The sequence below is a fragment of the Thiopseudomonas sp. SA1F2-1K genome, assembly GCF_057443035.1.
Map to the genome: position 1 here is coordinate 524,638 of NZ_CM172014.1, position 115,343 is coordinate 639,980.

The following is a 115,343-nucleotide window of genomic DNA, read 5'->3' on the forward strand; positions in this document are numbered from 1 at the left end:
AATGCTCGGTGCGGTACTTTTTGCCCACGACGAGTTCCAGGTGGCGATTCAAGCGATTAATGAGTTTGCTGCTGAAGCTGCTAAGCCACGTTGGGATTGGCAGCCACCAGCTGAAAACACGGCATTACTTGAAGCAATTAAAGCAGAGTTTGGCGCGGCTATTTCAGAAGCCTACACCATCACGATCAAGCAAGACCGTTATGCTCGTTTAGATGAATTGCGCTCTCAAGTGATTGAACGCTTTGCGAGCGAAGAAGAAGGTCAGCCATGTGAAGCAGAGGTGAAAGAAGCCTTTGGTATCATGGAATACCGCACGGTTCGTGAAAACATCGTTTCAGGTAAGCCACGAATTGATGGCCGCGATACCAAAACAGTTCGTCCACTAAACATTGAAGTGGGTGTATTAGATAAAACCCACGGTTCAGCGTTATTTACCCGTGGTGAAACCCAGGCTTTAGTAGTGGCCACTTTAGGTACTGCACGTGATGCACAGCTGCTTGACACCTTAGAAGGTGAAAAGCGCGACCACTTTATGCTGCACTACAACTTCCCTCCATACTCGGTAGGTGAGTGTGGCCGCATGGGTGCTACTGGTCGTCGTGAGATTGGTCACGGTCGTTTAGCCCGTCGTGGTGTTCAAGCCATGCTGCCAAGTGACACTGAGTTTCCGTATACCATTCGTGTGGTATCGGAAATTACTGAGTCTAACGGTTCAAGCTCCATGGCTTCCGTGTGTGGTGCTTCATTAGCATTGATGGATGCGGGTGTACCAATGCGTGCTCCGGTAGCCGGTATCGCCATGGGTCTGGTTAAAGAAGGCGAGAAATTTGCTGTATTAACCGACATCTTAGGTGATGAAGACCACTTAGGTGATATGGACTTTAAAGTAGCAGGTACCGCTAACGGTGTCACAGCACTGCAAATGGACATTAAAATCCAAGGTATTACTGAAGAAATCATGGAAATTGCGTTAAACCAAGCCCATGAAGCGCGTCAGACTATTTTGGATCAAATGAACCAAGTGATTGCGACCTCGCGTACTGAATTATCTTCAAACGCACCGACGATGATCGCGATGAAGATTGACCAAGATAAAATCCGCGATGTGATTGGTAAAGGTGGGGCGACGATTCGCGCGATCTGTGAAGAAACCAATGCTTCGATTGATATTGAAGACGACGGCTCAATCAAAATCTTTGGTGAAACTAAAGAAGCGGCAGAAGCTGCGAAAGCACGTGTTGAAGGCATTACCGCAGAAGCCGAGATCGGCAAGATTTACCTGGGTAAGGTAGAGCGTATTGTTGACTTCGGCGCCTTTGTTAACATTCTTCCAGGTAAAGACGGCCTAGTGCACATTTCTATGCTGAGCGATCAGCGGGTAGAAAAAGTGACTGACGTGCTGAAAGAAGGTGAGCAAGTTGAAGTATTAGTTGTTGACGTAGATAACCGTGGCCGCATTAAGCTATCGATTAAAGACGTGGCAGCAGCTAAGGCTAACCAAGCCGAGTAAACACTTGCTGGCTTGACTCAAGCGCAAAGGCCCGATAATTTTATCGGGCCTTTTTTGTGGCTGTGAAAGATGAGGTGAGCGATGCGCGAAACCGATGAGCAGATAGCCTTAGAGCAAGCACTGGCTAAGCAAAATCAAGTACAAAATCCAGTCGAGCAAGTGCAAGCCATGCGTAAGCAACAACTGGATGTGTGTGCCCTTAAGCGTAGTGATGCGATTGATGAGCTGTTAAAGAGTGCGCTAGAGCCTACTCAAGAGCAATAATCAGTTGTTAATAAATAATAGTAAGATAACAGATGCTTAAACAATCCAAGCGACTGCTGCTAAGTGCAGCTCTGGGCTCAGTATTAGTGACCGGCTGTTCGGGAATGTCCAGTGAGGGGCTGATTGAGTCCGGTATGTTGGGGGTGAAAGCCTTAACCTTTAGTGATGCCGAAGCCCGTGAGCTGGCAAACGCTGCCTGTGCTGAAATGGATGCGCAAGCTAAATTGGCGCCAAGTAATAGTGCTTATACCCAGCGCTTAGCCAAAATCTCCCAGCGTCTAGGGCAAGAGGCAGGTGGGGTAGCGCTAAACTATAAGGTCTATCAAAATCCAGAGCCTAACGCATGGGCGATGGCCAATGGCTGTATTCGGGTGTATAGCGGTTTAATGGATCTGATGACCGACAACGAGATTGAAGGAGTACTAGGCCATGAAATTGGCCACGTCGTCTTGGGTCATACTAAAAAGCATATGCAGGTAGCCTACGCTACAGCTGCCGCGCGTACTGCTGCAGCAAGTGCTGGTAATGCTACAGTGGCTCAGCTTTCCCGTTCACAGTTGGGAGATATAGGCCATAAGTTAATTGATGCGCAGTTTTCTCAAGCACAAGAAACTGCGGCGGATAATTATTCTTTTGAGTTGTTAACTCAACGCAATATTGATCGTCGTGGCTTGGTCAGTGCATTTGAGAAGCTAGCAGAGTTAGGCAGCGGTCAGAGCAGCTTGTTCAGTAGCCATCCGGGGGCCAGTGCCCGTGCCGCAGCGATGCAGCAGCGGATTGATCGGCAGAAGTAATACGCACTATCAGTAATGAATGAGTGACCGATAAAGCGCTAAGCCTAACTCTGCTTAGCGCTCAAGGTTAAGAGGTAAGAGCATGCAGGTTATTGTTGATGCTGTGGAACAGTGCTTTTTACGCGCTGAGGCTCACTTTAAGCAACGCTTTACCCGTCCAGTGATTAGCCTGCAACTCAGTGGTAAAAGTGCCGGTATGGCCCATATCACGCAGAACAAATTACGTTTTAACGAAGGAATTTATCGACTGCAGCCCGAAGGCTTTGTCGTGCAAACAGTGCCCCATGAAGTGGCACATCTAATTGCTTATCGGGTATTTGGCTTGGGTATTAAGCCCCATGGCAGCGAGTGGCGATATGTTATGCAGCAGGTGTTTCAACAGCCGGCTAACCGCACCCATAACTTTATTGTGCCCAGCTCCCATAAGCCCAAAAAACGCTACCTCTATCAGTGTGCTTGTGCGTCTAATGGACAGCATTTTCTGACAGGGCAGCGCCATGCCTTGATTACCCAGAAAAATTATCGTTATTTTTGCCAGCGCTGTCGTGCTGAGCTAAGTTTTGTTCGGGCTGCGGCGGTGGTGGTTAACCAATAGCTTGGTTTAACTTAGGGGAAAAGTCATACGAAAGGCTGCACCGCCTAACACTGAGTCTTCTAAAAACAACTGTCCTTGATAACTTTCAATAATATCTTTAACTACAGCGGTGCCAATACCTTGCCCAGGATACTGGGTATCTAAGCGCTCTCCGCGCTGCAAAATGCGTTCGCGCTGATCGTAAGGTACGCCCGGACCATCATCTTCTACGCTAAGTTCGCAGTAGCCATCTAGGACATGACCGCTGATTTTAATATGGCCAATACATAGGCGATAGGCGTTTTCGAGTAAGTTGCCTAAAAGCTCCAGCAAGGCATCGTGTTCGATCGGCAGCATGAGCTGCTCAGAAAAGTCTTTTTCGATGGTGACAGATTTATCGCGATACACTTTATTGAGTGCTTCCGTGAGGCTTTCTAAAATCGGTGCTAAGGCTACACGGTGACGGACTAAGCCGCTTTTGCGTAAGCTAGCGCGTTGTAATTGATAGCTGATTTGCTGATTCATGCGAGAGATTTGAGTTTGTACGGTACGGACTTGCTCACGATTACTGCCTTGCTTGTCTAGCACTTCACTGGCGCCTTGGAGTACCGCCAATGGTGTTTTTAGACTGTGCGCTAGATCATCTAATGAGTTGCGATAGCGCTGGCTTTGGTGGCGCTCGCTTTCTAATAAGCGGTTGAGTGAGCGGGTTAATCGAATCAGTTCACGGGGATGATGATCACTTAGGGCATTGCGGGCACCGGCTTCAATTTCATCTAGCTCGGCACTGATGCTGCGCAAACTGCTAATACCCCAGCTTAATCCCAGCCATAAAAAGCTAATTAGCACCAGCATTGAGGCGCCCAAACCAAGCACAAGATGGCGCCGCAAATTACGAAACATGTGCTTATAGTCGCTGACTGCTTGCATGGTCACGATACTTAGCGCGGCACTTTTACCGCGCAGTAAATCGATTTCTACGTCATAGACATAATATTCACGGCCATGGGCATCTTTGACCCGTAAAAACTCATGGCCTCGGCCATCATAGCGAGGTTGATAATTAATATTTTCTTGATTGGTGGATGAAGATTTCCATAGCAAGTTACCTTCATGGTCATATATAAGCCCCAGCTGTTTGGAGCTGAGTAGCTCATATTCCTCATCTGGTAACTTTTGCGGCATATGTAACTTGCCATCAATGACGCGGGTAGCAGAAATAATTGCGCTGGCATCGGCAGCTAAGCGTTGTTCGATCGACTCCTCTAAAGCGACAATAAACACCCGCTGTAATGCAGGCATCAAGGCCAGCACAAAAAGCAGGGTGATGACGCTGGCACCTAGCATCAGCCGAGTGCGTAATGAAAAGCCGCTGGCTTTACGTTTTTTAGGCAGTAGGCGTCTCAACGACAGGCCTCGGTAAAGATATAGCCAAGACCACGCACGGTTTCAATGGGTCTGAAGTCGTCATGGGCCTCGAGTTTGCGCCGCAAGCGCCCAACTAAGACCTCAATTACGTTGGGGTCGCGCTCTTCATCATCGGGGTATAGCTGCTCCATTAAACGGACTTTGGAGATTACCTGCTGATGATGGCGCATTAAGAACTCTAAAATTCGATACTCATAGGCAGTCAGACTTAAAGGCTCTTGATTGAGTGTGGCTTGCTTGCGGTGAATATCTAGCACTAAAGGTCCTGCTTCAATATTGGATTGCACAAAGCCAGAAGAACGGCGCAATAGCGCATTTAAACGCGCTTCCAGTTCTTCAAACTGAAACGGCTTAACCACGTAATCATCGGCACCGGCCGCCAGTCCCACCACCTTATCTTGCCAACTGCCACGTGCCGTTAGAATTAAGATTGGAAAAGTATAGTGCTCTGATCGTAACTGCTCAATGAGTTCTAGGCCATTCATGTGTGGTAGGCCCAGATCAATAATGGCTAAGTCATAGTTGTACTCAGCAGCATGAAACAGGGCATCTTCGGCGTTGGCGACAGCAGAAACTACATGGCCTTGCTCGCCGAGACGGGTATACAGGTGGTGACGCAATAATGCTTCATCTTCAACCACCAATATTTTCATGACTGACTCCCAAAGTGTTTTTATTAGAATATGTGTATATGTTTAAGTAATGACGACTATCTGGATCAATAAATAGCGCCTATGATGCCAAACTATCACTGAACCTGGCCTGAACTTTGCAAGCCGCGCGGATTTAACCTTGACGAGACACTGCACATGCTCACCTTGAATAGCAAGTTACCCCATGTCGGAACCACGATTTTTGCCCAAATGTCACAACTGGCGCTGCAACATCAGGCGCTGAATTTAGCCCAAGGTTTTCCAGATTTTCCTGCGCCTGAGCCATTATTAGCCGCATTAGGTAAGCATGCTTTAGCAGGGCAGAATCAGTATGCGCCTTTAGCCGGCTTGCCTGAGTTACGTGAGCAGGTTGCAGCCAAAATAGCCCGCTTGTATCGCCAGCAGGTATCGGCTGAACAGGAAGTAACCATTACACCTGGTGCCACCGAGGCAATTTTTTGTGCGATTCAGGCCTTTGTTGGGGCGGGGGATGAGGTGCTGGTGTTCGATCCTTGCTATGACAGTTATGAGCCGAGTGTGCAGCTAGCCGGTGGCTACTGTATTCATTTACCTTTGCGTTTGCCTGAATTTCAAATTGATTGGCAGCAGGTAGCTGAAGCTATTAGTCCTCGCACGCGGATGATTATTTTAAACAGTCCGCATAATCCCAGTGGTGCGGTGATGAGTCATGAGGATTTGCTGCAGCTGACGGAGTTGGTGCGCGATACCAATATTATTATTTTAAGTGATGAAGTGTACGAGCATTTAGTATTTGATGGGGCGTCACATCAAAGTGTATTGGCCTATGAAGAGTTATATGCCCGTAGTTGTGTGGTGAGTTCGTTTGGCAAAACTTATCATGTAACAGGCTGGAAGACAGGGTATATCGTAGCGCCTGCCCAGTTAACTGAAGAAATTCGCAAGGTGCATCAGTTTGTGAACTTCTGTGGCGTGACCCCGGTACAGTATGCCCTAGCCGATTTTATGCGCGCTCATCCCGAGCATGTCGATGAGCTTCCGAGCTTTTATCAACAAAAGCGTGATCATTTGTGCCAGCTTTTAAAGCCTTCGCGATTTAAATGGGTGCCAACCCAAAGCACTTACTTTCAGTTACTGGATTATTCAGCCATTCAGCCAACATTTTCTGATTTACAGATGACTGAATGGTTAGTGAAAGAGTGTGGAATTGCGGCGATTCCGTTATCGGTGTTTTATCAACAGCCGCCCGCTGAACAGCGCTTAATTCGGATTTGCTTTGCCAAACAAACTCACACGCTAGATCAAGCAGGAGCCTTATTGTGTCAGATTTAATGTTAAAACCTGATTTACGTTTAGCTATTGTTCAGGGCCCCATGGTGTGGCAGAACATTCCGGCCAATCTTGAATACTACGCAAAATTACTCAAGACCTTAGCTACGCAGCCTGCGGTGGACTTAATTGTGCTGCCAGAGATGTTTAATACCGGCTTTAGTATGGAGTCAGCTAAGTTGGCTGAGCCGATTGATGGACCAACCACCCGTTGGTTGCAGCAGCAGGCAGCATTATATAACGCAGTGATTTGCGGTAGTTTTATTGTGCAAGTAGGTGATCAAGATTATCGCAATCGGCTGCTTTGGGTGCAGCCTGACGGGCACTATCAATATTATGATAAGCGCCATTTATTTCGTATGGCAGGTGAGCACCAGTATTTTACTGCCGGAACAGAGCAGCTGCAGCTTGAGTTAAAGGGCTGGCGTATTCGTCCGTTGATTTGTTATGACCTGCGTTTTCCAGTTTGGAGTCGAGACCCAGAAACCACAGACTTACTAATTTATGTGGCTAACTGGCCTGCCGCACGGCGTAATGCGTGGAATCGCTTATTGCCGGCAAGGGCAATTGAAAATCTGTGTTATGTGGCTGCCACCAACCGCACAGGCCAAGATGCTCAGGGTTACCCCTATAGTGGCGATAGTCAGGTGCTGGACTTTATGGGTGAGCCATTGGTTGAAGCTAGTGATCGTGAGGGTGTTTTTGTCACTCAATTATCAGCGCAAAAACTAGCGGCCTTTAAGCAAAAATTCCCGGCCTATTTAGATGCTGATGCTTTTAGCCTAAATCGATCAAATTAAGGCAGATAGGAGTTTTTTGTGACAGTGGCCCCTGCTCTTAGGTAAAATGCCGCATTTGATTTTTTAGCGCTCGGTGTGAGCGCAGCGGCCGAGGAGCTTCTGTGTTAGATAAGATTCGCGTGGTACTGGTTAATACCAGTCATCCAGGAAATATTGGCGGCGCGGCGCGCGCTATGATGAATATGGGCTTGAGCCGCTTGGTACTGGTGCAGCCGCAGAAGTTTCCTAGTGGCGAAGCAGTAGCACGGGCCTCCGGCGCGGTGGGGATTTTAAATAACGCCAGGGTGGTAGACACCTTAGAGCAGGCACTGGAAGGCAGTCATGTCGTGTTTGGTACCAGTGCACGTATTCGTTATATTTCCCTGCCTACCGTTGATCCGCGGGGCTGTGCTGAGCAAAGCTTGAAGCAAATTCAACAAGACAGTGATTGTGAAATCGCTATTGTCTTTGGCCGCGAGCATGCAGGCCTGACCAATGAAGAGTTGCAGCAGTGCCATTATCGGGTGCAGGTGCCAACTAATCCTAACTTTAGCTCCTTAAACCTTGCTACCGCTGTGCAGGTAGTGGCGTATGAATTGCGTATGCAGTGGTTAGGTTTAACCGAGCAAGCAAGCGGCCTTGAGCATCAAGCGCCAGAAGATCTACCCGAGTCAGAAAAATTGGCCAGTCATGATGAGCTTGAGCGCTTATTTGAACACTTAGAGCAGGCTTTGATTGATATTGAGTTTTTAGATCCGGCTAAACCCAAGTTGTTGATGTCTCGCTTGCGGCGACTCTATGGTAAGGCACACCTACAAAAGTCCGAAGTTAATATTTTACGTGGTATCTTAACCGAAACACAAAAAGCGGCCCGTGGCGAACTGATTAATCGAGGTAAAACACCCCATGCTTAAACGAATGCGAGAAGATATTCAAAGCGTATTTCATCGTGATCCTGCTGCTCGGCATGCGTTTGAGGTGTTAACTTGTTATCCAGGGCTGCATGCGGTGTGGCTGCATCGAGTGGCGCATTGGTTATGGACTAAAAATTGGAAATGGCTGGCGCGGGTGATTTCTAATTTAAGTCGTTGGTTAACCGCCATTGAAATTCACCCAGGGGCTAAAATTGGTCGTCGCTTCTTTATCGATCATGGAGTAGGAATTGTAATCGGTGAAACTGCTGAGATTGGCAATGACGTTACCCTTTATCAGGGAGTTACGCTCGGTGGTACCAGTTGGAACAAAGGTAAACGTCACCCGACCCTAGAAGATGGGGTAGTCGTGGGTGCAGGAGCCAAGGTGCTTGGGCCTTTTACTGTCGGCGCTGGCGCTAAAATCGGCTCGAATGCAGTGGTGACTAAGGCAGTGCCCGCAGGGGCAACAGCCGTTGGGATTCCTGGGCGCATTATTGAAAAGGCCAGTGATGAGCAAGCCGCTAAACGCCAAGCCATGGCTGAGCGTTTTGGTTTTGATATGTACGCTGTAGGTCAGGATATGCCTGATCCCGTAGCGCACACAATTGGTCAAATGCTCGATCATTTAGCGGCAGTGGAAGAGCGTCTAGAAGGTATGTGCGGTGCTTTAACTGAGCTGGGGAGTGACTTCTGCGCTAAAGAGCTACCCGACTTACCGAGTAATCCATTAAATGGTAGTGATGATTCAGAGACTGCCAGTGCCGATCAGGTAACGACTCGCGAGTAAATAACGCTCTAGGACTATAGTTGAGTGCTTTACTGGGATATATACTTGACTTAAATGCTAGGGTATTGCATGCTGAGTGCCATGTTTAATGCGTATGGTGTTTGTTATGCGGCTGACCACTAAAGGACGTTATGCAGTAACAGCGATGCTTGATCTAGCGATTAACGCTGGTCAGGGTCCTGTTTCATTGGCTGACATATCCGAGCGTCAAGGCATATCACTGTCTTATCTTGAGCAATTATTTGCTCGACTGCGCCGTAGTAATTTGGTGAGCAGTGTGCGTGGCCCTGGTGGTGGTTATCAGTTGGCTCGGGCACAGCAAGAGATTCAAGTGGTGCAGGTGATTGATGCGGTTAACGAGTCGGTTGATGCGACACGTTGCCAAGGCCAAGGGGATTGCCATCAAGGTGGTAAGTGTTTAACCCACCACCTGTGGTGTGACCTAAGCCAACAAATTCATAATTTTTTAAGTAACATCAGTTTGGCAGATCTCATGGCACGTAGTGATGTGCAAGAGGTTGCTCAGCGCCAAACAAGTCAGGCGGCTTATAAAAAAGAGCCAGCCAATACTTTACAAGAAATACGTACCGCTGCTGTTGAGTAATGCATAAGTAAAGCAACCGATACAGCGGGTAGCCAGACTGATTGAGGAGAAGTGCAAATGAAATTACCGATTTACCTAGACTACTCGGCAACTACGCCAGTAGATCCACGCGTAGCAGAGAAGATGATTGCCTGTCTCACCATGGAGGGTAACTTTGGTAATGCGGCTTCTCGTTCGCATATTTACGGCTGGAAAGCCGAAGAGGCAATTGAAGAGGCGCGCCGCCAAGTCGCTGATTTAATTCATGCGGATCCGCGTGAGATTGTCTGGACTTCAGGTGCTACCGAGTCGGATAACTTAGCGATCAAAGGTGTGGCGCACTTTTATGCTTCTAAAGGTAAGCACATTGTTACCTCAAAAATTGAGCATAAAGCAGTGTTGGATACGTGCCGTCAGCTAGAGCGTGAAGGTTATGAGGTAACCTACATTGACCCCACCGAAGAAGGGATCGTCACGCCTGAAATGGTTGAGCAAGCGCTGCGCGATGACACTATTTTAGTGTCGATTATGCACGTGAACAACGAAGTGGGAACCATCAATGATATCGCCGCAATTGGTGAGCTGACGCGTGCCCGCGGTATCATTTTCCATGTGGACGCTGCTCAGTCAGCTGGTAAAGTTGAAATTAACATGGAAACCATGAAGGTGGACTTGCTGTCCCTTTCAGCGCACAAAATGTATGGCCCCAAAGGTATTGGTGCGCTCTATGTTCGTCGCAAACCACGTATTCGCTTAGAGGCACAAATGCATGGCGGTGGACATGAGCGTGGTATGCGTTCAGGTACTTTAGCTACTCACCAGATCGTTGGAATGGGTGAAGCGTGCCGCATTGCTAAGGCGGAAATGGCTGAAGAAAATGCACGGATGAAACAGTTAAGTGAGCGTTTTTACAGCCATGTAAGTGACATGGAAGAGCTCTACCTGAATGGCAGTCAGACCCAGCGAGTGCCGCATAACTTAAACCTTAGCTTCAACTATGTTGAAGGTGAGTCATTAATTATGGCGCTAAAAGATATGGCCGTGTCTTCAGGTTCAGCCTGTACTTCAGCCTCTTTAGAACCTTCGTATGTATTGCGTGCTTTAGGCCGCAATGACGAGCTAGCACACAGTTCTATCCGCTTTACTTTTGGACGTTTCACTACTGAAGAAGAAGTGGATCGTGCGGCGAGTCAAATTAAAGAAGCAGTGAATAAACTGCGTGAATTATCACCACTTTGGGATATGCATAAAGACGGCGTAGACCTAAGTCAAGTGGAATGGCAAGCGCATTAATGCGTGCCTATGAGTGAGGAAGAGTAAAATGGCATATAGCGATAAAGTTTTAGATCATTACGAGAACCCACGTAACGTAGGCAAGCTGGATGACAGTGCAGAAAACGTTGGAACCGGCATGGTGGGTGCACCTGCTTGTGGCGACGTGATGCGTTTACAAATCCAAGTGGGTGACAACGGCGTTATTGAAGACGCTAAGTTCAAAACCTACGGCTGCGGTTCAGCCATTGCATCAAGCTCGTTAGCAACCGAGTGGATGAAGGGCAAAACCCTTGAGGAAGCAGAGCAAATCAAGAACACCACCATTGCCGAAGAGCTGGCGTTGCCACCAGTGAAAATTCACTGCTCGGTATTGGCTGAGGATGCGATTAAAGCTGCAGTACGTGATTACAAACAGAAAAAAGGCTTAGTCTAAGGAGTGCCCCAATGGCCATTAGCATGACAGAAGCAGCAGCTAGTCATATCCAACGTTCATTGATTGGGCGTGGAAAAGGATTAGGGATTCGGCTTGGAGTGCGTACAACTGGCTGTTCAGGAATGGCATACGTTTTGGAGTTCGTTGATGAACTGCAAACTGAAGACCAAGTATTTGAAGAGTATGGCGTTAAGGTGATAGTTGATCCTAAAAGCTTAGTGTACTTGGACGGTGTACAGCTCGACTTCGTTAAAGAAGGGCTGAATGAAGGCTTCAAGTTCACCAACCCTAATTCGCGCGGTGAGTGCGGATGCGGCGAAAGCTTTAGTGTTTAATTATGACTGACGCGCCTAACTACTTTGAGCTCTTATCCTTAACGCCTAGTTTTGAAGTGGATCTTTCAAAACTAGGCGCAGATTATCGAGCGCTCGCAAAAACTGTACACCCAGACCGTTTTGTGTCTGCTTCCGATACTGAGCGTCGTGAAGCCTTGGCGAAAGCCGCGAGCTTAAACGATGCTTATCAAACGCTCAAAAATACGACCTCTCGAGCACTGTATTTATTGGCTTTGCAAGGACGTCCTGTCTCCACTGAAACCACCATTCAAGATGGTGAGTTTTTATTTCAGCAGATGCAGTGGCGCGAAGAATTAGAAGATCTCCAAGCATTGGCTAGCTTTGATGCAATTGCTCCCTTTAAGCAGCGTTTAACTCAGGCACGCGCCGAGTTAAATCAGTTGTTCGCCGCAGTTTGGCAAGATCCTGAGCAGTTAGAGCTGGCTGAAAAGTACGCCAGACGCATGCAGTTTTTAGATAAGCTAACAACCGAAATCAGACAGCTTGAAGAGCGTTTGGACGATTAACCTGCACCTGAAGTCGCAGGTGCCTGATGATGAAAGTTATGGCCTTACTACAAATAGCTGAACCAGGACAAAGCCCGCAACCCCACCAACGTAAGTTGGCCGTAGGGATTGATTTGGGTACCACTAACTCGCTCGTTGCTACCGTGCGCAGCGGTGTTGCTGAACCTATCGCTGACCTAGAGGGTAATAAATCACTGGCTTCAGCAGTGCGTTATCACGCGGATCGAGTGGAGGTAGGTGCCAGTGTTCGACAGACTGCGGCGCAAGATCCTTTAAACTCCATTTTATCGGTCAAGCGAATGATGGGGCGAGGGCTGGCCGATATTCAGCAGTTGGGTCAGCAAATGCCCTATGAGTTTACTGCGGGTGACTCTGGTATGCCCTATATTCAGACGGTGCAAGGTGCTAAGAGTCCGGTAGAAGTTTCGGCACAAATCTTAACGGTGTTACGGCAGCGAGCGGAGCAAGCCTTAGGTGGTGAGCTAGTTGGAGCGGTGATTACCGTGCCGGCTTATTTTGATGACGCTCAGCGTCAAGCTACCAAAGATGCAGCTAAGGTAGCTGGTATTACCGTTTTACGCCTATTAAATGAACCGACGGCAGCGGCGGTGGCTTATGGTTTAGATCAGCAGGCCGAAGGTATTGTGGTGATCTATGACTTGGGCGGCGGCACCTTTGATGTATCTATTTTGCGCTTAACCCAAGGGGTGTTTGAAGTATTAGCCACCGGTGGTGACAGTGCTTTAGGTGGTGATGACTTTGATCATGCTATTGCTAACTGGCTAATTGAACAAGCCGGAGTCTCAGATGACTTAACGCCCGCTGCCCAGCGCGAACTGTTGCAGCAGGCTTGTGCAGCTAAAGAAGCGTTAACCGAGCAATCGCAAGTAGCCGTAAGTTTTGCTGGCTGGCAGGGTGAATTGTCCCGTGAGCAGCTCAATCTATTACTCGAGCCCTTGGTCGCGCGCAGTTTGCGTGCGTGCCGACGGGCAGTGCGCGATGCGCAGATTGAGTTGGATGAAATCAGTAATGTGGTGATGGTGGGGGGTTCCACCCGTGTGCCCTATGTCCGTCAGCAAGTCGGTGAGCAATTTGCTTGCGAGCCGTTAACCTCGATTGATCCAGACCAAGTAGTAGCTATTGGTGCCGCAAGACAGGCCGATGCTTTGGTTGGAAATCAACAGGGTGATGAGTTGCTGTTGTTGGATGTGATTCCATTGTCCCTTGGTTTAGAAACCATGGGTGATCTGATGGAAAAAGTAATTCCACGCAATAGCACTATTCCGATTGCCCGAGCACAAGAGTTTACGACCGCCAAAGATGGGCAGACAGCGATGATGATCCATGTGGTTCAAGGGGAGCGTGAGCTGGTAAGTGATTGTCGATCTTTGGCACGTTTTGAACTACGTGGTATTCCGCCGATGGTAGCGGGCGCAGCAAAAATTCGCGTAACCTTTCAGGTCGATGCCGATGGTCTGCTCAGCGTGAGTGCGCGCGAAGTGAACTCTGGAGTAGAAGCTAGCATTGAAGTTAAGCCTTCTTATGGTCTAGGTGATGATGAAGTAGCCCGTATGCTTCAAGAATCATTTGAGTTTGCTGAAGCCGATAAACAGCAACGTGCATTGCGTGAGTTTGTGGTTGATGCCGAGCGTTTAATTGATGCGGTACAGGTGGCGTTAGCCGCTGATGGTGAGGCGCTATTAGCGCCAACTGAACAAGCAGAGATTGAGCAGGCCATCAGCAAGTTACAGCAGGCGATTAGCCAAGCAGATGCTGGAGCGATTCAGGCGGCAACTCAGCACTTATCCAAAGCCACTGACGAATTTGCCGCCCGCCGTTTAGATCGTACCGTAAAAGCTGCCTTAACCGGTCGACAGTTAACTGAACTAGAGAGTGATTAGACAGATGCCACAGATTATATTTTTACCCCATGAAGAACTCTGTCCTGAGGGAATGGTGGTTGACGCTAACCCAGGTGAAACAGTAATAGAAGCCGCTCTACGTAACGGGATTGAGATTGAGCACGCGTGCGAAATGTCCTGTGCCTGCACCACTTGCCATGTGATTATTCGTGAAGGTTTTGCCAGCATGGAAGAGTCTGATGAGTTAGAGGACGATATGCTGGATAAGGCCTGGGGACTAGAGCCTGACTCGCGTTTGTCGTGTCAGGCGGTGGTTGCTGATACAGATTTAACCGTGGAAATTCCAAAGTACACCATTAACCAGGTGTCTGAGCGCCAATAAGGCCAGTTTAGCGTTGAGGAGAAAAGGCTATGGGACTGAAATGGGTTGATGTGCAAGAAATCGCCATCCAGTTAAGTGATCTGCATGAAGAGATTGATCCGCGTTACATTAACTTTGTCAAGCTGCGTCAGCTAGTGCTAGAACTACCAGAGTTTGAGGATGATCCTGAGCGCAGTGGCGAGCGGGTATTAGAGGCAATTCAGGCGGCCTGGATCGAAGAGTTGGACTAATTTTCCCCAGTTAACCGGTTAAATTGTATAAAGCCTTTGCGTACCCTACGCATTTATCTTGAACCCGCGTATAATTCGCGGGTTCACTTTTTGTGTCCTATTTTATTTGGAGTTTTAACAATGGCAGTTCAACGCACTTTTTCTATCATTAAGCCTGACGCAGTTGCTAAAAACGTGATTGGTGAAATCACCACGCGTTTTGAGAAAGCGGGCTTACGTGTAGTGGCATCAAAAATGGTTCAGCTCTCTGAGCGCGAAGCGGGTGGTTTCTACGCTGAGCACAAAGAGCGTCCTTTCTATGGTGACCTCGTTAAGTTCATGACTTCAGGTCCGGTTATTGTGCAAGTATTAGAAGGCGAAAACGCGATTGCCAAAAACCGTGAATTAATGGGTGCGACTAACCCTAAAGAAGCAGAAGCGGGCACTATTCGTGCAGATTTTGCTGAATCAATCGATGAGAACGCAGTACACGGTTCAGACTCAGAAGCGTCTGCAGCCCGTGAAATTGCTTTCTTCTTCGCTGAAATTGAACAGTGCGATCGCATTCGTTAATTTTAGTTAAGTAGAGATGAATCCATGACATTAGCAACACAGCAGAAAACCAACTTATTGGGCTTAACTAAGCCGCAAATGGAAGCGTTTTTTGAATCCATTGGTGAGAAGCGTTTTCGCGCCGGTCAAGTAATGAAGTGGATTCATCACTTTGGCGTCGATAACTTCGACGACATGAGCAACATCAGTAAGGTGTTGCGTGATAAGTTAAAACAAACAGCGATCATTCAGGGACCTGAAATCGTTAGCCAAGATATTTCCGCAGATGGCACCCGCAAGTGGGTGATTCGGGTGGCTTCAGGTAGCTGCGTGGAAACTGTGTATATTCCGCAGGCAGGGCGCGGCACTTTATGTGTGTCTTCCCAAGCTGGTTGCGCCTTGGATTGCAGTTTTTGCTCTACCGGTAAACAAGGTTTTAATAGTGACCTAACCGCCGCAGAAATTATTGGTCAGGTATGGGTGGCTAATAAGTCTTTTGAAGGTTCAGTCCCGGCTACCGTTGATCGAGCCATTACTAACGTCGTGATGATGGGCATGGGCGAGCCCTTATTAAACTTTGATAATGTTGTATCAGCCATGACACTGATGATGGATGATCTGGGCTACGGCATTTCTAAGCGCAAAGTGACTTTATCTACCTCGGGGGTGGCCCCGATGATTGATCAGTTAGGTGAAGTAACTGATGTTGCTTTAGCCTTATCGTTGCATGCGCCGAATGACGAGTTGCGCAATCAGTTGGTACCGATTAATAAAAAATATCCATTGGCGGTAGTGCTGGATGCGTGTAAGCGCTATATGGATAAGTTAGGCGAAAAGCGTTATCTGACTATTGAATACACGCTATTAAAAGATGTGAATGATTTACCTGAGCATGCCGAGCAAATGATTCAACTGCTGCGTCATGTGCCTTGTAAAATTAACTTAATTCCTTTTAACCCCTTTCCGTACTCGGGTTATGAGCGCCCTAGCAATAACAGTATTCATCGCTTTAAAGAGCTATTAATCGAAGCGGGTTATAACGTGACGGTGCGCCTAACCCGTGGCGAAGATATTGATGCCGCTTGCGGTCAGTTAGTGGGTAATGTACAAGATAGAACCCGAAGAAGTGAGCGTTACATTGCCATACGCCAGCTGGCCTCTGAAGTGGAAGTTAAGCAGTAAATAGAACAGCAGTGGAGAGAACATGAAAGTGCGCAAAGGTTTATCGACAGTATTGGCTGCCTTATGGCTGACAGCGTGCGTATCTTCAGGAAATGGAAATCCCCTTAAATCCAGCAGTGGCCGAGAGCAAGCGGTTGACGCTTATGTCCAGCTGGGGATTGGTTATCTCCAAGATGGCTTAACTGAGCAGGCCAAGGTACCGCTAAAAAAAGCCTTAGAAATTGATCCTAAAAGTGCGCATGCTCACGGCACTTTAGCCTATGTTTTTCAGCAAGAAATGGAGTATGAGTTAGCCGAACAGCACTTTCTTAAAGCCATTGCACAAGATCGTAGCCCACGGATGCTGAATAACTACGGCAGTTTTTTATATGAGCGTAAACAGTATGCTAAAGCCTACAAACTGTTTACCGAAGCCGCTAAAGATACGATGTATCCTGAGCGCTCCAGAGTGTTTGAAAACCTAGGCTTAACCGCCTCTAAACTAGGCAATAGCAGTGAGGCCGAGCATTATTTGGCGCGCTCATTGCGTTTAAATCCAGAACAGCCGCGGGCTTCTTTAGAGTTAGCTACGTTATTATTTGAACAGCAGCAGTACGTGCCCGCACAAAAAAACTATGAGAATTTTCAGCGCTTCGGTGAGCAAAATCCGCAAAGCCTACTATTAGGCATTCGTTTGGCGCGTATTTTTAATGACCACAGTCAGGCTGCCAGTTTAGAGTTACAGTTGCGCCGCTTATACCCGGCTTCAGCCGAATATAAGCAATATCAGCGAGAGCATTTATGAGTGAAGTTGAGCAGCAAGCAATGACTGGCCCTGGCAGTGCCCTTAAGGCAGCGCGTGAAGCGCGGGGTTTAAGTTTAAAAGAGGCGGCTGAGCGGATGCGTTTAACGCCGCAAGTGATCACTGATTTAGAAGCAGATGATTACACTAATTTGGCCAAGGTTTATTCCCGTGGATACCTGCGCACCTATGCGCAGTTTTTGCAGTTAGATGTTAGCGCTTTGCTTGAGGCCCATGACCGTATTCAACAGCAAGCAGGGCCAACAGTGCAGCGGGTGAAAGTCATTCAAACCTTACCCGATGAGTCCAAGCTGTCGTGGAAATTGATGCGTTTTAGTGTGTTAGCGTTAATTTTATTGCTGCTTGGTTTGGTTTTGTTTTGGTGGTTTGAGCAAGATCGTCAGGAACAGGCGCTGAACACTGCACCTAATGCATTACAGCAAGTGGAAATTCAGGGCTTAGATGGCAGCAGTGAAATTCACTCATTCCAAGCCCCGCTTGCAGATACTCAAGCGTCTACGGTGGAGCCGGAACCAACTGAGTCAGCCGATGTTGAATCAGATTCGTCCGCTTCAGAGCCAGGCGCAGCAGAGATAGCAGAGAGCGAGCCAAGCAGTGAGACTGCTGCAGTGGCAACAGAACAGGCTGAGCCGGTGCTGGATGAAGCAGTAGCGTTACCGGTGTTAGCTGAAGGGCATGGACAATTTGTGGCAGAATTTAGTGGCGAGTGCTGGTTAAGTGTGACCGATGCTAAGGATAAAGTGTTGTATTCAGGTACTAAGCGTGCCGGTGAGCAACTAGAGGTTACAGGGCTTGCACCTTTGGCGGTGCGTATCGGGCTAACCAGCTCAATCGCTCAAGCGACTTACAATGGCGAGCACATTGACTTTAGTCATTATAGCAATGGTAAGACCGCTAGACTGAAATTGGGGCAAGAACATGCACGGTGAAAATCCGATTAAACGTCGTCAATCACGCAAGATTATGGTGGGAAAGGTTGCCGTTGGTGGTGATGCACCGATTAGCGTGCAAAGCATGACCAACACTGAAACCTGTGATGTAGCAGCGACAGTGGCGCAGATTAAACGCTTAGAGCAAGCCGGAGCGGATATTGTCAGGGTTTCGGTGCCGACTATGGAAGCTGCTGAAGCCTTTGGCAAAATTAAGCTACAAAGCGCGGTGCCTTTAGTAGCTGATATTCATTTTGATTATAAAATTGCTCTGCGAGTGGCTGAATTAGGTGTTGATTGCTTACGCATTAATCCGGGCAATATTGGTCGTGAAGACCGAGTGAGAGCCGTGGTAGAAGCAGCGCGAGATCGCGGCATTCCAATTCGAATTGGGGTTAATGCTGGATCTTTAGAAAAAGATTTACAAAAAAAATATGGCGAGCCAACGCCTGATGCGCTGGTTGAATCGGCATTGCGGCATGTGGAGCACTTAGATCGGTTAAACTTTCCTGATTTTAAAGTCAGTGTTAAAGCCTCAGATGTATTTATGGCCGTTGAGGCCTATCGTAAACTGGCGCAGCAAATCGAACAGCCATTGCATTTAGGTATTACCGAAGCCGGTGGACTGCGCTCAGGTACCGTGAAATCAGCGGTTGGCTTAGGCATGTTACTGGCTGAAGGCATTGGTGATACCTTGCGTATTTCTTTGGCTGCAGACCCAGTAGAAGAAATTAAAGTTGGCTTTGATATTTTAAAATCACTGAAGTTACGTAGCCGTGGAATTAACTTTATTGCTTGTCCGAGCTGCTCACGGCAAAACTTTGATGTGGTGAAAACCATGAATGAGCTGGAAGCCCGTCTGGATGATTTATTAGTGCCGTTAGACGTTGCGGTGATTGGCTGTGTGGTAAATGGGCCAGGCGAAGCTAAAGAGGCTGATATAGGCCTGACGGGTGGCTCGCCAAACTTGGTTTATATTGATGGTAAACCGGTTAGTAAATTAAATAATGAGCAGTTGGTGGATCAGCTCGAGCAAACGATCCGTCAGCAAGCAGCCGCGAAATTGGCTGCGAACGCTAATCTTATCGCGCGAAGTAAATAAGGATTCCTAGTGAGTAAAGCGTTGCAAGCCATTCGTGGCATGAATGATATTCTCCCAGAGCAAACTCCGGTTTGGCGTTATTTTGAGCAAACCGTAGCGGATTTATTAGATAGTTATGGCTATCGTCAAATTCGTATGCCGATTGTAGAGTTTACTGAGTTGTTTAAACGTTCGATCGGTGAAGTGACTGATATTGTTGAAAAAGAAATGTACACTTTTGCCGATCGCAACGGTGATTCCTTAACCTTGCGTCCAGAAGGTACAGCCAGCTGTGGCAGGGCGGTAATGGAACATGGCTTAATTAATAACGGGCAAGTGCAAAAGTTATGGTATATCGGCCAGATGTTCCGTCACGAGCGACCACAAAAAGGCCGCTATCGTCAGTTCCACCAAATTGGAGTTGAAGCTTTTAACCTACCGGGGCCTGACATTGATGCTGAGCTAATTATTCTAACTTGGCGGTTATGGAAGCAATTAGGTATTCAAGAGGTGGTTACTCTTGAACTCAATAGCCTAGGTACAGCAGAAGCTCGTGCGGTGTACCGTAAAGCGCTGGTTGAATACCTAGAGCAGCATTTTGATCAGTTGGATGAAGACAGTCAGCGCCGCTTAAGCACTAATCCATTACGCGTGCTCGATAGCAAAAATGCACAAACCCAAGCGTTATTAGAAAATGCTCCTAAGCTGGATCAGTATTTAGATCAAGAATCGGTTGAGCACTTCAATGGAGTCAAAGCGCGCTTAGATGCAGCGGGCGTGCCCTATGTAATTAACGCTAAGCTGGTGCGTGGACTCGATTACTACGGTAAAACAGTGTTTGAGTGGGTAACTACTGAGTTAGGCGCTCAGGGTACGGTGTGTGCCGGCGGACGTTATGACGGGCTAATTGAACAACTTGGTGGTAAACCGACCACGGGTGTTGGTTTTGCCATGGGCATTGAGCGCTTAATTCTGTTACTGGAAACATTGGATAAAATTCCAGCCAGTTTAGCTCGCACAGTGGATGTGTTTGTTTGTGCGTTTGGTGAGCAAGCTGAGTTGCAAGCGCTGAACTTAGTTGAGGCTTTACGCGATCAACAGCCGCAGCTGCGGATTCTAGTAAATGCTGGTGGCGGTAGCTTTAAAAGTCAGTTTAAAAAGGCCGATCGCAGTGGTGCATTATATGCGTTAGTGCTGGGTGAAGATGAGTGCGCGCAGCAAGTGGTGGCGATTAAACCGCTACGCACAGAAGGTGAGCAAATTACCGTTCCATGGGATCAGTTGTCTGAGCACTTAGCTCAACAACTTTCCTCTCATTAATCGAATTACAATAGGAGTATCGGCGTGTCTGATCGTACTGAAGAAGAACAAATAGCGCTGATTAAAGACTGGTGGAAGCGTAATGGCACCTCGTTAGTGGTAGGGGTGTGTGCAGCGGTATGTCTAGTTGTCGGCTGGAATTTCTGGCAAAACTCACAAACCACTCAAGCACAAAATGCCTCGGCGTTGTACCTAAGCTTGCTAGAGAACTCGTTAAATACCAAAGAGGCAGTTGATATTGCCGAGGCCACTAGTATTGTGGGTGAGCTACGTACGACTGCCAAAGGCAGCCATGCCCAGCAATATGCTGAACTAATTTTAGCTAAGCTAGCGGTCGAAGAGGATCGCCTTGAAGAAGCAGCGCAGATTTTAGCGCCTGTGGTTGAGAAGCCGGCAGATCCGATTACCGGTGAACTGGCGCGTCAACGTTTAGCTCGTGTGCTCAGCGCCCAAGAGAAATACGACGAAGCTTTAGCATTATTTGCTAGCCAAGCCCCAGAAGCTTTTACTGCTACCCGTGAAGAAGTACGCGGTGATATTTTGGTGCAAGCCAATCGCCTAGAAGAAGCCTACAGCGCTTATGCCAGTGCACGTAAAGCCCTAACTAATCCTGCGGCGGAGGGTGCTTTACTGATGAAGCTTGATGATCTGCCAGCCCCTAATAAGGATGCTTAATATGAAGTTATCGCGTAGTTTAGCTGTACTTGCATTGTCATTATTGGCGGTGGGTTGTAGCAGCAGTGGCAGTAAGGAATTACCGCCATTAGCGCTGCAAAAAATCCAGCAAGAAGTGGGCTTAAAAACCGAATGGTCACGCTCGGTGGGAGTTGGGCAAGGTAAGCTGTGGAATAATCTAACGCCAGCAGCCGAGGGCGATACGCTCTTTGTTGCCGATGCTAATGGTTTGGTGCAGTCGTTGGATCGTTTTACTGGTAAAAGTAAGTGGCAAACTAAGCTTAAGCAAGATATTTCCGGCGCAGTCGGAGTTGGCTATGGCATGGTGCTGTTAGCCGCATTGGATGGCAGCATTATTGCTTTAGATAGCCAGACCGGTGAGCAGCACTGGAGTACGCCGGTTGGCAGTGAAGTATTAAGCGCGCCGGCGACCAATGGTGATGTGGTGGTGGTGCAAACCCAAGACGATCGCTTAATTGCTTTAGATGCCTATGATGGCCGTCAACGCTGGGTGTATGACAATACGCCAGCACTTTTAACGCTGCGTGGTACCAGTGCGCCGATTATGACTGAGCAAGTGGTATTTGCCGGTCTCTCAACCGGTAAAGTGATTGCCGTAGATACCGAGCGCGGTTTACCCATTTGGGAGCAACGAGTGGCTATTCCTAGCGGTCGCACTGAGCTTGAGCGAATGGTCGATGTGGATGGTGACTTACTGCTCAATGACGGTATTTTATATGTGGCGAGCTACCAAGGCCGCTTAGCCGGTCTGGATGCACAGAGCGGTCAAGTGTTGTGGCAGCGCGATGCCTCTAGCTATGTAGGGCTTGCCGAAGGCTATGGCAATGCCTATGCCAGTTTGGCCGATGGCCTTGTAGAAGCGGTGGATCAGCGCTCATCGGTGGTGATGTGGAGCAATGAAGATCTATTGCGCCGTCAGCTGTCAGCGCCTGCCACCTTAGCTAGCTATATTGCTGTAGGTGATTTAGAAGGCTATCTGCACTTATTAAGCCAAGTAGATGGTCGCTTTGTTGCCCGTACTCGCATTGACTCTAAAGGTCTGCGAGCGCAGCCCTTAGTGGTTGGTGACTGGATTTATGCTTATGGTAATGGCGGCAAACTGGTCGCATTAACCATTAAGTAACAGGTACGCCTGTATTGTGAGCCGCTATCTAATTGTTGGTAGCGGCTTTTTGTTTTTTTGATTTATCGCTGGAGGAACTCATGGTTCCTGTAATTGCTTTGGTAGGCCGACCGAATGTTGGCAAATCAACCCTCTTCAACCGCCTAACCAGAACCCGCGATGCCATTGTTGGTGATATTCCAGGTTTAACCCGTGATCGTCAGTATGGCGACGCTAAATGGCAAGGTCGTAGCTTTATTCTGATTGATACCGGAGGAATTTCCGGTGACGAAGAAGGCATTGACGCCAAGATGGCAGCTCAGTCGCTGCAGGCGATTGAAGAGGCTGATGCAGTCTTTTTCTTGGTCGATGCCCGCGATGGTTTGTGCGTGGCTGATGAGTATATCGCGGAACATTTGCGTAAACGCAATAAGCAAACCTTTGTTGTGGTGAACAAGGTTGATAGTTTAGATGAAGAAGTGGCGCGAGCGGAGTTTAGCCCATTAGGCTTGGGTGATTCATTTGCGATTGCGGCTGCCCATGGCCGTGGCATTAACCCGTTAATGCAGCATGTGATTGGCCATGTTCAGGAAGAAGAACCTGAAGTAACCGATGCAGAGTTAGCCGCAGTTGAACAAGGTCAAGAGCTGGCTCGAATCCCAGGTCCTGATGAGAAAGACGGGATTAAAATTGCCATCATTGGGCGTCCTAACGTGGGTAAGTCCACCTTGGTGAACCGCATGCTCGGTGAAGAGCGCGTGGTGGTATATGACCAACCCGGTACCACGCGCGACAGTATTTATATTCCCTTTGAGCGTGATGAAGAAAAGTACACCCTGATTGATACCGCAGGGGTGCGCCGCCGCGGCAAGATTCATGAAGAGGCGGAAAAGTTCTCGGTAGTGAAAACCTTGCAAGCCATTAAAGACGCCAACGTGGTGATCTTTGTTATGGATGCCCGCGAAGGGGTGGTTGAGCATGATCTCAGCCTCGTCGGCTTTGCTTTAGAGGCAGGGCGCGCGATTGTAGTGGCGTTAAACAAGTGGGATGGCATGCAACCGAGCGAGCGCGACTATGTAAAAACCGAGCTAGAGCGTCGGCTGTACTTTTTAAACTTTGCCGACATTCACTTTATTTCGGCATTACATGGTACTGGCGTTGGGCACTTATATCAGTCGGTGCAAGCCGCATTCAAATCGGCGATTACCCGTTGGCCGACTAATCGCTTAACGCAAATTTTAGAAGATGCAGTACAAGAGCATCAGCCGCCGATGGTGAATGGCCGCCGTATTAAATTACGCTATGCCCACTTAGGTGGCGCTAACCCGCCGTTGATTGTGATTCATGGTAATCAAATTGATGCGGTGCCTAAAAGCTATACCCGTTACTTAGAAAATACGTATCGTAAAGTACTTAAACTGGTCGGAACCCCGATCCGCATTGAGTATAAAGGCGGTAGTAACCCCTACGAAGATAAGAAAAATAAGCTCAGCGAGCGGCAAGTGAATAAGAAAAAACGCTTGCTGGCGCGGAAAAAAGAAATGGAAAAAAGAAAGAAGAATAAGCGTTAAGCCATCGCTAAACTGGCTGTTTAAACCCGCTCAGTTATTCAAGACTGTGCGGGTTTTTTATTTTTAGCAGAGTTTTTGTTAAACAAATTTACTGTTTCGATTGAACTTTACGTCTTACATGCGAGTGATTCTTATTACTGGATATGGTAGGACCTATTGTTCATGCTTTCTAATTTCAACAAAATGGCTTTAGCCGTAGCGCTACAAACTTCCTTGATCTTAACTGTTGCGGTGGCCCCCAGTTCATTGCTGGCGGCCGCTGAGACAACTGCAGTGCAAGCGGCAAGTAAGCGCCAAGCCTTTGCTATAACCGGCCTAAGTCTCGATCAGGCCTTGCTTCAATTTGCCGAGCAGGCAAGGCTACAGCTGTTATTTAAACCCAGTGCTTATCGGCACTGGCCAGCTCCAAAGGTGATAGGGAAATTCACCGCAGAACAAGCGCTGGAGCAATTAATCAAAGGTTTACCGGTGCATTATCAATGGCTCAGCGAGCGCCAATTGCGCATGAGTACAAAGCCCGTGGCAACCCTTAGTTTAGCTACAGAGCAGGTAGTAGCCGAAGCGTTAGACGCGAGCGATACTCAGCAGATTACCCATTCAGCAACTGACTTAACTCGTTTAGCCATTCAAGATGAGCGTGATTTAGTGCGTCTAAGCACCGGAGTGAGCGTGGTAGAGGGTGGTCGTAGCGGTAGTAATGGCTACGCTATTCGTGGGGTGGATGCGGATCGGGTGGCAATTACAGTAGATGGCGTACCCCAAGCTGAAAGCTTTGCTCCCGATGTATATCAAGGTTACGGTTACTTTAATGGCACCCGTAATACCACGGAGCTAGAAAATATCCAGCAGGTAGTGATTAGTAAAGGCGCTGATTCACTGAGTGTGGGCAGTGGTGGGATTGGTGGAGCGGTGCAGTTTCGTACCAAAAACGTAGCCGATTTTATTCAGCCTAATCAGAATTTTGGCTTGCTGGCAAAAGTGGGTTATTCCTCTAAAAATGCTGAATGGCGACAGGTTGCGGGGGGATTACCCCCCCCCCCTATCAGTTGTTACTCATCAATGGGGAAAAAGCTAAGCAGCAGGTCAGTGCAGTGCTGCAAATTGATCAGTTAGAGCAGGGGCTGAGCGAGTTAGTCAATCAGTTTGAGCTGCAACGTTATCAGCTGCCTGGTATGACTGTGCTGCGTTAGTGCTGAGTTTATGCCGACGATATTCGCCAGGCGTGAACTTGCTCCAGCGTTTAAACGCTCTCTGAAAGGCTTCCGGTGAAGTAAAACCGAGCAGCCAAGCAATTTCACTAAAGCTTAGGGGGGTATCAGCGATATAGCTGCTAGCTAAGGCATAACGGGTTTGCTGCAGCAGTTGATTAAACTGGGTGTGTTCAGCGGCTAAGCGGCGGCGCAAAGTCCAGCTAGGCAAGTTTAAGAGCGCGGCAATCTCTTCTAAAGTAGGCTCGCCTTGCTTGAGGTGGGCAGCAATCAGGCTAATGACTTGTTCGGTCAAACTGGTTTGTTTGGTGAGCTGCTGTAGGCGTTGGCGACACAGCAGTAGCAATTCTTGCCAGGTGTGAGGGCAGTGTTTGGGGTTACTGAGACTTAGGCTGTGCTGTGACAAACGCAGTTGATTAGTCGCTTGGGCAAAGTGCACCGGTGCTGCAAAATGCTCGACATAACAGGCGCTGTAGCTTGGTGCAGGGTATTCAATCGCAATCTGTTCGGCATGCACCGGTTGTTGGGCAATTAACGTTAAGTGCTGTAGCCAGCTACTGAGCACTGACTCCACCACAAAGCGGTTGTAATCATTGTAAGGGCTGATTGAGTAAAACCTTAGCCATGCGCCTTGTGCATCTTCAATCAGCTGGCTTTGGCCGCGATAATTTTGCGCATACAGCGGCTCAAACTCAGTTAAGCAACGAGCGGCGGCTCTTAAATTAGGGGCTTGAGCTGCACAGACACCGGCTAAACCAAAGTGTTCTGGGGCACTGAATCGACCCATCAATAAACCAAAATCAGCACGCTGCGCCAGTGTAGTCGCGGCATGCCCTAAGCGCATATAACGCGCAATCGATAGTCGGCCATGGGCTTGGTTTAACTGTGGCTTATCCAGTTCGAACTGCTCAAATAAAGCTTTAGGTGATACCCCTAAGCTGCTTAATGCTTGTTGAATACTTTGGGTAAAGCCAACGGATAGTGTGCCGAGGCGAACTTTAAGCTGCTGTGCTGTCATTTTTGGTTATTAGATTGTTACTTTTAATCATTGAGAAGCCTAGTCTAGCTGATTATGGTAAGCCTATCCGATGTTTAGTGTTGCTTGATGCAAACATAATGAAAAAGATAATGGAGTCACTATGAGCAGTTCAGCCTATCCCAATTTGTTAAAGCCATTAGATTTAGGTTTTACCACCCTAAAAAACCGTGTACTCATGGGGTCCATGCACACGGGACTCGAAGAGCGTCCCGGTGGTTTTGAAAAAATGGCGGCTTATTTTGCCGAGCGTGCCCAAGGTGGCGTTGGCTTGATGGTAACCGGGGGGATTGGTCCGAACGAAGAAGGTAGCGTGTATCAGGGCGCGGCCAAGCTCACCAGCAGTGAAGAAGCGGCGCAACATAAAATTGTTACCGAAGCGGTGCATGCAGCGGGTGGTAAAATCTGTATGCAGATTTTGCACGCCGGTCGCTACGCGTTTAGCCCGAAATTAGTCGCACCTAGTGCTATTCAGGCACCGATTAACCCATTTAAACCCAAAGCGTTAGATGCCGAAGGCATTGAGCAGCAAATTAGCGACTTTGTGAACTGTGCGCAGCTTGCTCAACAAGCGGGCTATGATGGCGTAGAAATTATGGGTTCTGAAGGTTATTTAATTAACCAGTTTCTAGTTAAGCACACCAACCAGCGTACCGATGAGTGGGGCGGCAGCTATGAAAATCGCATGCGTTTCCCTGTAGAAATTGTGCGTCGAGTGCGTGAAGCGGTAGGCCCAGAGTTTATTATTATTTATCGCTTATCGATGCTGGACCTGATTGAAGATGGCAGTGACTGGCAAGAGATTGTGACCTTGGCTAAAGCCGTAGAGCAAGCGGGCGCCACTATTTTAAATACGGGTATCGGCTGGCACGAAGCGCGTATTCCAACGATTGCCACCAGTGTGCCGCGGGCTGCCTTTACTAAGGTTACCGCTAAATTGCGTGGGGCAGTTAACTTGCCCTTAGTGACAACCAACCGAATCAATATGCCTGATGTGGCCGAGCAAGTGCTGGCTGCCGGTGATGCTGACATGGTATCGATGGCACGGCCTTTCTTGGCGGATCCTGAGTTTGTAAATAAGGCTGCCAAGGGTCAGGCGCAGTTAATTAATACCTGTATTGGCTGTAACCAAGCCTGCCTTGATCATACCTTTAGCGGTAAGTTAACCAGTTGCTTAGTTAACCCGCGGGCATGCCATGAAACTGAGCTGAATTATCTACCCACCACCGCGCCTAAGCGGGTTGCGGTAGTGGGTGCAGGTCCTGCAGGCTTAGCTGCAGCTACGGTAGCAGCTGAGCGGGGGCATCAAGTGACTTTATTTGATGCCGCTGAAGAGATTGGTGGGCAGTTTAATGTGGCTAAATTAGTCCCAGGTAAAGAAGAGTTTTACGAAACCCTGCGTTACTTTGGCGAGAAAATTAAGCAAACCGGTGTCGAGTTGAAGCTCAATACTCGAGTGACGACAGAAGATCTGGTTGCAGGTCAGTTTGATCAAATTTTACTGGCTACCGGAATTGTGCCGCGTACTCCTGAGATTGAAGGCATTGAGCATCCTAAAGTGATGAGCTACTTGGATGCACTCCAAGGCCGTCGCCCGATTGGGCAAACGGTGGCGGTAATCGGTGCCGGTGGTATTGGCTTTGATGTATCGGAATTTATTACCCATAGCGGAAAATCAGCCAGCTTAGATAGCCAACTGTTCTGGCAGGAATGGGGTATTGATCCGAATTTAGAGGCCCGTGGCGGGGTAGCCGGTGTTCAGCCAGAGCAGCCAAGCACGCCGCGTAAAGTGTTCTTATTGCAACGTAAGAAAACTAAAGTGGGTGCAGGTTTAGGTAAAACCACCGGTTGGATTCATCGCGCCAGCTTGAAGAACAAAGATGTAGATATGATCAGCGCTGTGGAGTATCTCAAAGTGGATGATCAAGGTTTGCATGTGCGTATTGCTGAGGGTGAGCCGCAAGTGCTGGCGGTAGATAACGTGATTATCTGTGCCGGACAAACCCCACAGCGTGAGTTATTCGACGCCTTACAAGCTGCAGGGCAGTCAGTGCAGTTGATTGGTGGCGCCGATGTTGCCGCCGAGTTAGATGCTAAGCGGGCGATTAATCAAGGCTCGCGCGTGGCGGCAGAACTTTAAACCAGTCATAAGCTACAGCATAAAAACCTTCTGCCGCTGGGCGTGTTAATGCCTGAGGTAGAAGGTTTTTTATTGTCGGCAATTTATGTCTCAATCTTCGAGCCAGGCGTTTGACGGTGTGGCTGTCAATCTACAGGCATTAAAAAAGGGCATCGATTGATGCCCTTTTTGCCTAATCAGCGATGGCCCTTAAGCTGGCTCAATCCCTGGTTTAGCCTCTGATTCTTCAGCAGTTTCGGCAACTGCCGGTGTTTCAGGGCTAGTTGCAACCACTGGCGCTGCTTCTGCTTGGGTGGTTAGGGCTTGCTCGGCTAAGCGCTGCTGACGACGACGCTCACGTGGGTCATTAGAGGCGCGACCAACTGGGCGCTCCAGTGGCTCAAAGGTCACTTGTGGGGCGCTGCTAGTGGTTTCACGCTCAGCTTTAGCTTGGGCAGCTTGTTGCTGCGCTTCGGCTTCAGCTTGTTTAGCCGCTTGCACAATAGCTGGATCAATCGTTGGACCGGCTTTGCCAAAGGCGCGACCTGAGTTAGCTGTGGTTGCTGAAGCTAATATGGCTAACAGTGCTTCATCGCTAGAGCTTTGAGCAGCAGGGCTTGCAGCTGTTTGTTGCTCTGGCGCTGCTGGCTGCGGCTGCTTGCTTACAGGAGCGGCCACTGGCTTTTCAACGACTGGTGTAACTGGCGCAGCTTGGGCTTCAGCGATTGCTGTTGGCTGTGGCTCAGCGGTTTTGCTTTCGGTCAGCGGTGCTACAGGTGCTGGCTCTGCTTTAACCTGCTCAGCTTTCTCTACGCTAACCGCTTCGGCTTTAGCAGGTGCCGATACGGGCTCAGCTACAGCTGGAGTTGGGCTGGCAGCGGCTGCAACTGGCGGCGCAGCTGGCGCTTCGGTTACAGGCTGAGCTGGAGTGACTACTTCAGCTGCGGCTTCAGGTGCCTTGGTTGGTGTAACCGCCGGTTCAGGGTTAGGGGCTGCGGCGCGAATTTCAATCGGCGCTGGGGTTGCCAGCGGGGTGCGCTTAGGCTCGCTAGCAGCAGTTTTAGGCTCAACAGCTGGTGTGCTAGGTGCCTCGACTGCTTCAGCTGTCGTTGCTTCTGCTGGAGTGGATTGAGCTTTCTCTTGCGCTTGTTGCAGCTCTTCCGGTAAGCGTTCGCGGCGATTGCTACGACGACGCTGACCCCGTGAGCGACGACGTGGACGCTCATCATCTTGCTGCTCGAAGCGATTATTATGCGCTTCTTGTGGGGTGCTGGTTTGGCTCACCTCATCGGCAGCTGGCGCTTGGCGCTCAGTGCGTTCTTGACGGGCCGGACGCTCACGACGCTCTTCACGGGCTGGGCGCTCGCGGCGGCTGTCTTCGCGTGCTGGACGCTCGTCTTGGCTGGTGCGCTCATTCTCCCGCGGGTTACGTGATTCTTCGCGGGTTTTACGCTCTTCCTCACGGTTGGAGTTGCGCTCAGTACGCTCATTACGGTTAGTGCGTGGGTTATCGCGGCGACGCTGATTATTGCGTGCTGGGCGACGCTCTTCCTTGCGTGGTGCTTCTTCGCTAGCTGCTACAGGCTTGGCTTCTTCTTCAGGCTTGCTGGCGAACAGACTCACTAAGGATTTTACTAGGCCTTTAAACAGGCTAGGCTCTTGGCTGCTAGGCGTTGCTGGGGTGGAAGCAACGGGTAAGCTGGCGCGATCAGAGGGTAACACTTTAACTGCGGCCTCTTCACGTACTAACGAGCGCGTGGAGTGCGGTGTGCTGGTCGATTGCTCATCACTGTTATCATCGCTAGCCATTTCATAGCTTGATAAGCCAGATAAAGCCTCTGGGTTATCATCACGCAGGCGCATCACTTCAAAGTGCGGTGTTTCTAAGTGCTCGTCAGGCAGAATGAAGATACGTACTCGGGTGCGCAGCTCGATTTTGGTGATGGCATTACGTTTTTCGTTGAGTAAGAACGCAGCAACTTGGAATGGAACCCGTGCACGGACTTCAGCAGTGCGCTCTTTCAGGGCTTCTTCTTCGATCAGACGTAAAATCGCCAGTGAAATTGACTCCACATCACGAATGACGCCTTGGCCATTACAGCGTGGGCAGACAATGCCACTGGTTTCACCTAAGGAAGGGCGCAGACGCTGACGAGACATTTCCAGTAAGCCAAAGCGTGAAATGCGGCCTACTTGTACCCGTGCCCGGTCGACTTCTAGGCATTCGCGCATACGATCTTCAACAGCACGCTGGTTTTTGGCAGGAGTCATGTCGATAAAGTCGATCACGATCAAGCCACCAATATCACGCAGGCGTAATTGGCGGGCAATTTCTTCGGCGGCTTCTAAGTTGGTTTGCAGTGCGGTTTCTTCAATATCGCTGCCGCGGGTAGCGCGAGCCGAGTTAATGTCAATTGATACCAAGGCTTCGGTTGGGTCAATGACCAAAGCACCGCCAGAGGGCAGTTTAACTTCGCGCTGGAAGGCGCTTTCAATTTGGCTTTCAATTTGGAAGCGGTTAAATAAAGGTACGCTGTCTTGATAGAGCTTAACCTTACTGGCGTACTGCGGCATCACCTGTTCAATAAAGGCGAGCGCTTCTTTTTGGGCATCAATGGTATCAATTAAGACTTCGCCGATATCTTGGCGTAAGTAGTCGCGGATGGCGCGGACAATCACGTTACTTTCTTGGTAGACCAAGAACGGAGCAGCGTCTTTATCAGCCGCTTCTTTAATGGCATTCCACAGGTTAACTAAGTAATCAAGATCCCACTGCAGCTCTTGAGTGCTACGGCCTAAGCCCGCGGTGCGGACAATAAAGCCCATATCTGCGGGTGCGTTAAGTGAGTTAAGTGCCGCGCGTAACTCTTGGCGCTCCTCACCTTCAATGCGGCGAGAAATACCACCAGCACGTGGGTTAGTTGGCATTAATACCATGTAACGGCCAGCGAGGCTGATCATGGTCGTTAGAGCTGCACCTTTATTGCCGCGCTCTTCTTTATCCACTTGAACGATAATTTCTTGGCCTTCGCTCAAGACTTCTTTGATATTGACGCGACCGCCTTGGTAAGAACTATTGAAGTATTCGCGGGCAATGTCTTTTAACGGTAAGAAACCATGGCGCTCAGAGCCAAAGTCAACAAATGCTGCTTCAAGGCTAGGCTCGATGCGAGTAATGCGACCTTTATAAATATTGGATTTTTTTTGTTCACGGGCGCCTGATTCAATATCTAAATCAAACAGACGTTGACCGTCTACTAGGGCAACCCGCAACTCTTCAGGTTGCGTGGCGTTAATTAACATTCTTTTCATGGGTATCACTTTCCGGAATCCAAGTAGGGCCGTGCGGCAGTGATGCTCACGTAGAATACAGGCGGTGCGCTCAGCTTGGGTTAAGCTGTGTCTAGCAAACCAAGCCTAAGCTTGGCGGCGACGGCGTCTCCACAAACAGTGCGATTCTGAGCTAGGGCACAAGCAGCAAGAATTAATGACTTGCGCGTGATAGCGGGCTAGTAAGAGCCGATGAATCAGCACCGAGTACACAGGGAGGAGGAATCAGTAAACACAGGCGGACGTGATGAAGCGTCTAGTTTATCTAAGCAACGCGCAATGTTTATTGTGCATCTCCACCGAGTTATTCATACGGGCATTGATGCCGCTCAGGTCTACTCAGAGCGGTTTATAAAAAGCCGTTCTGCAGACCTAGGTCTATATGCAGAAATGGCACTAATTTTTTAAGCAGCTTAGTCAAGTCGTTGGCTTGCAAGGTGGCTTGTACCTTAAACACGTTTTTACTTTCGTTCTGCCTAGCGGTTAGTTGTTTGCGGCCTAATGATAGCCACGGCTTAAGCAGATTTTCAGCGGTTGGAATATAGCAGTTACTGGCGCTTGCTTCAATTGAATAAACGCAACGCTAGTTGCCTTAAGGGCTTGGGCTAAGGCAAAAATAGCGCGGGCTAAGCAAACTGTGCACTCGCTGGCAAAATTGAAGGCGGCTGCAATTAAACAGGAGCAAGCAAAGCTTAACTGAATCCGTATAATGGCTTTTTTGCGGTGTTTATTAGCCTAGGAGTCCACTGGATTTATGAGTGAAGCAGTTCAGCCTGTCAGTACAGGTGTGCAATTATTAGAGGTTGAACCTGGATTCGATGGGCAGCGGATCGATAATTTTTTGCGTACTCGCTTAAAAGGTGTGCCCAAAACACTGATCTATCGCATCTTGCGTAAAGGTGAGGTGCGGGTAAATAAAGGCCGAATTAAACCAGACTATCGACTCAAAGTGGGCGATATAGTGCGTGTTCCACCGATTCGTGTCACTCCTGCTGATGAGCCAGCGCCGATTGCCCAAGGCTTACTTGAACGCCTAGAGCAAGCCATTGTATTTGAAGATAAACAGCTGATTGCCTTGAATAAACCAGCCGGGATTGCAGTGCATGGTGGCAGTGGTTTGAATTTTGGGGTGATTGAAGCCTTTCGTCAGCTCAGACCACAGGCCAAAGAAATCGAGTTAGTGCACCGATTGGATCGCGATACCTCAGGCTTATTATTGATCGCTAAGCGGCGCAGTATGTTGCGCCATTTACATGAGCAGCTACGCAATGAGCAGATGGACAAGCGTTATCTGGCATTGGTGAAAGGGGCTTGGCCTAGCAGTCGTAAACAGGTGGCGGCTCCTTTGCAAAAAAATAATTTGCGCTCAGGGGAGCGGATGGTTGAAGTGAACGATGCAGGACGCGATTCGTTAACCTTATTTAAGGTGGTACGTCGTTTTGCTGAGTACGCTACGTTAGTTCAAGCCAGTCCAGTCACTGGCCGCACCCATCAAATTCGGGTGCATGCGCAATACGCCGGACACCCCATCGCCGGCGATACTAAATACGGCGATGACGAGTTCAGTAAACAGATTCGTGAGCTAGGCGGTAAGCGCTTGTTTTTACATGCCAGTGAGCTGGCTTTTGCGTTACCCAGTGGCGAGCGTTTGCAGTTACAGGCGCCAGTAGAGCCGCAATGGACCCAGGTGCTCGAGCAATTGGCAGCCAGTACCGGCGCTGCAATTAAAGACAGTGAAAGTTAAGAGAGGTCAGGGTGCAACAGACTAAGTATCCGTTATTGATTTTTGATTGGGATGGCACGTTGGTCGACTCGATTGACCGTATCGTGCAATCGGTACGCCATGCGGCCGAGCGTAATCACATGGTGCAGCGTGAAGAGTACGCCATTCGCGGGATTATTGGCTTGTCATTAGCCGATGCCTTTGCGGTGCTGTATCCCGCGCAAGCGACAGATAGTGTACTACGCCAGCAATTTATTGAAGATTACAGTCAGCATTATATCGCTCAAGAAAGTACGCCTTCGGCGTTTTACCCCCATGTGCGTGAGCAGTTAGAGCGCTTTAAAGAACAGGGTTACCAGTTAGCAGTGGCGACTGGAAAAAGTCGACGTGGGTTAGATCGCGTTTTAATTGGGCACAAGTTACAACAGTTTTTTGATATTACTCGTTGCGCTGATGAGACCCAAGGTAAGCCGCATCCACAGATGCTGCATGAAATACTGGCTTACTGTGGTAAAGCACCCGCACAGGCAGTTATGGTGGGTGATTCGCCGTTTGACTTGCAAATGGCGCATAACGCACAAATAGACAGTGTGGCGGTCAGTTATGGGGCTCAGCGCCTTGAAGTGCTGTTGCAAGAGCAGCCGCTGCATAGCATTGATTGTTTTTCCGCCTTAGCACCCTGGCTGGCAGAACAGTCATCGTTCCACCTTTAGATTCAGTCATAGAGAGAGTAATTTATGCAACCCCATGAGCCGCATCGCCCGTCACATCCTTTGGATGATAAGAGTTGGCAGATTTTAGAGCGTACTGTTCAGGCCAGCATCATTGAACAACGTCGCACCCGACGCTGGGGAATTTTCTTTAAGCTGTTAATGTTTACCTACCTATTGGTAATGCTTTTGGCTTTTTCGCCCCTGGCTTCGTTAGGCGATAAGCCAGAAATTACAGGGCCGCATACGGCAGTAATTGAAGTAAAGGGAATGATTGCTGAGGACGAAGCTGCCAGTGCTGATCGCTTAGTGAGCGCCTTGCGTAAAGCGTTTAAGAGCAGCGACACTAAAGGCATTGTTTTACGGATCAATAGTCCAGGTGGTAGCCCAGTACAGTCGGGCTATGTATACGATGAAATTAAGCGTTTGAAAGCCACTAAACCAGAACTCAAAGTCTATGCTGTGATCGCTGACTTGGGCGCTTCAGGGGCGTACTACATTGCCAGCGCCGCCGATGAGATTTACGCTGATAAAGCCAGCTTGGTGGGTTCAATTGGCGTAACTGCGGCTAGCTTTGGTTTTGTTGGCACTATGGAGAAACTGGGGGTTGAGCGCCGAGTGTATACCTCAGGTGAACATAAAGCGTTTTTAGATCCGTTTCAGCCAGCTAAAGCAGAAGAGGCAGAATTTTGGCGCTCAGTGCTAGACACCACCCACCGACAGTTTATTAAAAGTGTGAAGGATGGACGGGGTGAGCGCTTAAAAGATGCCGAACATCCTGAATTATTCAGTGGTTTGATCTGGTCTGGCGAACAGGCATTAGCTCTGGGATTAGTTGATCAGCTAGGCAGCACCAGTTTTGTAGCGCGTGAAGTCATTGGCGCAGAGAAAATCGTTGATTACACAGTGCAAGAGTCGCCCTTTGATCGCTTTGCTAAGCGTTTTGGCGCCAGTGCCATGAGCAGTTTAGCCACTTGGCTAAGTACTGAAAGCCCACGCTTACAATAAGCTAACACGTTATAACTAACTCAGCCGGCAGGTAAATGCTGGCTGAGTCTTGTGCTGTTAGGGGAGGGTTTGCCCCAATTGCTGCAGTAGGCTAGTGAGGGCAATTAAGGGTAAGCCGATCAGTGCGGTAGGATCATCACTGCGCAGATAACGAAACAAACTAATCCCAAGGCCTTCGGCCTTAAAGCTGCCGGCGCAATCATAGGGCTGTTCAGCTTGCAGATAGCGCTCAATTTGTGCCGCTGATAGAGGACGAAACTTAACAGTGGTGCTAACGCAGTCGCTAAGCGATTGCTGGGTTGCGCTGTTTAATACAGTTAAACCGGTATAGAAATAAAGTTCTTGGTCACTGGCTGCCTGTAATTGCACAGTTGCTGCTTGGTGGGTGTGAGGCTTGCCTAAAATCTGTTGCTGGCGCACGCAGACTTGATCAGAGCCAATAATTAAATGCTGGGGAAAGCGCTCGGCTAACGCCTGAGCTTTTTCTAAGGCTAAGCGTTGCACCAGTTGCTGAGGCGCCTCTTCTGGGCGCGGCGTTTCATCAATCGCTGGCGCTACCGCGCTAAACGGCAAGCCTAGGCGTTGCAGCAATTGTTGGCGATACGGCGAGCTAGAGGCAAGAATAATCGGTAAATCTGTCATAAAGGGCGAGCTAATTTGGTCAGAGGCAAGTGTCAGCACTGTCGTCAGGTCAGGGTTCAGGTATACTTCGCCTATTAACAAAAGCAGTACCCCGTATGAGGACCATGCATGTTTGAGAATTTAACAGAACGCCTGTCACAGACATTACGTAATGTTACGGGCAAAGCGCGTCTGAGTGAAGACAATATTAAAGATACCCTGCGTGAAGTGCGCATGGCGTTATTAGAAGCCGACGTGGCTTTGCCGGTGGTTAAAGATTTTGTCAATGCAGTGCGTGAGCGTGCAGTCGGTACTGAGGTATCTAAAAGCCTGACGCCGGGCCAAGCCTTTGTCAAAATTGTGCAGGCTGAGCTAGAAAGTATGATGGGTGAGGCTAACGAAGACCTAGCCCTAAATGCTGCGCCACCCGCTGTGATTTTAATGGCGGGCTTACAGGGGGCGGGTAAAACCACTACCGTCGGTAAGCTGGCGCGCTTTTTAAAAGAGCGCAAGAAAAAGTCGGTGATGGTGGTGTCGGCCGACGTTTATCGCCCAGCAGCCATTAAGCAGTTAGAAACCCTTGCTGAGGAAGTGGGCGTTACTTTCTTTCCCTCAGATATTAGCCAAAAGCCAGTAGACATTGCTCAGGCTGCAATTCAACAAGCCAAGCTTAAGTTTATTGATGTGGTGCTGGTGGATACCGCTGGTCGCTTAGCTATTGATAGCGACATGATGGCAGAGATCAGTCAGTTGCACGCTGCGATTAATCCAGTGGAAACACTGTTCGTGGTGGATGCGATGACGGGGCAAGATGCGGCCAACACAGCTAAAGCCTTTAATGATGCTTTGCCACTCACGGGTGTGGTGTTAACCAAGGTTGACGGGGATGCCAGAGGCGGTGCGGCGTTATCGGTGCGCGCTATCACAGGTAAGCCGATTAAGTTTTTAGGGATGGGTGAGAAAAGCGAAGCGCTGGATCCTTTTCATCCTGATCGAGTGGCTTCGCGGATTCTGGGCATGGGCGATGTTCTGAGCTTAATTGAGCAGGCAGAGCAGACCCTTGACCGAGAAAAAGCGGAAAAGCTAACCAAAAAGCTGAAAAAAGGTCAGGGCTTTGACCTAGAAGACTTCCGCGATCAGCTGCAACAAATGAACAATATGGGCGGTCTGGGTGGTTTGTTGGACAAAATGCCCAGTATTGGTGGGGTTAATCTTGCGCAAGCGGGCGTGCAAGGGGCTGCAGAAAAGCAGTTTAAGCAGATGGAAGCTTTGATTAACTCGATGACTCCGCAAGAACGACGCAACCCTGAAATTATCAGTGGCTCCCGTCGCCGTCGGATTGCCCAAGGGGCTGGCGCGCAAATTCAGGATGTGAGTCGTCTGATTAAACAGCATAAACAGATGCAGAAAATGATGAAGCGAATTACCGGCAAGGGCGGCATGGGCAAGATGATGCGTGGCCTTGGCGGAATGATTCCAGGGATGGGAAAAATGCCTAAGTTGTAGTGATTAACTTGGGCGCTAGGGCGCTTTTGAAAATGGACTAGGCAAAGCGCCTGATACAACGTAGAATATGCGACCGTTTGGGCCTTGGCCTAAATGTGTCCGCTTGATTTAAGCATTAACAAACAGGAAAACCTAATGGTAACTATTCGATTAGCACGTGGTGGCTCTAAAAAGCGCCCTTTCTATCATTTAACAGTTGCTGATAGCCGCAAAGCACGTAATGGTCGCTTTGTTGAGCGTATTGGCTTCTTTAACCCAATCGCCACTGGTGGTGAAGTTCGTCTCTCAGTTAACCAAGAGCGCGCTAACTACTGGTTAAGCCAAGGTGCACAGCCATCTGAGCGTGTTGCACAGTTACTGAAAGATGCAGCTGCAACACCTGCTGCGGTTTAATTTCAGTGATGTCTGCCTCCAGCACTTCAAATAATTTGGTCGTTCTCGGCAAAATCGGCGCGGTGCATGGTGTGCGTGGAGAAGTAAAGATTCACTCTTTTACTGATCCGATGGAAAACCTGTTGGATTACCCAGTTTGGACTTTACGTTCAGCAGGAGTGCTCAAGCAGGTCAAGTTGGAGAGTGCTCGCTTTCAAGGCAAGGGGCTAGTCGCTCGCATTCAGGGCTTAGATGATCGGGAAGAGGCACGTACTCTGACGGGTTACGAGATCTGTGTGGCGGTTGATGAGTTACCTGAGCTGGCTGAGGGAGAGTTTTACTGGCATCAACTTGAAGGTCTAAAGGTGATTAACCAAGCGCAGCAATTGTTGGGTAAGGTCGATCATTTATTAGCGACTGGCGCAAATGATGTATTAGTGGTGAAGCCCTGTGTGGATAGCCTCGATGATCGTGAGCGTTTATTGCCCTATACCGAACACTGTGTGTTGGCTGTGGATCTCGCCGCTGAAGTAATTCAGGTGGAGTGGGACGCTGATTTTTGATGAGGGATTCCTTTGCAGGTTGAAGTCATCAGCATCTTTCCGGAGATGTTTAGCGCCTTAACAGAATATGGCATTACCAGTCGTGCAGTGAAGCAGGGGATTTTGCAGCTGAATTGCTGGAACCCACGAAGTTTTACTGAAGACCGACACCAAACCGTAGATGATCGTCCATTTGGCGGTGGTCCGGGTATGGTGATGAAAATCGAGCCATTAGAGCGCGCTTTAGCGGCGGCAAAGCAAGCGGTTAATGGGCGGGCGAAAGTTATTTACTTATCGCCGCAGGGTCGTCAACTGAAGCAGGCGGCTGTTACGGAATTAGCGAAAGAGTCTGCAATGATTTTAATTGCAGGGCGTTATGAAGGCATTGATGAGCGCTTTATTGAAGCGCACGTTGATGAAGAATGGTCAATCGGAGATTACGTCCTGTCTGGTGGTGAATTGCCAGCCATGGTTCTGGTTGACGCGGTAACGCGGTTACTGCCTGGGGCACTAAACCACGCAGATTCCGCTGAGGAAGACTCCTTTACAGACGGTCTCCTTGATTGTCCGCATTACACCCGTCCGGTGGAGTATGCAGGCAAGCGTGTTCCTGAGGTGCTGCTTAGCGGTCACCATGAACACATCCGGCGCTGGCGATTGCAGCAAGCCTTAGGGCGTACTGCAGAGCGTCGCGCTGATCTTCTGGATTGCCGCTCGCTTTCTGGAGAAGAGCAAGAGCTGCTTGAGGAATATTTCCGCGAGCAGGACGATAGATAACGTATCGATGGTAAGCCCATTTTAATTAAGTGGTTTGCCTTCAGGAGCAAAAGATGACTAACAAAATTATTCAGCAGATCGAAGCTGAACAAATGACTAAAGAGATCCCAGCGTTTGCGCCGGGTGACACTGTAGTAGTTCAAGTTAAAGTAAAAGAAGGTGATCGTCAGCGCCTTCAGGCTTACGAAGGTGTTGTAATTCGTAAGCGTAACCGTGGTTTAAACAGCGGTTTTACTGTACGTAAAATTTCTAGCGGTGTAGGTGTTGAGCGTACTTTCCAAACCTACAGCCCAATCGTAGACAGCATCACTGTTAAGCGTCGTGGTGATGTACGTAAAGCTAAGCTTTACTACTTACGCGCTCTGTCTGGTAAGGCAGCACGTATTAAAGAAAAACTGTCTCGCTAAGATCGAGTCAGTGTTTCAAAAAAAGCAGCTTAAAGGCTGCTTTTTTTATGTCTGGTCGGCTGCTTGGGAGCACTGGGTGAAAGTTGCTAGGCTAAACCCGCCAGGTAAACTCGCTCACGCCCTCGGCATTCACTTTTAGCCATTGATCGGCATTGGCTTCGCCTTGGCTTTCTTGCCAGCCGCCTAAAGAGCAGCGCACTTCAACCCCAAGCGCAGCGTAAGCGGCTTGAGCGCAGTCTAAATCAGTGGCCCACGGACTAGCAGCGCTTTCAATTAATAAGCTGCTCCATTTGCCTACCGCATGTTTAAACCAAGTAACTGGCAGTTGAGCGATCAGCGCTTGGCTGATTTGCCCTTTCGTCAGCCAGTGGGGGGTAGCTGCCAAGGCTGTGCTAAGCCAGTGACTAACAGCCTCTAGGTCGCAGTCTTTAAGGTAGATTTCGATATCTGGCTGGCGCATCCTCTGTCCCTCAACTAAGTGAAAACCAGTCAAAGCGTACTGCAACTGTGACCGTTTGTGGATGATTAATAAAGTGTTGGCGCTTTTCTTCAGCTGCTCGCCAGCCATGGGGCGTCATGGCCAGTAAGTCTGCGCGATCTTGAGCAGTGGGCAGTTCAAGGCTGAAACTGAGGTACTCGCTGCGACTTAGGTTAAATGTCTTAGGCGCTTCTTGGGCATGCTTATTGTCATCATAGGCATGCACTTGCGCATAGAGTTGTTGGCGTAGCTCAATTAAATGCTGGCTAGCCGGACTAACTTTAAGTACTTGCCCGTTGGGCGCGAGTACTCGTGCACACTCTTGCCAGTCGAGCGGGCTAAATAAGCTAGTGATTAGCGCTATTGACTGATCGGCAACGGGAAGATTATTCATACTAGCCACCAGCCAAGTGATTGGCGAATGCTTGCTGCTGGCGTGCTTAATTGCTTCTTTAGAGATATCCAAACCTATGCCTTGGCTATGGCTTAGCTGCCGGCCTAAGTGTTGGGTGTAGAAACCTTCGCCGCAACCGATATCGAGCCAGTGGTTAGGGGCTATCTGTTGCGCTGCCTGACTAAGCTGCTCGGCAATCGGTAGGTAAAACTGCTGCCCGAGAAACCGGCGGCGTGCTTCAACCATCGCTTGATTGTCGCCTGGCTCACGGCTTTTTTTATGCTGGACCGGCAGTAGATGGTAATAGCCCTGTTTAGCGCGGTCAAAGTTGTGCTGCTGCTCACACCTTAAGCTATTGAGATGAGGCTTAAGCGGTGTGCGGCACAGAGGGCAAATAAGCGGAGGCAGGCGCTGAGTCATTATTTTTGCCGAATAATCTTAATGCTGTGGGTAAAGTTAATCTTGCGCGTGACACTGATCGCGCGGCGATTGGCGGTATCTAAGGTGATATTCCAAGCGCCGTCCTTGGGGATCTTAATCCGTGCTGGAAAGCGATCAAACAGGCCGCCATGGTAGTTGTGACGACCGCCGTTTTTAAAGCTGCGAAAGTTAGCATCATTCATTAAGCGAATATTGCAGGGTTGGGAGCAGGTAATAACGACGGTATCACCTTCTTTAAGCTCTTCACGTTGGTGGACAAATTTCATCGGTGTATCTCGACCAGTCAAACAATTAGTGCCGCTATCTTAGCATAGCTTGCAGCGCTAACCGGCCAGCTTTAGGCAGGCATTACTCTTACTGCGTCAGTTGAATTGGGTACAATAGCCAAAAATTACTGGGTGAATTGAGCATGATAGAGCAACGCTTTGGTGGTATTGAGCGCTTATACGGTAAGCAGGGCCTAGCACGCTTGCAGGCAGCCCATGTCGCAGTGGTTGGAATAGGTGGCGTGGGATCGTGGGTGGCAGAAGCTTTGGCGCGCAGTGGCGTGGGCGAGCTGTCGTTATTTGATTTGGATGATGTCTGCGTGACGAACATTAACCGACAAATGCCGGCTTTAGAAAATACCGTGGGCCAGTTAAAAGTAGAGGTGGTTGCTGAGCGTATCCAGCAAATTAATCCGGCCTGCATTGTGCATGCGGTGCCTGACTTTGTAACCCGTGAGACCATGGCAGAGTACATCACTGAAGAGTTAGATTTTGTGGTCGATGCCATTGATAGTGTGGCTGCCAAAGCGGCATTGATTGCTTGGTGCAAGCGTCGAAAAATTCAATTAGTCACTACTGGCGGGGCAGGTGGACAGATTGATCCAACCCAGATTCAAGTCACTGATTTAAATAAAACCTTTAATGATCCATTGGCGGCCAAGGTGCGAGGGTTGTTGCGCCGTGATTATAATTTCTCGCGCACGCCAGGCAGGCATTATTCGGTGCCTTGTGTGTTTTCAACTGAACAGCTGAAATACCCAAAGCCTGATGGTGATGTTTGTCAGAGCAAGCAGTTTGTTGGTGAAGGGGTAAAGCTTGATTGTGCCGGCGGGTTTGGTGCGGTGATGATGGTGACAGCTACTTTTGGTATGGCTGCTGCGGCTAAAGCGGTAGAAAAAATTGTCGCCGGCGTACGGAGGCCGAGCGAGCGCAGCAAAGTTTAGGCTTAGCGTTTTGAGGCCAATAAAAAACCCCAGCACGTTGCTGGGGTTTTTTGTGTCAGTGGTAAGCCTGACTAATCAGTGATAGCGATTAAACGTTATCGAACTGATTCATGGTGTTGTCTTCACCGCTTGCTTTCAGCGCTGCGTCACCAGAGAAGTACTCTTTGTGAGTATCACCGATGTCAGAACCAGCCATGTTTTGGTGACGTACGCACGCAATACCTTGGCGGATTTCTTTACGCTGTACGCCTTCAACGTAAGCCAGCATACCTTGCTCACCGAAGTAACCTTTAGCTAGGTTGTCAGTGGACAGTGCTGCCGTGTGGTAGGTCGGCAGGGTAATTAAGTGGTGGAAGATACCTGCTTCACGTGAAGCATCTTTCTGGAAGCTCTGGATGCGTGCATCGGCTTCGTCGCACAGCTCAGTACCATCGTAGTCAGCGCTCATTAAGCGGTCACGATCGTAAGCTGATACGTCTTTACCTTCTGCTGTCCAGTCATCAAATACTTGCTGACGGAAGTTCAGGGTCCAGTTGAACGATGGGCTGTTGTTGTACACCAGCTTAGCGTCTGGAACAGTCTTACGGATTTCGTTAACCATTTCAGCGATCTGACCAACGTGTGGCTTCTCGGTTTCGATCCAGAGTAAGTCTGCACCGTTTTGTAGAGAAGTTACGCAGTCTAGAACAACGCGGTCAAAACCGGTGCCTTCGCGGAACTGGAATAAGCCGCTGGCTAAGCGCTTAGGCTTCAGCAGTTTACCGTTAGATTTGATCACAACGTCGCCGTTCTCGATTTCGCTAGCATCATTGATGTAGTCGCCATCTAGGAAGCTGTTGTACTGGTCGCCTAAGTCGCCTGGCTCGTTAGTTACTGCGATTTGCTTGGTTAAGCCAGCGCCTAAGGAGTCAGTACGGGCAACGATTACACCGTCGTCAACGCCTAATTCTAGAAACGCGTAACGTACAGCGTTGATTTTTGCTAAGAAGTCAGCGTGTGGAACGGTTACTTTACCGTCTTGGTGACCGCACTGCTTCTCGTCAGATACTTGGTTTTCGATCTGAATCGCTGCAGCACCTGCTTCGATCATTTGCTTAGCCATTAAGTAGGTGGCTTCTTCGTTACCGAAACCAGCGTCAATGTCAGCAATGATAGGTACTACGTGAGTTTCGAAGTTTTCGATCTGGTCTAAGATCGCAGCTTCTTCAGCTTTGTCGCCTGCTTTACGTGCTTTGTCTAACGCAGTGAACAGAAGATCTAGTTCACGGGTATCAGCTTGACGTAAGAAGGTGTAGAGCTCTTCGATCAGGTGTGCAACAGAGTTTTTCTCGTGCATGGATTGGTCAGGTAGTGGACCAAACTCTGAACGCAGAGCAGCAACCATCCAACCTGAGAGGTAGAGGTAGCGCTTGTTAGTGGTTTGTAAGTGCTTCTTGATGGAGATCAGTTTTTGCTGACCAATGAAACCGTGCCAGCAGCCCAGTGACTGGGTGTATACAGAAGAGTCGGCATCGTACTCAGCCATATCTTTACGCATGATGGCTGCAGTGTATTTGGCGATATCTAAACCGGTTTTGAAACGGTTCTGAATGCGCATACGAGCAGCGTACTCAGGGTTGATCGCACTCCAGCCGCTACCGGCTTTATCTTTAAGAGCGGCAATTGCCTTAATTTCGTTCTGATAAGTTGACATGGTCAATCCTTCAAAAAAAGTATTGGGTACAGCGTTAACTTGCCACGCACAACCGAACTTGAAAGTGGATGCTAGGTGGCGCGGTTGCGTTCTGGTTCAGAGGGCATGACTGTGGAAGAGGTTGGCGCTGATTATGGTTTGCTACGTCAACAGTTGTTGAGATCCGCTACCTGGGCCGATTACTAAGGTAATCTACTAATCAATCGTTGCTCGTTATCACCCTGCTGCCACAAGCTTAAGCTCAAGGCTGCTGTGCACTCTGCAGCTGCTCTTTACTCAGAAGCAGGGGTATGATGCGCTTTAATCGGCCGTTCGTCAAACGATTTGTAGTGTTTTTTTTATGCCACTACAAAAACTACAAAAAACTTAATTGAGTCGCTCAACTTTAATTTTTATGCCTGAAGTCTGCTGTCTATGGGCTTGTTGGCGTGTGGTAAGACCACGGTTAGACTCTTGGCTCACGCTAGAAAGGCTGCCTAAATCAATCCATTGACCTAATTCTGTAGTGATCTGACTGCTAAGCTGTTGCGTTTGCCTTGGTGCATGATTAGTAGCGGGTTGAATTTGCTGATCGTCTATACTGATGAGTGCGCGCTGTCCTTGCAGTTGCACTCTAAGTTGCAGCTGGGAGCAACTCTGTTCGTAGCCAGAATAGCGATGCAAAGTCCCATTGGGTAGGTGTTGGTAGTGGGTGATGGGGTGCTGTTGTTGCTGGCTAATAAGCACTGCGCTGCCTTCTAGGGTGCGCACTTGTTCAATGCCTTGTTGCTGTGAGTGATGCCGATTGTGGGTAATTTCACGTTGCCCAGAAGGGCCAAGGATGACCTGATGTCCATCCACCGAAAAGCTGCCGCCGAGATTAATCGAGTCTTGCTCGCTGTGTGCCATACCTGTGCGATCAATGCTAATCAGCAGCATCTGTGGTTCCGTATCAAGTTGCTGCACGAGTTGACGAATCTCTTCGATCTGTGGTGCCGGGGCATTAATTACTAATTGATTACCGTGACTGACTATACGCCCTTGGTCACCGAGGATGCTTTGCAAAGTGGGTTGTAATTCATCCGCGCTACGGTAGTGCACTTGGATCAGCTCGGTGGCGGCAAAGCTAGCGCTGCTGAGCAGGCTGCCCAGTAGCAGCCCACTCAAAGGGTATCGATAGTTGCTGCCCAGAAGGCGCTTAGGGAGTACTGCGACGAAGCATTTCAACATGGGGAATGCCCGCTTCAATAAACTCTTCACTGGTGACCTTAAAGCCTAAGCGCTCATAAAACGCGGTGGCATGGGTTTGCGCGGTGAGAATTTGTTCTTGCATACCTTGGCGCTCGGCTTCGGCAATCACTGCTTGCATAATCAGCTCGCCAATATGCATGCCGCGCCAGTCTTTCAAAACCGCAACGCGACCAATACTAGCATCTGGTAATAAGCGCGCAGTTCCCACAGCAAACTGGCCTTCAAAAGCTAAAAAGTGGGTCGCGGTATCGTCTTCGCTGTCCCATTCTTGTTCGGCAGGTACACCTTGTTCTTGTTGAAACACACTCTCACGAATACGGCGTAAATCCGCATTGTCATGATTCCAATCGGCAATTCTTACGTGGATATCATTCATCGGCAAACTCCAGACTGCCTTGTTTAACTAATTCAACAATCAGTGTAGTGGCTTCCTCGGATTCAAGCCAAGGAGCTAAATTGGCTAAGTGAAGCGCATCTGCAGAGCAGAGTAAAGTCAGCAATTGTGCTAACTCGGCAGACAATAAGCGGCTATTACCACTAACAAAGAACAAGAGGCCGGTTTCACCCTCGAGTGTGACCTGGCTCCAGGCTAGGCGAGCTGAAGGGTTGCGCACTAAAAGCGCACCTTGCTGGAGGGCTTCGAGCAAAGAGTCTAAGTCAATCTCGATGCCTTGCACGCGCTCGGGGTATTTGGGATCAGTCATAAACTGGCCAAACCAGCTGAGTAGTAAACGATCATCACTGAGATGTTCGGTCAGTAAACGTTTGACTTGCGCTAAGTCTTCGGCGCGAATTTCAGCGCTATCAGTCAGGGGGCTGCGATTGCTATCGCTAAAGCGATCTTCATCAGGAATAAAGCGTGTGAGGTAGTCGGTGTAATTGGTCAGTACTTCGGCAGCGCTGGGTGCGCGAAAACCCACTGACCAGGTTTGGCAGTTATCTTCGGCAATTCCCCAGTGGGCTAAACAGGGCGGTAAATACAGCATATCGCCGGGCGCTAACACCCATTCCTCCGACTGCTCAAAGTGTGCCAGTAACCGCAGGCTGTCGTGGGCTAATAAGGGGCTGCTATGATCACAAAATTGCCCAACTTTCCAGCGCCGATGGCCTTCGGTTTGCAATAAAAATACATCGTAATTGTCGTAGTGTGGGCCCACACTGCCGCCTTCTGTAGCAAAGCTAATCATGACATCATCAATCCGCCAGCTGGGTAGAAAGTTAAAGTGCTGCAAAATTTCTTGCACTTCAGGAATAAACTGATCAACCGCTTGAACCAATAGCGTCCAGTGACTGGCAGGAAGTTCAGCAAAGGTTGTTTCGGTAAAGGGCCCATGCTTGAGCTGCCAAGGTGTTTCGCCATGCTCAATAATAATGCGTGACTCTAGTTCTTCCTCTAGGGATAAGCCGGCGAGTTCATCGGAGGCGAGCGGGGTTATAAAGTTGGGAAAGGCCTGGCGAATGATGAGTGGCTTTTTTTGCCAGTAATCGCGTAAAAAAACGTCCGCGGTTAGGCCGCCAAGGACTTCAAGGGGCATCTGGGAATTGGGCAAGGTAAACTCCAGCCAGCTAAATTTAGGACGATATTAAAACAAAAAGTGCCTGACATTATCAGGCACTTTGAGCGAGTTAAGCACACAAAATGTGTCTAACTTAGATGCGCTTAGCTTGCGCGATCGCATTACCAATGTAATTGCTTGGCGTTAATTGACGTAGCTCTTGTTTGGCCTGTTCAGGTAACTCAAGGGTATCAATAAAGGCCAGCAAAGCATCGGGAGTAATGCCTTTGCCGCGAGTTAAATCTTTGAGCTTTTCATAGGGATTTTCAATACCGTAGCGACGCATAACGGTTTGTACCGGCTCGGCTAATACTTCCCAGCAGTTGTCTAAATCTTCAGCTAAACGGGGCGCATTTAACTCTAGTTTACCCAGACCTTTTAGTGTGGCTTCGTAGGCAATAATGCTGTGGCCAAAACCCACACCGAGATTACGCAGCACCGTAGAGTCGGTGAGGTCACGCTGCCAGCGTGAAACAGGTAATTTGCTGGCCAAATGCTGGAAAATAGCGTTGGCGATACCAAGGTTACCCTCAGAGTTTTCAAAATCAATCGGGTTAACTTTGTGTGGCATGGTGGATGAGCCAATTTCACCCGCAACGGTTTTTTGCTTGAAATAACCGATGGAAATGTAGCCCCAAATGTCGCGATCGAGGTCAATTAAAATAGTATTGAAACGAGCTACCGCATCAAACAACTCTGCGATGTAATCGTGTGGTTCGATTTGTGTGGTATAGGGGTTCCAGCTAAGGCCTAAATCATTTTCAATAAAGTCTTTGGCATTGGCTTCCCAGTCAATATCAGCGTAGGCAGATAAGTGGGCGTTGTAGTTACCTACGGCGCCATTAATTTTACCAAGTAATGGAATGGCTTTAATTTGCTCGATTTGGCGCTCTAAACGGTACACTACGTTGGCTAACTCTTTACCAAGAGTAGTGGGAGAGGCCGGCTGGCCATGGGTGCGTGACAGCATTGGCACTTCAGCAAACTCATGGGCAAGCTCACGTAGCTTATCGGCTACTTGCTGCATTAGTGGCAGCACCACTTGATCGCGGCCTTCACGTAACATCAGCGCGTGGGACAGGTTGTTAATGTCTTCACTGGTGCAAGCAAAGTGAATAAATTCACTGATTTTAGCCAGCTCAGGTAACTGTTGCGCTTGTTCCTTGAGCAGATACTCCACCGCCTTGACGTCGTGGTTAGTGGTGCGCTCAAACTCTTTTACCCGCTCGGCGTGCTGGAGTTCAAAGTTTTCAGCCAACTGATTAAGCAGGGCATTAGCTTGTTCTGAAAAGGGTGCAACTTCAGTAATGCCTTGATGTGCAGCCAGACGTTGTAACCAGCGTACTTCAACGAGTACGCGATTACGGATCAGTCCGTACTCACTGAAAATAGGACGAAGTGCAGCGGTGCGACTGCCATAACGGCCATCGACAGGTGATACAGCAGTAAGTGAAGAAAGCAGCATGGATATTCTCTTGCAATCAGACCAAAACAGGCGGGCAGTGTACTACAAACAGGCCCTAGGGTTTAGCGTTTACGCAGGAACAATGACATTAGGCTGGCGCTAATGATTAAAACTGCACCACCAATCGAGAGTAGATCGGGGGTTTCTTGCCAAAAAAACCAAGCCAGTAAGCCGGCAAAAATAATCGCGCTATAAGCCACCGGCGAGATAATGGATGGCGGTGCCAATGTGTAGGCCCTTGACATGGTGATCTGAGCAAAGGCGGCCAGTAGTCCAGCGAGTCCCAGCCAAAGCAGTTGAGCGTGGGTTAGCGTTTGCCAAGCCCAAGTCAGTGGCACAGCGGACACTAAGGCGCTAAAAAATGCAAAATAAAATACTATCCGATAGGCAGGCTCGGTATCGCTCATTTGCCGAATTGAGACATAGGCAATGGCAGCGAGTAAGCTGGCAGCTAAACCAATCAAGGACAGGCTGTTAAACAAGCTATTAGAAGGCTTGGCTACTAGCGCTACGCCGAGTAAGCCAATGGCTGAAAAAACTAATACCCTTGGGGTCAGCGGCTCTTTGAGCCAAAAGTAGGCAATAATTGGGGTAAAAATAGGTGCTGAGTAAGTAAACAGCATGGCGTCAGCTAGGGGTAAGTGCGCGATTGCGTAAAAAAAGCAATACATCGCCGCAAGACCCGAAAAGGTACGTAAGAAGTGCGATTTAAGGCGCGTGGTTTTAAGAGGCGCTAGGCCTTTACGTAGCAACAGCGGTAAAAAAAAGATAACGCCAACGAGGTTTCTTGAAAACACCACGATTTCGTTGTTAATCCCAGACTGGGTGGCGTAACGGATAGCCACCCCCATCAAAGCAAAGAGTAAGGCAGAAACTCCCAGCAAGAGAGCGCCTTGTAGTGGTTGGCTTTCTTGCATCAGAAGCTAGGACGCTGGGTCAGTAGATTGAGCATTTTTTTGCGACTAAATACCAGCTGCCAGCGGTGACCACCCAGTTGTCGCCAGAGCATGGCGCTACGAATACCGGCGAGTAAGAGGGCGCGCACTTTAGCGGCGACCATCTCCTGCTGCAGATAGCGCATATCACCATGGACTTGAATACGCTGTTTAAAGGTACTGACTGTGTCTTGGTAGAGCGCGCCTAAGGAAGCAATCACATTGTCATGGGTCAAGCCAAATTGTTCAACCTTGGTTTGAATCAAGGGCAAGCGTTGGCTGATGACATCAATCAGCTCCTCATTGCGCTCTAACTGGGCTTCTAGGGTGATTAAATTCAGCGCATAGCGCAAGGTTTGGCGAGGCAAGTTACCTGGATCACGGCGCAATGCTGCCTCTAAGGCTTTATAGCCATCGCGCAGATTTAAGTCATCGCCGCCATACACTTCTAAGGTGTTTTGCGGGTCGGTAATTAACAGACTATTTAGTAGGCAACTTAAGGTGCCGCTGGGCGTTTGCCCAGTTTGAGCTAAACGATCGACTGCTGCGGCAGCTTGAAAAACACCGGCTAAGGCAATTAAACGTTCTTGCTCAATACTCATGGTCGTTGGATCTCCTCATCCCAAGGTTGGGTGGTTTCAATGACGCCGCCACCTAAGCACAGATCGTCTTGATAAAACACAATCGACTGGCCTGGGGTGACGGCACGTTGTGGTTGTTCAAAGGTCACCACATAGCCTTGCTCGGTACGGCTCAGGACGCAGCGCTGATCAGGCTGGCGATAGCGAACTTTAGCGCTCAGCTGCAATGGTTGGCTTAAATCAATGGGATTAATCCAAAAGATTTCACTGGCCGTTAAACTGCGCGAATAGAGCCACGGATGCTCATTACCTTGGCCGACAATCAGTACGTTACGCGCTAGATCTTTAGCAAGTACGTACCAAGGCTCTTCGCTGGCATCTTTTAGGCCACCAATACCTAAGCCTTGGCGCTGACCAATGGTGTGGTACATCAGACCGCTGTGCTGGCCAATGACTTCGCCGTCTACGGTTTGAATCTCACCAGGTTGAGCGGGTAAATACTGTTTTAAAAAGTCAGTAAAGCGTCGCTCGCCAATAAAGCAGATGCCGGTAGAGTCTTTCTTTTTTGCGGTGATTAAGCCATGTTGTTCGGCTAGAGCGCGAACCGCTGGTTTTTCTAGTTCACCCACGGGAAACAAGCTTTGGCCAATTTCTGTGCCACCAACAGCATGTAAGAAATAACTTTGGTCTTTGTTGTTATCAAGACCTTTATATAGACGGCTTTCACCATCAACGTCTAAGCGGCGAACATAATGACCTGTGGCAATTAGATCAGCGCCTAAGTGATGGGCATAGTCTAGAAAGGCTTTAAACTTAATTTCGCGGTTACACAAAATATCTGGGTTAGGTGTGCGACCCGCTTGATACTCTTCTAAAAAGTGTTCAAATACCTCGTCCCAGTACTCGGCGGCAAAGTTAGCGGTATGCAACTTGATTCCCAGTTTATCGCATACGGCTTGGGCATCGGCGAGGTCTTCTTTGGCGGTGCAGTATTCAGTGCCGTCGTCTTCTTCCCAGTTTTTCATAAACAGGCCTTCCACCTGATAGCCTTGCTGCAAGAGCAAGAGGGCCGACACAGAAGAATCAACACCGCCGGACATACCAACGATGACACGGGTAGTAGCTGGGTTATACATGGCATCAACATCTAAGAAAAATAAAGTCAATTCTATCAGATGCAGCCCTGAAGGTGACAGCTTGCTTAAAAAAGCCAAAAGCCGCTGAAAAAAATCAGCGGCTGAGAGTCAAGCAGGCAAGTGGATTATTGTGCGTAGACCTGATCAAAAATACCGCCATCATTAAAGTGCTCTTTTTGAATCTGATCCCAAGGGCCAAAGGTTTTTTCTACCGGCATAAACTCAACTTCTGGGAAGCGGTCAGCGTATTGCTTAAGAATCTCTTGGTTGCGTGGACGCAGGTAGTTTTCAGCAGCAATTTTTTGCGCCTCGTCAGACCATAAATACTTAAGATAGGCTTCGGCCTGCGCTCTTGAACCTTTGCGATCAACTACCTTGTCGACCACCGCAACGGGAGGTTCAGCTTCAGCGCTTACACTTGGGTAAACCACCTCAAAACCACCACGGCCAAACTCACGAGCAATCATTTCTGCTTCGTTTTCAAAGGTGATTAGGACATCGCCTAATTTGTTTTGCATAAATGAGCTGGTTGCTGCACGGCCGCCAGTATCTAAGACAGGAGCTTGTTTAAATAACTTGCCGACAAAGTTTTTTGCATCTTGTTCGGAGCCACCATTGTTTAAGGTATATGCCCAGGCTGATAGGTAGGTGTAGCGACCATTACCTGAGGTTTTAGGGTTAGGCACAATAATTTCTGTGCCTTCTTTGACTAAGTCTGGCCAGTCTTGAATATTTTTCGGGTTGCCTTTGCGGACGATAAATACCGTAGCCGAGGTAAAGGGAGCACTGTTATTAGGCAAGGCTTTAGCCCAATCCGCAGGAATTAGATTGCCGTACTCATGCAGTGCATTAATATCCGTGGCCATATTCATGGTGATGACATCTGCTGGTAAGCCATCAATTACTGAGCGGGCTTGTTTGGTTGAACCGCCGTGAGACATTTGAATCTGAATCGGTTTATTCCCTTCAGCCACCCAGTGCTTTTGAAAAGCCGGGTTGTACTCTTTATAAAAGTCGCGCATGACATCGTAGGAGACGTTAAGCAAAGGCGCGGCTTGTAGTGCACTGCTGACAGCGATGCTAGCAGCCAACAGCGAAAAAGACAGTAAAGATTTCATAGTGACTCCGCACATATTAACGAATGATGTGAGGCACTATAACCAAGGTCTTTTATTCCATAAAAGAATATATAGCTATTTGCTTATGCTTTTTGTTGGCGGTTAAAGCAATCAAGCAGCCCTAGGCTGCTTGATTGTGTTACGAGTAAATCTAACTATCTGATTAAGCTTAACGCTTACGCTTAGGCAATACATCCTTGAGTTTGGCATGCATATCACGAATGCATTTTTCAGTGGTTTCCCAGTCAATGCAGGCGTCGGTAATGGAAACGCCGTATTGCAAGTCTTCTAGGTTTTCAGGTACTGATTGATTACCCCAGCCAAGGTGGCTTTCCACCATCAAGCTGTTAATTGAGGTATTACCATCAACAATTTGATTGGTGATATTTTCAAGCACTAAAGGTTGCAGGGCAGGGTCTTTGTTTGAGTTAGCGTGGCTGCAGTCAATCATAATGTTGGGCGTGATTTTCGCTTTGACCAGCTCTTGCTCGCACAGCGCCACACTGACAGAGTCATAGTTAGGTTTACCATTACCGCCACGTAATACCACGTGCCCATAAGTGTTACCTTTGGTTTTAACCAGTGACACGCTACCTTGTTGGTTAATGCCTAAAAAGTGGTGCGAGTTTGACACCGACTGCAGGGCATTAATTGCCACGGTTAAGCCGCCATCTGTACCATTTTTAAAACCCACTGCAGAAGATAGACCAGAGGCCATTTCACGGTGAGTCTGGGATTCAGTGGTACGGGCGCCAATGGCTGACCAGCTAATTAAATCCTGCAAGTATTGCGGGGTAATTGGATCAAGGGCTTCAGTGGCTGTGGGTAAACCTTTTTCGGCCAGATCAAGCAGTAATTTACGGCCAATGTGTAAGCCATCTTCAATTTGGAAGGTGTCATCCAAATAGGGGTCGTTAATTAACCCTTTCCAACCAACTGTGGTACGCGGCTTTTCAAAATAAACCCGCATGATGAGATATAAAGTATCTGACACTTCTTCTGCTAACACTTTTAAACGGTCAGCATACTCGTGGGCGGCTTTGAGATCGTGAATCGAGCAAGGGCCGATCACAATAAATAAACGGTGGTCTTTACCATCTAAAATATCTCGCACCACTTGGCGGGCAGTCGCAACAGTTTTATGCGCCGTTTCGGTTAACGGCATTTTAGCTTTGAGTTGCTCTGGCGTAATCAAGGTCACATTCGACACAATATTTAAGTCATCAATTGGTAAGTCAGCCATGGTGTTACTCATTTACTCACAGGTCGGAGGTCGCATAAGCCGGCGATCCAGTGCGGCTAGCTAAGAATTATACATAGCATCATTCAAAGAAACCGATAAACGGCCAAATATAGCAAAATTTGAAACTATCTTGCTGGCAAAAGCTAAAACAACGGCTTTAGCGGCTAACAAGCAAGATAATGGATGAATAATTGCTGATTCAAGAGCTGGTTATGCGGCAGGTCAATACATGCGGGGCAAAACGGTAGCTGCAGTGAGCCGATCAATTTCTTTGGCTTTCACCTTAACCCGTTATTGTGAATTCTGGAAGTCAAAAGCAACGCAAAATTCAGTAGGGCTAGGTTAAAGCTAATCGCAGCGGGGTGATAGCTGCGATTAGCGGCTTAACTTGCGTTAAGTGTTAGGGGGTATGGTTCGCGCTGATAGAAACGTTGTTTAGCCACGGTTTTGGCTAATGTTTGATCAATATTGAGCAAGCTGATCACGGGCTCACGTACCGCTAGCATTTCTACTTTGGATAGCTCAAAGGTATAGGCTGAGAGTATGCTTTTGCTCTAAGCGTGTATAAGAAAACTGTAGTCTAAATAGCCTGTTAGCTGCTTATTTCGCAGCTAACAACGTTTTAAGCCGGAGACACTAGCCTGAATAGGGTAAGTAATTTACCCTTATTAGGCGATCGTTTTTATCAAAGACAAAGAAAACGTAGTCACCTGCCTCGCTTTGCTTGTAGTCGTACACTAAAAGATTTTCGTCAGATGATATTAAGCAGTTGGACTTACCGAAGGCTTCATATACAGCTTTTCGAGAAGAGCCTATTTTGACGTTTTTTGCAAATTCTAGCTGTTTTCCAATAAATTGGATTTGGCTGGCGCCTTGGTTGCCATGCTCGCTATTTTTATAGTGAGACATGATAACGCCCTCTTTAAACTCAGTGCGGTAGAAGTTAACAGGAGGCTCACTTTCGGTGATTGTTTCAGATATCACTTGAAGGCGTTTTTTAGCTTTTTCTGGGTAGATATCCATTTGGTAAAAACCATATTTTTTTAAAAAACTATCAAAGGTCTTATCAAAAAAAGTGGGCTGACCATTGGCAATGCAAGCCTCCATGTCACCGATAAGCTTTTGTTCTTGGGCCGATAGCTTAAAAGATTCAGCGCTTACTGGGCTGGATAATGCAGCCAATGCTAGGGCGGTACAGCTGAGGGTGGTGATTGATTTCAACATAATAAAACTCCATGTATTCCTTGTTTAATCAGCTGCACTTAACAATGCAGCCGAGGTAATCTAAAACATTTGCTGGAGTAAAGGAAATCAGGGCATAAAAAAGCGACTGCACGATGGCAGTCGCTGTGGTTGCAATAACCGCCTTACGGTTAACTGTCTAATGCACCCATTGCGGTAGTGTTAAAGCCACCGTCAACGTACATAATTTCACCACTAATGCCTGAGGCTAGGTCAGAGCATAAGAAAGCTCCCGCATTGCCAACTTCTTCAATAGTCACGTTGCGGCGCAGTGGGGTTTGCGCTTCGTTGGCACCGAGCATTTTACGGAAATCTTTAATGCCCGAAGCCGCTAAGGTACGAATCGGACCTGCCGATACTGCGTTAACACGGGTGCCTTCTGGACCAAGGCTCGAGGCAAGATAACGTACGCCTGCTTCTAGACTAGCTTTAGCCATGCCCATAACGTTGTAGTTAGGCATGGTGCGTTCAGCGCCCAGATAGGTCAAGGTTAATAAGCTGCCATTACGACCTTTCATCATTTCACGGCCCGCTTTGGCTAGGGCGACAAAGCTATAGGCGCTAATATCGTGGGCAATTTTAAAGCCATCACGGGTAGTTACTTCAGTAAAATCACCATCCAGTTGGTCGCCAGGGGCAAAACCTACCGAGTGCACAATACCGTCCAAGCCATCCCATTGTTTGGCTAGCTCAGTAAAGACATTTTCGATATCGGCATCATTGGCCACATCGCACGGAAAGCATAAATCAGCACTGGAGCCCCAGTCAGCGGCAAAGCCTTCTACTCGGCCTTTAAGCTTTTCATTTTGGTAAGTGAATGCGAGTTCAGCGCCTTCACGGTGCATGGCCGCGGCAATTCCGGAGGCGATGGATAGCTTACTGGCTACACCAACAATTAAAATACGTTTACCCGCTAAAAAACCCATGTGATTTCCTCTTATGTATGGGGAATAACATCAATTCGCTGCAGCTGGCAGCATAAATGCTGCTTCTAGCAATTGCTGCGTATAAGGATGCTGTGGCGCTGCAAAAATAGTCGCCGCAGTCCCTTGTTCTACTACTTGGCCTTGACGCATCACCATTAATTGATGACACAAGGCTTTAACCACCGCCAAATCATGACTGATGAATAAGTATGTGAGGTTGTATTTGACTTGTAAGTCACGTAGCAATTCTATCACTTGTCGTTGCTGTGGGATGCTAATAAAGTTGGTAACAAAGCTCAGCGCAAAGCCGCACTCTATCGAGCCTATAAAATCAGAGCAAAAAATAAAGTTGGTAACTTTTGAGGCTCTCATGAGATTTTTAGGGTAAAAGCGTACTAATAAAGTTGGTAACTATTAACAGGCATGGTGTAAGGCTTCTTAGCTTAAATCATGCCTGTCGTTTTTCTGCTCATCATCCTGCTTGGGTATCAGTTTCCTGTAGCAGTTCATGTAATGGCTGCTTAAAACCACCATCATCCGTACCCAACAGGACATTAAAAACAATATGACTGAGCGAAGATTGGGGTAGATCGTAGTTTCTACTGAACGCTGTCACATTCCAATCATTTGCTAGAGCTTGCTCTAAGCTCCGAGATATCGACCTAACTACCGTGTTTGCTGCCTGTCTTTTAGAAACGTAACTGCGCATATAATAGGCAGCAGCATCCCGAGCTGCACGCCAAAGGAAATTATAGGTCTGAGCTACGCTGAACGTTTTTAGACATTGCCTTAGGGTATGCTGCGTTTTTTCTCCTGGTGAAAAATCAAACTGGTGTTCTTCTAGTTTCACTTTAAGGAAGGCTAGGCACTCTTGTAACTGAATCTCCTTGCACAGTTCAATAAGCTCAGGAGAGTGCTTTATGTTTTGCAAAACTTCAGTGTCTAGAAAGTCATGAATGAGTTTGCTCATGTCCTGCTGGTCTAGTGCGAAATCAAATGTAGACATGACAAAGCTGATGCTGGCTGTACCATCCGCGGCAAACTCTACGGCTTCTGGAGAGGAATCTAAGCTAATCAATAGCAAGTGCTTATCAATCAAATGTCGCAGAATATATCGATCAAAAATAGGGTCAGGGGATAGAGTGTAGTTAGGGTAATCACTTAATGGCTCAATCGCACTGAGATCTTCGTTGCTCAACGCATGAATGATAGCGAGTAGATAAATAATGCTTTTGAGATCCAGCGTAGCTAGGTCAGGTTTGTTATTGGCTGCTTCTTACCGAAGCTCTATAAGAATATTTCGCTTCTGATCTGCAGTTTTTTTGCGTGCAGCCTCTGAGCACTTTTGACATATAGAACCTGCATAGCGATTACGTTCTTGATACTGGATTCGAGTGCTAAAACGACATGGCTCTTCACAACTTCTACAGCAAATTGACGCTGACCAAACGTAGGCGTGCTGCTTAACGTACTGGCTGATTATGTGTGCTTTCACTTCATGCTTAACAGCAATTTCTCGCACTTTAAGCACGAATTTACCATCTTCATCTTGCAGCCAATAGTCTTCGCAGATACCAGCGACTTGCTGGTCTTTGGTCAAAATTTCCAACTGCATATTAAGTACCTGAGACTATTACAAAATAAATGCGGATTATAGTCCGTGGCTTGTACGTCCGCAAATACTGACTATTGCGCCTTCATTTTCATATGAGGGATTGTGCTCATGGGACAGTTGGCAAAAGCCATAGGAGCTAGAATCCGCTTAGAACGAAAGGGCCGTAACCTATCGCAAGATGCTTTAGCTTTGGCATGCGGCATTGACCGTAGCTACATGGGGCGTATTGAGCGTGGAGAAGTTAATATTACGGTAGAGAAGCTATATATAATTGCTGAGGTTTTGCTATGTTCTCCAAGCGATCTTTTGCCATAATTAAAAAAATATTGGTATTAGCTATTATCTAAAGCTTTGAAGGTATAGAGGAAGTAAAATGGCAAGGGAACTTTCATTCGATCAATCTTTTTGCAGAAAAACTCTTGAACGTGTCCTATATAAGAGTGATTTTCGTGGGATTCCGGCTTTAGCTCAAGATAACTTTAGAGAGAAGCTCCTCAGTCAAGCATTAGCATCAGCTACTACTCATTTTCATACCCCTTATGTACCTCTAATAAGTTTCCCTCTTAAAGGAAAAACTGTTTATCGCTTAGCTAGGCATCAAGACGAGCTAGTGGAGCGAAAACTTCGATTGAATTTAAAAAAGAGCACTTCACTTAGTGTAGATGGGCGGTCTCAGATCGTCAGAAACCTCAAGCTCCTTTTGGAAGAGGGTGTTCCTTATCGAATTTATCGTCTGGATATTCGATCATTCTTCGAGTCTTTCGAAAAGAGCCATATTTTTGATACCGTTTCGAGCATCAAAAGCTTGAGTCCGCATAGTAGGAAGTTAATCGGGGCGCTGCTTGATGCCCATGCTTCGATTGGAGGTCGCGGTGTACCAAGGGGGCTGTCTATTAGTGCTGCTCTATCGGAAATTCTAATGTGGGATTTCGATCAGAAGGTGCGCTGGGCCAGTAATACATTTTACTATTCCCGGTATGTCGATGACATCATTATTGTCTCGTCGGCAAGGGAAGACGAAGAATGTTTTCTGCGGGAATTGCGATCCTTTCTTCCTCTTGGACTTAAATTAAATCCTGATAAGAAAAACATTGTTGCAGCGACGGCCAGAGTGGCAAAAGAAAGTTCTACAATCGCGTCCCCCCCCCTTCAGTTTGACTATCTTGGTTATCAATTTTTAGTTAAAAACCCTACCAAGGAGGAAGCGGGGAAAACTAAGGCCGGACAGTTATACCGGAAAGTCCACGTGGATATCGCAAAGAAAAAGATCAAACGAATGAAAACAAGAGTTGTTCGATCATTCCTGAGTTATGCTAAGTCGAATGACTGGGGATTGCTCCGTGATCGCATCGCATTCTTGACGCAAAACTTCAGTGTGTATAACCCGAAAGTTGGCGGTAAGAAAATCGCCGGGATATATCATAGCTACCCATTGATTTCAGATGACGCTGCTGGCCTAAAAGAGCTGGATAGATTCCTTAGAAATGCAGTCTTATCGAAAAAAGGTAGGGTTTTTTCGATAACAAACACAATGATTTCTTCACATCAGAGGCGCAAATTGCTCGCGTATAGCTTTGCAAGAGGACACAGAAACCGTAGTTTTATCCACTTCTCTGCAGCAAGAATATCTCAGATCCAGAGTTGCTGGATTTACTAAGGCGTAAAATGAAGAAAAATCGGATTCGCCGTAGCGACTACAATAGGGTTCTTATTACGGAAACCACTCCGTTTGAAACCCCAATCATCTTCTCGAATGATGGGCTCTATGACCAGATTGCTGCCCTAGATAGTGCTGGTCATGTGCAAAGTACCGTTATCAAATCTCTGGTTTTGCATGACGGCATCAGCAAAACGCCAAGCTCGACCGTGCCATATACATATAAGATCAAGAAAGATTCAAAGAGTTTTCGACGTCTTGCTCTACTGCATCCGGCCTCTCAGTGGAAAGCAAGGGTCTTCTATGAAAAATATGAACAGCTAATAATACACTATTGTTCTATCAGCCCGGCATCTATCCGCGCGCCCAAAACAGTTGCCAGTAGCTTTTACTCAAAAAGCTCTTGGGAGAACATTAACAAGTATAAAACCGGCTCCATCGCCCTCGATGGGATTGACAGGTATGCCAAGCACGCACCCTCATTTTTTTCGTACAGAGGATATGACCGTCTGTACAAATTCTTCAATTCGAGAGATTACTTTGCATTGGAGAAAAGATTTTCTTTTCTAAAGACGCTTGATGTTACAAAATGCTTTGACAGCATCTATACACACTGCCTTTCCTGGGCAGTCAAGGACAAACCTTTTACAAAATCGCACGTTGCTGTCTCCTCTACCTTTGCCCAGGAGTTTGATGGCGTCATCCGGCACGGCAATCATAATGAGACAAACGGAATCCCGATAGGCCCTGAGGTGAGTCGGATATTTGCTGAAATACTGTTTCAGAAAATTGATCGACGGGTAATACAAGAGTTAGCGGACTTGAAATTTCATGAAGACTATGAATTTCGACGCTACGTAGATGACGTTTTTATATTTGCTCGGAATGAGTCTATTGCCAGTAGAATTCATGATAAGTATGCAGATGTTCTAATTGATTTTAATCTTCATACAAACACAGCAAAGTCAACATGCATGGGGAGGCCATTTTCCTCATCCAAGGCAAGGCTTGTTTATGACGCAGGGCAACAAGCCAATTCTTTTTTTGAAAAATTCCTTGAGCAAACTGGGACAGGTGAGCTTAGCCCTAAAAGCATTCATAATAAATGGAAATTAACCAAAAGCTACATTGACTCAGTGAAGGCTCTATGTCATTCAAACGTATCAACCTATGATGAGATTGCCTCCTTCTTAATTTCAGTAATTACTGAGCGAGTCAAGCGGCTTGTTAATCATGACGACCCTTCGAGCACCATACAAGAAGCTGAATATGTTGATGCGTTTATTGTGTTGCTTGACGTGCTGTTCTTTCTTTACAGTGTTGCCCCCTCTGTTGGTGCTTCTTACAAACTTAGTACGTCCTTAATTTTAGCTGCACGATTTAGCAAGCAGCATTTACCTGCTGGTTACCCAACGGTACATCAAAAGATTTTTGATCTAACCTGTTCGTTGCTACATGACCAATGTGGCATGAAACACGCTGGCGATATTGAAGGGTTTGTTCACCTTGAATTCTTCAATATCGCATTAGCAACGCGGGAGCTAGGCGATAATCACCTGTTGCCACCTGAGATTATTGATGAGCTCTTTGTCAGCGCGGGAAAGTTAACATACTTCACCATTGTTGCCTCTCTGTTCTATGTGCGAGATTCCAAGGTGTACCAAGAATTGAGGACTAAGCTTTTGGATGCTGCGGTGGAAAAACTATCTGATCTCTCTGATGTCTTGATGAATAGCGAAAAGGCTCATCTCTTACTCGACCTATTCTCGTGTCCCTATGTACCCGATAAGCAAAAGACCGCTTGGATAAAAAATTTCTTTAGAACCCTTCAATTTTCCCAGCCCGGCAGCGCGGATTTGCAGGACTTTTTGACGGGCATTAATACAAGCTATGCACAGGTGGATTGGAAGGATATTGATTTGCTCAATTCTTTGGAGAAGAAGGAACTGAAGCAGGCGTATTAAGTTATACTTACCTTTGAAGGAAGGGTGTCCTCTCATCTTCTACTGGTTCGCCAGTGGCTGAAGCCAGTGCTCGCAAGAGCGCTATTCAGTATCGACTCGTGTGTATGGTCAGCAATGACAGGAAGTACGGGGCGGTGCTTGAGCGGTGCACAAGTCACTTCGGTGGCTTGTGCATCCACACACTCAGTGGGGCCTCTTCCTTCACCACTGAAGCCTAATTAAAAATAGGCTTCAGTCACCTCACTATCGTATCCAAAATCTGCTGCCTAACGTCACGCCCCTCTTGATCTTGTTTTACCGCCATAATGAACAAGCATTTACCGTTACTCAGCTGTGCCCATTTATTACCCACTTCTCGTTTTTCCGCCGAGTCATCATTGCTGGCATACACGTCACCTTTGTATTCTACCACCAGCATGCGGCCATCATTCAATTCACAGACAAAGTCGGGGTAAAACTTGCTATGCGCCAAAGGCAACCAAAACGAAGCATGGTCACGGCGCACTAAATTGCGAATCCAGTATTTTATTTGCGGTAGGCTTTCAATCGCTTTAGCGCACTCGAACTCTTCGCCCGCGGACTTTAGATCTTCAATCAAATTCTGCGGGAAAAAATGTTTCATAAATTGAAAACTACCCGAATAATAAGGCGGGCGTGACGGGTATTTATCGGGTTTGAACTCATACAAAAACTCATCAGACAAGCAGGCGGTACTGCTGCTATCAAATATAGAGTGCTGGTAGCTATTTCTCTGCGCCTTAGCACGGTACATGCCAATTAAATCGCGAATGGCACGCGCCAGTGGAAACTTATTTCGCACCAAGGCCGTCAGTGTCATATCGTATTTTTGCAGTAAATTTTTTATCAACACAGCGATAAAACCAGTCAACTGCTGTTGTACAACATCGGTTTGCCGCAGCTCTTTATCCAGCCAACGAATCAGGTCTTGCTCAGTCAGGTCAAGAAATCCCTGATTAAAAGGCACGGCATCTTTTTGTTCTGAAATCTTATAAATGACTTTTTGGCCATCAAAATCAATAGCAAAACTGCTACTGGTTTCGTGTAACGTGAAGTTTTTCAGCTCGGCTGGATAGTCGAGCAAATTCCAGTTACAGGCATGCAATAACACCTCAGATTCAATCAGCTCCAGCTGCCCTTGTTGCATCATGCATAGTTGCGGCAGTGCAGCAAACACTTCGCCACGCTCAGAAGGCGCTTTGCGGGCTTGAATCGTTTGGTTATGCACACGCACATTGCGTTCAAATACTTGCCGATCTTTGCCCGCCTTCACCTGCTTCGTTAACGCCTGCTGGATGTTCTCTGTAACTTCTCCTGTGATTTTTATTACTGTGGTTTGGCTGGCCGTATCTGTGGTGGTGGTGATTTGTTGTTTTTCTACATCGGATAACGCAGAAAAATCTGGCAGCTCACCAACCTCCACCACTAATGCGGGTGCGACCACTGGGCGTGGCTGCGCTGGTGCATTATTACCAAACAAATCATCTTGTTGCGGATGTGCGGCTTGCTCGCGTAAAAACGCGGCAATTTCCATTTCTTCAAAACCCATAGCAATCAGGGTATCGGATAGCTCTTGCGCTGCGCGGCTAAATTTACTGGTCGCTAGGTGCGCATAGGCACGGTTTAGATCTTCAATCATGCGGCGTTTTGCATAAGGCATCCGCAATACGCGCCCTAACAGTTGCTCAGCGTCTTTGCTGGATGACACCTGCTTTACCGAGCAAAACACATAAGCAAAGGAACAGTCCCAGCCTTCTTTTAAGGCCTCAATAGTAATGATGTATTCAATAGGACAGCTGCGTTCAAACAGGTTGATGCCGTCCAGCTCGCGCTGATTGCCGGTCACCACAGCAATTTTATTTGCTTCGATTTTCAGCTGTTCAATCAGATGATTTTTTAATACCTCAACCGTCACTTCAGCATTTTTGTTTTCCGCTTGAAAAAGCGCAATGGGGCGAATGTAGTCTTCATCTTTCTGTGCATCAAGTGCAAGTTTGTTACGTGTAATAACGGCATCTTGTATGGCATCTTGCCAGTTTTGATGCTCAGTCAGCACAATCGGCAGTTTAATCATTTCTTCAGCTTTTAACTCAGCTGCGGAAACATGAAATAGCACATTACTGCCATTGTTATTGGTGGTATTGGGCGTAGCAGTTAACTCAATAATCACTGCCGGATGTACACGATGCAGGGTGTCAAAGGTTAAACTGGTACGCGCATTATGCGCTTCATCCACGATGACGATTGGACGGTATACCGCTAGCAAGTTGGCGAAGGAGAATTTTACTTTCCCCAGCTCAGTCTCGGTTAAACCGTTTTCTTGCAGGTCGCTTTCAGTAACACGCTCTAATAGTGACCATGAAGGGTGGTTACTATTGATTTTGGCAAAGTGCGGCTCAAAGTTTTCGTGGTAAGCATAGACTTTGCGCCCCGAGGTATCATTAACGCGCAAGTTCGCCATTGTGGAAACCACGACAATGGCTTTGCTGCCAATATCTTGCGGGCGAATCTGCGTGACCTCATCAATATCCAGCACCAACACTTGGCGATTAAAGGCGCGGTCAAGATTTTGCCTATAGGGATGACCTGGCTTTTTCAGTGCTTCAACAGTTTGTTGGCGAATGGTGATACTCGGGACCAGCCACAGAGTAATAGGCGCATCGCTTTCTAAATAATGCTGCGCTGCCACTTCTACCGCATAAGAGCCCAGCACTGTTTTACCGCCACCGGTTGGAATGCGCAAGCAGAAATAAGGTGTTTGACCAAAGCTGTATTCTTGGTAAGCATGCGAGGGTAAATCTTGTTCAGCCAGTGCTGCGCTATACGCCTCAGCAACCGAATCGGCCTGCAAACAACGCGATAAAAACGATTGCATGACATCGACAGCACGCTGCTGATAGCCCTTTAATTTAAACATCTGTGTAGTCCTTACTCAAAGCATGCCAACGTCATAGGGGATTTGTTTAAAGGTGATATTGGCTTGCTGCAAACGTGCAGCACCCAAACGGCAAGATTCACCATAAATCACAATTTTTTGCTGGTTCTGAATATCAGGTAACTCATTGAGCACGGCACTGGTGAGCACATTGCCACCTTGTGGCCGACGATCACCTAAAATACCGTTATACAACAGGTAATACGCTGTATCGTTATTAACACCCAGTAACGGGCTATCCGCTTGGCCTTGCAGCGGTGTTTTGTTTTCTAAATACCAAATATGTGCCGCTAAGCTCGGGAATTTAATCTCGCTATTTAGGCTACCGTATTCATCAAATACCGCCTCACCCAATTTAAAGAAGCGAAAGCCACCGCCTCCTTGCCAATCAACGGCTTTGGATATGCCACCTTGTTCGCCATCGACGACTTTCTGTAAACGGGTTTGGCAATGGGTTTGTGCATGCTCACCCATTTCGATACCGATATAACGGCGGTTCATTTTGTGGGCAACGGCGGCGGTGGTGCCTGAGCCGAGGAAAGAGTCGAGAACGAGGTCGTTTGGATTAGTGGCAATTTCCAAGACTCTCTGCAAAAGTGACTCTGGTTTAGGTGTCGAAAAAGGGTGTGCCTTATTAAGTGCCAAAATTTCTCGTTTAGCTGTCTGGTTGTTTCCTACGTCATCGTGGCGCCAGACAGTTGTCGGTACAGTTCCCTCGCGAACTACAGTTTCAAATTTCTTTAATCGTGGAACGCTATTTGTTCCTTTAACCCCCCACCAGATTAAATTCTCACTTACGTTTTGCTGATGTGATTTTTGATCATAAGCCCACACCCTAACCGGGTTAGGCCAAACTTCTTCGCCAGTATTTGGGTTAACTATCGGATAATATAAATTAGGTCGCTCATTTTTTGACTTTGCACAAGTGTAATCACCAGAACTCCATGCCCCCCTAGGGTCATTGTCTGGATTCTTAAAATTTCTTGACTGTTTTAAGCTTCGTTTTAATAAATTAGGAAACCATCCATCACGATTTTTTGCATACAGAAAAATATGGTCATGATTTTGACTTAACCATTTTGCGTCATTTTGGGGTGAAAACTTTTTTTCCCACATGATGTTTGCAATAAAATTCCGTCGACCAAATACCTCATCACACACCACTTTTAAATAATGCGCTTCATGGTCATCAATAGTGATCCAAATGCTGCCATCTTCTGCCAACAACTCCCGCAGCAACTCCAAGCGCGGGTACATCAACGATAGCCATTTGCTGTGCTCTAAATTATCGTCGTAATGCTCAAAGGCTGATTGAGTGTTGTAAGGCGGGTCAATAAAAACACACTTCACTTTGCCAGCATAAAAAGGAATCAGCGCTTTCAAGGCTTCCAAGTTATCACCCTGAATTAGCAGATTTTCATTATCGGCATCGCCATAGGACAGCTCCGGCACTTCCTCAAGCAAACGATAAGTTGACTTCTGCGCGGCTGTTACCGCTTGGTCTTTATTGAGCCAATGAAGAATAGGCATGATTTTCCTTAAGCATTTATGCAGTCAAACAGGGCTTTACCCAATTTCATAAAACAAAACAGGCTCCAAAGAGCCTGTTGCTTGCTATTAAATCTTAATTAGCTCGCAGACTTAACAACAATCGGAAAAGCTCGAAAGCCATAGTTCTTTGCGTAAATACGGTGTCCACGCTTAGTCGTAATACTGGCCACAAACTTTACCTCATACCCTTCTGGCATGGGTAGATCTAGCTTGAGTTGCTTTGGCATAGCATATTTCACCTCCTTAATAAGTGCAGGTTCTTCATTGCTATGCCATACAAAAGCTTCTAAAATCACTTTTGCTGTGTTTGCAGCATACCAATGTCGGTTTGGCACCTATATCAAACCGATTTAAACAGAGAGGTGGTTACCGCCACTTCTCTCTGTTTTATTTCTTAGCTAATTTTAAACATTGCCTTAACAACATCCTTACCAAGCATGTTATGCAAGAGTCTCCAGTTCCCCGTTTCTTTACGCACGCGACCTGCAACAATGGCGGGGCTGATATTAAGCTGTTGTGCTAATTTAAGCGCATCTGCAGCAGCATAAGTATTTTTAACCATACTAGCCTGCCATGCCTCCATAGGGATTAATGCTTCTTGCGCTATTTCATCCGCTTCTGCTTCTTGCTGTTCTGCTCGTTGGGTTTTATCGTCTAAATCATCCATAACAATGGGTTCGGCTGGGCTTAGATGTTTTTGAACATGAGCCAGCTCATGTATAAGCACAAACCAAAAATGGTCTAAACGATCATATCTTAATGTAACGCCTACTACAGCACGGTCGCCTAACAACATGGCAGCACCGTCTAAATAGGTTTTTTTGAAGTGCGGCTCTACGACTAAAACAATGCCGTAGCGGGCTAAATATTCTTTGGCTAGCTTTGGACCTTCAGTATATTCAGACAGTTTTACCAGCTCGCTAAGCCACTCCTTGGTAATTACACCCTGTGTGTAAGATGTCTCAATAGGTTCTGCCAAGGCTTGCTTTTTGACTATCGCTACCCAAGCTAACAGCGCCATATCATTCATGGCGCGAGTGCCTGTTTGTGTTTGCGGAGCGCGCAATAGAGCCATATCCGCTGACAAAAAATCTCCAAACGTCTTTCTGATGAGCTCTTCTGCAATATCACTCAACGCAGGAAGCGAGGCAGCAATGTACTTCGCCCCAAAGCAGCCACGCTTAGCCATTTCCTTTAAAGGGAAGCTGGTGTAATCAAAAAGAGCCGGCTTGTTTAAATCTATATCAATTGGGCTTTCGTTCAGTAATACATCAGCAGGAATGCCTAATCCTTTATGCAAATTGCGCATCATGGCCAAGGTTAAAGGGCGCTTACCGTTTAACACATCAGACACCTTTGATTGGCTACCCAGGTAAGGCGCTAAATCTTTGGCTGACATACCCATTTGATCCATGCGAAAACGAATCGCGTCGACTGGATCAACACTTGGCGTGGGGGAAGCTTTACGTTCGTAGTCTTCAATCACTAAGGCAAGAAGTTCGATGGTGTCATTATTACTGTTATCGTCAGCTTCCATTAGGCGTAATAAATGAGCAACCGCCTGAGCGTGTTGCTCATCAGTTTTAATCACTTTTACTGCTGCTAATTCATTCATAAGCCACCTCCACTACTCAAACTTCTTTTTGCTGTATTCAGCATGGGTTCCCACCCAATCAATCACAACCATGCCCATCTGGTACTTAACGACCACAACAAGACGGTAATGATTGCCACCAATATTAAAAATCACTTTGTTCTTCGCTAAAAAATCAGCCTGTTGATAGCGATTTTTAATATCGTGTGGTGTTTTCCAATCGGCGCACTCTACCTCTTTACGCCAGGCATCCAAAGCTACTTTTGAGCCTGCATGCTTGCGCTTGAACTTATCCAGTAAAAGTACGTTGATTAACCTCATGGGCTCTACCGATCGAAAACTTGGCTTAATGATACTACCCTGCAAGGGAAGCGTCAATTTATAAATTATAAAGCAAGGTGCGACTCACTTATTTTAAATCTAAAGGCCTGTTGTTTTTAATACTTCTAATTACTGCATTAAATCTCCAGACTTTAATTAGCAAGCGAAATTTCGCAGGATGTGTATAAAGAGTCGGTAGCAGTGAAACGAGTTTAGCCTGAAAGAATTTCTAATTTTACTCTTTCTGCCCACTTCTGAATTGACTTACAATCTAGTAGCCCTCTATTTTCGGCTGGTGACTGAGGGTGCGAGATCCGTTTGTAATGGCCCTTGAGTGTTCGCGTCAGAAAGTGAGTTGGCCACACTAATGACTGCTTAACTAACTGTTTTTCTAGTTCTCCAATATATTTATGGGGGTCTAATGATACGTTTTTATGCTTTATTAGCAGGGTTGATAGGCTGCTTGAGTTGTCGGTCGTATCAACCTCGACTAGAGAATACAAATGATTATCTTTCTTGAGCAGATACCACACAAAGTAGCGAGGACTTCCATCTCTACGCAGATGCTTAGAATAGCCATAAATAGTTGGCAGCTTACGAATTTCACGATGTATATGAGTGCAATCAGGTATGCTTACTAACTGCTGAACCATCGCATCAAAAGCTTTAAATTTGTCAGTATAAATATCGGCGTTATCATTTTTTTCGCTAGTTGCGTTGTAGTCTGCAGGCGATAGAGTCCCGTGAATACTCGATTCATCGGTGCTTACTTCTAGGCTATTTTTTTCAAGTGGCTCCGTTTGGACTTCTTTTGTTCCATAGCCTCCTGCTCGGGTTTTTCCTGCTCTGATACGTGTTGTTTTAAATGACTGCGCAAACTCAAATATCACTGCAGGTGCATCAATTTGTAATTCTTCAAGGTCAGTGTTTGGCTCTTCATCGTCATCAATCATTAGTTCTGCCCCTGTATTGGATCTGGCTTGCCCTGAGCGCCCTTGCCCTGGCTGTCCAACATCAAATCTGGGGTCAACAATATCTACGTGTGTAGGGCAGCTGGAAGGCAGTTTAGAGATGCCATCTATTTCATACACAAAGAACGCATTCAATTCTGACTCATAGTGACCACGTAGTGCTAGTTCAGCGCCTACTAACGCTGGCGGGTCAAATTGAAAATCCCATAGTCTATATTTATCACTGTCATAACCATTCTTGAGCTGATAAGTAGCAATACTCTCAAATGAATGCCGTACATCCTCGTCTAATAAAAGCCAGGCGAGCCGTTGTCTGAGTGCGTCATCACTTCTTGCCTTTAGGGGCAAGCTAGAGGTTGGTAATATATTAATCCAGACTTTATTTAGTTCACTTTCCTGCTGGACATCGAACTCTTGGGATAGACCATTGTGGATTAGCGATAGACGGGCAAGGTAGGCCGTATGCAAAAACAGTACACGAGCCAGCTCAATTTGCGGCAAGAAGTATCGGACTCCATTGAAGTCAAATACAAAGCACCATTGCTTAGCATCTCGTGCGCGGTTTACCGCTGGTATAGGGCATACCTTGATCTGCTCAACTTCCCAAGAGCGAGTGCTCGCTATGGTTACACTTCTCGTAAACCCTGCTTGTGTTAATGCCTTGGTTGCATTGAGTACTCGACGCCTTGCCAATATTGGTACTTGCGAAAAACCAAAATATTGCTTCTGTTGATGAGGAGTTAATTTAACATTAATATTCCAATCTGAGCCCCCATGGCGGCGGAATATAGACCCAATTTCTTTGATCCTGCTATCGTCTTTTAGACCTTTGAACTTCATGCTGTGTACTCATCAATATATCTAAATAAACTCTAGCCTGTTCTGTTAACCGCTCATCACTGAGGGTAGCATTTCTCAGCAGTCTCCATCGTGGCGGCGTATCAAATAGGGTTAGTAGGTAGTTGTGGGCATTTTGTAAGCGTCGAATTTGGTACTGTGCGACGCTTTCCACGTGATCTGCCAGGAATGAATTGGATAAAGGCATTCGGCTAATATTTTTCTCAACGGTCGAAGCGTTGCCCAATAGTTTGAAAAAGCAGGCTTTAGAACGTCGAGGCCCTTGCGGATTAGATTGCAAGAAAAGTGTTAGCTGTCGCAAAGCATGCAAATACTCTCTGTCCCGTTTGTCCCAGTCCACACGTCGACTGATAGGCTTTGCTTTAGGAGCTGCATGTTGGTAATTGGTATCTAGCAGCCACTCGCGGTGCTGACGATATAGCCTAGCGTATAGGGCTTTAGAATTTTGCCGAGCTTGCTTGGGTGGGTGTAATACTAATAAATTAAGCCAGTCTTCTTGATCAAGTGTCAGATTGATGTGTACTGGCGTTTTAACCTGAACAAGTTGTTGTTTATTACTATTTATTGGGTATTGACTGGCTTCTTTAATGGCTTCAGTAATTTGCCAGTTATTTCCAAGTAAAGCTTGGTGCACAACAATGTGTTCAAGATAGTTGAAGCTTTTTCGGTGCTTACGAAAGATACATCTGAGCCAGTCAGACTCATTTTTACTTGAACCTTGTGGCAAAAGCTGATGCCTGCTGAGCCACTTCACTGGCCAAGCTTGCAAGACTTTGTCTTTTACCGCTTGATGATTTATTTGTGTTTTTCTGTACGTTAAATTGAGTTTGCTGGCGAGGTTGCGATAGTACATTGACCACTGTTCAAAGCTCGGCGAAGTTTGAGCGGGAAACTGCAGTAGTTGTCGTACCTGATGATTGACCCATAGTGACGCTTGGCTGCCAGCGCGCTGTTTAGTCAGAGAGCAATGCTCTGGAGATGCGGCAATAAAATGGTGACGTTCAATAAGCGGCCTAGCAATACGTGTATTAATTAATACGCCATGCTTAGGGCATGCATCGATTCCTTCTGCTTGCCATTCTCTGAGCCAAAAATACTCACCATATTGGTTACGTTGTTCGATTAAGCAGCCTGGGCAGTAGCGGACAAAACGAGGTGTTTGGACTCGTGATGCGGCAACACCTAAAGCAAGCTGGGACGCTCCTTGAGAGCCAATTAGCCATTGCATACACTGTCTACGGCGACCTTCAGGAACAAATGGGGCATAGAGCGGGAATAATGTATGGCTGTAAATCAGTGCTTCTGGAGTGAGTGTGCTGGGTAGCCAGCGTGCAACTTTTTCGATATTACTGGGCAAGTCAATCGTTGCCATAACAGTACGCGATCCAAATACCTCATCCAGTAATTGTTTAGGGCTGATTAGCCCCTGCCGAACACCAGCTCTTGCGATTGTGCTGTACAGCAACTCTTCAGCGTAAGGGACTGGGAAATTCAGCATGCCACTTACCTGAAAGAGTTTACCCACTGCTCAGTATCGAACAATAAGCCTGCTTGTTGTAGTGATTTTTGAATATCCACATCATTGGCGGCTTGAGAGTGCAGGAATCTCAGGTCATCAGACTCTAACGTGTGCCAGTCTGTTTTCTTGATACTTTGTGCTTTTGGAGTTGGAGTTGGAGTTGTTAGCTTCGGTTTTACTGTATCAGTATTTTGATACCAGGACAGGATCAATGGCATAAGATCCTTCATGTGCATTTGCGGGTGGTCCTCAAAAGCTCTATTGATCAGCGGTTCTAGTAAATCCGATGCGTAACCCATATCAACCAGCATATTGTGCAGACGGATGGCTTGTTCATTGCCACGATATTTAGCCACTACATCAATACTTTCCTGATGCGAATGTAATAAGTTACTTAATTCCAATATTTTACGATCAACGTCAGGGATCGTCAGGTCTGAGTAACGCGCGATTTTAATAATATCTCCTGATCTCAGAGCATCTATCATCGGGTGAATCGGTTTGAGCTCATCTTCGTATACTCTTTTCATGAGTTCTGGAGTAATGCGCTCGATCTTAGTTACGACCGCTCTGATTTGAGAGAGAACAAATAGCTTGATAACAACATCCATTATCCCTTGGGAAAGATCGTACCAAGTTTCTCTAAGCTCATCAGAAATCACAGGCGCTGCTTTAGTTAGCCACTGATACTTCCAAAGTTGATTGGTGAAAGCCCCCCATTCTGAGCGTGATACATTTTGCTCTGGCAAGGGTTTACTTAATGGCTCCCACAAAATGGAGCCATATCCAGCACCCCGGCGCGCTGAGCGTAAGTCCAGTTCAAAAACAGGCTTAGCTTTTGGTGTGCCTACCATTACAACTGGGACTGATATTTCGTTAACAAGAGTTACAAAGAAATTAAGCATGCGCTCTGAGCCACCCGAGCGCTTGACACTCAGGTGCTGAATTTCATCTATCACAAGAAGGCCAATCGCATGAGTGTTTGCAGTATGTGCCATCATTGCAATCAAAGTTTCTACACCGTGGCGTTTTTCAACGTAGCGGCGTACATAGTTAGTGCCCAGTATTGCGTCAATTTCTCTGAAAAAGTTATGACATAGGCTCTTTAGAGAACCGTCATGCGGGCAATCAATTTTAAGAAATACAATTTGCGTGAAATTGTATTTTTCGTGATAAAGCAGTTGTGGGTAAGTTGCTAGAATACGATTTAATGAGCTTGTCTTACCAGAGCCTGAGCAGCCAATAAATGCCATGCTTTTAGCAGTTGATTCGACATGCTCAAAGCGGAAAACACCCAGGTCACCTTGCATGACACGTTCGTAACCGTTTTGGATATGGGTATTTAAATCGCCATTAGCTAAGTTTCTACCGACATAACCTTGGCGAAGCAAAACAGATAGCTTTGATTCTAACTCTATATGGCGCGATAACGGTTGAAAAAAGCTATCTAACAACTGAGAAATGACGTGAATACGAGTCTGAACATCAAGATAGATATCGTTCGGACGAAATGTAACTTTGCCTGAGAGCCCATCTCTTAACTGAGTCCGATCGAGTATCGGTGGTAGTGCTTCAATAAGAGGGTTTCCGTCATACTGGCTGACTCCAGTCTGATGATATATGGCTTGAAGCATACCTTTTGGTAGAGTCATTCATCATCTCCAAATAACTCATCAAGAAAATTAGGATAAGCAGCGTCTTCAGGCGGATTATGTAAGTATCTGACGTCGGCTTTTGGTTTTGAATCAGTAGTTTTAGAGTCGGGTCGGCGTTGCTGCCGTTCAGCATTGCGAGCCTCCAATCTGCTTTTCTTAATCCCAGCCAACGTTTCAGTTTTCGAGTCACCAAAATAGGCAGGACGCAGCTTTTCTGCGGCCCTGATTGTTTTATCAATTATATTTTCTAGCGCTCTCTTATTTTCTTGTTCAGACAGTTTGGCAGTAGCTATTGCTTTTTTCTGCTGTTGTTTGCTTGCCCACATCTCCCACATGGACTTGCCTCTGAACTCTCTGGAGCGATCTGTTAACAAACATTCCCAATAATCTGGCTGGCCCTTATCAGGGAAAACATAAATCACATCAGCCACTGCTGGGTCGTAAGCTGCTATAAAAGAGCTTGGACGCTGCTGCCGTGTTCTATGGAGCCAGCCCGTCTCGACTAACTCCCTGCAGGTATAATAAGCACCAAAACATTGGATACCATAATCTGATAGGGTCACTTTCTGGCGAGGAAGCAAGGCGATTTTCAGTGCAGCTGCAGAGGTGTTTCGTAGACGGCCACTGCGATTCTGAATACCCCAGCGCCAAATATTAATCGGGATAGGTGCCAGCGTGTCGGGCATCTCTGGATCACGATCATATTTAACTAAAACAGAGTGTTGGTTGCGCTGAAGAATGGAGCCAATAATGATTTTAGTGAACTCATGTAGCGTAAGAGTTGCATCTAAGCGGTAATCTTTTCCGCCACGTTTCCTTACGATATCTCCAGTCACCACACCCGGTGCAAAAGGTTTAAAATCAGCTTGTAGGGTTTTAAAACTGCGCTCAACAATACCTTTAGCATCGCCTCGATAAGGAGGCGTGTTTTCAATTCTCACGCCAAATGCTTGCTCAAGAGATTCAATTTGATACCCGAGTAGCTCTCCCCTGTCTGCTAAAATGGCATCAGGGATACCTATCGAAGGCCAATCTTCTGGCTCAACATTATAACCGTATGATTGACACAACTGTACTTTGTCAGTCATCGCATTAACTAGAGCTAACATGGCTGTAACGTACGAAGGGTTCTCAAGGCCGACATAGAAACCAGCAATTAGCCTACTGTAAACATCAACAACAGCGTATAACGTTGGGCGACCGATAATGCTTTTTCGATCAGCCGATAGAAGATAAATATCTGCAATGGTGGCATCAATTTCGTATCGTGCACCTGGGCCATGAACACCAGCTGTCGCTGTACCCTGCAGTGGCTTGATATCCTTATGGTAATTGATCTTATTTGCTCTCAGGCGAATACGATCTGGCCGGATATATTCGCGCTCATAAAAATGGCGTAATTGTCTGATTGTTGGGAAGTTCTCTTTGAACTCATCAGGGTTTGCGACTTCAAACATATCTTCAAAGCGGCGATGTGCATAAGGCAGAGAATGGCTTTTCTCTGTTAAATAATAACGATCCAGCACAATACGGAACATGCGCTCAATGCTGCTATCAATAATTGCTCCCGTTCCAGGGGCTATACTTCTTGGACGGCCTAGTTTTTTATCTGACGCTGCACGCTTTGTGCCACGAGCACCTGAATTATTGTAGTCAGGTAAAAGAGCGTTTGGTGTACAGCCACGTTGCCAGTACTGGCGCAGGTATGAGTACAAAGTCTTTTTAGCGGAGCCGGATGCTTCAACAGCTTGCTGTATTAAGGCGCCTCTACCCGATCTATAATAAATATTAGGATGATTTATTAGTGTCTCAATGGCAGCAAGGCGCTTATCACGGACTTTCTGCGCAGCTGAACCCTGTTCTGGTAATTGTGCCGCAAGATACAAAAAAGGGTCCTCAACTCTTCTTAAGGTTTCAGATAATATTTCTGTGTCAACTTCTGATAAAGGTATTTGCTCTGGAAAAGCTTTATCAGAGTCAATATCTATCCAAGTATATTGAGTATCGGAGACGACAAGAATTCGATAGCGAATATCTGCATACATGACAACATCATTGATTCGCAGCATAGCGCTCCCTCAATGAATGTATGTCGGATGAGGCTTGCAGCTCACTAACGCATAAAGATGACCAGTGCTTGGTAATATCAAATAAGAAAACTCGTAAAGCTAATAGCGAGCGAATTTTTTGTAGTGATTCGCCGGGTGCCAGTGAGTATGCTTGGTCAAGGATCATTGCTGCTTGTGAAATCTGTAGGGTTGGATTCTGCAGGAAAAAATTTAAATAGAATGCCGCCATAGCTAATGTGCTTTCAAGTTCATCGAGGGCAACCTGCGCGGGATAAAGCCAAGCAATATTTTGTATGACTATCTTGGGTATTTGTTGTTCTGTTAGTAAATACCATGGGATATTTTTCTTAGCCCAATACCGTCGCTCAAGCTCTAGCTTCTCTATCGTTCTGGGGTTGTATAGTTCAGCTGATGTTTTAACTTGTATAGCTATTCTTGGTTGGCGCAACATATTCGTATCAATGAGAAAGTCACTAGACATAATCTGCACTTGCCCTTTAAGCGCGGGGTGGCGAATACCTGCTTGTTCTGCAAGCTCAAGGGTGTCTTCTAACCTGAGAGGATATTGCTCACGTATATCGGTAGCGAATGGGTTCCAGTCAAACAAAAAGAAAGCTGCTAACTCTAAATCTGAAAGCAGGTGGTGGGTACGCTGCGTTTGAAATCCCCAGATGCGATGGGAGCGGCCAGAAGAGGGTAAATCTCTGACCGTTAGCCAAGGTTGATAGTCTTTACCGGAGCCAGCTCCACGCCCTTGTTTTATCCATTTCAAAGAACGTGAGTCAAGTGTGCTGCTTGTCATGCTCCACACCTCAATTTTGAGCATTAAATGTATGGAGCAAGTTACCAATTATATTGTCAAGTTACCAACTTTATTGTTCAGTTACTAACTTTATTGTCATGCCACAGTTGCACGCTACGATCTAAGGCTGAAGTCGGTTCGTCTAATAAGATCAAATCAGGTTTAAGCACCAAGGCGCGGGCAATGGCTACCCGTTGGCGTTGACCACCGGAAAACTCATGGGGATAGCGGTGTCGAGTAGCTGGATCCAGCCCCACTTCTTGTAGGGCGTGCACGATCATTTGTTCACGCTCAGCGGGTGTACCGATTTGATGAATCTCTAAACCTTCGCCAATAATTTGTCCGATGCTCATGCGTGGACTCAAGCTGCCAAAGGGATCTTGAAAGACCACCTGTAGCTTACGGCGCAGGGGGCGAACTTGTTTTTGGGTTAAGTTATTGATCGGTTGCTGTGCAAATACAATTGAGCCTTGGCTTTGAATTAAGCGCAAAATGGCTAAGCCTAAGGTGGATTTACCCGAGCCGCTTTCACCCACAATGCCCAAACTTTGCCCACGTTTTAGCTGAAAACTAATGTCATCTACTGCTTTAACATGATCAAAGGTGCGTTGTAGCAACCCCTTTTTCAGCGGAAACCATACCTTTAACTGCTCAACGCTCAATAAGGTTGGGCCAATTTCAGTAGCGGCGGGTAAGCCCGAGGGTTCAGCGGCGAGTAAGGCTTGGGTGTAAGGGTGTTGTGGTGCTGTAAATAACTGTTCGCTGACAGCTTGCTCAACCAAACAGCCTTGCTGCATAACACACACGCGGTCAGCCACGCGTCTGACTAAGTTTAAATCATGGCTAATTAATAAAATCGCCATGCCCATTTTTTGTTGTAAGCGTTGCAGTAGTTCTAAAATGGTTTTTTGTACGGTGACATCCAATGCGGTGGTGGGCTCATCGGCAATCAATAGCTTGGGCTCATTAGCCAGCGCCATGGCGATCATTACTCGTTGCCGCTGACCACCTGAGAGCTCATGGGGGTAGGCTTTAATCCGCTGCTCAGGCTGAGGGATTTCAACTAGGCGCAATAGCTCTAAAGCTTTAGCGCTAGCTTCGGCTTTTGTCAGGCGTTGATGCTGTAAAATCATCTCGCTGATTTGTTTGCCAATGCGTTGCAACGGGTTTAACGAGCTCATGGGCTCTTGAAAAATCATCGCAATTTGTTGGCCACGAATTTGTTGCATAGCTGTTTCTGGCAGGCTCAGCAAGTCTTCGCCCTGATAAAGAATTTTGCCCATCATTTGAGCGCTAGCGGGCAATAGACGCAAAATCGCATTAGCCGTGACAGATTTGCCGGAGCCACTTTCACCGACTAAGGCTAAGGTTTCACCTGGCTGCAGTTGCAAGCTGACCTGTTTAACCGCAGGACTTAGCTGTTGGCCTTGGGTAAAACTCACACTCAGCTGTTCGATACTGAGTAGCGGCTTACTTGCGGGGGTCGAATGCATCGCGGGCTGCCTCACCAATAAAGACTAATAAACTTAACATTAAGGCCAACACACTAAAGGCACTGATCGCTAGCCAAGGTGCTTGCAGGTTAGACTTGGCTTGGGAAACTAGCTCGCCTAGAGAAGGAGCACCTGGTGGTAAGCCAAAACCTAAAAAGTCGAGTGCGGTTAAGGTGCCAATTGCTCCGGTAATAATAAATGGCAAAAAAGTTAGGGTGGAGACCATCGCATTTGGCAGAATATGGCGAAACATAATGTTAGTGTCAGACATGCCCAGCGCCCGAGCAGCGCGCACATATTCTAGATTTCTTCCACGTAAAAACTCGGCACGAACTAAATCCACCAAGCTCATCCAAGAAAACAGCAGCATAATCCCCAGTAGCCACCAAAAATTAGGCTGAATAAAGCTCGCCATAATAATTAATAGGTAGAGCACTGGCAGGCCTGACCAAATCTCCATAAAGCGCTGGCCGATTAAATCAACCCAGCCGCCATAATAGCCCTGCAAAGCGCCGGCGATAATACCGATCACTGCACTAATCGTAGTTAAGGTAAGGGCGAACAGCACTGAAATTCGAAAGCCATAAATAACCCTCGCTAATACATCGCGTCCTTGATCATCAGTACCTAGCCAATTTTGGGCCGAAGGAGGCGCAGGCGCTGGTACCTGTAGATCGTAATTAATGCTGGAGTAGTGAAAAGGGATGGGCGGCCACAGTATCCAGCCATTTTTATCTTCAATTAACTGCTGAATATAAGGACTTTTATAGTTAGCTTGGAGCGGAAACTCACCGCCAAAGGTGGTTTCTGGGTAGCGCTTAACCACTGGAAAATACAGTTGGTTGTCGTATTTCACGATTAAGGGTTTATCGTTGGCGACCAGTTCAGCGCCCAAAGTAAAAAAGAATAGCAACAAAAACAGCCACAGCGAATACCAACCGCGTTTGTGGGCTTTAAAGTGTTGCCAGCGACGTTGATTTAATGGAGAGAGCGTCATTTCATTGCCCCCGACTTGCAAAATCAATGCGTGGATCAACCAGCGTATAGGTTAAGTCACCGATTAATTTAACCAGTAAACCCAGCAAGGTGAATAAAAATAAGGTACCGAAAACCACCGGATAGTCGCGATTAATGGCTGCTTCAAAACTTAACAGACCTAAACCGTCCAGTGAAAAAATGACTTCAATGAGTAAGGAGCCGGTAAAGAACATGCCAATGAAAGCGGCAGGAAACCCCGCAATAATAATCAGCATGGCATTGCGAAATACATGGCCATACAGCACTTGTCGTTGATCTAAGCCTTTGGCCCGTGCCGTGGTGACGTATTGTTTGTTGATTTCATCTAAAAAACTATTTTTAGTGAGCAGGGTTAAGGTGGCAAAGTTGCCAATCACTAACGCAGTAACCGGAAGTGCTAAGTGCCAAAAATAATCGCCAATTTTGCCAAGCAAAGTTAACTCTTCAAAGTTGCTTGAAGTCAGGCCACGTAGCGGAAACCAGCTTAAATAGCTGCCGCCAGCAAAGATCACGACTAATAAAATAGCAAATAAAAATGCCGGCACAGCATAGCCTAGAATGATCGCAGAGCTAGTCCACACATCAAAACGGCTGCCATGGCGCACTGCTTTACTGATACCGAGCGGAATAGACACCAAGTACATCAGTAAGGTGCTCCATAGGCCTAGTGAGATGGAGACTGGCAGCTTTTCTTTGATTAGGTCGACCACCTTGGCATCACGAAAGAAGCTATTGCCAAAATCAAACTGGGCATAATTTTTTAGCATAATCCAAAAGCGCTCAGGGGCAGACTTATCAAAGCCGTACATGCGCTCAATTTCAGCAATTAAGTCGGGATCAAGGCCTTGGGCGCCACGATAGTTAGCAGAACCACTGCTGCTGACTTCACTGCCACCGCCAGAAATTCGTCCTGTCGCGCCGCCTGCAGCTTCGTCAAAGCCTTCGAGCTTGGCAATCATTTGTTCAACTGGGCCACCGGGGGCAGCCTGAATAATGACAAAGTTAAGCAGTAAAATGCCAAATAAAGTGGGAATAATCAGCAATAGCCGTCGAAAAATATAAGCCAGCATAGATTAGTCTCGTGTTAACGGAGCGGTGGAGGAATCAGTAGCTTGATCAGCCGATAACGCTTTGCTCCACCACGTCATTAATCCAAAGTCATACAGTGGCGTTACTTCTGGGTGAGCGAACTTATCCCAGTAGGCGACGCGCCAGGTATTGATGTAATAGTTGGGCACTACGTAATGCCCCCACAACAAAACACGATCTAAAGCGCGCGTGTGGGTAATTAAATGCTCGCGGCTGTCGGCATTAATTAAACCTTCAACTAATTGATCAATTGCCGGATCGGCTAAGCCAATATAGTTACGACTGCCGGGATTATCTTTGCTGCTCGAGTGCCAAAATTCGCGCTGTTCATTGCCAGGAGAGTTTGATTGCGGCCAGATGCTTGAGGTCATATCAAAGTCTCGGGAGCGGATTCGATTAATGTATTGCGACATATCCGCTCGGCGAATAATCATCTCAATACCGAGTTCTTCTAAGTTGCGTTTAAACGGCAGCAGGACGCGCTCTAAATTGGTTTGGGTGATTAAAAACTCAAACGAGAGCGGTTCACCATCAGCATTTACCATGCGATCATTTTCAACCCGATAGCCAGCATCTTGCAGTAACTTAAACGCTTTACGCTGCTGATCGCGGATAATGCCAGAGCCGTCACTGACTGGGTTTTTGAATACTTGGGTAAAGACTGACTCAGGTAATTGCTCTTTAAGTGGAGTTAAAATTTTTAACTCTGCCGCAGAAGGTAAGCCTTCAGCTGCTAGCTCAGAGTTTTCAAAAAAACTGTTAGTGCGTAAATACGAGCTATAAAACAACTGTTTATTGGTCCACTCAAAGTCAAACAGCAGACTAATGGCTTCGCGCACTCGAATGTCTTGAAATAGAGGGCGGCGCAAGTTGAAGGTAAAGCCTTGCATGCCAACTGGGTTATGGTTAGCAAAACTTTCTTTAATAATTTTTCCGCTACGTAGGGCGGGAGAGTCGTAGCCTGTGGCCCAGTCTTTGGCCGAGTACTCTTGGTTGAGATCAAATTGTCCAGCTTTAAAAGCTTCTAAGGCAACCGACATATCACGGTAGTAATCCACCTGGATCTGATCAAAGTTATATAGGCCACGGCTGACGGGTAAATCTTTAGCCCACCAGTTTTCATCACGCTGGTATTCAATCGAGCGTCCTGGGTCTACTTTACTGATTCGGTAAGGGCCACTGCCAAGCGGTGGCTCTAAACTGGTTTTGCTAAAGTCGCGGGACACCCACCAATGTTTCGGTAAAATTTCTAGCTGGCCTAAAATTAGCGGCAATTCGCGGTTTTTATTGTGCTTAAAATCAAAGCGAATTCGCAGCGGGTCTTCAATGACCACTTCTGCGACATCGGCGTAATAATGGCGATACAGTGGGTGGGCTTTTTCAATTAAAGTGTTAAAGGTAAAAGCCACATCGGCACTGGTAATGGGCGTGCCATCTTGAAAGCGCGCCTTAGGATTGAGAATAAAGCGCACGAACTGATTATTCTCATCTAGCTCTACGCCTTCGGCAATCAGGCCGTAGACGGTAAAGGGCTCATCTGGCGACTGGTACATTAAACTATCGTAAATTAAGCTCACTCGATCCGCAGGATTACCCTTAGCCAAATAAGGATTCAAACTGTCAAAGCCACCAAAACTTGCCAGTTTTAACTGCCCGCCTTTAGGCGCTTTAGGGTTGACGAAATCAAAGTGAGTAAAGTTTGCCGAGTATTTAGGCGGCTCGCCATACAGGGTTAATGCATGCTTAACCTCAGCTACGGCTGATTGGACTAAAGCAAAACTAAGAATTCCAGCTAAGCAGTATTTCAGCAAACTCATGGTTTTATCTCATTGGGCTTGAGCCACCACGCATTTAAGCCTAAGGCGTAGGGCGGTGTAGTAACAAAATCAAAACGATTTTTATAAGCGAGTCGGTGCTCACTGATATACCAGTTAGGAATCGTGTAGTGCTTCCACAGTAACACACGGTCTAAAGCGCGGGTGGCATTTATCTGCTGTTCACGGGTTTTGGCGGCTAATAGACTTTCTAATAAGTAATCAACCGCAGGATCTTGAATGCCGGCATAGTTTTTGCTGCCGACTACAGCTGCTTGGCTGGAATGAAAATACAGCCATTGCTCAAGTCCTGGACTTAGGGTTTGGGGCAGGGTGAGTAAGGTTAAATCAAAGTCATAGCGATCTAAGCGCTGTTTAAACTGCGCGCGATCAACCGTGCGTAAACGAGCATCGATGCCAATTAAACGTAAGTTATTAATGTAGGATTGCAAGATACTACGCTCGAGCCGTGGATTGACTAATAAAATTTCCACGCTTAGGGTTTGGCCTTGGGCATTTTTTAAGCCATTCCCATCGTTATGCCAGCCCGCTTCAGCTAGGAGCTGTAGGGCTTGGCCTATGGTTTGTCGAGGTAGTCCAGTGCCTTCGGTTTGGGCGAGGGCAAAGGGCTGAGTAAAGAGTTCTGCAGGTAGGTGTTGGCGCACAGCATTCAGCAGTACTCGCTCGCCCTCAGTAGGTAAGCCGCTGGCGCTAAATGGACTATTGGGATAAAAGCTGGTGGCGCGTTGATAGGCCTGATTAAACAGAGAGCGATTAAGCCATTCAAAATCAAATAACAGTGATAAGGCTTGTCGAACCGGGAGCGGTTGGAAGGCTTGGCGCCGAGTATTAAAGAAAATGGCTTGACTGCGTGCCGGAATTTGGTGAGGGATAGCTTGTTTAATTATTTTGCCTTGGCGTACCGCAGGAAAATTATATCCTTGAGCCCAGTTCTTGGCTTGATGCTCAATAAATAGATCAAACTGCCCAGCCTTAAATGCTTCAAATGCCACATGGCGATCGCGATAGAAGTCGACGGAAACTCGATCAAAATTATATTTACCGCGATTAACCGCTAATTCAGCGCCCCACCAGTTTTTCACGCGCTCAAAAACTAAACGTTTACCAGGGGAGACCTGGGTAATTTGGTAAGGCCCACTGCCTAAGGGTGGGGTAAAGGTGGTTTGACTAAAATCTCGGTTAGCCCAGTAGTGCTTAGGTAAAACCGGTAACTCACCGACCCGCAAAATCAGTAATGGATTATTGGCCCGCTTAAACACAAAGCGCACTTGGTGTGGGCTAAGCACTTCAACGCGGTCGACTTCTTGTAGTGCTGCTCGGTATTGAGGATGGCCTTGGTGAAGCAGAGTCTGATAAGAAAACAGCACATCTGCTGCGGTAATCGGCTGGCCATCATGGAAGGTGGCGTGCTGGCGTAGAAAAAAAGTTACCCAGCTGCGATCTTGACTGTATTCAAGGCTTTCTGCGACCAAGCCGTAAGCACTGGCTGGCTCATCGCCGGATGGGTCAAACAGTCCGCTGCCGATCATGAGTGGCGCATTAAGTTCGCTTACTCCGTAACTGGCAAAGTCGCCGGTGCTAATCGGACTGCTGCCTTTTAAAGTATAAGGATTTAAGGTGTCGAAGGTGCCTAGCGCCATAAGCTGCACTTGGCCCCCTTTAGGCGCCTTGGGATTTACCCAGTCGAAGTGGCTAAAGTCAGCAGGATACTTAAGATCAGCAAATTGCGCATAGCCATGGCTGTGCTCAATGGTGGCGAAACTGGTTGGGCTGAGTAATAACAAGCAGCCAAGCCAGAGACGGCGAAGCAATATAGACATGGCTCCCTCCTAGAACACTGATAAGTTGCGCTCACTGAGCGCAAGGCTTAACGATAAATAGCCAGTTGTTGGCCTGGGCGAATCGCACTTGAGCTTTTCGGGTTCCAAGCCTGTAATTGTTTAAGGCTAACATTATGTCGTCTGGCGATCAGTGACAAGGAGTCACCGCTACGTACACGGTAGTAAGTGGGTTTTTTAGCCGCTGCGCTGCGGGTAGCCTGACGTAAAGCAAGGGTTTGGCCAACTTGAATGTTATTGCCAGCGATTCGGTTCCATTGCTTTAGCTGATTAATGCTGACGCCATGCCGGCGGGCGATGCTAGACAGGGTATCGCCGCGGCGTACTTGATAACGAACGTTGGCAGCAGTTGTCGCTCCTGCTTTAGCGCGCAAGTTGGTGCGGCTGAGCTGTTCAGTTTTTTGTGCTAAAGCAAAGTGATGCTGGGAAGGAATGGTTAACTGCTGGCCAACGGTGACCTGATCCGAGTTTAGCTTGTTCAGATACTTGAGTGCCTCTTTTGAAACTTTGTGCTGTTGAGCAATGCTGTGTAGAGTTTCGCCGCTGGTGACGCGGTGTTGCTGCCAGCGCATTAAGTCTTGGCTTCGCAGTTTGGCGAGGCGCTCTTGCAAGGTGCTAACTTTGGTGGCAGGAACCCGGATCACTTTAGGGCCATCAACAGTCACGCCCTGCATATGTGCCGCATTCAGTTGGCTCAGTTCAGTACGATCAATATTTGCCAACATTGCTACTCGGTCTAAATCCAAGGCGTGCTCAATTTTAATGGTGGCAAAGTAGGGCTGATTGGCAACAGGAGCTAGCTTAACGTTATAGGCTTGTGGGCTAGATACGATTTGTGCGACAGCGAGAAACTTAGGCACGTAGTATTGAGTTTCTTTAGGCAGTGACAGGTTCCAGTAATCGGTCGGTAACCCCAGCTCGCGATTACGTTTCATCGCTCGGCTAACAGTACCTTCGCCCGCATTATAAGAGGCCAAAGCTAAGAGCCAATCGCCTTCAAACATGTTACTTAGGTATTCCAGATAATCCAGCGCCGCTAAGGTGGAGGCTGTTAGGTCACGTCGCTCGTCATACCATGAGGTTTGTTTGAGGTTGAAATATTTACCGGTGGAGGGGATAAATTGCCACAAGCCTGAAGCATGGGAGTGGGAATAAGCGGTAGGGTCATAAGCACTTTCAATCATTGGCAGCAGCGCAAGCTCTAGCGGCATCTTACGTTTTTGTAAGTGATCGACAATATAATGCAAATAGGGCGTGCTACGTTGCGCCATGGTTTCAATGGAGTTGGTGCGAGCGGCAAACCATAAACGCTGCTGTTCAATGCGAGGATTGGTTTGGACATCATCTGCAAACTGGTAGCCTTGGCGAATAATTTGCCAAACATCCTGTTCAGCTTGCTTGCGCATTACAGCCTGTTTTTTTGCTCGATTTAATTCAGCAGTGGCAGAAGATTGAGTGGTAACTGGTTGAAAAGCAGCAAACTCATCGCTGGTATTGTGCTTACTGGCACAACCAGAAATTAAACTGGCAATCACTGATGAGAATACAATCAATGAGCGTGAGGGATGCAGTAAAGAGCGAAAAATAGACATAATTAAAATAACGAAAAAAATGAATAGTGGCGCGATTCTATGAGCCACTATTCTGAGGGTCAAGGCACCCGGGAGTAGACAGAGGTTTAAAAGTTATCCTTCCATTGCCTTAGCGCAGCAAAAACTTCGACTGGGTGGGTCGCCGAGTAGCCTTGTTGTACTATTTTTTGCGCAACTTCAGGAATTGTTGCCCGTAAAAATGGATTGGTGGCTTTTTCTAAGGCAATTGAGCTGGGCAGGGTAATTTGTTCTGCAGCGCGTAAGTTTGTAACTTGATGTAAGCGTTGGCTGATTTCAGGATTGTTGGGTTCAACGGCTGCGGCAAACTTCAAGTTACTGAGGGTGTATTCATGGGTACAAAAGACTTGGGTATTATCCGGTAACGCCGCTAGGCGCTTGAGCGAGTTAAACATTTGCTCGGCAGTGCCTTCAAAGATGCGCCCACAGCCAGCAGCAAACAAGGTATCACCACTTAATAACCAAGGTTTAGCCATAGCCGTTGCAGGAGAGTAATAGGCAACGTGACCTAAGGTGTGTCCAGGTACAGCAATGACAGTGACTTCGGCAGCATCTAGTAACTTAAATTGTAGTTTGTCTGTGGCGGCACGCTCGATACCTTGAATAGATTCAGTGGCAGGGCCGGTCACTAAGGCTTGGGTGGCTTGCTTTAGGAGCATCAAACCACCGGTGTGATCCGCATGGTGATGGGTAATTAAAATATCGGTTAACGACCATTTTGGGTGGTCGGCTAACCAGTTGAGTACCGGTTGAGCATCACCTGGGTCCACCACGGCGCAAGCACGAGTGACATCATTTTTGATTAGCCAGATATAGTTATCATTAAACGCAGGCAAAGCGGTAAAAGTAAGCATCATCAAATCCTCAGGCTTAAACGCAGATCTTGGCATCATAACCCTTTCATTTAGATAACTAAAACCAGCTTTGATAGAGTTAAGTCTGTATCCAGATTAATTTTATTTTCCCTAAGAGTGCCTATGAGTAACTTGCTCGCCCAGCGTTATCAACAAGCCCAGCAAACACTAGATTTTGTTTGCGATAGGGCGCAACAAGCAGCTATTACTCAGTTAGATTTCGCCTTAAGCAAACTGAATGCTCAATTGCCAGTGGCGGGGATTTATTTATATGGTCCTGTGGGGCGTGGCAAGACTTGGTTGATGGATCAGTTTTATCAATTAGCAAAGGTGCCCAAGCAACGTCAGCATTTTCATCACTTTATGCGAGATGTACATCGGCGCCTGTTTCAGTTGAGTGGTCAAGCGGAACCTTTGCAGCAAATTGCAGTTGATTTAGCTGGAGAAATTAAACTGCTGTGCTTTGATGAGTTTTTCGTCAGTGATATTGCTGATGCAGTGATTTTAGGCAATTTGTTTCAGGCGCTATTTGCCCAAGGCTTGGTGATTATTTGCACCTCCAACCAAGCCCCCGAGCAGCTGTATCACGATGGGTTTAATCGAGAGCGATTTTTGCCGGCGATTGCCGCCATTCAGCAAGCAATGCAGGTAATTGCCTTAGATGGCGGACAAGATCACCGATTACATCAAGCAGCCGCTATTCAGCGCTATTTTTTGAGTAATGAGTTCTCTGAGTTTGAGCAGCGCTTTCAGCAGTTAGCTGCAGGGCAAGCAGTACAGGGCGGTGAGCTAGTAGTGGGGCATCGCCGTTTACAGTGCCGAGGGTTTACTAGCGAGGTAGCGTGTTTTAGCTTTGCTGAGTTGTGTGAGCAACCGCTATCAAGTTTGGAGTTTATTGCCCTCTGCCAGCGCTTTAAGGCACTGTTTGTAGGGCAGGTTCCAACCTTAACCGCTCAGCAGCGACCCAGTAAAATTGCTCGGGGCACCGAAGATGCTGCCCAGCGGGTGGTGGCTGGCGATCGGCAGTTGCCGGCACTCTCGCCGCATGATGACAGTGTGCGCCGCTTTATTGCCTTAGTGGATGAATGTTACGACCAGCAGGTGCCTTTGTATTTGTGTGCCGAGGTGCCGCTAACTGAGCTGTACACTGCTGGCTATTTGACCTTTCCTTTTCGTCGCACCTTAAGTCGGCTACAGGCTATGCAAACCCAGCGCTTTGCTGCCGAGCGGCTTAAGTAGGGTGATCCACTTAGCTAAACTGCTGTTCTAAGGTGCGCATAAGTACCGCAACCTTGTCGATTGACTCTTGATATTCTGCTTGCCATTCAGAGTCCAAGACAATACCACCGCCGCCCCAGCAATGCAGTTGTTGCTGTAGCGCAAGCACGGTACGAATTGTAATGGAGCTATCAAAGTGGCCACGGCAATCGAGGTAGAGCAGCGAGCCACAGTAAATCTGCCGTGGCGTGCTTTCTAGCTGTTGAATAATTTGCATCGCTCGAATTTTTGGCGCTCCGGTAATCGAGCCACCTGGAAAACTGGCGCGGATTAAGTCAAATACGTCTACATCGTCGCGTAGGTGAGCGGTAATTTGGCTAACTAGATGGTGCACATTGGGATAGCTTTCTAAGGCAAAGAGTTCGGGCACCTGAATACTTCCGGGGCGGCAGCAGCGACCTAAATCATTACGTAATAAGTCAACGATCATCAGGTTTTCTGCTTGATCTTTAGTGCTAGCTAACAATTCTGCGGCATTGGCCTGATCACTGAGCTCATCGGCGTCACGTGGGCGGGTACCTTTAATGGGGCGTGCTTCAACCTGTTGCTGTTGCACTTGTAAAAAGCGCTCGGGGGATAGGCTTAAAATTGCCTGCTCGGCGCTAAGCCGAATAAAGCCAGAGAAAGGGGTTGGACAAGCGCTGCGTAAAGCCAAGTACGCCGGCCACGGGTCGCCCTGGTAAGCGGCGGAAAAACGCTGGGTGAAGTTGACCTGATAGCAGTCGCCAGCACGAATAAATTCATGAATTTGCGCAATCTGCTGTTGGTAGTCGGTGGCACTTAGCTGGGGCTGAAAGGGTTGCGTCAGTTGAAAGCTGGGCGCTGGATCGAGGTTAGGATTACTGCTTTGAAATAATGCGAGTAAGGCCTGCGCGCGCTCAGTCGGCACACTAGCGTGGCACATCAGGTAGCAACGTTGCTGTTGATGATCGGTGATAAGTGCCCAGTCATAGAGCCCAAGTTGGGCAACAGGGTAGTCTGTACTGTGTTCAGTAGACTCTTGCTGATAGCTGTCGGGTTGAAATTCGTAGTTTAGGTAGCCCAGTAAGCCGCCGGTAAAGGGCAGCTCTTGCTCACTATCACAGGGCGCAAGGCGGGCTAAGGCTTGGCGGCAGCGTTGTAAATAGGCCGCCCCGGTTTCTGCAGGCTGTGGGCTAAGGACTTGCAAAGGCCAGGCGCTGACAATATCAAAGCGGCCACGTTCAGCTTGAGGTTGGCCTGAGTCCAAAAAAATAGCTTGGGGCGCTTGATGAATGCGTGAAAAGTATTCGGCAGTAGAGGGTAAATAAGGTAAAGCAAAGAGTTGAACAGTAGCAGAAGTGGACATAGCGCAACATGCAGCCTAAAAAGCAGGAGATTTTAACTGATGAAGCGAAGCAGGGGCTAGTGGCTAGGTTGTGCCTTGCGGGTAACCGGCAAGGGCACAGCCTAGGCAAACTAACTTAGTTAGCAATACTGGTTAGCTGTGCCAACTGAGCAATTGCGGCATCAGAAATCGCTTTTGGGCGGCGCTCTACGGTATCAATCAGTACCATCACGGTTTTTGCGGTGGCAACACATTTACCGTTTTGAAAGAGTCCTTGAGCAAGAGTCAGTGAGCTGCGACCAGTGTTGACCACACAGGTACCAATGGTCACTTCGCCAGGCCAGGTCATTTCGGCGAGATAGTCCATGGAAAGATGGGCTAAGACAAAGGCTGAATTTTCAGTAACCAGCTGATACTTGGGATCAAACAGCATTTCTACGCGGCCGACTTCTAATAAGGTAACGAATACGGCGTTATTAACATGCCCTTGACTGTCCGTGTCACGAAAGCGGAGTTTTTCTACGCAATGTAGGGGAAAGTCTTCAAGACGAATATCTGTATTCATGAGTGATCTCATTTTAAGTGCAATTTAATAAAAACATTCTGCCCAGCATTATGCGTTATTTCGCCACAAGATGCTGCCATTCAACGATGTTTTCTTACGGTCCAGAGTACTCCGCTAATTAATAAAGCAATGGCAATGATCTCCGTCAAGCTAGGCCAGCGGGCGGCATAGACAAAACCGTAGAGCAGAGCAAACAGTGTTTCAAAAATAATTAACTGGCCGCCTAAGGTAATGGGTAGACGCCGACTGGCGGCATTCCACAATAAATTACCCAGCCAGGAGCTAAATAACGCCAGCCCCAAGCTGATGGCAAAAAAGCTTAGCCAGCGACTTTGTGGCAGTTCTGGCAGGAGCTGACTTGGAAATAATCCTCCAGCGATGAGCAGCAGTAACACACTCAGTAAGCCGGTGGTGATGCCCCACAGGCTCGACCACTCTCTGCTAGTAAACTGGCTCAATTTGAGATAACGAGTATTGTTTACGGCAAAGCGGGTCCAGCTAAAGAGCGCACCAAAGGCGCATAAAATACCAAGTACTATGTTATGTAAGGGTTGCTGTTGGTTAGCCGCTTGCTGAAAAGCACTGATATTGACCGCCAGCATGCCCAGCATAATTAGCAGCAAGGGCCAAGCTAATTGTCGAAGTGACAAGGCCCCTTGATCTTTGCGTCCGGCTAGGGTGATGGTTACCGGTAGCGTGCCAATAATCAAAGAGGTAGTGGCTACCCCAGCAAGTTGTACCGCTGAGGCCAGTAACAGATAATACATCAGATTACCGCTGAGCGAGAGCCAGATTAGCTGTTGAATATCCAGTCGGGTGAGACGTTGTATTAACGGGATTAGCTTTGGCAGGATAATTAGCGCGGATAGTATCCCGTAAACAATGTAGCGGCCGGTGCTAAGTAGCAGCGGATTAAAATCAGGTAGCAAGCTGGGCACTACAAACACAAAGCCCCACAGTGCTCCGGCTAGTCCGGCATAAAATATCCCGCGTTGCATGTAATGTCCTTAGTCAAAACGAGAAACCATACTAACGAAAATTTCTTTCTACTGCTGCTACTGCGCTTTAGGCTTGGCTACAGGTACAATGGCTGCCTGTTTTTAGGAGAATCTGTATGGCTTTGCTCAAACTAACCAATATTTCCCTCGCCTATGGTGCTAATCCTTTATTAGAAGGAGTTTCTTGGCAGATCGATAAAGGTGAACGGGTATGTATCATTGGTCGCAATGGGACAGGAAAGTCCAGTATGTTGAGCATTGTGCGGGGTACGCAGCTACCCGATGACGGTGAAGTGTGGCGGGCACCTGGTTTAAAAATTGGTGAATTGCCGCAAGAGTTGCCACGAGCGGATGAGCGAACAATTTTTGAAGTAGTGGCCGAAGGCTTAGAAGGGGTTGGTGAACTACTGACTCGCTACAACCAGCTCAGCCAAAATATCACCACCGATGAAGATTTAAATCAGCTGATGCAGGTACAGCAAGAGTTAGAAGCCAAAGACGGCTGGCGCTTGCAGCAGCTAGTGGATAGCACCTTAAGTCGATTGCAGTTACCTGCTGAAAAAACGTTAAGCGAGTTATCCGGTGGCTGGCGACGTCGGGTGTTGTTAGCTCAAGCCCTGGTGGCAGAGCCAGATTTATTACTGCTCGATGAGCCGACCAACCATTTAGATATTGGCGCCATTGCTTGGTTAGAAGAAGCATTAAGAAATTTTAATGGGGCGGTGTTATTTATTACCCACGACCGAACCTTTTTACAAAATATGGCCACCCGCATCTTAGAGCTAGATCGTGGTGGCTTGATTGACTGGAATGGCGATTATCAAAGTTTTCTCGAGCATAAAGAACAGCAGTTAGCCGCCGAAGAAGCAGCAAATGCTCTGTTTGATAAACGTCTTGCCCAAGAAGAAGTCTGGATCCGCCAAGGCATTAAAGCACGGCGTACCCGTAACGAAGGCCGAGTGCGTGAACTAAAAGCAATGCGTTTAGAGCGCAGCCAGCGTCGTGAGCGTCAAGGCACGGCGAATATGAGCTTAGCGACTGCAGAGAAGTCCGGTAAGCAAGTGCTGGTGGTGGATAAAATTAGTTTTGCCCATCCGGGTGGTCGTGAGTTAGTTAAAGACTTTTCCATGGTGATTCAGCGCGGTGACCGTATTGGCTTATTAGGTGCTAACGGGAGCGGTAAAACCACGTTGCTTAAGTTGTTGCTAGGTAAGTTAACACCGACCCAAGGTACTATCGAAGTGGGTACTAAGTTAGAAGTGGCTTACTTTGATCAGTTGCGGCATCAGTTGGACCCTGAAAAAACAGTTATGGATAACGTCGCTGAAGGCAGCGATACCTTAACCATTAATGGACAAAGCAAGCACGTTTTAAGTTATCTCAGTGATTTCTTATTTAGCCCGCAACGCTCGCGCACGCCGGTAAAAGCCTTATCCGGTGGTGAGCGTGCTCGTTTATTGTTGGCTAAGTTGTTTACGAAGCCAGCCAATTTGCTAGTACTGGATGAACCAACCAACGACTTAGATATTGAAACTCTCGAGCTCTTGGAAGAAGTGTTGTCTGAGTTTAAAGGCACTGTCTTAATTGTCAGTCACGACCGTTCGTTCTTAGACAACGTTGCAACCAGCACCTTAGTCTTTGATGGGACGGGGCATGTGCGTGAGTTTATTGGCGGCTTTGATGATTGGTTGCGCCAAGGCGGTAGCATTACCCAATTGGGCATGACGGAAAAGCAGATAGAGAAAAACAGTACGGCATCCGTCACTGAGCCTATTGCTCCAGTTACAGCGCCAACGCCAGTGGCTAAACCTGCTACAAAGAAAAAACTAAGCTATAAATTGCAGCGTGAGCTTGATGAAATGCCGCAGCGGATTGATCAGTTAGAGCAGCAGCTAACAAAGCTGCAAGAGCAAACCTCGGATCCGGCATTTTATACCCAAGCACCAGAGGCAACCGAGCCTACTTTAGCGGCACTGACAGAAACCCAGCAGGCACTTGATGCAGCGATTGAACGGTGGGCTGAGCTTGAGGAAATGGAAGGCTAAGTGATTTATCAATGATCGACTAAAAGCGGCTTTGGCCGCTTTTTTATTGCTTAAACCAAGGCAAATCAAAGGCGAAATTGGAACAAATGGAGTGAGCCTCTTATCATAAAAGGGGTTGATAGGAATCATAATTACATAAAAAGGTATACAGGTATGTCAGAAACAACCGTTGTACAGGGGGAAAAAGCGACGGCCAGCCAAGTCAATAAAACGGTTTTCTACTCCTCTGCAATTACATGTATTGCGCTGATTGTATGGACGATTGCTTTTCCTACTTCGAGCCAAAGTATCCTTAGTACCGCGATGCAAGGTATTTCCGACTCGTTTGGTTGGTATTACATGGCGGTGGTAGCGGCTTATTGTATTTTCTCAGTAGCCGTGGCGTTTTCGCGCTTTGGGGATATTAAATTAGGTCGTGATCATGAAACGCCAGACTTCCCATTTTTAACTTGGGCCTCCATGTTATTTGCCGCAGGGGTTGGGATTGGCTTTTTATTCTTTGGTGCCTCTGAGCCCTTAGCGCATTACCTAGCGCCACCGATGGGGGAAGGGGGAACGCCTGAAGCCGCGCATTTAGCTATTACCCAAACTTTTTACATTGGGGCTTAGATGGCTGGGGCATCTATGCCTTGATGGGGAGGGTGTTGGCTTTTTTTGCCTATCGTTATAACTATCCATTGGCACTACGTTCAGCATTGATACCAGTGTTTGGTAAAAAGCTTATTCGAGGTTGGCTTGGGCATTCAGTTGATACCTTTGGTGTGGTCTGTACCTTATTAGGAATTGCTACGAGTTTAGGGATCGGCGTTTTGCAAGTGAATGCTGGTATGGATTACTTATTTGGGATTCCTACAGTCAAACCACACAAGCGATCATTATTGTTGCAGTGATTGCCATTGCTGGCATTTCAGCCACTACCGGTGTAGCTAAAGGAGTGCGGCGCTTATCCGAGCTCAACATGCTGGGCGCTTTAATCTTGGTATTAGCCTTACTGTTTATGGGGCCCACTAAGTTTTTACTAAATGCATTAGTGCAAAACATTGGTGATTACTTTCAAACTATTGTGCTTAAAACCTTTGATATGTATGCCTATGAAGGTGAGGCAGTGGCTAAGTGGCGTTCCAGTTGGACCGTGTTTTTTTGGGCATGGTGGGTTGCCTGGGCACCTTTTGTAGGCTTATTTATCGCACGAATTTCCCGTGGTCGACGTTTGCGTGACTTTGTATTTGGGGTGATGTTAATTCCCTTGGGCTTTGTCTTTGTGTGGTTTTCTATTTTTGGTAATACCGCTATTGACTTGGTGAACAATGGGGCAGTGGAGCTTGGCGAGGTCACCGTAGCTAACCCGCAGATGGGGTTATATAAATTGTTTGAGCACTTCTCGATGCCGATTGTCTGGTCAGGTTTTGCCATGTTGATCGGGATGACTTTTTTTATTACCTCTGCTGACTCAGGTTCGTTGGTGTTAGCCAACTTAAGCAGTAAATCGTTAGGTACCGGCGAAGATGCGCCAGTGTGGTTGCGTTTGTTTTGGGCCACAGCGACTGGCTTGGTGACTTTGGGCTTATTATTTACCGGTGAATTTGGTGCGTTACAGTCAGTATCAGTGATTGCAGGTTTACCGTTTTCGTTGATCTTGTTGGTGTATATGATCGCCATGGCGAAATGTTTGGTGCGTGAAGGCAATCGCATGAAAGCCGGGCGTCTCAATATTATGCCGGCGGCTAATATGCAAGACTGGCGCGGACGTTTAAACCGTATTGTAAACTTCCCCACGCGACGTAAAGTACAAACCTTTATGATGCATAAAGTGCACGAAGCTATGGAAAGTGTGCAAGAAGCATTAAGCACTGAAGGAATTGAGTCGCAAATTAAAATTGAGGAGGATAAAAGCGGTATTACATTCTAAGTAATGCACCAAGAAGAGGTCGATTTTATCTATCAGGTATGGTTGGTTGAGTCACAAAAACCAAGTTTTGTTACTGAAGGTGAAAACGATGAGCCAGAAGCTTATTTCCGTGCTGAAGTGTTTTTACGTGAAGACAGTTTAGATTACGACCTTGTGGGTTACACCCAAGATCAAATTATTAACGATATTCTGAATCACTATGAGCGGCATATGCAGTTCTTGCATCTTGAGCGCTAACTAGCTGCTTGCTAAGCAAACACCCCGCTAGTTTGTACTGCACGGGGTGTTTTGTTAATGGCTAGTGGCTTAGTAGCCTAAGGTGCCGCCATCTGGGTTGCGTGGATCGGAATAACCGTAGAAACCATCATCACGAATCTGAATGGTTTGGGTGCGGCCCATTGAGGCTTTGGTTTGCACATCGTAGCCCCAATTGTTGAGCAGGTTTAGCGTATCTTGGCTTAGGCCTTTTTCAACCCGTAACTCATCAGGCTGCCATTGGTGGTGAATACGTGGCACTGATGCCGCTTCCGCTGGGTTCATACCGTAATCAATACTGTTAATGACGGTTTGTAAAACGGTGGTGATAATTCGCGCCCCACCTGGGCTGCCTGTTACCATCCACGGCTTATTATCCTTGAGGATAAAAGTGGGCATCATGGAAGATAGCGGACGTTTGCCAGCCGCAATCGCGTTAGCATCGCCACCGACTAAACCAAAGGCGTTAGCGACGCCGGGTTTGGCGGAAAAGTCATCCATTTCGTTGTTCAGCAAAATCCCGGTGCCTTCGGCGACAATGCCACTGCCAAAGTTAAGATTTAAGGTATAGGTCACGCCCACCATGTTGCCTTGCTGATCCACCACCGAATAATGGGTGGTTTGATCACTTTCAAAGGGTTGCGGTTGGCCAGGTTTGATCTCGGCAGCGGGACGAACTTGATTAGGTTTAATGCTGTTGGCTAATTGCTGGGCGTAGCCTTTGCTGATGAGGCCTTGGACGGGCATTTGCACAAAAGCGGGATCACCTAAAAACTCTGAGCGGTCGGCATAGGCCAATTTAGAGGCTTCGGCAATTAAGCGAATACTTTCGGCGCTATTAGCCCCTAACTCAGCCAGCGGAAAGTGCGACAGAATATTTAAAATTTGCAGCAAGTGGATGCCACCTGAGCTGGGTGGTGGCATGCTGACCACTTGATAACCACGGTATTCACCAGAAATAGTTTCGCGCTCAATGGCTTTATAGCTGGCTAAGTCTTGCAGCTGAATCATGCCACCATGCTTTTGCATTTCGGCGACAATGGCTTTAGCAATATCGCCTTTGTAGAAAGCAGAGCTACCTTCTTTAGCTATTTTATTAAGTGATTGTGCTAAATCTTTTTGTACTAAGCGCTCGCCCGACTTTAGAGGGGCGTCGCCATTAAAGAAGATGGCTTTAGAGGCGGGCCATTTTTTTAAATTATCTGCTTCGGCTTGTAAAATTTTTGCCAGCGTATCGCTAACCACAAAACCCTCTTCAGCCAGTTTAATTGCAGGCGCTAGCACTTGCTCAAGGTTCATGCTGCCCCATTTATTAAGCGCGAGCTCAAGGCCAGCTACGGTGCCTGGCACTCCAACGGCTTGGTGGCTATACATAGATTTACCTTGTATCACATTTTTTTGTGCATCTAGGTACATGTCACGGTGGGCTTTTTCCGGGGCTACTTCACGAAAATCGAGCGCAGTATTGTTACCAGTTTTGGCATCATGCAACAGCATAAAGCCACCGCCACCAATGTTGCCGGCATTAGGCAGCACTACGGCTAAGGCAAAACCTACCGCAACCGCAGCATCAATGGCATTACCGCCTTGTTGCAAAATGGCTAGGCCAACTTCGGTGGCAAGCATTTGCTCACTGGCAACCATGCCTTGCTTGGCGTAGACCGGATGAAAAATATCCATTTCCACGTCATAACGCATAGCGGCTTGTTGCGCTGCATCAACCGTAATGACAGGAGCTTGTTTGGCCTGTACTGAAGCGCTAAATAACGCTACGAATAGGCTGCTATAAAGGAATGTTTTTGCCGTTTTTTGCATACCGAAGACTCTTTATTCTAGTTAAGCGTGGTATTTAAAACGAATGCTTGAATACTGTCTGTTAGCGATAAGTAATGCTTGACGTAAAAAAGCCAGCAGTTGTGCTGGCTTTAGCGAAAAAAGAGAGCGGTGCTTTTACTACTCAGTGTCTTCTGTTTCTTGCTTATTGAGGGCAACCGCGAGTACATCACAGGGTGCCTTGGATAACACATCATTGGTAGTAGAGCCCAATAGCAGGGCTAGACCATGGCGTCCATGACTGCCAACTACAATCAAATCAACCTTTTGTTCCCTGGCCATTTCATGAATTTCATGTTTTGGCTGGCCTACGCGTAAATGGCAGTGGTCGGGGGTGATCCGTGGAAAACCTGCTGTAAAGGCTTCGAGCTTTTCCCGTGCTTGCTCGGTTTGTTGCTCTTGTAGCAGTGATAAGTCCATCGGTACATCGGCGCCAAAGGCTACGGACATGGGTTCAACTACATGTAAAAAAGACAACATGCAATTAAAGCGTTCGGCAATTGCATTGGCACGCTCTAGTACGGGATGGCAGTCTTCAGCAAGGTCAGTTGCAACCAGAATATGTGTGTAGCACATGGTGACTCTCCTTAAGGGATTAACGCAGAGGCGCTTTAACATCTTAAGGCTAGACTACTGGAAAAATAAATGGACTGCACGCATTGCCGCAAGTGGAGTAAAAACTGTTCGGCAAAAGCGAGGTTGGGAGTAAGGAAACTAATTCTTTAGTCTGTAATCACAAAGGTTTATAAGTTTTATTACAGAAAAACTCGGCGCTTTGATTGACAAGCGCGGTTATTTTCTTGAAAGTGTGTACACCAAATCAAACGAGCGTATGAAAACTGTTTTGTCGCTCATGCATCGAACTAAAGCAGCAAAGGGCTTTGGACTCGATGTTCTTGTTCAGCTTCCCTAGCGTGGAGATCAGTTGATGATTTACGAAGGTAAAGCCATCACGGTTAAGGCACTTGAAGATGGCATCGTTGAGTTAAAATTTGACCTCAATGGTGAGTCCGTAAACAAGTTTAACCGTCAAACTTTAGAAGAATTACAAGCAGCCACTAGCGCCATCGCGGCTGATAGTTCGGTTAAAGGTGTATTAGTTAGCAGTGGTAAAGACGTATTTATTGTCGGTGCTGACATTACCGAGTTTGCCGATAACTTTAACCGCAGCGAAGAAGAGCTGGCTCAGTTCACTCTAGAAGCCAACCAAATCTTTAATGCCTTTGAAGACCTAGCGGTACCTACCGCAGTTGCCATTAATGGTATTGCCTTAGGCGGTGGTCTAGAAATGTGTATGGCGGCTGATTACCGCGTACTGGCTGATGGCGCCAAAGTCGGCTTGCCAGAAGTTAAGTTAGGTATCTACCCAGGCTTCGGTGGAACTGTGCGTATGCCGCGCCTAATTGGTGCTGATAACGCCATTGAGTGGATCGCAGCCGGTAAAGAAGGCCGTGCTGAAGAAGCGCTGAAAGTTGGTTTAGTTGATGTGGTCGTGAGCCAGGATCAGTTAAAGCCAGCTGCTTTAGACTTACTTAAGCGTGCTATTGCAGGCGAGCTAGACTATAAAGCTAAGCGTCAGCCGAAGTTAGAAAAGCTAAAATTAAATGCCATTGAGCAAATGATGGCGTTTGAAACCGCTAAAGGTTTTGTGGCTGGTAAAGCAGGCCCCAACTACCCAGCGCCAGTTGAAGCGATTAAAACCATGCAAAAAGCGGCCAACATGGGCCGTGATAAAGCATTAGAAGTAGAAGCTAAAGGCTTTGCTAAATTAGCTAAAACCTCAGTAGCGGCTAGCTTAGTGGGTCTGTTCCTTAATGATCAGGCACTTAAGCACAAAGCGAAAGAGTACGACAAACTAGCATCCGACGTAAAAATGTCTGCAGTTTTAGGTGCTGGCATCATGGGTGGCGGTATTGCTTACCAGTCAGCCCTCAAAGGTACCCCAATTTTGATGAAAGACATCAATGAAGCGGGTATCGAAACCGGTCTAGAAGAAGCCGCTAAGTTATTTGCTAAGCGTGTTGAGCGTAAGCGCTTAACTCCACTGAAAATGGCTGAGGCATTAAATCGTATTCGCCCAACCTTATCCTACGGTGACTTTAATACTGTGGATCTGGTGGTTGAAGCAGTAGTTGAAAACCCGAAAGTTAAGCACGCAGTGCTGGCAGAAGTTGAGCAAAATGTTAGCGAGAACACTATTCTGGCTTCTAACACCTCAACAATCTCAATTAACCTGCTGGCAAAAGCGCTGAAGCGCCCAGAAAACTTTGTCGGTATGCACTTCTTTAACCCAGTGCACATGATGCCATTGGTTGAAGTGATCCGTGGTGAGCACTCCTCAGAAGAAGCGGTAGCAACGACAGTAGCTTACGCTAAGAAAATGGGTAAAAACCCAATCGTGGTTAATGACTGCCCAGGCTTCTTAGTTAACCGCGTACTCTTCCCTTACTTTGGTGGTTTCGCCAAGTTAGTCAGCGCTGGTGTAGATTTTGTCCGCATCGATAAAATCATGGAGCGTTTTGGCTGGCCTATGGGTCCTGCGTATCTGATGGACGTAGTGGGAATTGATACCGGTCACCATGGCCGTGACGTAATGGCTGAAGGTTTCCCAGATCGTATGAAGGACGAGCGTCGTTCAGCGGTTGATGCCTTATACGAAGCCAATCGTTTAGGTCAGAAAAACGGTAAAGGTTTCTACGCTTACGAAACGGATAAGCGTGGCAAGCCGAAAAAGGTGGTGGATGAGTCGATTAAAGACGTATTAGCCCCAATTGTTTACGAAAACCTAGAGCTAACCGACGAAGACATCATTAACTGGATGATGATTCCTCTGTGCTTAGAAACCGTACGCTGCCTAGAAGATGGCATTGTTGAAACCGCAGCTGAAGCCGATATGGGCTTGATCTACGGTATTGGTTTCCCTCCATTCCGTGGTGGTGCGTTACGTTACATTGATAGCATCGGTGTAGCCGAGTTTGTGGCCTTAGCTGACAAGTATGCAGATTTAGGACCGCTATACCATCCAACTGAAAAACTTCGTGAAATGGCTAAAAATGGCCAGAAGTTCTTCGGTTAATTGCGGACAGATTAGAGCGAGAGTATAGAAATGAGCTTAAATCCAAGAGATGCAGTCATTGTTGACTTTGGCCGTACCCCAATGGGTCGTTCCAAAGGCGGCATGCACCGTAACACTCGTGCTGAAGATTTATCAGCACACGTAATTCGTGAATTGTTGAATCGCAACGAAAAAGTTAACCCATCAGAAGTTGAAGATGTAATCTGGGGCTGCGTTAACCAAACCCTAGAGCAGGGCTGGAACATTGCGCGTATGGCGTCGTTAATGACGCAAATCCCGCACACCAGCTCGGCACAAACCGTTAGCCGTTTATGTGGATCGTCCATGAGCGCACTGCACACCGCAGTTCAAGCAATTCAAACCGGTAACGGTGATGTATTTGTGATCGGTGGTGTTGAGCACATGGGCCACGTTGGCATGATGCACGGTGTGGACCCAAACCCACATATGTCGCTGCACGCTGCTAAAGCCTCAGGCATGATGGGCTTAACCGCGGAAATGCTCGGTAAAATGCACGGCATTACCCGTGAGCAGCAAGATGCCTTTGGTGAGCGTTCACACCGTTTAGCGCAAAAAGCGACAGTTGAAGGTAAGTTCAAAGACGAAATTCTGCCAATGGAAGGTTACGACGAGAACGGTTTCTTAAAAGTATTTGATTACGATGAAACTATTCGTCCAGAAACTACGCTTGAAAGCTTAGCCGCCCTGCGCCCTGCGTTTGATCCAAAGAACGGCACAGTAACTGCAGGTACTTCTTCGCAGATCACTGATGGTGCTTCAGGCATGATCGTGATGTCATGGCAACGTGCTAAAGACCTAGGCATTGAGCCAATGGCGGTGGTGCGTGGCATGGCGGTAGCAGGTGTTGATCCAGCAATCATGGGTTACGGCCCAGTGCCTTCAACTAAGAAAGCGCTGAAGCGTGCTGGCTTAAGCATTGAAGATATTGATTTCTGGGAGCTCAACGAAGCCTTTGCGGCGCAGTCGTTGCCAGTACTGAAAGATCTGAAATTACTCAATGTAATGGAAGAGAAGGTTAACTTGCACGGTGGTGCGATCGCTTTAGGTCACCCATTTGGTTGCTCGGGAGCACGTATCTCCGGAACCTTACTCAACGTGATGAAGCAAAATGATGGTAAGTTAGGTATCGCGACTATGTGTATTGGTCTCGGCCAAGGCATCACGACCATTTTTGAGCGTGTGTAACCCTATCTAGCTGCATAGCTGGTCGTCTTAGGGTAAAGCCCTCAAGTCTTCGGACTTGGGGGCTTTTTTTATTGACTGGAAATACCAGTCAAGCCAATCAATTCAGCGAGAACAAGCAAACTGCGCTATTCTACGCCGCAGTTTTATGGAGGGTAGTACATGTCCGATAGTTATTTGCAGCATCAACTCAGCTTATTAGCCCACGTGCGCACCGTGTTGCAGGCGGTGGCTGAGCAAGAGATCGAGCTGATGCCAGAGGGCAATAGCGAGCTGTTTATTGAGCGCTTTGATGAAATGGTTGCAGAGCTGCAGCAAAGCCAAGCAGATTTGTATTTAGGGCAAGAAATTATCTGCCAGATTTTTCAGCGTTATCCGCAGATTGCTCATCTGGTGCCACGGGATTTACTCTGGTTTTTTGGCGGTGATTGTTTGCACTATATGCCAGATGCTGAAATTGAGCTGTTCCAACAGTTAGAAGATCGTCGCTTTGCCGCGCTAGAGCAGGGCGAAAGCTTTGATTGGGCAACCGAGGTTGAGCTGTTATTTATGCCCGTATTAACCGCCAAACAGTGATTTTAAAATATTTTAATAAAAGTGCTTGACGGATCCTGAAAGCTACTCTAATATACGCGCCACTTCCAGAGACAAACAAGCAAAAGCTTAGTCGTTTTAAGAAGTAGGAAACCAAGTTTCCAACCTGCGTCCCCTTCGTCTAGAGGCCTAGGACACCGCCCTTTCACGGCGGTAACAGGGGTTCGAACCCCCTAGGGGACGCCACATTCTGCGGGAATAGCTCAGTTGGTAGAGCACAACCTTGCCAAGGTTGGGGTCGCGAGTTCGAGTCTCGTTTCCCGCTCCAAATTTAGCGATAAGCTGAATTATAAAAAAGAGTCGAAAGACTCTTTTTTTTCGTCTGCGATTTTTACCTCGTCGTGTATGATCCTATCTATGGCTACTTTATTACCGATTCTTTATTCCTTCCGCCGTTGTCCCTATGCGATGCGAGCGCGGTTGGGGATTTTATTTGCAGGGTCGCAGGTTGAGTTACGTGAGATTGTGTTGCGCAACAAGCCAGCGCAGATGTTGGCAATTAGTCCCAAAGGCACAGTACCTGTTTTGCAACTGCCCGATGGGCAAGTGATTGATGAAAGTCTTGATATTATGCGCTGGGCTTTGCAGCAGCAGGATCCACAGCAGTTACTTGATGAATCTACCTTGACTCAAGGCTACGCATTAATTGAGCAGAATGATCGGCAGTTTAAGCATTGGTTAGATCGCTATAAATACGCTGATCGCTATCCTGAAATGACTCAGCTCGAATATCGGCTGCAAGGCGAGGTTTTCTTGCAGCAGTTGGAGCAGCTGCTGCTAAATCAGAGTTTTCTCTTAGGCGATAAAATCAGTCTTGCCGATATCGGTATCATGCCGTTTATTCGCCAGTTCGCCCATGTCGATCGACAGGTATTTGCTGAGTTACCTTATCCTAACTTGCAGCGCTGGCTAAATGCCTGGCTGCAGCATCCTTTGTTTTTGCAAGTCATGCATAAATATCAGCCATGGCAAGAGGGTGACCAGATTGTGGGTTTTTCCTGCTTGAATTGACGGTAGTCAATTATAGTAATGGGTTGGATAGGCTTTAAGTAATTAATAAGTAACGGTAATTCCTCCGAAAAATAGCAGTGCTCTCAAGTAGAGTTTTCCATAAGCTGTATGCAACGCAGTAATGCGTAGCGGTCAAAAACTACGATTTACTGACAGCCAAATCTTCTCAGTCTTGAAGTAAGCCAAAGACGGTGTACCAGCTCCTGAGCTGTATCGTGAGCATGGGATTAGCAGCGCAATCTTTTATAAATAACGCACCGAGTCTGACGGCATGGATGCATTGATGATGACGAGCTTAAAAGAGCTTGAAGAAGAACAACGTGTGAGCTAAGGAACGTTTGAAAGTCGAGCCTCTTAAAGAGGCCATCGAAAAAATTGGTGAAGCAGTCTCAGCGTCGTGAGATGGCACAACGAGCAGTGAATGAAAAGCAATCAGTATATGTTTGACATACTTTGTTTTAGTATCAGTGAAAATTGTTATCGTTATCAAGCCAAGCTTAGCCATCAAAACACTGAAATTGTTGATTGGCTGATTCGTTTGACTCATAACCACAGAAACTGGGAGCTTGGATTGTGCTTTCTATATTCGCGCAGCGTGAAAGGCTTTCGCTGGAACCATAAATGCAAAATTAGCATTCTTTATAATTAACCTGGCTATATCAATAGTAAAGCGACCGAATCTGTCGCTTAGTTTTGCTGTAATCCTTGTTGGCTAAATTTTCAGACCTTAAAACGTTTAAAATAAACAAGGAGCAGCTATGGCCCTATTAGCGCAACCCTTACCTGATGATTTGCAGCAAGCCGTTAATCAAGCCCGCCAAAAAGCCGGTGAATTTTATCAATTCACTGAAGGTGAAACACCACTGTTAATTCAGTCTCAGGATGGGACAGCCAGCGGTAAAACTTTCAGCGTTTTTTATCAATATCTCCGTGCGATTAATCCGGCTGTGCAGCCGGGCCAAGGTCACCGCAATTTGGTTTTTATTACGCCGCTCAAATCACAGATAGATTTACCAGCACAAATCATCGAGTTGGCTGAGCGCAAGCAGGTTAAGGTTTTGCCTTTTTTATCCATTGGTGACTTAGCTGACTTGGCTTTTATTCCTTGGGGGCAAGAGCAGCAAGGTGAAGAAGCCACTAATAAAAATCGCTACCAGCGCTGGATTAAGCAGGCAACAGGGTTACTAAAACGCAGCTTAAATGATGGACCCAACGCAGCCCTCGTGGCTTTTAATCGGCTAGAAGAAGAGCTGTTTACTCACGCGCGTCTTGAGAGACGCTTATCTGAAGAAGCGGATGCAGGCTTTGTTGATGAGCAGCAATTACTGCAAGATCAACTCGATAAAAGCAATTTTAATCTGGTGCGCCGTTTACAAGTGGCGTGTGTCGAGCTGCTCAATGAGTTGAACACAGATATAGAGGCGCTGATGACTGCAGCGGAGCACGACCTTCAGAGCAAGGCGCAACTGGCTGTCAGTATGTTGCAGCATCTTTTTCCTTTTCAAGCCGCCTTATATCAGCGCTGTATTTTACTGGCGACTACGAAGAAGTTTGATGGCAGCGTAACTCTGCTGCGCCAGAGTAAAGAGGGGCATTTTGTACACTATACGCGCCCTTTGGATTGCCTATTAGGGCAGAAAAAAGTCTTGCCAGATAACCCACTGGGAGAGCTGGCGCAGTTACCCGACGGGGAGCGTATAGGCGCGTTAAAAACGCAGTATTTTGTGCATGATGCAGATTCACCTGTTGCCTTGCGCGATATTCGTTTTACGTTGGTGCTGGATGAAGAGCATGACGCCTATGCGATCTTTCAGCAAAACGTTACTAAAATACTGCTCAGTGATGATGTGCAGCTCCCTTCCTTGTTAGCCACTTTGCATCGGGTGATTGAGTTTGTGGACGAGTGTGCGGATGATCCGCGCGCGCCGAATTACGAAGCGCTCAAAGACTATATCGATGAGATTAAAAAAGCTTTAGCCAAGTGTGATTTAAGGGCTGACTTTGAGCTCAAGCAGCTGACTCAATTGTTTCAAAATACCTTGCTGGACGTGGTGGTGGATGGGCGCAACACTGAGCAGGTGATTGCGCTGATTGGCAATGTGTTTAGTCATCAGATTCATCGCTTTTATCGTGAAGATGATTTGCGTCGTATTCGTTTACGCAGCCATGGCCGTTATTCATATACCGAGATGTATGTGGCAGCTGATGACGCAGACGATAATAATTTTAGTCTGTATGAGTTGTATCAGACGGTGACGGCTGTCTTAGCGGCGTCCGCCACTTTAGTGCAACCCAGTCGGGTGCAACACATGCTATCCCAGCAAGAGCAGGCTAATCATAATAATCCGTTATCGCGCTTTATTGGTAAGGCGCAAGCGATCAAGGGTGAGGCCAAATACTTATTGGCTGGCCAAGGTGATCATGCGCAGTTTATTGATGATTTCTTCACTTACTTCCAGCCCAAAACCCTGTTTTCCTTGTCGCCGCGCGATCAGGTGATGATGAAGGCTGAGCAAGTCAAGGGCTGGATTTTGCTCAAGTTTCGTATGGAGTTGATTAAGGAGTTACCGGAAATTAGTTTGTTGCGCATGTTGTATCAAACGCGCAATACAGTGACTTTACTTTCAGCTACTGCAGGGTTTCCTAGCACCTATAATGGGCAATACAGTCGGCCTTTTTTAGAGCGTTATGCCAGTATTTTAGGCTTCCACACGCGTCGCCGTGATCTTGCAGCAACCGAGTCACTCGTTAGCGTACGCACACTACGAAGCAAGATACGGCCGGTCAATATTGAAGTCTTTGATGAGCAGCAGCGACTGCTATCGCCTGTCGTGAATGAACCAGCATTTGTGCGGGTGTATGAGCGCTGGTTGCAACTGCTGCAGCCTTACCTACACGACATTAAGCATAACCGTTATCACCATCGTGAGTTTTGTCGGCATTTACAAGCTGTTTTGTTGGCGGCCTATACTGAAAATCACTCTTTAAGTATTGGCTTAAGTGGTCGTTTTTTTCGCGTACTGGGCTTGTATTTGGATGCTCAAACACACAGCTCCACCCCTGAACGGGGGCTGGTGGTAATTGATAAACGCCAAGGTCAGGATTTACATCGAGTCTTTGAGTTTCGGCCGTTTAAAGACAAAAACCCGCTGCGTGTGGTGATGTTTGATTCTCGGCTCAACCGTGAAGATCAGGTGCGTGAGTACCTGCGAGTTGATCGGCCTGATCTAACCATTTGCATGGTGTCGCATTTTAAAGGGGCGAGCACCGGGCTGAACCATTATGTGAGTTACCTGCTTGATGAGCGGGTGTTTCAGGTGGACTTTCAGCGCTTGATATTGGTATGCAGCAGTTATTGGAGTCAGGTGACTCAGAAGGATACGCAGACGGGTAGCCGTAGCCGCAATACCTTGGCCAACTATATTACGTTGCTTAAACACTACAGTCATGGCCCTGTTTTGCGCCGTGTGGATGAGTTTGAGACTGATTTAGTCGATTCTTATGCAGGGCGCTTATTGGACAGGGAGCATGTTGTGGAATTGCATAAAACAGCCATGCAAACCTTTGGGCGCACCGAGCGGCGCGATGCCATTATGGAAGGCTATATTCAGCTGCCTTACGATGTGCAGCTTAATGCTATGCGGGTATTTCGTGATTTAAAACGTCATCCGGACGCCCAGGTGTTGCTAGCCTCCTTAAGTTTGCACAATCATGCCTGGGCCACGCATGCGTTGCATCACTTGCAGCAAGCCAGCTTTGCGGATGGGCAACAGCGCCGCTCTTTTGAGGACAAAGTGGAGCAAGCCTGCCAGCACTACGATGCATTTGAAAAGATTTTTGTGCAGCAGATTTTACCGCAAGCGAAAGCAGGTGATTCTGATGCGATCGCGTTTAATGAGGCGCTGCGCCACAGTGATAGTTTTCAGAATCCTCAAGCTTATATTGCCCGCCTGCAGCGCACAGCGTGGGTTAAGAAAGATTCTTTTTTAGCCCACTGCATAGGTCATTTTTACCTCACCCGCGAGGCCGACTGGGAACAGGTGATTGTCGCGCAGGCTGCCGATGAGCCTTATTGTTTAACTGATTTAGCCAGCGGCACCACGGCCTATCAGCCGGAGAAGCTGTTGCCACCCTACCATCAAGATATGAGTGACAATACGTTTGCTTTGGAGCAAAAGCTCTTCAGTGATTTTCGTAAGTTGAAGCCAGAGCCACTGCAACACAGTATTCCTATCCCTAAATTGCTGCCACTGCTAATGGGTAATATCGGTGAGTGGCAAGTGCAGCGTGTGCTTGAGCATGCCGGCATTCAGGCGCTCACACCCCAGCAAGTGTGTGAGCAGCTTGGCAGTCATTACTATGAAGACTTTGATATGTATTGTCGGGTGGGTCAGCAGCTGATTGCCGTTGACGCAAAGAACTGGCGCATGGGTGCTAATCACCGTCAGCAAGGGCAAGAGCTTCATGCTCAAGCGTTGCAAAGGTTGCACAGATTACAGCAACTGAGTGTCAATAACCCGCAGATCCAGCAGGTGCGCGCGGTGTATTTAAACACCCGTTACAGTCGCAATGCCTTGAATGACCGTGCTGAGCAAATGGCGCAAGAGCAGCTGTTTTATTTGAATTTGTTTAAATCTATCCCGCTTTACCAACCTCATCACAGACTAAAAGATCAAGCCAAACTGCACTATCAGTTACGTGTCAGCCCGATGCTCTTAGCACTATTAGGCAAGGCTGAGGACGATCAACAAGGAGAACAAGAATGAAAAACAATGCATCGCATAAAGGCGGCTACCAGATTGATATGGCGGCTGAATGGGGGCTGCAAGAGCCTGCACATTATGCACCGCCGGCGCGCACTCAGTTGTTTGACCTCAAAGAACCCGCCGAGCAGGTTTTGCAAAAACTCTTGGCGTTTCATGATGAAGAAGGCTGGGGCATTGATGCCTTTATTCTGGAGCGACCTAAAGCGAAAGAGCAGGGTTGGGAGGCGCATCAGCAAGCTGTTTATAAGGAAATACGCCAAACAGTGGCTGAGAAAATCAGAGTTAAAGCAAGCTGCGCGTTAAAGTATGAGGTTTTACATGCGGGTGTGCGGTATTTGGTGATCTATCTGTCGCCTCAAGCGCAGTTTACGGCGCAAAAACTGCACTATATTCAGCACTTTAATACCCATCAAATTGCGCAAACTGTATTGGCTTTAAGAGTTAAATTGCTGTTGCTTGCGGATGTAGCTCAGTACAGCGAACTGGGTGCGGTGGATTACAACAGTGAGTTGTATTTTGGTGCTGCTGTGCAACCCGGTGGGCCCAACAAGAAAGGCGAGTTTTATATTGACGCGTTGCAATATGAATTATTTTACTCTCCCGACTTTCAAGACTTAACCTTTAAGCTTTTTTTAAGCTGCTTTCGCGCAAAAAACGCAGGACTCGGGCTGGTCGGTGATGCAGACCGCGTGTTGATTGCCAACCAAACAACGCTGCAGGTGATTAAAAAAGTGGACGGGCGCAGGTACAGCAAGATGCCCTATATGCGCTTTGCCAATAAAGACTATGCAGGTTGCCGTAATCATGCCGAAAATCGCTTACAGCGACTCATCAGCAATATTTTAACCAGCAGTAAAATTGCTTTTACGCCGCGGGTGTATCAAGCCACTCATTGTCAGTTGCAATTTGTAAGCGCTAAAGAAAAGCGCTTACAACGCCCGCTGCTGTTGATTGATAACCTCGGCGAGGTCGCTCATGCAGAGCAGCGGCAGGCTTTTTTACAGCAGCTAAAAACGGATCTGGCTGCGGCGGATATCATCCAGCCGACAGCCATTGAAGCGCTCAGCCCCCACTGCAATTATTTGGTCATTAATGCGGAGCAGAAAAAGAATGGCTCTAGCATTAGCGCACTGGCTGTGAATGATGAAGGTGAGCTTGAGCAAAAACAGTTAAATAGCTTCTGGCAAGCGTTGGCTTTTGCGCAAGGCAAAGAGCACAGCGGACAAACAGAGCGGCTGCAGCAGTTAGATTATTACAGCCAATTAAAAGTCAGCCGTTTACTGGCATTTGAGCAGCACTATTCCAAGGTGTTACAAGGCCTTAATATTGATCTAAATAAAGTTGCACGCTTTAAGCCAGAAGCCGCGCCGATTATCGCGCCACAATTAGCCATGCTGCGTTATGAGCTAAGTTTAAAAGAGGCTGTGTTGGTGGATGGCTGTATTGATGGCTTTCAAGTGCCAGACGGTCAATTTATTTTGGTGGCGGTGCGTAACTTTAACAAGGCTAAAGGCAAGGCCAGCTATATTGCCGTAACACATATTAAATTTAAGTCGGGACGACTTAGTATTGCACCAGCCAAATTGTACGACGATGAGCAGCGATTGCGTTATGAAGTGCCTGGAATGAATACTGAGTGTGTTGACCGCTTACGCAATGACAGTTTTTATCTGGTGGATGTCGAGCAGCAGGTGGTTATCAGCCGCTATACAACGAATCGAGTGCCACAAATCATAGGCTCTGCCGAGCGCTGTAGCTTAGAAACAGCACGCGTCAATACTGGAAAAATTCAGAAAACTGGCCACCCGCAGCGTACTTGCCTGCCGTACTATCTGACGCCTAAGCCTAAAGGACACCCTGCAAGCCGCTATCAACAACTGTTTATACAAAAAAATGGTGACGAAGCTTTGCTCTTTTGTAGCACCAGCAATCAAGTCAACCAAGCGCCGCATAAGGCGATCAGAGTTTACAAATTAGTAGCGAAAGATTTTTCAGGCCAACCTGCGGATGCGCTCAATACAGCGGCTGCACAATTGTTATTGCGCACCTATACGTTGGATTTGCTGCGCTATAAAGAGGTGACGCAAAGCTCGTTGCTGGAAAAAATTGCGCGTATGGCTTTGGAAAACTAATTTTGGCAGTATTAAAGCAAAGTGCAGAGTAATTCAAAATGAAGCACAGTCGAAACACCCCTGCTTCTGTAGTGGTGGAAAAAAGTACAAGCGTTGCTGCACGGATAGCATCGCTAATCATGAAACCTAACCAGTTCAGCCTTGTGGTGCAGCAGAAAGTAGAACAGCGCAATTATTAGCCGCATGCTGGTTTTTGTGTACTTACGTCAGTGTAGAGGCAAAATTGGTTGTACGCTCTGCTGCATGAGTTAATTAATGTCAATATTAAGACACCTTGCGATTTACCAGAGAAATTGGTTAAGCAAGCGTCTGAGCTGTTGCCAGAATTTGCCGTAGCCAAATTCGAAGCCGAGCCCAGAATCAGTGAATATATGGCTATCAAGCAATACAACTAGGCTTACTTTGGCCACTGGAATGATAAGGTTGATTTGCGGATATTCTGGGTTTTTATGTTATGGCGGTTGCAGAGTCATGGCTCTGGGAATCGATTGGAGTTACGGTAGAGCCATATTTTATGAGCTAGTGCATATTCGGTTGGTACAACAGCTTTTCTGCAGCGCTAGCAGCGATGACCCAGACTGGGCAGACGTTTTATCCTAATGCTGCAAATCATCAGCTGTATCAACGGCTATATCATCAGGTGTATAAAAAAATGTATCGGCGTTTACAGCCTTTATATCGCAGTATTGCCAAAGTTACCGGTTATCCACAGCGGTACTAAGTCCGTAAAAAATACAGTGAGCCTAACAGTAAAAATTGGCTCACTGTATAAAGCCCACCCAGGGTGGGGGAGATTATTCGGCGAGTAGCTCACCTGAGCCGCCTATCTCGGCGGGCATATCACGCAGTTTGAGTAGGCCGTCTTTAATGGGTAATACGCTTTCTTGGTAATGCACATGCACACTTGGCTGAAACTGAAGGTCTGGCAAAATAGCGGCATAGACATCAGTTAAGCCCATACCAGGGTGTTCAGTTAATAGATGACCACCGCATTTAGCGCAGGAGTGACGAATGCTATGTGGCGTTTTTTGGTAGCGCAGTAAATATTCAGCGCCTTGGGTGATTTCAACCGCAGCAGGCTGCCAGAGGGTAAAGGCATTTACAGGTCCGGCGGACCAGTGCCGGCAGGACTGGCAATGGCAATAGCCCATGGCTTCAGGAGCGCCGGTAGCAGTGAGTTGCACTGCGCCACAAAAACATTGGCCAGCATAACGAGTAGAATTCATCACAGCACCTCTAGATAGCTCAACACAGATGGACTTACTGTGGCATGGGCATTACTAGTCAGCAATGGGTCAATAGCAGCGATTACTTAGGACTAAAGTACTAGCAGCTCGGGTATGAGCTGCTAGTGAGGAGGGCAATTAAGCGGGATCTACTAACTTACCAGCAAGGGAGAACGGCTTAGCTTCGAGAATTTCAACATCAACGAACTGGCCAATTAAGAGCGGGTTGTTACTTTGGAAGTTAACCACGCGGTTGTGCTCGGTACGGCCTTGTAGCTTGCCTGGGTCTTTTTTCGAATAGTCGGTGACTAAGATGCGTTGCACGGTACCAACCATGCGGCGGCTATTTTCAAAACCTTGTTGCTGAATGCGATGTTGCAATAAAGCGAGACGGCGCTTTTTCTCTTGCTCTGGGGTGTCGTCAGGTAGGTCGGCGGCTGGGGTGCCGGGGCGTGCGCTGTAAACAAAGGAGTAAGAAAAATCAAAGCCAACATCTTCAATCAGTTTCATAGTTTGCTGAAAGTCTTTTTCAGTTTCACCAGGAAAGCCGACAATAAAATCAGAGCTGATTAAAATATCAGGCACCGCTGCTTTAAGTTTACGAATCCGTGATTTGTATTCAAGAGCAGTATGGTTGCGCTTCATATTGGCTAACACGCGGTCAGAACCTGATTGTACTGGCAGGTGCAGATACTTAACCAGTTCAGGTACTTCAGCGTGGGCTTGGATCAGCGAATCTGAAAACTCTAGGGGGTGGGATGTGGTGTAGCGAATACGATCAATCCCATCGACTGCAGCCACCGCACGAATTAAGTCAGCTAAGTCCATCAGTTGGCCATCGGCTGTACTGCCGCGGTAACCATTCACGTTTTGCCCCAGTAGGGTAATTTCACGTACGCCATTTTCGGCGAGGTGGATCACTTCAAGCATGACATCATTAAAGGGGCGGCTGACTTCTTCGCCGCGGGTATAGGGCACAACACAGAAAGTACAGTATTTACTGCAGCCTTCCATGACCGAAACATAAGCGCTAGGCCCATCGACGCGTGGCTCGGGTAGGCGGTCAAACTTTTCAATTTCAGGAAACGAAATATCCACTTGCGGCTTGCCGGTATCCCGTGCTGCATCAATCATTTCTGGTAAACGGTGCAAGGTCTGTGGGCCAAATACCACATCGACATAGGGCGCACGGCTGCGAATGGTTTCGCCTTCTTGGCTGGCAACACAGCCACCAACCCCAATCACTAGATCAGGATTCTCTGCTTTTAGCTCGCGCCAGCGACCTAATTGGGAAAACACTTTTTCTTGTGCTTTTTCACGAATCGAGCAGGTATTGAGCAGAATCACATCCGCTTCTGCGGGGTTATCAGTGGTCTCCATAGCTTGATGATCGCCCAGCAAGTCAACCATGCGTGAGCTGTCATACTCATTCATTTGGCAGCCGTGGGTTTCGATATAAAGTTTTTTAACCATGGGAACACAATACCTAACAGAAAGATGAAAGTGCGCGCATTATAAAGCGCTGGGATGCCAGCGCAAACCTTAGTGCGCTAATTGGTTGTATCTAAGCATTTAGCGAGCCACGCTTTGATACAGGGTTACCTGACGAAACTCTTCAGGCTCGGCTAGATCGGGCAGCGTTTCTGCAACTAAACGTTGGCTGGTTTGATACAGCGGATGGCTAAAGTTGCGCTGCCGTGAGTCGGCAATCGTAATCTGCCGCGCAAAGCGGGGAAACTGATTCAGTAGTGGTAGGTTATCAGGATCATAAAGTAAATCAGCGGCAAACAGGCAGTCGTAGCACTCGGTTTGGCTGAATAAATCGGTGCTGTACTCTAGTTCAAGCTGGTTGGCCTTGGCATTGGCTTGGGTGGCGGCTAACGCCACAGGGTCAAGATCACAGGCGACTACGCGCTGTGCTCCTGCACGCTTGGCGGCTAAGGCCACCACGCCACTGCCGCAGCCAACATCAATCACACTTTTACCCGCCACCTGCTGTGGGTTAGCTAAAATCCATTGTGCAAGAGCTAGGCCGCTGGCCCAACAAAAACACCAGTAAGGTGGTTCTTCTAGCACCTTTTGGGTTTGTTCACTAGAAAATTGGCCTTGCATGTTATCGGGATTAATTAGCCAAAGCTGGAGTGAGGTTTGTGGCAGCGGTGTTAGGTTGAGGCTAGCGTGGCTAATTAGTTGCTGTAGTTTGGCTTCTAAGGCAATCGGTGTGTTCATTAAGGTATTCAGTCATAAGGGGTGAATAAAGCCGGTGCGGATACTTTTTGTTCACTGTTGGAATGAGCTAACATGCGTTGATTATTTCATCGAAAGTGAGTGCTATGTTTTGTCCATTTTGCAGTGCCAATGATACCAAAGTCATTGATTCACGTTTAGTTGCAAACGGTGATCAGGTACGCCGCCGTCGTGAGTGCGTCAAATGTGGCGAGCGCTTTACCACCTTTGAAACCGCCGAGCTGGTATTACCACGCTTAATTAAACAAGACGGCCACCGTCAACCCTTTGATGAAGACAAGCTGCGGGCTGGAATGCAGCGTGCACTTGAAAAACGTCCGGTGAGCGTGGAAAAGCTTGAAGAAGCGATTGCTCGGATTAAACACAAGCTGCGGGCCACCGGCGAGCGTGAAGTGCCGTCACTGAAAGTGGGAGAGCTGGTGATGAATGAGCTGCATAAGCTCGATGAGGTGGCTTATATTCGCTTTGCCTCGGTCTATCGCCGCTTTCAGGATCTCAAAGAGTTTCGCGCTGAAATTGAACGTATTTCCAATGAGCCTAAAGCCGAGTGATAGCCATGACTACGCACCAACACTATATGCAGCGGGCATTAGATTTAGCCGCACAGGGGTTATATAGCGCCTCGCCCAATCCCCGGGTGGGCTGCGTTCTGGTGAAAAATCAGCAAATTATTGGTGAGGGTTTTCATCTACAGGCAGGCGAGCCCCATGCCGAAGTGCATGCGCTACGCCAAGCTGGCGCTGCAGCAAAAGGCGCAACGGCCTATGTCACTTTAGAGCCGTGTAGCCATGTCGGGCGCACGCCACCTTGCGCCTTAGCTTTGGTCGAGGCAGGGGTCAGTCAAGTAATCATTGCTTTGCAAGATCCTAATCCAAAGGTCGCCGGGCGTGGCATTGCCATGCTTAATGCCGCCGGAATTCAGACGCAAGTGGGTGTTTTGCAAGCGCAAGCTGCGGCGTTAAATGTAGGGTTTATTAAGCGCATGCAGACTGGTCGGCCTTGGGTCAGGGCAAAACTGGCCATGAGTTTAGATGGCCGCACCGCGATGGCTAGCGGCGAAAGTCAGTGGATTACTGGCCCCGCGGCACGGGCCGATGTTCAGCGGTTACGGGCTCGAAGCTGCGCGGTGGTGACCGGTGCCGATACGGTTATTATCGACCAAGCCCGCTTAACGTTACGTGAGCAAGAGCTGGGCTTATCGTCCGAGCTTACTGCGGCGGCACTGTTAAAACCGCCGTTACGTATTGTGGTGGATAGCCGTTTGCGGGTGCCATTAGATGCGGCATTTTTTAGCGCTGAACATGCGGTGGTGGCTTCTACGCAAATCCCTTGTAGTCCAGCCCAGGCGAGTTATTGGCAATTGGGTACTTTAGGGCAACAGGTAGATTTAGTGGCTCTGATTGATAAGTTGGGGCAATTAGAAGCCAATGAGGTATTGGTTGAAGCTGGGCCTAAGTTAGTGGGAGCTTTCTTACAGGCAGGATTGCTTGATGAGTTAGTAGTCTATATGGCGCCTAAACTGCTGGGTAGTTTGGCGCGGCCCCTGCTTGACTTACCGCTTGAACAGATGGACCAAGCGGTGGCATTAGCTATTCAAGAAATCACACCGGTCGGCCAGGATTATCGTATTCGGGCGTACCTTACTGCGGCGGACCTATGAGCCAATGTCAATTGATTTTAGGCGGCGCCCGCTCCGGTAAAAGTCGCTTAGCGGAGCAACTGGCGACAGAAACTGACCTTGAGGTGGTTTATATTGCTACCGCTCAAGCCCAAGATGCAGAAATGCAGGCCAGAATTTTACAGCACCAACAACAGCGCCCAGCCCACTGGTTATTAATAGAAGAACCCATTCAGCTGGCGCAAGTGCTACAGCAAGCGGCGAGGGATGAGCGCTGTTTGTTAGTGGATTGTTTAACTCTGTGGTTAACCAATTTATTACTCAGTGATGAGCCTCAGTTGCTAGAGCAGCAATTAACGGCATTGTACGAGTGCATTGCCGAGTTGCCGGGGCAATTAATTTTAGTCAGTAACGAGACAGGATTAGGAATAGTGCCGCTAGGAGAGTTATCACGGCGTTATGTAGATCAAGCCGGTTGGATGCATCAGCGCTTAGCTCAGTTAAGTCAGCGGGTGATCTTTACCGTGGCAGGGCTGCCCCATGTCTTAAAAGGAGCAGCGTGGTGAGTCAGCAGTTTTTTATCAACGAATTTTTAGCTAGTTATCGTCCTCAACCGCTATCAGTGGCGGCTGAGGCGGCAGCTAAGGCACATAATCAGCAGTTAACTAAACCCCAAGGTGCTCTAGGTCAGTTAGAAGCCATAGTGCTGACGTTAGCTAAGCAACAAAATACGGCCAAGCCGGCAATCAAGCAGCCATGGATTAGTATCTTTGCTGCCGACCATGGGGTGGTGGTTGAAGGTATTTCAGCCTACCCACAAAGTGTGACGCGGCAGATGTTAGTTAACTTTGTGCAGGGCGGAGCGGCGATTAGTGTCTTAGCTCGTCAGCAGCAAGCACAGCTAGAAGTGATTGACTGCGGTATGGTGGAGTCAGAGCCGGCTTTATCGGGTGTGCTGCATCAGCCAATTGCTCAGGGTACGGCCAACTTATTACAGCAAGCAGCGATGACTTCAGCGCAGTGTCAGCAAGCACTGACGATTGGTCGACAAGCAGTGTTACGAGCACAAGCCAGTGGGGCTGATTTATTGATTTCTGGGGAAATGGGCATTGGTAATACCACCAGTGCAGCGGCCTTAGCGGTTGCGGCTTTAGATTTACCAGCCGTGCAACTAGTTGGAGCCGGCACCGGCTTAGATGCCGCAGGCGTACAACATAAACAAGGGGTTATTGAGCAAGCCATTGCGCGAGCGATTTCACAGCGGCCCAGCAGCGCTGCAGAGCAGGCGGAATATTGGCTTACCCAAGTTGGTGGTTTTGAAATTGCGGCGATGACTGGCGCTTATCTGGCCTGCGCTGAGCTGGGGATCAGTGCGTTAGTTGATGGATTTATCAGCAGTGTTGCCGCGCTGTACGCGGTACGTATTAGTCCGGCGGCTAGAGAGTGGATGCTCTTTAGCCATCAGAGTGCTGAGCCCGGGCATCAATTGGTCTTGCAGGCATTACAGGCTAAACCTTTGCTGCAGCTAGGCATGCGTTTGGGAGAGGCTAGTGGCGCCGCTGTGGCGTTAGGTTTATTACGAACTGCTTGCTTGCTCCACGGTGAGATGGCCACTTTTAGTCAGGCGGCGGTTGATCAGCAATTAGCCGCAAGCGATGGTGCAGTATGCAACTCAGTCTCTTAAGGCATGGCGCTACCGAGCTAAGTGGCGCCTTTCGCGGCAGTTTAGATGATCCGCTGACGGCCCAAGGTTGGCAGCAAATGTGGCAGGGCGTACAGGGATTAAGCGGTATTGAGCAGTTGGTCAGTTCACCTTTGCAGCGCTGCCGCTTATTTGCTGAAGAGCTAGCCTCCCAGCAACTGCTGCCCTTAACGCTAGATGCTAACTGGCAAGAGCTGCACTTTGGTGACTGGGAAGGTAAAACTGCAGCTGAGTTAATACAAACAGCAGAAGCTGATTTGACCCAGTTTTGGCAGGACCCACTGCACTTTACGCCGCCTAATGCAGAGCCGTTAACTGCATTTATCCAGCGTATAGAAGCTGCTTTAGCCCAATTACAAGCAGCTTGTAAGGGCAAACATGTGTTGTTGATTAGCCATGGTGGCGTGATGCGCTATTTATTACTAAAAGCCCGTGGCTTACCACTTAGCCACTTGCTGCAAATTGAGGTGCCCCATGGCAGCTTATTTACGATTGATTACAGGCATTCGTTAGATGGAGCGGAACATGTTTAGATTTAAAATTGCGCTGCAGTTTTTAACCCGCTTTCCAGTGCAGTTATCGCGGATGCCAACCGATCAAGAAATTGCTAACTCGCTGGTTTGGTACTCAGTGATTGGCGTGCTAATTGGCGGCTTAATGGCCATCACTGGCTATTTGTTAGCCGCACTGCCGGGATATATTACCGCCGCTTTAGTGTTGACCCTGTGGATTGTATTAACCGGAGCCTTGCACCTAGATGGTTTTGCCGACACGGTAGATGCTTGGGTAGGCGGGTATGGGGTACGTGAGCGTACTTTAGAATTAATGAAAGACCCAAACTGCGGCCCGATGGCAGTGGTGGGGGTATTTTTATTGTTGCTACTTAAATACGTTTGCTTAATTTATTTGCTCGAGCGTCAGGCCTATCAATGGTTGATTTTAGTGCCTTGGATTGCGCGTTTAATGGTGGCGTTATTGTTTGTGAGTACCAATTACATTCGCCCCCAAGGGTTAGGCGCAGCGCTGGCCAGTTTTCAACTAACGATTAAACGCGTGCTGTTTTTTGCCCTGCAGTTTTTGCTGATGGCGTGGTTTTTAGGGCCTACTACCTTAGGTATTACCCTAGTGGGATTAGCGGTATTATTTGCCTGGCGAACGGCGATGGTAAAGGCGTTGGGCGGTATTACTGGAGATGTAGTAGGAGCGCAAATTGAAATTATTGAAGTGGCCGCTTTATTTTTTTTAGTGATTAGTTGCGTCATGTAGCCGATTTAACCCTCAGCAATAAAAACGCGTGCACTGCCTTTTAAAAAAGGGTGGGCACGCGTTTTAGTTTAAATACTTAGTGTGCAGTGATAAACACTGACTTAAAGTGTTGTGGGCTACTTGCTGGGTTTGCTTGGTGGCTTGCGGTTGGCTGCAGTAGAACGACGAAAATAGCTGATATTTTGCTGG

Annotated in this window: 103 protein-coding genes, 2 tRNA genes and 2 pseudogenes (2 of these 107 only partly in view); 58 read left to right on the top strand and 49 right to left on the bottom strand. The window is 47.5% G+C overall.

Annotated elements, in window-relative coordinates; translation table 11 throughout:
* From pnp to AC2T15_RS02500, 4 genes are all read left to right on the top strand, one after another.
* A protein-coding gene (gene pnp, locus AC2T15_RS02485) for a polyribonucleotide nucleotidyltransferase (RefSeq protein ID WP_053101375.1) crosses the window boundary here: on the top strand, positions 1-1,510 show its 3' portion. 602 nt of this gene lie to the left of the window's left edge; 1,510 of the gene's 2,112 nt are visible here — the last part of the coding sequence; its start codon lies beyond the left edge, outside the window; it ends in the stop codon at positions 1,508-1,510.
* An 81-nt stretch (positions 1,511-1,591) separates the two neighbouring features.
* Complete coding sequence (locus AC2T15_RS02490) at positions 1,592-1,774, top strand: hypothetical protein (RefSeq protein ID WP_286592940.1); 183 nt, start codon at positions 1,592-1,594, stop codon at positions 1,772-1,774.
* Positions 1,775-1,806: 32 nt separating this feature from the next.
* Complete coding sequence (gene loiP / locus AC2T15_RS02495) at positions 1,807-2,568, top strand: metalloprotease LoiP (RefSeq protein ID WP_286592938.1); 762 nt, start codon at positions 1,807-1,809, stop codon at positions 2,566-2,568.
* 82 nt (positions 2,569-2,650) lie between these two features.
* Complete coding sequence (locus tag AC2T15_RS02500; RefSeq protein ID WP_486778655.1) at positions 2,651-3,163, top strand: SprT-like domain-containing protein; 513 nt, start codon at positions 2,651-2,653, stop codon at positions 3,161-3,163.
* 6 nt (positions 3,164-3,169) lie between these two features.
* Here the strand turns inward: AC2T15_RS02500 and AC2T15_RS02505 are convergent, their stop codons facing one another.
* Complete coding sequence (locus tag AC2T15_RS02505; RefSeq protein WP_286593126.1) at positions 3,170-4,489, bottom strand: ATP-binding protein; 1,320 nt, start codon at positions 4,487-4,489, stop codon at positions 3,170-3,172.
* Positions 4,490-4,545: 56 nt separating this feature from the next.
* Positions 4,546-5,223 (bottom strand): response regulator, encoded by a 678-nt coding sequence (locus tag AC2T15_RS02510; protein ID WP_286592936.1) that lies wholly within the window; start codon positions 5,221-5,223, stop codon positions 4,546-4,548.
* A gap of 156 nt (positions 5,224-5,379) precedes the next feature.
* Between AC2T15_RS02510 and AC2T15_RS02515 the strand changes: the two genes are divergently transcribed.
* The 22 genes from AC2T15_RS02515 to AC2T15_RS02620 all read left to right on the top strand — a co-directional run bounded on the left by AC2T15_RS02515 (position 5,380) and on the right by AC2T15_RS02620 (position 24,965).
* Complete coding sequence (locus AC2T15_RS02515; RefSeq protein WP_486778656.1) at positions 5,380-6,534, top strand: pyridoxal phosphate-dependent aminotransferase; 1,155 nt, start codon at positions 5,380-5,382, stop codon at positions 6,532-6,534.
* Positions 6,522-7,331, top strand: coding sequence for an amidohydrolase (locus tag AC2T15_RS02520; protein ID WP_486778657.1), 810 nt, complete (start codon positions 6,522-6,524; stop codon positions 7,329-7,331). Before AC2T15_RS02515 ends, AC2T15_RS02520 begins: the two co-directional genes overlap by 13 nt.
* Positions 7,332-7,432: 101 nt before the next feature.
* Positions 7,433-8,224, top strand: a complete 792-nt coding sequence (locus AC2T15_RS02525) for an RNA methyltransferase (protein ID WP_286592934.1) — start codon at positions 7,433-7,435, stop codon at positions 8,222-8,224.
* Positions 8,217-9,011 carry a serine O-acetyltransferase gene (gene cysE / locus AC2T15_RS02530; protein ID WP_082238161.1) on the top strand — a complete coding sequence of 265 codons (795 nt, stop codon included), beginning with the start codon at positions 8,217-8,219 and terminating at the stop codon, positions 9,009-9,011. Before AC2T15_RS02525 ends, cysE begins: the two co-directional genes overlap by 8 nt.
* Before the next feature lie 106 nt (positions 9,012-9,117).
* Complete coding sequence (gene iscR, locus AC2T15_RS02535) at positions 9,118-9,615, top strand: Fe-S cluster assembly transcriptional regulator IscR (protein ID WP_053101384.1); 498 nt, start codon at positions 9,118-9,120, stop codon at positions 9,613-9,615.
* A 57-nt stretch (positions 9,616-9,672) separates the two neighbouring features.
* Entirely contained in the window at positions 9,673-10,887 is a 1,215-nt protein-coding gene (locus tag AC2T15_RS02540) for an IscS subfamily cysteine desulfurase (RefSeq protein WP_053101385.1), read from the top strand.
* A gap of 28 nt (positions 10,888-10,915) precedes the next feature.
* The gene (gene iscU / locus AC2T15_RS02545; RefSeq protein WP_053101386.1) at positions 10,916-11,302 is read left to right on the top strand and encodes a Fe-S cluster assembly scaffold IscU; all 387 of its coding nucleotides are present in this window, start codon (positions 10,916-10,918) and stop codon (positions 11,300-11,302) included.
* A gap of 11 nt (positions 11,303-11,313) precedes the next feature.
* Positions 11,314-11,637: an iron-sulfur cluster assembly protein IscA gene (iscA, locus tag AC2T15_RS02550; protein ID WP_286592933.1), complete on the top strand. Its 324-nt coding sequence runs from the start codon at positions 11,314-11,316 to the stop codon at positions 11,635-11,637.
* A 2-nt stretch (positions 11,638-11,639) separates the two neighbouring features.
* Complete coding sequence (gene hscB, locus AC2T15_RS02555; protein WP_053101388.1) at positions 11,640-12,164, top strand: co-chaperone HscB; 525 nt, start codon at positions 11,640-11,642, stop codon at positions 12,162-12,164.
* Between the two features lie 38 nt (positions 12,165-12,202).
* Positions 12,203-14,065: a Fe-S protein assembly chaperone HscA gene (hscA, locus tag AC2T15_RS02560; RefSeq protein ID WP_053108805.1), complete on the top strand. Its 1,863-nt coding sequence runs from the start codon at positions 12,203-12,205 to the stop codon at positions 14,063-14,065.
* A 4-nt stretch (positions 14,066-14,069) separates the two neighbouring features.
* Positions 14,070-14,408, top strand: a complete 339-nt coding sequence (gene fdx / locus AC2T15_RS02565; RefSeq protein ID WP_053101389.1) for an ISC system 2Fe-2S type ferredoxin — start codon at positions 14,070-14,072, stop codon at positions 14,406-14,408.
* A 29-nt stretch (positions 14,409-14,437) separates the two neighbouring features.
* Positions 14,438-14,638 carry a Fe-S cluster assembly protein IscX gene (gene iscX, locus AC2T15_RS02570; RefSeq protein WP_096334868.1) on the top strand — a complete coding sequence of 67 codons (201 nt, stop codon included), beginning with the start codon at positions 14,438-14,440 and terminating at the stop codon, positions 14,636-14,638.
* 120 nt (positions 14,639-14,758) lie between these two features.
* On the top strand, positions 14,759-15,190 hold the full coding sequence (gene ndk, locus AC2T15_RS02575) for a nucleoside-diphosphate kinase (protein ID WP_053101390.1): 432 nt from the start codon (positions 14,759-14,761) through the stop codon (positions 15,188-15,190).
* A 24-nt stretch (positions 15,191-15,214) separates the two neighbouring features.
* Positions 15,215-16,351 (top strand): dual-specificity RNA methyltransferase RlmN, encoded by a 1,137-nt coding sequence (gene rlmN / locus AC2T15_RS02580; RefSeq protein WP_286592932.1) that lies wholly within the window; start codon positions 15,215-15,217, stop codon positions 16,349-16,351.
* Positions 16,352-16,373: 22 nt separating this feature from the next.
* The gene (pilW, locus tag AC2T15_RS02585) at positions 16,374-17,135 is read left to right on the top strand and encodes a type IV pilus biogenesis/stability protein PilW (RefSeq protein ID WP_286592931.1); all 762 of its coding nucleotides are present in this window, start codon (positions 16,374-16,376) and stop codon (positions 17,133-17,135) included.
* On the top strand, positions 17,132-18,082 hold the full coding sequence (locus AC2T15_RS02590; RefSeq protein ID WP_486778658.1) for a RodZ domain-containing protein: 951 nt from the start codon (positions 17,132-17,134) through the stop codon (positions 18,080-18,082). Before pilW ends, AC2T15_RS02590 begins: the two co-directional genes overlap by 4 nt.
* On the top strand, positions 18,072-19,184 hold the full coding sequence (gene ispG, locus AC2T15_RS02595) for a flavodoxin-dependent (E)-4-hydroxy-3-methylbut-2-enyl-diphosphate synthase (protein WP_486778659.1): 1,113 nt from the start codon (positions 18,072-18,074) through the stop codon (positions 19,182-19,184). Before AC2T15_RS02590 ends, ispG begins: the two co-directional genes overlap by 11 nt.
* 9 nt (positions 19,185-19,193) lie before the next feature.
* Positions 19,194-20,483: a histidine--tRNA ligase gene (gene hisS, locus AC2T15_RS02600; RefSeq protein WP_286592929.1), complete on the top strand. Its 1,290-nt coding sequence runs from the start codon at positions 19,194-19,196 to the stop codon at positions 20,481-20,483.
* A 24-nt stretch (positions 20,484-20,507) separates the two neighbouring features.
* Entirely contained in the window at positions 20,508-21,158 is a 651-nt protein-coding gene (locus AC2T15_RS02605) for a YfgM family protein (protein WP_286592928.1), read from the top strand.
* 1 nt (position 21,159) lies between these two features.
* Complete coding sequence (bamB, locus tag AC2T15_RS02610; RefSeq protein ID WP_434060753.1) at positions 21,160-22,302, top strand: outer membrane protein assembly factor BamB; 1,143 nt, start codon at positions 21,160-21,162, stop codon at positions 22,300-22,302.
* A gap of 80 nt (positions 22,303-22,382) precedes the next feature.
* Positions 22,383-23,852 carry a ribosome biogenesis GTPase Der gene (gene der / locus AC2T15_RS02615; RefSeq protein ID WP_053105921.1) on the top strand — a complete coding sequence of 490 codons (1,470 nt, stop codon included), beginning with the start codon at positions 22,383-22,385 and terminating at the stop codon, positions 23,850-23,852.
* Between the two features lie 162 nt (positions 23,853-24,014).
* Positions 24,015-24,965, top strand: a complete 951-nt coding sequence (locus AC2T15_RS02620; RefSeq protein ID WP_486778660.1) for a TonB-dependent receptor plug domain-containing protein — start codon at positions 24,015-24,017, stop codon at positions 24,963-24,965.
* Positions 24,966-24,986: 21 nt separating this feature from the next.
* Here AC2T15_RS02620 and AC2T15_RS02625 read toward each other — a convergent pair whose 3' ends face one another.
* On the bottom strand, positions 24,987-26,078 hold the full coding sequence (locus AC2T15_RS02625; RefSeq protein ID WP_053107984.1) for an AraC family transcriptional regulator: 1,092 nt from the start codon (positions 26,076-26,078) through the stop codon (positions 24,987-24,989).
* A gap of 121 nt (positions 26,079-26,199) precedes the next feature.
* Between AC2T15_RS02625 and AC2T15_RS02630 the strand changes: the two genes are divergently transcribed.
* Positions 26,200-28,236 carry an NADPH-dependent 2,4-dienoyl-CoA reductase gene (locus AC2T15_RS02630; RefSeq protein ID WP_053103560.1) on the top strand — a complete coding sequence of 679 codons (2,037 nt, stop codon included), beginning with the start codon at positions 26,200-26,202 and terminating at the stop codon, positions 28,234-28,236.
* A 189-nt stretch (positions 28,237-28,425) separates the two neighbouring features.
* Here AC2T15_RS02630 and rne read toward each other — a convergent pair whose 3' ends face one another.
* Positions 28,426-31,527, bottom strand: a complete 3,102-nt coding sequence (rne, locus tag AC2T15_RS02635; protein WP_486778661.1) for a ribonuclease E — start codon at positions 31,525-31,527, stop codon at positions 28,426-28,428.
* A gap of 772 nt (positions 31,528-32,299) precedes the next feature.
* On the opposite strand from rne, the gene rluC reads away from it, so the two are divergent.
* From rluC to sppA, 3 genes are read left to right on the top strand one after another with little or no spacing between them, the layout of a single operon-like run.
* A complete protein-coding gene (gene rluC / locus AC2T15_RS02640; protein ID WP_486778662.1) occupies positions 32,300-33,289 on the top strand; it encodes a 23S rRNA pseudouridine(955/2504/2580) synthase RluC in 990 nt (329 codons plus the stop codon).
* Positions 33,290-33,300: 11 nt separating this feature from the next.
* Positions 33,301-33,981: an HAD-IA family hydrolase gene (locus AC2T15_RS02645; protein WP_486778663.1), complete on the top strand. Its 681-nt coding sequence runs from the start codon at positions 33,301-33,303 to the stop codon at positions 33,979-33,981.
* 24 nt (positions 33,982-34,005) lie between these two features.
* Positions 34,006-34,986 (top strand): signal peptide peptidase SppA, encoded by a 981-nt coding sequence (gene sppA / locus AC2T15_RS02650; protein ID WP_486778664.1) that lies wholly within the window; start codon positions 34,006-34,008, stop codon positions 34,984-34,986.
* A 57-nt stretch (positions 34,987-35,043) separates the two neighbouring features.
* On the opposite strand, the gene AC2T15_RS02655 is transcribed toward sppA, so the two are convergent.
* On the bottom strand, positions 35,044-35,628 hold the full coding sequence (locus tag AC2T15_RS02655) for a Maf family protein (RefSeq protein WP_486778665.1): 585 nt from the start codon (positions 35,626-35,628) through the stop codon (positions 35,044-35,046).
* A 108-nt stretch (positions 35,629-35,736) separates the two neighbouring features.
* Here AC2T15_RS02655 and ffh point away from each other — a divergent pair, with 108 nt between their 5' ends.
* The 5 genes from ffh to rplS all read left to right on the top strand — a co-directional run bounded on the left by ffh (position 35,737) and on the right by rplS (position 39,211).
* A complete protein-coding gene (gene ffh / locus AC2T15_RS02660) occupies positions 35,737-37,113 on the top strand; it encodes a signal recognition particle protein (protein WP_053101406.1) in 1,377 nt (458 codons plus the stop codon).
* 135 nt (positions 37,114-37,248) lie between these two features.
* The gene (gene rpsP / locus AC2T15_RS02665; RefSeq protein ID WP_053101407.1) at positions 37,249-37,506 is read left to right on the top strand and encodes a 30S ribosomal protein S16; all 258 of its coding nucleotides are present in this window, start codon (positions 37,249-37,251) and stop codon (positions 37,504-37,506) included.
* Between the two features lie 8 nt (positions 37,507-37,514).
* Entirely contained in the window at positions 37,515-38,048 is a 534-nt protein-coding gene (gene rimM / locus AC2T15_RS02670; protein ID WP_286592917.1) for a ribosome maturation factor RimM, read from the top strand.
* A gap of 12 nt (positions 38,049-38,060) precedes the next feature.
* Positions 38,061-38,804 carry a tRNA (guanosine(37)-N1)-methyltransferase TrmD gene (gene trmD, locus AC2T15_RS02675; protein WP_080995563.1) on the top strand — a complete coding sequence of 248 codons (744 nt, stop codon included), beginning with the start codon at positions 38,061-38,063 and terminating at the stop codon, positions 38,802-38,804.
* 53 nt (positions 38,805-38,857) lie between these two features.
* On the top strand, positions 38,858-39,211 hold the full coding sequence (gene rplS, locus AC2T15_RS02680; protein ID WP_286592916.1) for a 50S ribosomal protein L19: 354 nt from the start codon (positions 38,858-38,860) through the stop codon (positions 39,209-39,211).
* Between the two features lie 91 nt (positions 39,212-39,302).
* Here the strand turns inward: rplS and AC2T15_RS02685 are convergent, their stop codons facing one another.
* From AC2T15_RS02685 to AC2T15_RS02695, 3 genes are read right to left on the bottom strand one after another with little or no spacing between them, the layout of a single operon-like run.
* On the bottom strand, positions 39,303-39,671 hold the full coding sequence (locus AC2T15_RS02685; protein WP_286592915.1) for a hypothetical protein: 369 nt from the start codon (positions 39,669-39,671) through the stop codon (positions 39,303-39,305).
* Between the two features lie 10 nt (positions 39,672-39,681).
* Positions 39,682-40,503 carry a putative RNA methyltransferase gene (locus AC2T15_RS02690; protein WP_486778666.1) on the bottom strand — a complete coding sequence of 274 codons (822 nt, stop codon included), beginning with the start codon at positions 40,501-40,503 and terminating at the stop codon, positions 39,682-39,684.
* Positions 40,503-40,790, bottom strand: coding sequence for a DUF1883 domain-containing protein (locus tag AC2T15_RS02695; protein WP_486778667.1), 288 nt, complete (start codon positions 40,788-40,790; stop codon positions 40,503-40,505). The genes AC2T15_RS02690 and AC2T15_RS02695 overlap by 1 nt, the downstream gene beginning before the upstream one ends.
* A 137-nt stretch (positions 40,791-40,927) precedes the next feature.
* On the opposite strand from AC2T15_RS02695, the gene tcdA reads away from it, so the two are divergent.
* Positions 40,928-41,734 carry a tRNA cyclic N6-threonylcarbamoyladenosine(37) synthase TcdA gene (gene tcdA / locus AC2T15_RS02700; RefSeq protein WP_486778668.1) on the top strand — a complete coding sequence of 269 codons (807 nt, stop codon included), beginning with the start codon at positions 40,928-40,930 and terminating at the stop codon, positions 41,732-41,734.
* A gap of 88 nt (positions 41,735-41,822) precedes the next feature.
* Here tcdA and AC2T15_RS02705 read toward each other — a convergent pair whose 3' ends face one another.
* The 15 genes and pseudogenes from AC2T15_RS02705 to AC2T15_RS02775 form a co-directional block, all read right to left on the bottom strand.
* Entirely contained in the window at positions 41,823-43,427 is a 1,605-nt protein-coding gene (locus tag AC2T15_RS02705) for an isocitrate lyase (protein WP_486778669.1), read from the bottom strand.
* Between the two features lie 366 nt (positions 43,428-43,793).
* Complete coding sequence (locus tag AC2T15_RS02710; protein WP_486778670.1) at positions 43,794-44,573, bottom strand: secretin N-terminal domain-containing protein; 780 nt, start codon at positions 44,571-44,573, stop codon at positions 43,794-43,796.
* Positions 44,574-44,604: 31 nt separating this feature from the next.
* Positions 44,605-45,033, bottom strand: a complete 429-nt coding sequence (locus AC2T15_RS02715; RefSeq protein ID WP_053100064.1) for a GNAT family N-acetyltransferase — start codon at positions 45,031-45,033, stop codon at positions 44,605-44,607.
* Positions 45,026-46,192 (bottom strand): ribosomal protein uL16 3-hydroxylase, encoded by a 1,167-nt coding sequence (locus AC2T15_RS02720; RefSeq protein WP_486779001.1) that lies wholly within the window; start codon positions 46,190-46,192, stop codon positions 45,026-45,028. The genes AC2T15_RS02715 and AC2T15_RS02720 overlap by 8 nt, the downstream gene beginning before the upstream one ends.
* 115 nt (positions 46,193-46,307) lie before the next feature.
* Entirely contained in the window at positions 46,308-47,678 is a 1,371-nt protein-coding gene (gene purB / locus AC2T15_RS02725) for an adenylosuccinate lyase (protein ID WP_053100062.1), read from the bottom strand.
* Between the two features lie 62 nt (positions 47,679-47,740).
* Positions 47,741-48,595 carry a DMT family transporter gene (locus AC2T15_RS02730; RefSeq protein ID WP_486778671.1) on the bottom strand — a complete coding sequence of 285 codons (855 nt, stop codon included), beginning with the start codon at positions 48,593-48,595 and terminating at the stop codon, positions 47,741-47,743.
* Positions 48,595-49,215 carry a high frequency lysogenization protein HflD gene (gene hflD / locus AC2T15_RS02735; protein ID WP_053100059.1) on the bottom strand — a complete coding sequence of 207 codons (621 nt, stop codon included), beginning with the start codon at positions 49,213-49,215 and terminating at the stop codon, positions 48,595-48,597. Before hflD ends, AC2T15_RS02730 begins: the two co-directional genes overlap by 1 nt.
* On the bottom strand, positions 49,212-50,330 hold the full coding sequence (gene mnmA / locus AC2T15_RS02740; RefSeq protein WP_053101891.1) for a tRNA 2-thiouridine(34) synthase MnmA: 1,119 nt from the start codon (positions 50,328-50,330) through the stop codon (positions 49,212-49,214). Before mnmA ends, hflD begins: the two co-directional genes overlap by 4 nt.
* A 125-nt stretch (positions 50,331-50,455) precedes the next feature.
* Entirely contained in the window at positions 50,456-51,448 is a 993-nt protein-coding gene (locus tag AC2T15_RS02745; protein WP_053100057.1) for a sulfate ABC transporter substrate-binding protein, read from the bottom strand.
* A 169-nt stretch (positions 51,449-51,617) separates the two neighbouring features.
* Positions 51,618-52,691 (bottom strand): 3-deoxy-7-phosphoheptulonate synthase, encoded by a 1,074-nt coding sequence (locus AC2T15_RS02750; protein ID WP_486778672.1) that lies wholly within the window; start codon positions 52,689-52,691, stop codon positions 51,618-51,620.
* A 636-nt stretch (positions 52,692-53,327) separates the two neighbouring features.
* Positions 53,328-53,915, bottom strand: coding sequence for a hypothetical protein (locus AC2T15_RS02755; RefSeq protein ID WP_486778673.1), 588 nt, complete (start codon positions 53,913-53,915; stop codon positions 53,328-53,330).
* 149 nt (positions 53,916-54,064) lie between these two features.
* Positions 54,065-54,859, bottom strand: coding sequence for an enoyl-ACP reductase FabI (gene fabI, locus AC2T15_RS02760; protein WP_053100051.1), 795 nt, complete (start codon positions 54,857-54,859; stop codon positions 54,065-54,067).
* 30 nt (positions 54,860-54,889) lie between these two features.
* Positions 54,890-55,123: pseudogene (locus tag AC2T15_RS02765) on the bottom strand (ABC transporter ATP-binding protein); the annotation flags it as partial.
* Positions 55,124-55,331: 208 nt separating this feature from the next.
* The gene (locus AC2T15_RS02770; protein WP_486778351.1) at positions 55,332-56,057 is read right to left on the bottom strand and encodes a hypothetical protein; all 726 of its coding nucleotides are present in this window, start codon (positions 56,055-56,057) and stop codon (positions 55,332-55,334) included.
* A 78-nt stretch (positions 56,058-56,135) separates the two neighbouring features.
* Positions 56,136-56,474 (bottom strand): hypothetical protein, encoded by a 339-nt coding sequence (locus AC2T15_RS02775; protein WP_486778352.1) that lies wholly within the window; start codon positions 56,472-56,474, stop codon positions 56,136-56,138.
* A 108-nt stretch (positions 56,475-56,582) separates the two neighbouring features.
* Here AC2T15_RS02775 and AC2T15_RS02780 point away from each other — a divergent pair, with 108 nt between their 5' ends.
* From AC2T15_RS02780 to drt3b, 3 genes are read left to right on the top strand one after another with little or no spacing between them, the layout of a single operon-like run.
* Complete coding sequence (locus AC2T15_RS02780; RefSeq protein WP_486778353.1) at positions 56,583-56,789, top strand: helix-turn-helix domain-containing protein; 207 nt, start codon at positions 56,583-56,585, stop codon at positions 56,787-56,789.
* 58 nt (positions 56,790-56,847) lie between these two features.
* Complete coding sequence (drt3a, locus tag AC2T15_RS02785; protein WP_486778354.1) at positions 56,848-58,131, top strand: antiviral reverse transcriptase Drt3a; 1,284 nt, start codon at positions 56,848-56,850, stop codon at positions 58,129-58,131.
* Positions 58,132-58,139: 8 nt separating this feature from the next.
* Complete coding sequence (gene drt3b, locus AC2T15_RS02790) at positions 58,140-60,095, top strand: antiviral reverse transcriptase Drt3b (RefSeq protein ID WP_486778355.1); 1,956 nt, start codon at positions 58,140-58,142, stop codon at positions 60,093-60,095.
* A 235-nt stretch (positions 60,096-60,330) separates the two neighbouring features.
* On the opposite strand, the gene AC2T15_RS02795 is transcribed toward drt3b, so the two are convergent.
* From AC2T15_RS02795 to gloB, 17 genes are all read right to left on the bottom strand, one after another.
* On the bottom strand, positions 60,331-63,030 hold the full coding sequence (locus AC2T15_RS02795; protein ID WP_486778356.1) for a DEAD/DEAH box helicase: 2,700 nt from the start codon (positions 63,028-63,030) through the stop codon (positions 60,331-60,333).
* A 15-nt stretch (positions 63,031-63,045) separates the two neighbouring features.
* Complete coding sequence (locus tag AC2T15_RS02800) at positions 63,046-64,578, bottom strand: site-specific DNA-methyltransferase (protein ID WP_486778357.1); 1,533 nt, start codon at positions 64,576-64,578, stop codon at positions 63,046-63,048.
* 98 nt (positions 64,579-64,676) lie between these two features.
* Positions 64,677-64,826, bottom strand: coding sequence for a hypothetical protein (locus AC2T15_RS02805; RefSeq protein WP_486778358.1), 150 nt, complete (start codon positions 64,824-64,826; stop codon positions 64,677-64,679).
* Positions 64,827-64,993: 167 nt separating this feature from the next.
* Positions 64,994-66,214 carry a helix-turn-helix domain-containing protein gene (locus AC2T15_RS02810; RefSeq protein WP_486778359.1) on the bottom strand — a complete coding sequence of 407 codons (1,221 nt, stop codon included), beginning with the start codon at positions 66,212-66,214 and terminating at the stop codon, positions 64,994-64,996.
* Between the two features lie 12 nt (positions 66,215-66,226).
* Positions 66,227-66,514, bottom strand: coding sequence for a type II toxin-antitoxin system HigB family toxin (locus AC2T15_RS02815; RefSeq protein ID WP_486778360.1), 288 nt, complete (start codon positions 66,512-66,514; stop codon positions 66,227-66,229).
* 212 nt (positions 66,515-66,726) lie between these two features.
* Entirely contained in the window at positions 66,727-68,325 is a 1,599-nt protein-coding gene (locus tag AC2T15_RS02820; RefSeq protein WP_486778361.1) for a Tn7-like element transposition protein TnsE, read from the bottom strand.
* Positions 68,297-69,841 carry a TniQ family protein gene (locus tag AC2T15_RS02825; RefSeq protein WP_486778362.1) on the bottom strand — a complete coding sequence of 515 codons (1,545 nt, stop codon included), beginning with the start codon at positions 69,839-69,841 and terminating at the stop codon, positions 68,297-68,299. The genes AC2T15_RS02820 and AC2T15_RS02825 overlap by 29 nt, the downstream gene beginning before the upstream one ends.
* Before the next feature lie 5 nt (positions 69,842-69,846).
* A complete protein-coding gene (locus AC2T15_RS02830) occupies positions 69,847-71,514 on the bottom strand; it encodes an AAA family ATPase (protein ID WP_486778363.1) in 1,668 nt (555 codons plus the stop codon).
* On the bottom strand, positions 71,511-73,586 hold the full coding sequence (locus AC2T15_RS02835; RefSeq protein ID WP_486778364.1) for a Mu transposase C-terminal domain-containing protein: 2,076 nt from the start codon (positions 73,584-73,586) through the stop codon (positions 71,511-71,513). Before AC2T15_RS02835 ends, AC2T15_RS02830 begins: the two co-directional genes overlap by 4 nt.
* Complete coding sequence (locus AC2T15_RS02840; protein ID WP_286594622.1) at positions 73,570-74,388, bottom strand: TnsA endonuclease N-terminal domain-containing protein; 819 nt, start codon at positions 74,386-74,388, stop codon at positions 73,570-73,572. Before AC2T15_RS02840 ends, AC2T15_RS02835 begins: the two co-directional genes overlap by 17 nt.
* Positions 74,389-74,465: 77 nt before the next feature.
* Positions 74,466-75,881, bottom strand: a complete 1,416-nt coding sequence (locus AC2T15_RS02845) for an ABC transporter ATP-binding protein (protein ID WP_486778674.1) — start codon at positions 75,879-75,881, stop codon at positions 74,466-74,468.
* Positions 75,859-76,878, bottom strand: coding sequence for an ABC transporter permease (locus AC2T15_RS02850; RefSeq protein ID WP_286592904.1), 1,020 nt, complete (start codon positions 76,876-76,878; stop codon positions 75,859-75,861). Before AC2T15_RS02850 ends, AC2T15_RS02845 begins: the two co-directional genes overlap by 23 nt.
* Position 76,879: 1 nt before the next feature.
* Positions 76,880-77,968, bottom strand: coding sequence for a microcin C ABC transporter permease YejB (locus AC2T15_RS02855; protein ID WP_053100048.1), 1,089 nt, complete (start codon positions 77,966-77,968; stop codon positions 76,880-76,882).
* A 3-nt stretch (positions 77,969-77,971) separates the two neighbouring features.
* Positions 77,972-79,804, bottom strand: coding sequence for an extracellular solute-binding protein (locus AC2T15_RS02860; protein ID WP_486778675.1), 1,833 nt, complete (start codon positions 79,802-79,804; stop codon positions 77,972-77,974).
* Positions 79,801-81,633, bottom strand: coding sequence for an extracellular solute-binding protein (locus AC2T15_RS02865; protein ID WP_486779002.1), 1,833 nt, complete (start codon positions 81,631-81,633; stop codon positions 79,801-79,803). The genes AC2T15_RS02860 and AC2T15_RS02865 overlap by 4 nt, the downstream gene beginning before the upstream one ends.
* A gap of 56 nt (positions 81,634-81,689) precedes the next feature.
* On the bottom strand, positions 81,690-83,252 hold the full coding sequence (locus AC2T15_RS02870; RefSeq protein ID WP_486778676.1) for a LysM peptidoglycan-binding domain-containing protein: 1,563 nt from the start codon (positions 83,250-83,252) through the stop codon (positions 81,690-81,692).
* 86 nt (positions 83,253-83,338) lie between these two features.
* Entirely contained in the window at positions 83,339-84,124 is a 786-nt protein-coding gene (gene gloB, locus AC2T15_RS02875; protein ID WP_486779003.1) for a hydroxyacylglutathione hydrolase, read from the bottom strand.
* A 123-nt stretch (positions 84,125-84,247) separates the two neighbouring features.
* Between gloB and zapE the strand changes: the two genes are divergently transcribed.
* Positions 84,248-85,363 carry a cell division protein ZapE gene (zapE, locus tag AC2T15_RS02880; RefSeq protein ID WP_486778677.1) on the top strand — a complete coding sequence of 372 codons (1,116 nt, stop codon included), beginning with the start codon at positions 84,248-84,250 and terminating at the stop codon, positions 85,361-85,363.
* A 10-nt stretch (positions 85,364-85,373) separates the two neighbouring features.
* Here zapE and pabB read toward each other — a convergent pair whose 3' ends face one another.
* The 3 genes from pabB to AC2T15_RS02895 all read right to left on the bottom strand — a co-directional run bounded on the left by pabB (position 85,374) and on the right by AC2T15_RS02895 (position 88,271).
* On the bottom strand, positions 85,374-86,729 hold the full coding sequence (gene pabB, locus AC2T15_RS02885) for an aminodeoxychorismate synthase component I (RefSeq protein WP_486778678.1): 1,356 nt from the start codon (positions 86,727-86,729) through the stop codon (positions 85,374-85,376).
* Positions 86,730-86,844: 115 nt separating this feature from the next.
* On the bottom strand, positions 86,845-87,273 hold the full coding sequence (locus tag AC2T15_RS02890) for an acyl-CoA thioesterase (protein WP_053102685.1): 429 nt from the start codon (positions 87,271-87,273) through the stop codon (positions 86,845-86,847).
* 80 nt (positions 87,274-87,353) lie between these two features.
* A complete protein-coding gene (locus AC2T15_RS02895) occupies positions 87,354-88,271 on the bottom strand; it encodes a DMT family transporter (protein WP_486778679.1) in 918 nt (305 codons plus the stop codon).
* Positions 88,272-88,387: 116 nt separating this feature from the next.
* Here AC2T15_RS02895 and AC2T15_RS02900 point away from each other — a divergent pair, with 116 nt between their 5' ends.
* The 3 genes and pseudogenes from AC2T15_RS02900 (at position 88,388) to AC2T15_RS02910 (ending at position 92,462) form a co-directional block, all read left to right on the top strand.
* Positions 88,388-90,316, top strand: a complete 1,929-nt coding sequence (locus AC2T15_RS02900; protein ID WP_286592898.1) for an ATP-binding cassette domain-containing protein — start codon at positions 88,388-88,390, stop codon at positions 90,314-90,316.
* A 153-nt stretch (positions 90,317-90,469) separates the two neighbouring features.
* A pseudogene (locus AC2T15_RS02905) lies at positions 90,470-92,225 on the top strand (BCCT family transporter).
* A gap of 3 nt (positions 92,226-92,228) precedes the next feature.
* Positions 92,229-92,462, top strand: coding sequence for a hypothetical protein (locus tag AC2T15_RS02910; protein WP_486778680.1), 234 nt, complete (start codon positions 92,229-92,231; stop codon positions 92,460-92,462).
* Positions 92,463-92,531: 69 nt separating this feature from the next.
* Here the strand turns inward: AC2T15_RS02910 and ggt are convergent, their stop codons facing one another.
* Complete coding sequence (gene ggt / locus AC2T15_RS02915) at positions 92,532-94,295, bottom strand: gamma-glutamyltransferase (protein WP_053100039.1); 1,764 nt, start codon at positions 94,293-94,295, stop codon at positions 92,532-92,534.
* 138 nt (positions 94,296-94,433) lie between these two features.
* The gene (locus AC2T15_RS02920) at positions 94,434-94,889 is read right to left on the bottom strand and encodes a universal stress protein (protein WP_486778681.1); all 456 of its coding nucleotides are present in this window, start codon (positions 94,887-94,889) and stop codon (positions 94,434-94,436) included.
* Between the two features lie 352 nt (positions 94,890-95,241).
* Here AC2T15_RS02920 and fadB point away from each other — a divergent pair, with 352 nt between their 5' ends.
* The 9 genes from fadB to AC2T15_RS02965 all read left to right on the top strand — a co-directional run bounded on the left by fadB (position 95,242) and on the right by AC2T15_RS02965 (position 107,816).
* Positions 95,242-97,389 carry a fatty acid oxidation complex subunit alpha FadB gene (fadB, locus tag AC2T15_RS02925; protein ID WP_286593122.1) on the top strand — a complete coding sequence of 716 codons (2,148 nt, stop codon included), beginning with the start codon at positions 95,242-95,244 and terminating at the stop codon, positions 97,387-97,389.
* A 30-nt stretch (positions 97,390-97,419) separates the two neighbouring features.
* Positions 97,420-98,595 carry an acetyl-CoA C-acyltransferase FadA gene (gene fadA, locus AC2T15_RS02930; protein WP_486778682.1) on the top strand — a complete coding sequence of 392 codons (1,176 nt, stop codon included), beginning with the start codon at positions 97,420-97,422 and terminating at the stop codon, positions 98,593-98,595.
* 159 nt (positions 98,596-98,754) lie between these two features.
* Positions 98,755-99,168: a PA2817 family protein gene (locus tag AC2T15_RS02935; protein WP_053100034.1), complete on the top strand. Its 414-nt coding sequence runs from the start codon at positions 98,755-98,757 to the stop codon at positions 99,166-99,168.
* Positions 99,169-99,296: 128 nt separating this feature from the next.
* A tRNA-Glu gene (locus AC2T15_RS02940) sits at positions 99,297-99,372 on the top strand.
* A 6-nt stretch (positions 99,373-99,378) separates the two neighbouring features.
* Positions 99,379-99,454, top strand: a tRNA-Gly gene (locus AC2T15_RS02945).
* An 89-nt stretch (positions 99,455-99,543) separates the two neighbouring features.
* The gene (locus AC2T15_RS02950; protein ID WP_486778683.1) at positions 99,544-100,197 is read left to right on the top strand and encodes a glutathione S-transferase; all 654 of its coding nucleotides are present in this window, start codon (positions 99,544-99,546) and stop codon (positions 100,195-100,197) included.
* A gap of 758 nt (positions 100,198-100,955) precedes the next feature.
* Positions 100,956-104,963 (top strand): hypothetical protein, encoded by a 4,008-nt coding sequence (locus AC2T15_RS02955; protein WP_486778684.1) that lies wholly within the window; start codon positions 100,956-100,958, stop codon positions 104,961-104,963.
* The gene (locus AC2T15_RS02960; protein WP_486778685.1) at positions 104,960-107,095 is read left to right on the top strand and encodes a hypothetical protein; all 2,136 of its coding nucleotides are present in this window, start codon (positions 104,960-104,962) and stop codon (positions 107,093-107,095) included. Before AC2T15_RS02955 ends, AC2T15_RS02960 begins: the two co-directional genes overlap by 4 nt.
* A 568-nt stretch (positions 107,096-107,663) precedes the next feature.
* On the top strand, positions 107,664-107,816 hold the full coding sequence (locus AC2T15_RS02965; protein ID WP_486778686.1) for a hypothetical protein: 153 nt from the start codon (positions 107,664-107,666) through the stop codon (positions 107,814-107,816).
* Positions 107,817-107,889: 73 nt separating this feature from the next.
* Here the strand turns inward: AC2T15_RS02965 and AC2T15_RS02970 are convergent, their stop codons facing one another.
* The 3 genes from AC2T15_RS02970 to AC2T15_RS02980 all read right to left on the bottom strand — a co-directional run bounded on the left by AC2T15_RS02970 (position 107,890) and on the right by AC2T15_RS02980 (position 110,550).
* On the bottom strand, positions 107,890-108,321 hold the full coding sequence (locus AC2T15_RS02970; protein WP_486778687.1) for a GFA family protein: 432 nt from the start codon (positions 108,319-108,321) through the stop codon (positions 107,890-107,892).
* A 138-nt stretch (positions 108,322-108,459) separates the two neighbouring features.
* Positions 108,460-109,794 carry a tRNA (N6-isopentenyl adenosine(37)-C2)-methylthiotransferase MiaB gene (gene miaB / locus AC2T15_RS02975; RefSeq protein ID WP_486778688.1) on the bottom strand — a complete coding sequence of 445 codons (1,335 nt, stop codon included), beginning with the start codon at positions 109,792-109,794 and terminating at the stop codon, positions 108,460-108,462.
* Between the two features lie 99 nt (positions 109,795-109,893).
* Positions 109,894-110,550 (bottom strand): class I SAM-dependent methyltransferase, encoded by a 657-nt coding sequence (locus tag AC2T15_RS02980; protein ID WP_486778689.1) that lies wholly within the window; start codon positions 110,548-110,550, stop codon positions 109,894-109,896.
* A gap of 104 nt (positions 110,551-110,654) precedes the next feature.
* Between AC2T15_RS02980 and nrdR the strand changes: the two genes are divergently transcribed.
* From nrdR to AC2T15_RS03010, 6 genes are read left to right on the top strand one after another with little or no spacing between them, the layout of a single operon-like run.
* Complete coding sequence (gene nrdR / locus AC2T15_RS02985; protein WP_053105690.1) at positions 110,655-111,119, top strand: transcriptional regulator NrdR; 465 nt, start codon at positions 110,655-110,657, stop codon at positions 111,117-111,119.
* A 5-nt stretch (positions 111,120-111,124) separates the two neighbouring features.
* Positions 111,125-112,228 carry a bifunctional diaminohydroxyphosphoribosylaminopyrimidine deaminase/5-amino-6-(5-phosphoribosylamino)uracil reductase RibD gene (gene ribD, locus AC2T15_RS02990; RefSeq protein ID WP_486778690.1) on the top strand — a complete coding sequence of 368 codons (1,104 nt, stop codon included), beginning with the start codon at positions 111,125-111,127 and terminating at the stop codon, positions 112,226-112,228.
* Complete coding sequence (gene cobU / locus AC2T15_RS02995; RefSeq protein ID WP_053100019.1) at positions 112,225-112,752, top strand: bifunctional adenosylcobinamide kinase/adenosylcobinamide-phosphate guanylyltransferase; 528 nt, start codon at positions 112,225-112,227, stop codon at positions 112,750-112,752. The genes ribD and cobU overlap by 4 nt, the downstream gene beginning before the upstream one ends.
* Before the next feature lie 14 nt (positions 112,753-112,766).
* Entirely contained in the window at positions 112,767-113,870 is a 1,104-nt protein-coding gene (cobT, locus tag AC2T15_RS03000; protein ID WP_486779004.1) for a nicotinate-nucleotide--dimethylbenzimidazole phosphoribosyltransferase, read from the top strand.
* Positions 113,852-114,421, top strand: a complete 570-nt coding sequence (locus AC2T15_RS03005) for a histidine phosphatase family protein (protein ID WP_286592888.1) — start codon at positions 113,852-113,854, stop codon at positions 114,419-114,421. Before cobT ends, AC2T15_RS03005 begins: the two co-directional genes overlap by 19 nt.
* A complete protein-coding gene (locus AC2T15_RS03010) occupies positions 114,414-115,154 on the top strand; it encodes an adenosylcobinamide-GDP ribazoletransferase (protein ID WP_486778691.1) in 741 nt (246 codons plus the stop codon). The genes AC2T15_RS03005 and AC2T15_RS03010 overlap by 8 nt, the downstream gene beginning before the upstream one ends.
* 116 nt (positions 115,155-115,270) lie before the next feature.
* Here the strand turns inward: AC2T15_RS03010 and AC2T15_RS03015 are convergent, their stop codons facing one another.
* Positions 115,271-115,343, bottom strand: partial view of a hypothetical protein gene (locus tag AC2T15_RS03015; protein WP_053100015.1) — the 3' portion only. It continues 134 nt past the right edge of the window; 73 of the gene's 207 nt are visible here — the last part of the coding sequence; the start codon falls outside the window, past its right edge; its stop codon occupies positions 115,271-115,273.

Bases quoted from the DNA above. Each gene is read 5' to 3' on its own strand.
- AC2T15_RS02690 (WP_486778666.1), bottom strand. From the start codon at position 40,503: ATGACTCAGCGCCTGCCTCCGCTTATTTGCCCTCTGTGCCGCACACCG.
- ggt (WP_053100039.1), bottom strand. From the start codon at position 94,295: ATGCAAAAAACGGCAAAAACATTCCTTTATAGCAGCCTATTCGTAGCG.
- ndk (WP_053101390.1), top strand. From the start codon at position 14,759: ATGGCAGTTCAACGCACTTTTTCTATCATTAAGCCTGACGCAGTTGCT.
- AC2T15_RS02715 (WP_053100064.1), bottom strand. From the start codon at position 45,033: ATGAATGATATCCACGTAAGAATTGCCGATTGGAATCATGACAATGCG.
- AC2T15_RS02950 (WP_486778683.1), top strand. From the start codon at position 99,544: ATGGCTACTTTATTACCGATTCTTTATTCCTTCCGCCGTTGTCCCTAT.
- AC2T15_RS03005 (WP_286592888.1), top strand. From the start codon at position 113,852: ATGCAACTCAGTCTCTTAAGGCATGGCGCTACCGAGCTAAGTGGCGCC.
- iscR (WP_053101384.1), top strand. From the start codon at position 9,118: ATGCGGCTGACCACTAAAGGACGTTATGCAGTAACAGCGATGCTTGAT.
- AC2T15_RS02625 (WP_053107984.1), bottom strand. From the start codon at position 26,078: ATGACAGCACAGCAGCTTAAAGTTCGCCTCGGCACACTATCCGTTGGC.
- AC2T15_RS02890 (WP_053102685.1), bottom strand. From the start codon at position 87,273: ATGAATACAGATATTCGTCTTGAAGACTTTCCCCTACATTGCGTAGAA.
- AC2T15_RS02965 (WP_486778686.1), top strand. From the start codon at position 107,664: ATGACCCAGACTGGGCAGACGTTTTATCCTAATGCTGCAAATCATCAG.
- AC2T15_RS02920 (WP_486778681.1), bottom strand. From the start codon at position 94,889: ATGTGCTACACACATATTCTGGTTGCAACTGACCTTGCTGAAGACTGC.
- AC2T15_RS02705 (WP_486778669.1), bottom strand. From the start codon at position 43,427: ATGTCAACTTATCAGAACGAAATTAAGGCAATTGCCGCTCTTAAAGAT.
- AC2T15_RS02755 (WP_486778673.1), bottom strand. From the start codon at position 53,915: ATGTTGAAATCAATCACCACCCTCAGCTGTACCGCCCTAGCATTGGCT.
- pabB (WP_486778678.1), bottom strand. From the start codon at position 86,729: ATGTCCACTTCTGCTACTGTTCAACTCTTTGCTTTACCTTATTTACCC.
- AC2T15_RS02695 (WP_486778667.1), bottom strand. From the start codon at position 40,790: ATGAAATTTGTCCACCAACGTGAAGAGCTTAAAGAAGGTGATACCGTC.
- cobU (WP_053100019.1), top strand. From the start codon at position 112,225: ATGAGCCAATGTCAATTGATTTTAGGCGGCGCCCGCTCCGGTAAAAGT.
- AC2T15_RS02505 (WP_286593126.1), bottom strand. From the start codon at position 4,489: ATGCTAGGTGCCAGCGTCATCACCCTGCTTTTTGTGCTGGCCTTGATG.
- mnmA (WP_053101891.1), bottom strand. From the start codon at position 50,330: ATGTATAACCCAGCTACTACCCGTGTCATCGTTGGTATGTCCGGCGGT.
- AC2T15_RS02825 (WP_486778362.1), bottom strand. From the start codon at position 69,841: ATGCTGAATTTCCCAGTCCCTTACGCTGAAGAGTTGCTGTACAGCACA.
- der (WP_053105921.1), top strand. From the start codon at position 22,383: ATGGTTCCTGTAATTGCTTTGGTAGGCCGACCGAATGTTGGCAAATCA.
- AC2T15_RS02745 (WP_053100057.1), bottom strand. From the start codon at position 51,448: ATGAAATCTTTACTGTCTTTTTCGCTGTTGGCTGCTAGCATCGCTGTC.
- AC2T15_RS02820 (WP_486778361.1), bottom strand. From the start codon at position 68,325: ATGAAGTTCAAAGGTCTAAAAGACGATAGCAGGATCAAAGAAATTGGG.
- drt3a (WP_486778354.1), top strand. From the start codon at position 56,848: ATGGCAAGGGAACTTTCATTCGATCAATCTTTTTGCAGAAAAACTCTT.
- gloB (WP_486779003.1), bottom strand. From the start codon at position 84,124: ATGCTTACTTTTACCGCTTTGCCTGCGTTTAATGATAACTATATCTGG.
- pilW (WP_286592931.1), top strand. From the start codon at position 16,374: ATGAAAGTGCGCAAAGGTTTATCGACAGTATTGGCTGCCTTATGGCTG.
- zapE (WP_486778677.1), top strand. From the start codon at position 84,248: ATGAGTAACTTGCTCGCCCAGCGTTATCAACAAGCCCAGCAAACACTA.
- fabI (WP_053100051.1), bottom strand. From the start codon at position 54,859: ATGGGTTTTTTAGCGGGTAAACGTATTTTAATTGTTGGTGTAGCCAGT.
- fadA (WP_486778682.1), top strand. From the start codon at position 97,420: ATGAGCTTAAATCCAAGAGATGCAGTCATTGTTGACTTTGGCCGTACC.
- rpsP (WP_053101407.1), top strand. From the start codon at position 37,249: ATGGTAACTATTCGATTAGCACGTGGTGGCTCTAAAAAGCGCCCTTTC.
- fadB (WP_286593122.1), top strand. From the start codon at position 95,242: ATGATTTACGAAGGTAAAGCCATCACGGTTAAGGCACTTGAAGATGGC.
- rimM (WP_286592917.1), top strand. From the start codon at position 37,515: ATGTCTGCCTCCAGCACTTCAAATAATTTGGTCGTTCTCGGCAAAATC.
- AC2T15_RS02515 (WP_486778656.1), top strand. From the start codon at position 5,380: ATGCTCACCTTGAATAGCAAGTTACCCCATGTCGGAACCACGATTTTT.
- rne (WP_486778661.1), bottom strand. From the start codon at position 31,527: ATGAAAAGAATGTTAATTAACGCCACGCAACCTGAAGAGTTGCGGGTT.
- AC2T15_RS02795 (WP_486778356.1), bottom strand. From the start codon at position 63,030: ATGTTTAAATTAAAGGGCTATCAGCAGCGTGCTGTCGATGTCATGCAA.
- AC2T15_RS02980 (WP_486778689.1), bottom strand. From the start codon at position 110,550: ATGAACACACCGATTGCCTTAGAAGCCAAACTACAGCAACTAATTAGC.
- ffh (WP_053101406.1), top strand. From the start codon at position 35,737: ATGTTTGAGAATTTAACAGAACGCCTGTCACAGACATTACGTAATGTT.
- AC2T15_RS02955 (WP_486778684.1), top strand. From the start codon at position 100,956: ATGGCCCTATTAGCGCAACCCTTACCTGATGATTTGCAGCAAGCCGTT.
- AC2T15_RS02835 (WP_486778364.1), bottom strand. From the start codon at position 73,586: ATGCTGCGAATCAATGATGTTGTCATGTATGCAGATATTCGCTATCGA.
- AC2T15_RS02910 (WP_486778680.1), top strand. From the start codon at position 92,229: ATGCACCAAGAAGAGGTCGATTTTATCTATCAGGTATGGTTGGTTGAG.
- rluC (WP_486778662.1), top strand. From the start codon at position 32,300: ATGAGTGAAGCAGTTCAGCCTGTCAGTACAGGTGTGCAATTATTAGAG.
- AC2T15_RS03010 (WP_486778691.1), top strand. From the start codon at position 114,414: ATGTTTAGATTTAAAATTGCGCTGCAGTTTTTAACCCGCTTTCCAGTG.
- AC2T15_RS02845 (WP_486778674.1), bottom strand. From the start codon at position 75,881: ATGCATTCGACCCCCGCAAGTAAGCCGCTACTCAGTATCGAACAGCTG.
- drt3b (WP_486778355.1), top strand. From the start codon at position 58,140: ATGAAGAAAAATCGGATTCGCCGTAGCGACTACAATAGGGTTCTTATT.
- purB (WP_053100062.1), bottom strand. From the start codon at position 47,678: ATGCTGCTTTCTTCACTTACTGCTGTATCACCTGTCGATGGCCGTTAT.
- loiP (WP_286592938.1), top strand. From the start codon at position 1,807: ATGCTTAAACAATCCAAGCGACTGCTGCTAAGTGCAGCTCTGGGCTCA.
- ribD (WP_486778690.1), top strand. From the start codon at position 111,125: ATGACTACGCACCAACACTATATGCAGCGGGCATTAGATTTAGCCGCA.
- AC2T15_RS02540 (WP_053101385.1), top strand. From the start codon at position 9,673: ATGAAATTACCGATTTACCTAGACTACTCGGCAACTACGCCAGTAGAT.
- hscA (WP_053108805.1), top strand. From the start codon at position 12,203: ATGGCCTTACTACAAATAGCTGAACCAGGACAAAGCCCGCAACCCCAC.
- AC2T15_RS02510 (WP_286592936.1), bottom strand. From the start codon at position 5,223: ATGAAAATATTGGTGGTTGAAGATGAAGCATTATTGCGTCACCACCTG.
- fdx (WP_053101389.1), top strand. From the start codon at position 14,070: ATGCCACAGATTATATTTTTACCCCATGAAGAACTCTGTCCTGAGGGA.
- bamB (WP_434060753.1), top strand. From the start codon at position 21,160: ATGAAGTTATCGCGTAGTTTAGCTGTACTTGCATTGTCATTATTGGCG.
- AC2T15_RS02750 (WP_486778672.1), bottom strand. From the start codon at position 52,691: ATGGCTGACTTACCAATTGATGACTTAAATATTGTGTCGAATGTGACC.
- hflD (WP_053100059.1), bottom strand. From the start codon at position 49,215: ATGAGTATTGAGCAAGAACGTTTAATTGCCTTAGCCGGTGTTTTTCAA.
- iscU (WP_053101386.1), top strand. From the start codon at position 10,916: ATGGCATATAGCGATAAAGTTTTAGATCATTACGAGAACCCACGTAAC.
- AC2T15_RS02490 (WP_286592940.1), top strand. From the start codon at position 1,592: ATGCGCGAAACCGATGAGCAGATAGCCTTAGAGCAAGCACTGGCTAAG.
- AC2T15_RS02500 (WP_486778655.1), top strand. From the start codon at position 2,651: ATGCAGGTTATTGTTGATGCTGTGGAACAGTGCTTTTTACGCGCTGAG.
- iscA (WP_286592933.1), top strand. From the start codon at position 11,314: ATGGCCATTAGCATGACAGAAGCAGCAGCTAGTCATATCCAACGTTCA.
- AC2T15_RS02780 (WP_486778353.1), top strand. From the start codon at position 56,583: ATGGGACAGTTGGCAAAAGCCATAGGAGCTAGAATCCGCTTAGAACGA.
- cysE (WP_082238161.1), top strand. From the start codon at position 8,217: ATGCTTAAACGAATGCGAGAAGATATTCAAAGCGTATTTCATCGTGAT.
- ispG (WP_486778659.1), top strand. From the start codon at position 18,072: ATGCACGGTGAAAATCCGATTAAACGTCGTCAATCACGCAAGATTATG.
- AC2T15_RS02655 (WP_486778665.1), bottom strand. From the start codon at position 35,628: ATGACAGATTTACCGATTATTCTTGCCTCTAGCTCGCCGTATCGCCAA.
- AC2T15_RS02960 (WP_486778685.1), top strand. From the start codon at position 104,960: ATGAAAAACAATGCATCGCATAAAGGCGGCTACCAGATTGATATGGCG.
- sppA (WP_486778664.1), top strand. From the start codon at position 34,006: ATGCAACCCCATGAGCCGCATCGCCCGTCACATCCTTTGGATGATAAG.
- nrdR (WP_053105690.1), top strand. From the start codon at position 110,655: ATGTTTTGTCCATTTTGCAGTGCCAATGATACCAAAGTCATTGATTCA.
- AC2T15_RS02630 (WP_053103560.1), top strand. From the start codon at position 26,200: ATGAGCAGTTCAGCCTATCCCAATTTGTTAAAGCCATTAGATTTAGGT.
- AC2T15_RS02895 (WP_486778679.1), bottom strand. From the start codon at position 88,271: ATGCAACGCGGGATATTTTATGCCGGACTAGCCGGAGCACTGTGGGGC.
- miaB (WP_486778688.1), bottom strand. From the start codon at position 109,794: ATGGTTAAAAAACTTTATATCGAAACCCACGGCTGCCAAATGAATGAG.
- AC2T15_RS02810 (WP_486778359.1), bottom strand. From the start codon at position 66,214: ATGAATGAATTAGCAGCAGTAAAAGTGATTAAAACTGATGAGCAACAC.
- AC2T15_RS02800 (WP_486778357.1), bottom strand. From the start codon at position 64,578: ATGCCTATTCTTCATTGGCTCAATAAAGACCAAGCGGTAACAGCCGCG.
- AC2T15_RS02970 (WP_486778687.1), bottom strand. From the start codon at position 108,321: ATGAATTCTACTCGTTATGCTGGCCAATGTTTTTGTGGCGCAGTGCAA.
- AC2T15_RS02850 (WP_286592904.1), bottom strand. From the start codon at position 76,878: ATGACGCTCTCTCCATTAAATCAACGTCGCTGGCAACACTTTAAAGCC.
- AC2T15_RS02855 (WP_053100048.1), bottom strand. From the start codon at position 77,968: ATGCTGGCTTATATTTTTCGACGGCTATTGCTGATTATTCCCACTTTA.
- AC2T15_RS02590 (WP_486778658.1), top strand. From the start codon at position 17,132: ATGAGTGAAGTTGAGCAGCAAGCAATGACTGGCCCTGGCAGTGCCCTT.
- AC2T15_RS02830 (WP_486778363.1), bottom strand. From the start codon at position 71,514: ATGACTCTACCAAAAGGTATGCTTCAAGCCATATATCATCAGACTGGA.
- AC2T15_RS02720 (WP_486779001.1), bottom strand. From the start codon at position 46,192: ATGCCCCTTGAAGTCCTTGGCGGCCTAACCGCGGACGTTTTTTTACGC.
- hscB (WP_053101388.1), top strand. From the start codon at position 11,640: ATGACTGACGCGCCTAACTACTTTGAGCTCTTATCCTTAACGCCTAGT.
- AC2T15_RS02900 (WP_286592898.1), top strand. From the start codon at position 88,388: ATGGCTTTGCTCAAACTAACCAATATTTCCCTCGCCTATGGTGCTAAT.
- AC2T15_RS02730 (WP_486778671.1), bottom strand. From the start codon at position 48,595: ATGCAAGAAAGCCAACCACTACAAGGCGCTCTCTTGCTGGGAGTTTCT.
- iscX (WP_096334868.1), top strand. From the start codon at position 14,438: ATGGGACTGAAATGGGTTGATGTGCAAGAAATCGCCATCCAGTTAAGT.
- rplS (WP_286592916.1), top strand. From the start codon at position 38,858: ATGACTAACAAAATTATTCAGCAGATCGAAGCTGAACAAATGACTAAA.
- AC2T15_RS02840 (WP_286594622.1), bottom strand. From the start codon at position 74,388: ATGACAAGCAGCACACTTGACTCACGTTCTTTGAAATGGATAAAACAA.
- rlmN (WP_286592932.1), top strand. From the start codon at position 15,215: ATGACATTAGCAACACAGCAGAAAACCAACTTATTGGGCTTAACTAAG.
- AC2T15_RS02805 (WP_486778358.1), bottom strand. From the start codon at position 64,826: ATGCCAAAGCAACTCAAGCTAGATCTACCCATGCCAGAAGGGTATGAG.
- AC2T15_RS02685 (WP_286592915.1), bottom strand. From the start codon at position 39,671: ATGCGCCAGCCAGATATCGAAATCTACCTTAAAGACTGCGACCTAGAG.
- AC2T15_RS02860 (WP_486778675.1), bottom strand. From the start codon at position 79,804: ATGAGTTTGCTGAAATACTGCTTAGCTGGAATTCTTAGTTTTGCTTTA.
- AC2T15_RS02870 (WP_486778676.1), bottom strand. From the start codon at position 83,252: ATGTCTATTTTTCGCTCTTTACTGCATCCCTCACGCTCATTGATTGTA.
- AC2T15_RS02815 (WP_486778360.1), bottom strand. From the start codon at position 66,514: ATGAGGTTAATCAACGTACTTTTACTGGATAAGTTCAAGCGCAAGCAT.
- AC2T15_RS02935 (WP_053100034.1), top strand. From the start codon at position 98,755: ATGTCCGATAGTTATTTGCAGCATCAACTCAGCTTATTAGCCCACGTG.
- AC2T15_RS02620 (WP_486778660.1), top strand. From the start codon at position 24,015: ATGCTTTCTAATTTCAACAAAATGGCTTTAGCCGTAGCGCTACAAACT.
- AC2T15_RS02775 (WP_486778352.1), bottom strand. From the start codon at position 56,474: ATGCAGTTGGAAATTTTGACCAAAGACCAGCAAGTCGCTGGTATCTGC.